This is a genomic window from Hymenobacter terrestris, assembly GCF_013377905.1.
Classification (GTDB): Bacteria; Bacteroidota; Bacteroidia; order Cytophagales; family Hymenobacteraceae; genus Hymenobacter; species Hymenobacter terrestris.
Genome location: NZ_JABKAV010000006.1, coordinates 1 through 114200, shown reverse-complemented (window position 1 = coordinate 114200; position 114200 = coordinate 1). Strand labels below are relative to the sequence as shown.

Annotated in this window: 101 protein-coding genes (1 of these 101 running past the window's edge); 45 read left to right on the top strand and 56 right to left on the bottom strand. The window is 61.0% G+C overall.

What is annotated here, in order from left to right; genetic code table 11:
* The 3 genes from HW556_RS18890 to HW556_RS03920 form a co-directional block, all read right to left on the bottom strand.
* A protein-coding gene (locus HW556_RS18890) for an OmpA family protein (protein WP_176898172.1) crosses the window boundary here: on the bottom strand, positions 1-1437 show its 5' portion. The gene continues 150 nt to the left of window position 1, outside the view; 1437 of the gene's 1587 nt are visible here — the first part of the coding sequence; its start codon is at positions 1435-1437; its stop codon lies off the left edge, out of view.
* A 171-nt stretch (positions 1438-1608) separates the two neighbouring features.
* Positions 1609-1953, bottom strand: a complete 345-nt coding sequence (locus HW556_RS03925; protein ID WP_176898170.1) for a chaperone modulator CbpM — start codon at positions 1951-1953, stop codon at positions 1609-1611.
* Positions 1954-2047: 94 nt separating this feature from the next.
* Positions 2048-2959 (bottom strand): DnaJ C-terminal domain-containing protein, encoded by a 912-nt coding sequence (locus HW556_RS03920; protein WP_176898168.1) that lies wholly within the window; start codon positions 2957-2959, stop codon positions 2048-2050.
* Positions 2960-3112: 153 nt separating this feature from the next.
* Here HW556_RS03920 and HW556_RS03915 point away from each other — a divergent pair, with 153 nt between their 5' ends.
* Positions 3113-3514: a DUF6799 domain-containing protein gene (locus HW556_RS03915; RefSeq protein WP_176898166.1), complete on the top strand. Its 402-nt coding sequence runs from the start codon at positions 3113-3115 to the stop codon at positions 3512-3514.
* 105 nt (positions 3515-3619) lie between these two features.
* Here the strand turns inward: HW556_RS03915 and HW556_RS03910 are convergent, their stop codons facing one another.
* Genes HW556_RS03910 through HW556_RS03900 form a run of 3 tightly spaced genes read right to left on the bottom strand, consistent with a single transcriptional unit; the run spans position 3620 to position 5090 of the window.
* Positions 3620-3811 (bottom strand): hypothetical protein, encoded by a 192-nt coding sequence (locus HW556_RS03910; RefSeq protein ID WP_176898164.1) that lies wholly within the window; start codon positions 3809-3811, stop codon positions 3620-3622.
* Positions 3812-3837: 26 nt separating this feature from the next.
* Positions 3838-4212 carry a septal ring lytic transglycosylase RlpA family protein gene (locus tag HW556_RS03905; protein WP_176898162.1) on the bottom strand — a complete coding sequence of 125 codons (375 nt, stop codon included), beginning with the start codon at positions 4210-4212 and terminating at the stop codon, positions 3838-3840.
* Positions 4213-4253: 41 nt separating this feature from the next.
* Positions 4254-5090 carry a glycoside hydrolase family 25 protein gene (locus tag HW556_RS03900; protein WP_176898160.1) on the bottom strand — a complete coding sequence of 279 codons (837 nt, stop codon included), beginning with the start codon at positions 5088-5090 and terminating at the stop codon, positions 4254-4256.
* Between the two features lie 130 nt (positions 5091-5220).
* Here HW556_RS03900 and HW556_RS03895 point away from each other — a divergent pair, with 130 nt between their 5' ends.
* Positions 5221-5499: a VF530 family protein gene (locus HW556_RS03895; protein ID WP_176898158.1), complete on the top strand. Its 279-nt coding sequence runs from the start codon at positions 5221-5223 to the stop codon at positions 5497-5499.
* Positions 5500-5644: 145 nt separating this feature from the next.
* A complete protein-coding gene (locus tag HW556_RS03890) occupies positions 5645-5968 on the top strand; it encodes a hypothetical protein (protein ID WP_176898156.1) in 324 nt (107 codons plus the stop codon).
* A gap of 134 nt (positions 5969-6102) precedes the next feature.
* Here the strand turns inward: HW556_RS03890 and HW556_RS03885 are convergent, their stop codons facing one another.
* A complete protein-coding gene (locus HW556_RS03885) occupies positions 6103-6483 on the bottom strand; it encodes an Hsp20/alpha crystallin family protein (protein WP_176898154.1) in 381 nt (126 codons plus the stop codon).
* 234 nt (positions 6484-6717) lie between these two features.
* On the opposite strand from HW556_RS03885, the gene HW556_RS03880 reads away from it, so the two are divergent.
* Both HW556_RS03880 and HW556_RS03875 read left to right on the top strand, forming a co-directional pair.
* Complete coding sequence (locus HW556_RS03880; RefSeq protein ID WP_176898152.1) at positions 6718-7365, top strand: hypothetical protein; 648 nt, start codon at positions 6718-6720, stop codon at positions 7363-7365.
* Between the two features lie 31 nt (positions 7366-7396).
* Positions 7397-8170, top strand: a complete 774-nt coding sequence (locus HW556_RS03875; RefSeq protein WP_176898150.1) for a PPK2 family polyphosphate kinase — start codon at positions 7397-7399, stop codon at positions 8168-8170.
* Between the two features lie 78 nt (positions 8171-8248).
* Here the strand turns inward: HW556_RS03875 and HW556_RS03870 are convergent, their stop codons facing one another.
* The 5 genes from HW556_RS03870 to HW556_RS03850 form a co-directional block, all read right to left on the bottom strand.
* Positions 8249-8821, bottom strand: a complete 573-nt coding sequence (locus tag HW556_RS03870) for a GNAT family N-acetyltransferase (RefSeq protein ID WP_176898148.1) — start codon at positions 8819-8821, stop codon at positions 8249-8251.
* Positions 8822-8911: 90 nt separating this feature from the next.
* The gene (locus tag HW556_RS03865) at positions 8912-9184 is read right to left on the bottom strand and encodes a phosphopantetheine-binding protein (protein ID WP_176898146.1); all 273 of its coding nucleotides are present in this window, start codon (positions 9182-9184) and stop codon (positions 8912-8914) included.
* Positions 9185-9222: 38 nt separating this feature from the next.
* Positions 9223-9783 carry a biotin/lipoyl-binding protein gene (locus tag HW556_RS03860; protein ID WP_176898144.1) on the bottom strand — a complete coding sequence of 187 codons (561 nt, stop codon included), beginning with the start codon at positions 9781-9783 and terminating at the stop codon, positions 9223-9225.
* A 147-nt stretch (positions 9784-9930) separates the two neighbouring features.
* The gene (locus HW556_RS03855; RefSeq protein ID WP_176898142.1) at positions 9931-10380 is read right to left on the bottom strand and encodes an Rrf2 family transcriptional regulator; all 450 of its coding nucleotides are present in this window, start codon (positions 10378-10380) and stop codon (positions 9931-9933) included.
* A 104-nt stretch (positions 10381-10484) separates the two neighbouring features.
* Positions 10485-11342 (bottom strand): pirin family protein, encoded by an 858-nt coding sequence (locus HW556_RS03850; protein ID WP_176898140.1) that lies wholly within the window; start codon positions 11340-11342, stop codon positions 10485-10487.
* A gap of 152 nt (positions 11343-11494) precedes the next feature.
* On the opposite strand from HW556_RS03850, the gene HW556_RS03845 reads away from it, so the two are divergent.
* The 3 genes from HW556_RS03845 to HW556_RS03835 all read left to right on the top strand — a co-directional run bounded on the left by HW556_RS03845 (position 11495) and on the right by HW556_RS03835 (position 17162).
* Positions 11495-12565: an NADH:flavin oxidoreductase/NADH oxidase gene (locus HW556_RS03845; protein ID WP_176898138.1), complete on the top strand. Its 1071-nt coding sequence runs from the start codon at positions 11495-11497 to the stop codon at positions 12563-12565.
* Between the two features lie 194 nt (positions 12566-12759).
* Complete coding sequence (locus tag HW556_RS03840; protein WP_176898137.1) at positions 12760-14871, top strand: M13 family metallopeptidase; 2112 nt, start codon at positions 12760-12762, stop codon at positions 14869-14871.
* Positions 14872-15050: 179 nt separating this feature from the next.
* Positions 15051-17162 carry a M13 family metallopeptidase gene (locus HW556_RS03835; protein ID WP_176898135.1) on the top strand — a complete coding sequence of 704 codons (2112 nt, stop codon included), beginning with the start codon at positions 15051-15053 and terminating at the stop codon, positions 17160-17162.
* Between the two features lie 246 nt (positions 17163-17408).
* Here HW556_RS03835 and HW556_RS03830 read toward each other — a convergent pair whose 3' ends face one another.
* The 7 genes from HW556_RS03830 to HW556_RS03800 all read right to left on the bottom strand — a co-directional run bounded on the left by HW556_RS03830 (position 17409) and on the right by HW556_RS03800 (position 22032).
* Complete coding sequence (locus HW556_RS03830; protein WP_176898133.1) at positions 17409-18149, bottom strand: ZIP family metal transporter; 741 nt, start codon at positions 18147-18149, stop codon at positions 17409-17411.
* Positions 18150-18224: 75 nt separating this feature from the next.
* Positions 18225-18971, bottom strand: a complete 747-nt coding sequence (locus HW556_RS03825) for a class I SAM-dependent methyltransferase (RefSeq protein ID WP_176898131.1) — start codon at positions 18969-18971, stop codon at positions 18225-18227.
* Between the two features lie 101 nt (positions 18972-19072).
* Positions 19073-19342, bottom strand: coding sequence for a heavy metal-binding domain-containing protein (locus HW556_RS03820; RefSeq protein ID WP_176898129.1), 270 nt, complete (start codon positions 19340-19342; stop codon positions 19073-19075).
* Positions 19343-19378: 36 nt separating this feature from the next.
* Complete coding sequence (locus tag HW556_RS03815; RefSeq protein WP_176898127.1) at positions 19379-19768, bottom strand: hypothetical protein; 390 nt, start codon at positions 19766-19768, stop codon at positions 19379-19381.
* A gap of 135 nt (positions 19769-19903) precedes the next feature.
* Complete coding sequence (locus HW556_RS03810; protein ID WP_176898125.1) at positions 19904-20494, bottom strand: hypothetical protein; 591 nt, start codon at positions 20492-20494, stop codon at positions 19904-19906.
* A 109-nt stretch (positions 20495-20603) separates the two neighbouring features.
* Positions 20604-21464, bottom strand: coding sequence for a carboxylating nicotinate-nucleotide diphosphorylase (gene nadC, locus HW556_RS03805; RefSeq protein ID WP_176898123.1), 861 nt, complete (start codon positions 21462-21464; stop codon positions 20604-20606).
* A 166-nt stretch (positions 21465-21630) separates the two neighbouring features.
* Positions 21631-22032, bottom strand: a complete 402-nt coding sequence (locus HW556_RS03800) for a DUF4783 domain-containing protein (protein WP_176898121.1) — start codon at positions 22030-22032, stop codon at positions 21631-21633.
* Between the two features lie 148 nt (positions 22033-22180).
* Between HW556_RS03800 and gpmI the strand changes: the two genes are divergently transcribed.
* Together gpmI and HW556_RS03790 are read left to right on the top strand one after the other, a co-directional pair.
* Entirely contained in the window at positions 22181-23731 is a 1551-nt protein-coding gene (gene gpmI, locus HW556_RS03795; RefSeq protein WP_176898119.1) for a 2,3-bisphosphoglycerate-independent phosphoglycerate mutase, read from the top strand.
* Positions 23724-24311: a hypothetical protein gene (locus HW556_RS03790; protein WP_176898117.1), complete on the top strand. Its 588-nt coding sequence runs from the start codon at positions 23724-23726 to the stop codon at positions 24309-24311. The genes gpmI and HW556_RS03790 overlap by 8 nt, the downstream gene beginning before the upstream one ends.
* A gap of 90 nt (positions 24312-24401) precedes the next feature.
* On the opposite strand, the gene HW556_RS03785 is transcribed toward HW556_RS03790, so the two are convergent.
* From HW556_RS03785 to prfA, 3 genes are all read right to left on the bottom strand, one after another.
* The gene (locus HW556_RS03785) at positions 24402-24824 is read right to left on the bottom strand and encodes a secondary thiamine-phosphate synthase enzyme YjbQ (protein WP_176898115.1); all 423 of its coding nucleotides are present in this window, start codon (positions 24822-24824) and stop codon (positions 24402-24404) included.
* Between the two features lie 114 nt (positions 24825-24938).
* Positions 24939-26453 (bottom strand): right-handed parallel beta-helix repeat-containing protein, encoded by a 1515-nt coding sequence (locus HW556_RS03780; RefSeq protein WP_176898113.1) that lies wholly within the window; start codon positions 26451-26453, stop codon positions 24939-24941.
* A gap of 209 nt (positions 26454-26662) precedes the next feature.
* Positions 26663-27733 carry a peptide chain release factor 1 gene (gene prfA, locus HW556_RS03775; protein ID WP_176898112.1) on the bottom strand — a complete coding sequence of 357 codons (1071 nt, stop codon included), beginning with the start codon at positions 27731-27733 and terminating at the stop codon, positions 26663-26665.
* 243 nt (positions 27734-27976) lie between these two features.
* Here prfA and HW556_RS03770 point away from each other — a divergent pair, with 243 nt between their 5' ends.
* Together HW556_RS03770 and HW556_RS03765 are read left to right on the top strand one after the other, a co-directional pair.
* Positions 27977-28657 (top strand): c-type heme family protein, encoded by a 681-nt coding sequence (locus tag HW556_RS03770; RefSeq protein ID WP_176898110.1) that lies wholly within the window; start codon positions 27977-27979, stop codon positions 28655-28657.
* A gap of 108 nt (positions 28658-28765) precedes the next feature.
* Positions 28766-30067, top strand: coding sequence for a protoporphyrinogen/coproporphyrinogen oxidase (locus HW556_RS03765; RefSeq protein WP_246289509.1), 1302 nt, complete (start codon positions 28766-28768; stop codon positions 30065-30067).
* Between the two features lie 136 nt (positions 30068-30203).
* Here the strand turns inward: HW556_RS03765 and HW556_RS03760 are convergent, their stop codons facing one another.
* From HW556_RS03760 to HW556_RS03750, 3 genes are all read right to left on the bottom strand, one after another.
* Entirely contained in the window at positions 30204-30974 is a 771-nt protein-coding gene (locus tag HW556_RS03760; protein ID WP_176898108.1) for an exodeoxyribonuclease III, read from the bottom strand.
* Positions 30975-31157: 183 nt separating this feature from the next.
* Positions 31158-31520 carry a hypothetical protein gene (locus HW556_RS03755; RefSeq protein WP_176898105.1) on the bottom strand — a complete coding sequence of 121 codons (363 nt, stop codon included), beginning with the start codon at positions 31518-31520 and terminating at the stop codon, positions 31158-31160.
* A 2-nt stretch (positions 31521-31522) separates the two neighbouring features.
* On the bottom strand, positions 31523-31900 hold the full coding sequence (locus tag HW556_RS03750; RefSeq protein WP_176898103.1) for a carboxymuconolactone decarboxylase family protein: 378 nt from the start codon (positions 31898-31900) through the stop codon (positions 31523-31525).
* 188 nt (positions 31901-32088) lie between these two features.
* Between HW556_RS03750 and HW556_RS03745 the strand changes: the two genes are divergently transcribed.
* On the top strand, positions 32089-32787 hold the full coding sequence (locus HW556_RS03745; RefSeq protein WP_176898101.1) for a ComF family protein: 699 nt from the start codon (positions 32089-32091) through the stop codon (positions 32785-32787).
* 187 nt (positions 32788-32974) lie between these two features.
* On the opposite strand, the gene HW556_RS03740 is transcribed toward HW556_RS03745, so the two are convergent.
* Together HW556_RS03740 and HW556_RS03735 are read right to left on the bottom strand one after the other, a co-directional pair.
* Positions 32975-34231 carry an SUMF1/EgtB/PvdO family nonheme iron enzyme gene (locus HW556_RS03740; RefSeq protein ID WP_176898098.1) on the bottom strand — a complete coding sequence of 419 codons (1257 nt, stop codon included), beginning with the start codon at positions 34229-34231 and terminating at the stop codon, positions 32975-32977.
* A gap of 68 nt (positions 34232-34299) precedes the next feature.
* Positions 34300-35352, bottom strand: coding sequence for a PorP/SprF family type IX secretion system membrane protein (locus HW556_RS03735; RefSeq protein ID WP_176898091.1), 1053 nt, complete (start codon positions 35350-35352; stop codon positions 34300-34302).
* A gap of 343 nt (positions 35353-35695) precedes the next feature.
* Between HW556_RS03735 and HW556_RS03730 the strand changes: the two genes are divergently transcribed.
* From HW556_RS03730 to HW556_RS03715, 4 genes are all read left to right on the top strand, one after another.
* Positions 35696-38815, top strand: coding sequence for an AsmA family protein (locus tag HW556_RS03730; RefSeq protein WP_246289508.1), 3120 nt, complete (start codon positions 35696-35698; stop codon positions 38813-38815).
* Between the two features lie 115 nt (positions 38816-38930).
* Positions 38931-39782 carry a DUF4382 domain-containing protein gene (locus HW556_RS03725; protein WP_176898089.1) on the top strand — a complete coding sequence of 284 codons (852 nt, stop codon included), beginning with the start codon at positions 38931-38933 and terminating at the stop codon, positions 39780-39782.
* 117 nt (positions 39783-39899) lie between these two features.
* On the top strand, positions 39900-40550 hold the full coding sequence (locus tag HW556_RS03720; RefSeq protein ID WP_176898087.1) for an alpha/beta fold hydrolase: 651 nt from the start codon (positions 39900-39902) through the stop codon (positions 40548-40550).
* Between the two features lie 173 nt (positions 40551-40723).
* On the top strand, positions 40724-41524 hold the full coding sequence (locus HW556_RS03715; RefSeq protein ID WP_176898085.1) for a cyclase family protein: 801 nt from the start codon (positions 40724-40726) through the stop codon (positions 41522-41524).
* 73 nt (positions 41525-41597) lie between these two features.
* On the opposite strand, the gene HW556_RS03710 is transcribed toward HW556_RS03715, so the two are convergent.
* The 4 genes from HW556_RS03710 to HW556_RS03695 all read right to left on the bottom strand — a co-directional run bounded on the left by HW556_RS03710 (position 41598) and on the right by HW556_RS03695 (position 51680).
* Positions 41598-44108: a DUF5686 and carboxypeptidase-like regulatory domain-containing protein gene (locus HW556_RS03710; protein ID WP_176898083.1), complete on the bottom strand. Its 2511-nt coding sequence runs from the start codon at positions 44106-44108 to the stop codon at positions 41598-41600.
* A 109-nt stretch (positions 44109-44217) separates the two neighbouring features.
* The gene (locus HW556_RS03705) at positions 44218-45174 is read right to left on the bottom strand and encodes an NAD(P)/FAD-dependent oxidoreductase (protein ID WP_176898080.1); all 957 of its coding nucleotides are present in this window, start codon (positions 45172-45174) and stop codon (positions 44218-44220) included.
* Between the two features lie 467 nt (positions 45175-45641).
* Positions 45642-48464 carry a beta strand repeat-containing protein gene (locus HW556_RS03700; protein ID WP_176898079.1) on the bottom strand — a complete coding sequence of 941 codons (2823 nt, stop codon included), beginning with the start codon at positions 48462-48464 and terminating at the stop codon, positions 45642-45644.
* Positions 48465-48959: 495 nt separating this feature from the next.
* The gene (locus tag HW556_RS03695) at positions 48960-51680 is read right to left on the bottom strand and encodes a 4-alpha-glucanotransferase (RefSeq protein WP_176898077.1); all 2721 of its coding nucleotides are present in this window, start codon (positions 51678-51680) and stop codon (positions 48960-48962) included.
* Positions 51681-52159: 479 nt separating this feature from the next.
* Between HW556_RS03695 and HW556_RS03690 the strand changes: the two genes are divergently transcribed.
* Entirely contained in the window at positions 52160-57349 is a 5190-nt protein-coding gene (locus HW556_RS03690; RefSeq protein ID WP_176898075.1) for a translocation/assembly module TamB domain-containing protein, read from the top strand.
* Between the two features lie 168 nt (positions 57350-57517).
* Positions 57518-59956 (top strand): translocation and assembly module lipoprotein TamL, encoded by a 2439-nt coding sequence (gene tamL, locus HW556_RS03685; protein WP_176898073.1) that lies wholly within the window; start codon positions 57518-57520, stop codon positions 59954-59956.
* A 132-nt stretch (positions 59957-60088) separates the two neighbouring features.
* Here tamL and HW556_RS03680 read toward each other — a convergent pair whose 3' ends face one another.
* From HW556_RS03680 to HW556_RS03650, 7 genes are all read right to left on the bottom strand, one after another.
* On the bottom strand, positions 60089-62641 hold the full coding sequence (locus tag HW556_RS03680; RefSeq protein WP_176898071.1) for an FdhF/YdeP family oxidoreductase: 2553 nt from the start codon (positions 62639-62641) through the stop codon (positions 60089-60091).
* A 57-nt stretch (positions 62642-62698) separates the two neighbouring features.
* On the bottom strand, positions 62699-63025 hold the full coding sequence (locus tag HW556_RS03675) for a DUF7009 family protein (RefSeq protein ID WP_176898068.1): 327 nt from the start codon (positions 63023-63025) through the stop codon (positions 62699-62701).
* Positions 63026-63215: 190 nt separating this feature from the next.
* On the bottom strand, positions 63216-64073 hold the full coding sequence (gene fdhD, locus HW556_RS03670) for a formate dehydrogenase accessory sulfurtransferase FdhD (RefSeq protein ID WP_176898066.1): 858 nt from the start codon (positions 64071-64073) through the stop codon (positions 63216-63218).
* A gap of 49 nt (positions 64074-64122) precedes the next feature.
* Positions 64123-64548 carry a hypothetical protein gene (locus HW556_RS03665; RefSeq protein ID WP_176898064.1) on the bottom strand — a complete coding sequence of 142 codons (426 nt, stop codon included), beginning with the start codon at positions 64546-64548 and terminating at the stop codon, positions 64123-64125.
* Positions 64549-65558: 1010 nt separating this feature from the next.
* On the bottom strand, positions 65559-67940 hold the full coding sequence (locus HW556_RS03660; RefSeq protein ID WP_176898062.1) for a ribonucleoside-diphosphate reductase subunit alpha: 2382 nt from the start codon (positions 67938-67940) through the stop codon (positions 65559-65561).
* Positions 67941-68372: 432 nt separating this feature from the next.
* The gene (locus HW556_RS03655; protein WP_176898060.1) at positions 68373-68600 is read right to left on the bottom strand and encodes a hypothetical protein; all 228 of its coding nucleotides are present in this window, start codon (positions 68598-68600) and stop codon (positions 68373-68375) included.
* A gap of 103 nt (positions 68601-68703) precedes the next feature.
* Positions 68704-69666, bottom strand: coding sequence for a ribonucleoside-diphosphate reductase small subunit (locus HW556_RS03650; protein WP_176898058.1), 963 nt, complete (start codon positions 69664-69666; stop codon positions 68704-68706).
* Between the two features lie 467 nt (positions 69667-70133).
* Between HW556_RS03650 and rplU the strand changes: the two genes are divergently transcribed.
* Positions 70134-70439, top strand: a complete 306-nt coding sequence (rplU, locus tag HW556_RS03645; protein ID WP_088462851.1) for a 50S ribosomal protein L21 — start codon at positions 70134-70136, stop codon at positions 70437-70439.
* Positions 70440-70554: 115 nt separating this feature from the next.
* On the top strand, positions 70555-70872 hold the full coding sequence (rpmA, locus tag HW556_RS03640) for a 50S ribosomal protein L27 (RefSeq protein WP_176898056.1): 318 nt from the start codon (positions 70555-70557) through the stop codon (positions 70870-70872).
* 190 nt (positions 70873-71062) lie between these two features.
* On the opposite strand, the gene ribD is transcribed toward rpmA, so the two are convergent.
* Positions 71063-72082 carry a bifunctional diaminohydroxyphosphoribosylaminopyrimidine deaminase/5-amino-6-(5-phosphoribosylamino)uracil reductase RibD gene (gene ribD / locus HW556_RS03635; RefSeq protein WP_176898191.1) on the bottom strand — a complete coding sequence of 340 codons (1020 nt, stop codon included), beginning with the start codon at positions 72080-72082 and terminating at the stop codon, positions 71063-71065.
* A gap of 128 nt (positions 72083-72210) precedes the next feature.
* On the opposite strand from ribD, the gene prmC reads away from it, so the two are divergent.
* The 8 genes from prmC to HW556_RS03595 all read left to right on the top strand — a co-directional run bounded on the left by prmC (position 72211) and on the right by HW556_RS03595 (position 80417).
* A complete protein-coding gene (prmC, locus tag HW556_RS03630) occupies positions 72211-73083 on the top strand; it encodes a peptide chain release factor N(5)-glutamine methyltransferase (protein WP_176898054.1) in 873 nt (290 codons plus the stop codon).
* Positions 73084-73240: 157 nt separating this feature from the next.
* Positions 73241-73837, top strand: coding sequence for an acyltransferase (locus HW556_RS03625; protein WP_176898052.1), 597 nt, complete (start codon positions 73241-73243; stop codon positions 73835-73837).
* Positions 73838-73909: 72 nt separating this feature from the next.
* Positions 73910-75208, top strand: a complete 1299-nt coding sequence (locus HW556_RS03620; protein ID WP_176898050.1) for a nucleotide sugar dehydrogenase — start codon at positions 73910-73912, stop codon at positions 75206-75208.
* A gap of 132 nt (positions 75209-75340) precedes the next feature.
* The gene (gene galE / locus HW556_RS03615; RefSeq protein WP_176898048.1) at positions 75341-76372 is read left to right on the top strand and encodes a UDP-glucose 4-epimerase GalE; all 1032 of its coding nucleotides are present in this window, start codon (positions 75341-75343) and stop codon (positions 76370-76372) included.
* 76 nt (positions 76373-76448) lie between these two features.
* Positions 76449-77501, top strand: coding sequence for a dTDP-glucose 4,6-dehydratase (gene rfbB / locus HW556_RS03610; protein WP_176898046.1), 1053 nt, complete (start codon positions 76449-76451; stop codon positions 77499-77501).
* Positions 77502-77631: 130 nt separating this feature from the next.
* Complete coding sequence (locus HW556_RS03605) at positions 77632-78639, top strand: SDR family oxidoreductase (RefSeq protein WP_176898044.1); 1008 nt, start codon at positions 77632-77634, stop codon at positions 78637-78639.
* A 128-nt stretch (positions 78640-78767) separates the two neighbouring features.
* On the top strand, positions 78768-79640 hold the full coding sequence (gene rfbA, locus HW556_RS03600; RefSeq protein ID WP_176898042.1) for a glucose-1-phosphate thymidylyltransferase RfbA: 873 nt from the start codon (positions 78768-78770) through the stop codon (positions 79638-79640).
* A 252-nt stretch (positions 79641-79892) separates the two neighbouring features.
* Positions 79893-80417, top strand: coding sequence for a hypothetical protein (locus tag HW556_RS03595; RefSeq protein ID WP_176898040.1), 525 nt, complete (start codon positions 79893-79895; stop codon positions 80415-80417).
* A gap of 114 nt (positions 80418-80531) precedes the next feature.
* Here HW556_RS03595 and HW556_RS03590 read toward each other — a convergent pair whose 3' ends face one another.
* The 3 genes from HW556_RS03590 to HW556_RS03580 form a co-directional block, all read right to left on the bottom strand.
* Positions 80532-82088: a hydroxymethylglutaryl-CoA reductase gene (locus HW556_RS03590; protein WP_176898038.1), complete on the bottom strand. Its 1557-nt coding sequence runs from the start codon at positions 82086-82088 to the stop codon at positions 80532-80534.
* 80 nt (positions 82089-82168) lie between these two features.
* Positions 82169-82666, bottom strand: a complete 498-nt coding sequence (locus tag HW556_RS03585; protein ID WP_176898036.1) for an energy transducer TonB — start codon at positions 82664-82666, stop codon at positions 82169-82171.
* Positions 82667-82836: 170 nt separating this feature from the next.
* A complete protein-coding gene (locus tag HW556_RS03580) occupies positions 82837-83646 on the bottom strand; it encodes a WG repeat-containing protein (RefSeq protein WP_176898034.1) in 810 nt (269 codons plus the stop codon).
* A gap of 222 nt (positions 83647-83868) precedes the next feature.
* Here HW556_RS03580 and HW556_RS03575 point away from each other — a divergent pair, with 222 nt between their 5' ends.
* Positions 83869-84687: a phytanoyl-CoA dioxygenase family protein gene (locus HW556_RS03575; RefSeq protein WP_176898032.1), complete on the top strand. Its 819-nt coding sequence runs from the start codon at positions 83869-83871 to the stop codon at positions 84685-84687.
* Between the two features lie 161 nt (positions 84688-84848).
* A complete protein-coding gene (locus HW556_RS03570) occupies positions 84849-85628 on the top strand; it encodes an SDR family NAD(P)-dependent oxidoreductase (RefSeq protein ID WP_176898030.1) in 780 nt (259 codons plus the stop codon).
* A 144-nt stretch (positions 85629-85772) separates the two neighbouring features.
* Here the strand turns inward: HW556_RS03570 and HW556_RS03565 are convergent, their stop codons facing one another.
* Positions 85773-86453: a phosphatase PAP2-related protein gene (locus HW556_RS03565; protein WP_176898028.1), complete on the bottom strand. Its 681-nt coding sequence runs from the start codon at positions 86451-86453 to the stop codon at positions 85773-85775.
* Between the two features lie 137 nt (positions 86454-86590).
* Here HW556_RS03565 and HW556_RS03560 point away from each other — a divergent pair, with 137 nt between their 5' ends.
* Together HW556_RS03560 and HW556_RS03555 are read left to right on the top strand one after the other, a co-directional pair.
* A complete protein-coding gene (locus HW556_RS03560) occupies positions 86591-87916 on the top strand; it encodes an amidohydrolase (protein ID WP_176898026.1) in 1326 nt (441 codons plus the stop codon).
* 150 nt (positions 87917-88066) lie between these two features.
* A complete protein-coding gene (locus HW556_RS03555; protein ID WP_176898024.1) occupies positions 88067-88939 on the top strand; it encodes an ATP-grasp domain-containing protein in 873 nt (290 codons plus the stop codon).
* Positions 88940-89141: 202 nt separating this feature from the next.
* Here the strand turns inward: HW556_RS03555 and HW556_RS03550 are convergent, their stop codons facing one another.
* Positions 89142-89933, bottom strand: coding sequence for an SDR family oxidoreductase (locus HW556_RS03550; protein WP_176898022.1), 792 nt, complete (start codon positions 89931-89933; stop codon positions 89142-89144).
* A gap of 296 nt (positions 89934-90229) precedes the next feature.
* On the opposite strand from HW556_RS03550, the gene HW556_RS03545 reads away from it, so the two are divergent.
* Positions 90230-92659 carry a M4 family metallopeptidase gene (locus HW556_RS03545; protein WP_176898020.1) on the top strand — a complete coding sequence of 810 codons (2430 nt, stop codon included), beginning with the start codon at positions 90230-90232 and terminating at the stop codon, positions 92657-92659.
* Positions 92660-92775: 116 nt separating this feature from the next.
* Here the strand turns inward: HW556_RS03545 and HW556_RS03540 are convergent, their stop codons facing one another.
* Both HW556_RS03540 and HW556_RS03535 read right to left on the bottom strand, forming a co-directional pair.
* Entirely contained in the window at positions 92776-93564 is a 789-nt protein-coding gene (locus tag HW556_RS03540; RefSeq protein WP_176898018.1) for an outer membrane beta-barrel protein, read from the bottom strand.
* A gap of 145 nt (positions 93565-93709) precedes the next feature.
* On the bottom strand, positions 93710-94447 hold the full coding sequence (locus HW556_RS03535; RefSeq protein ID WP_176898016.1) for a tetratricopeptide repeat protein: 738 nt from the start codon (positions 94445-94447) through the stop codon (positions 93710-93712).
* A gap of 232 nt (positions 94448-94679) precedes the next feature.
* Here HW556_RS03535 and HW556_RS03530 point away from each other — a divergent pair, with 232 nt between their 5' ends.
* A complete protein-coding gene (locus HW556_RS03530; protein ID WP_176898014.1) occupies positions 94680-95564 on the top strand; it encodes an alpha/beta fold hydrolase in 885 nt (294 codons plus the stop codon).
* Between the two features lie 13 nt (positions 95565-95577).
* On the opposite strand, the gene HW556_RS03525 is transcribed toward HW556_RS03530, so the two are convergent.
* Positions 95578-96105 carry a methylated-DNA--[protein]-cysteine S-methyltransferase gene (locus HW556_RS03525; RefSeq protein ID WP_176898012.1) on the bottom strand — a complete coding sequence of 176 codons (528 nt, stop codon included), beginning with the start codon at positions 96103-96105 and terminating at the stop codon, positions 95578-95580.
* 219 nt (positions 96106-96324) lie between these two features.
* On the opposite strand from HW556_RS03525, the gene HW556_RS03520 reads away from it, so the two are divergent.
* Positions 96325-97911 (top strand): RICIN domain-containing protein, encoded by a 1587-nt coding sequence (locus tag HW556_RS03520; protein WP_176898010.1) that lies wholly within the window; start codon positions 96325-96327, stop codon positions 97909-97911.
* 79 nt (positions 97912-97990) lie between these two features.
* On the opposite strand, the gene HW556_RS03515 is transcribed toward HW556_RS03520, so the two are convergent.
* The 3 genes from HW556_RS03515 to HW556_RS03505 form a co-directional block, all read right to left on the bottom strand.
* Positions 97991-98758, bottom strand: coding sequence for a phospholipase D-like domain-containing protein (locus HW556_RS03515; protein WP_176898008.1), 768 nt, complete (start codon positions 98756-98758; stop codon positions 97991-97993).
* A 35-nt stretch (positions 98759-98793) separates the two neighbouring features.
* Positions 98794-99996 (bottom strand): amine oxidase, encoded by a 1203-nt coding sequence (locus HW556_RS03510; protein ID WP_176898190.1) that lies wholly within the window; start codon positions 99994-99996, stop codon positions 98794-98796.
* Between the two features lie 162 nt (positions 99997-100158).
* Positions 100159-101076 (bottom strand): cation diffusion facilitator family transporter, encoded by a 918-nt coding sequence (locus HW556_RS03505; protein ID WP_176898006.1) that lies wholly within the window; start codon positions 101074-101076, stop codon positions 100159-100161.
* A 164-nt stretch (positions 101077-101240) separates the two neighbouring features.
* Between HW556_RS03505 and HW556_RS03500 the strand changes: the two genes are divergently transcribed.
* On the top strand, positions 101241-102620 hold the full coding sequence (locus tag HW556_RS03500) for an APC family permease (protein WP_176898004.1): 1380 nt from the start codon (positions 101241-101243) through the stop codon (positions 102618-102620).
* Positions 102621-102651: 31 nt separating this feature from the next.
* Here the strand turns inward: HW556_RS03500 and HW556_RS03495 are convergent, their stop codons facing one another.
* From HW556_RS03495 to rocD, 5 genes are all read right to left on the bottom strand, one after another.
* Entirely contained in the window at positions 102652-103158 is a 507-nt protein-coding gene (locus HW556_RS03495; protein ID WP_176898002.1) for a GNAT family N-acetyltransferase, read from the bottom strand.
* 97 nt (positions 103159-103255) lie between these two features.
* Positions 103256-104248, bottom strand: a complete 993-nt coding sequence (gene hemB, locus HW556_RS03490; RefSeq protein WP_176898000.1) for a porphobilinogen synthase — start codon at positions 104246-104248, stop codon at positions 103256-103258.
* Positions 104249-104837: 589 nt separating this feature from the next.
* Complete coding sequence (locus HW556_RS03485; RefSeq protein WP_176897998.1) at positions 104838-105380, bottom strand: hypothetical protein; 543 nt, start codon at positions 105378-105380, stop codon at positions 104838-104840.
* An 89-nt stretch (positions 105381-105469) separates the two neighbouring features.
* Positions 105470-105703, bottom strand: a complete 234-nt coding sequence (locus HW556_RS03480; protein WP_176897996.1) for a hypothetical protein — start codon at positions 105701-105703, stop codon at positions 105470-105472.
* Between the two features lie 251 nt (positions 105704-105954).
* On the bottom strand, positions 105955-107226 hold the full coding sequence (rocD, locus tag HW556_RS03475) for an ornithine--oxo-acid transaminase (RefSeq protein WP_176897994.1): 1272 nt from the start codon (positions 107224-107226) through the stop codon (positions 105955-105957).
* A 110-nt stretch (positions 107227-107336) separates the two neighbouring features.
* On the opposite strand from rocD, the gene HW556_RS03470 reads away from it, so the two are divergent.
* The 4 genes from HW556_RS03470 to HW556_RS03455 all read left to right on the top strand — a co-directional run bounded on the left by HW556_RS03470 (position 107337) and on the right by HW556_RS03455 (position 110178).
* Positions 107337-107729, top strand: coding sequence for a Rid family detoxifying hydrolase (locus HW556_RS03470; protein ID WP_176897992.1), 393 nt, complete (start codon positions 107337-107339; stop codon positions 107727-107729).
* A complete protein-coding gene (locus HW556_RS03465) occupies positions 107726-107926 on the top strand; it encodes a DUF5522 domain-containing protein (protein ID WP_176897990.1) in 201 nt (66 codons plus the stop codon). The genes HW556_RS03470 and HW556_RS03465 overlap by 4 nt, the downstream gene beginning before the upstream one ends.
* A 97-nt stretch (positions 107927-108023) precedes the next feature.
* Complete coding sequence (gene rpmB / locus HW556_RS03460) at positions 108024-108263, top strand: 50S ribosomal protein L28 (protein WP_019946872.1); 240 nt, start codon at positions 108024-108026, stop codon at positions 108261-108263.
* Positions 108264-108585: 322 nt separating this feature from the next.
* Positions 108586-110178, top strand: coding sequence for an aminopeptidase P N-terminal domain-containing protein (locus tag HW556_RS03455; protein ID WP_317170470.1), 1593 nt, complete (start codon positions 108586-108588; stop codon positions 110176-110178).
* Positions 110179-110224: 46 nt separating this feature from the next.
* On the opposite strand, the gene HW556_RS03450 is transcribed toward HW556_RS03455, so the two are convergent.
* On the bottom strand, positions 110225-110653 hold the full coding sequence (locus HW556_RS03450) for an acyl-CoA thioesterase (RefSeq protein ID WP_176897986.1): 429 nt from the start codon (positions 110651-110653) through the stop codon (positions 110225-110227).
* A gap of 212 nt (positions 110654-110865) precedes the next feature.
* Between HW556_RS03450 and mnmD the strand changes: the two genes are divergently transcribed.
* Genes mnmD through HW556_RS03430 form a run of 4 tightly spaced genes read left to right on the top strand, consistent with a single transcriptional unit; the run spans position 110866 to position 113951 of the window.
* Positions 110866-111546, top strand: coding sequence for a tRNA (5-methylaminomethyl-2-thiouridine)(34)-methyltransferase MnmD (mnmD, locus tag HW556_RS03445; protein WP_176897984.1), 681 nt, complete (start codon positions 110866-110868; stop codon positions 111544-111546).
* Positions 111546-112118, top strand: coding sequence for a hypothetical protein (locus tag HW556_RS03440; protein ID WP_176897982.1), 573 nt, complete (start codon positions 111546-111548; stop codon positions 112116-112118). The genes mnmD and HW556_RS03440 overlap by 1 nt, the downstream gene beginning before the upstream one ends.
* A gap of 34 nt (positions 112119-112152) precedes the next feature.
* Positions 112153-113376, top strand: a complete 1224-nt coding sequence (locus tag HW556_RS03435; RefSeq protein WP_176897980.1) for a DUF2157 domain-containing protein — start codon at positions 112153-112155, stop codon at positions 113374-113376.
* On the top strand, positions 113373-113951 hold the full coding sequence (locus HW556_RS03430) for a GDYXXLXY domain-containing protein (RefSeq protein WP_176897978.1): 579 nt from the start codon (positions 113373-113375) through the stop codon (positions 113949-113951). The genes HW556_RS03435 and HW556_RS03430 overlap by 4 nt, the downstream gene beginning before the upstream one ends.
* Positions 113952-114200: the final 249 nt, after the last annotated feature.

Genomic DNA, 114200 nt, shown 5'->3' with positions numbered 1-114200 from the left:
GACGCGACGGTTGAGGGCGCGGCCAGCATCGGTGGTGTTGCTGGCAATTGGCTTAGCCTCACCGTAACCTTTCGACACGATACGGTCGGCGGGTACGCCTTTGCTCAGCATGTAAGCGCGGGCCGAGGCAGCACGCTCATCCGACAGACGCAGGTTGTAGTTGTCCTCACCCTTGCTATCGGCGTGGGCCGAGATGCTCAGGAAGTAGTCGGGGTAGTCCTGCATGATTTGCGACAGAGCATCGAGGGTCGAATACGACGAAGGCTTCAGGGCCGCCTTGTTGAACTCGAACTGGATGAACTTGGTGGCTTCTTCCAGACGCTTCTTCTCCTCTACTTTCATTTCGGGGCAACCTTTGTTCGAGGCTGGGCCCGGACGGGCAGGGCAACGGTCGAGGTAATCCGGAACGCCGTCACCATCACCATCGAGCGGGCAACCAGTGGCATCTACCTGCACACCGCTTGGCGTGTCGGGGCACTTGTCTACACTATCGATTACACCATCGTTATCGGCGTCGGGGCAACCCTGCAGGGCCGCTTTGCCGGGGGTGTCGGGGCACTTGTCTTCGCTGTCGCGTACACCGTCACCGTCACGGTCAGGGCAGCCTTCGAGGGCTGCTACGCCGGCTTCGGTCGGGCACTTGTCCTGGTAATCCGGAACGCCATCCTTGTCGCCGTCAAGCGGGCAACCGGTCAGGTCAACGGCTACGCCAGCCGGCGTACCGGGGCACTTGTCCTTCTTGTCCGATACACCATCGCCATCCTCATCGGCCATCTTGCCGAGGTTGAAGCTCAGGCCCAGCTTATGCTGCAGGTACCGGTCGTTGAGTTCGCCAACATTGGTAATGCCGTCCACCTGATCGGTGAGCGGGTAGTGCTGGCCGGTTTGAATGAACAGGCCAACAGCGGGCGAGAAGTTGAACTTAATACCGGCAGCCGCCTGAATATCAAACGCATACACGTCTGAATTGCTGATTAGCCGGTCGTTGATGTCGTACAGGTCGGGGCTGGCGAAGAATACGCCGGGCTGCACCACCAGGTAAGGCGCGATAAACGCATCCTCCTTCAGAGCCCAGCCATTGTTGAGCTTCAGCTTGATTGGAATACCAACGTTCACCACGTTGGCATCGAAGCGCCGGACGGCGTACTGCGTGTTCTTCGGATAGTCGGCCGAGAACTTCATGTCGCCATAGCTCAGGTCCAGACCAATGTCGAGGCCGGGCGCAATGTAGCGGCTCACCGTCAGGCCCAGGCCGTATTCTACCTTGTCCTGCTTGAACCACTCCGACCCGAGGTCGCCGTGGTACTGCAGCCAGTTGTAGTACACGCTGATGTTGGTCTTACGGTCGGCCGTTTGGGCCTGGGTCAGTTGGGGGGCCAGGGTACAGGCCGCTATACCCAACGCCAGCACCTTCGAAAAGGGGATGCGTGGAAGCATATAGATAGGGAAAAAGTGACGGGAGAGCGTTCTGCGGACGCAGAATGAGTTTCTATACTTGCCTAGGAGCGAAAAAGTTGTCTATCTGTAGATGAGCTTGTATATAATCAAGATTGTTGTTGCAATGATCTGTAAATCAAAAGATAATGAGTGGTTCGAGTCGAGGCCCAACTAACTAGCCGGTCCCTGGCTGTCAAAATCGAGCAGGGGCGCGCTGCCGCCCAAGAAAGCTTCCAGCTGCTGCACCCGGGCCTGCTGCCGGCGCACTTCCTGCTGCAACTGCTCCAGCTGACGGTGCATGTTCAGCACTACGTCGAGGCTGGCTTTGCCCAGGCCCAGTTCCTGGTACAAACGGGCCAGACGGGCTACGCGCTCTGGTTCTTCGCGCACCGCGTCAGGCATATCGGGGGCCGAATGTAACAGCCCGAAGCGCACAAACTCGCGCACCTCGGTTTCGCTCAACCCATAGCGCACCCCGCACTCACGGAAAGTAATCGTAATAATAGCCGCTTCCATAATCTTGGGGCTTTTAAGGTGTTCGTTTTGCTTTTGATTGGTATCCAATCGGAACAGCGCCATCGGTTAACTGCCATTGGTCAACAGCCTAAAATCAGGAACGCAGCTCTGCCAGCTGGCGAAACAGCGTTTTCTCCTGCTCCGTCAGGTGCTGGGGCAGGTTGAGGGAGAGGCGCAGGTATAGGTCGCCGAACTGATCTGGCTGCCGATACACCGGGAAACCTTTGCCGCGCAGGCGCAGGCGGGTGCCGTTCTGGGTTTCGGGCTTGATATTGATTTTGACGGTGCCCGACAGTGTTTCCACCGTTTGCTCGCCCCCCAGCAGGGCCGTGTACAGGGCCACTGGCACATCCATGGTCAGGTCGTTACCGGTTCGGGCGTAGCGCGGGTCGGGCCGGATGTGGAGCGTAATGTAGAGCGAGCCCGCCGGCCCCCCGCTGCGGCCCGGGCCGCCCTGGTCGCGCAGCCGGATAACCTGCCCATCCTCAACGCCCGGCTGAATGGTGAGGCGCAGATTTTTGCCATTGACGGTAAGCGTGCGCGGCCCGCCGCGGTAAGCGTCTTCCAGCGTTAGCTCCAACTCGGCCTGGTAATCTTGGCCGGCACGGGGGCGGCTGCCGCCGCCACCACTGCCCCCCATACCCCCGAACATGGAACCGAAAAAGTCGGAGAAGTCGGCCCCGCCAAATGGGTCGGCGCCACCCGCGCCACCGCCACCCTGTGAATACTGCGACCAATCGAAGCCGCCGCTACCGCCGGGGCGGCCACCGCCCTGCTGGTAGCGCTGGTAGTCGGCACCCAGCTGGTCGTATTTCTGGCGTTTTTCGGGGTCGCTGAGCACCTCGTTGGCCTCGTTAGCCTCCTTGAATTTCTGCTCGGCTTCGGCGTTGTTGGGGTTCACATCCGGATGATACTGACGGGCCAGCTTGCGGTAGGCCTTTTTTATCTGGTCCTGCGTGGCCTTTTTGTCGACGCTCAGCGTCTTGTAGTAGTCTTTGTAATCCACGAGCGGGTAGGGCGGAAGGACAGAAGAAAAATCGGCCCGAATTTGGTAGAGGTCAGGCCAGTCAATACTTTAGAACGAACCCAGCCCGTTGTGGGTTACCGTCACATTGCCGGCGTCGGCCGGTCTTCCCTCCACCCCCATACTGCTTGCTTTATGAAATTTTTTGTTACCCTCGCGGCTGTTATGCTGATGGCCGGCACACTTGCTGCTCAGGCCCAAACCAAAACCCCACCCGTGCGTCGCGCCGTACAGCCCAAGGCCCGCGTGGTGTCCACTGGGGCCACCATGAAGGATGGCTTTCTGATGAAAGACGGTAAGGTGCTCGAAACGCGCAACGCCCACACCGGCGCCATTACCGCTGAGTCGGCCCTGGTAAACGGCACCAAAGTGCAGCCCGACGGCACGATTATGATGGCCGACGGCACCACGGTTCGCCTGCAGGAAGGCGACTATATGTCGTTGACGGGCCGCATGACCACCCGCGCCATGAAGGCTGAGCAGGATAGCCTCCAGCAGGTGCAGATAATGAAGGCTAAAGGCAAAAAGAAGCGGTAATCAAGGCTTCGAGATGCTGACTTAGTACTGTTTAAAAAAAAGGGGCCGGCTTTGCTTACGCATTGCCGGCCCCTTTTTCGTGTTGTTGGTATTTTATGCCGGCCGCTAATGGCTGTAATCCTGGAAGATGAGAGCCACCTCGGCTTCGTTGGGGGCTTCCACGATTTCGTTGATAACGAACTGCACCTCATCCTCGCTCCAGCCCTCGTCTTCGGCCGCCTGAATGAAGGAACTGAGCTGCGTGAAACGGTCAGCCTCGGTGGGGGCCGACCAGCGGATTTTTTTACGGATGCGCATAGTAATGAGTGGTAAGGTAGGCCTAGCTACCGGGCTTTGCGAATGACTTTCAGCGTTACCGGGGCCACGCCGTCGTCAATGATGTCGATTTTGCGGGCCGCTTTTTTCGATAAATCGATGATGCGGCCTTTAACATGCGGGCCCCGATCGGTTACGACTACTTTCACCGAGCGGTTGTTGCGCGGGTTGGTCACGCGGACCTGCGTGCCGAAGGGCAGCGTTTTGTGGGCTGCCGTGAGCTGGCCGGAGCGGTACACGGTGCCGCTGGCCGTGCGCCGGCCCTCAAACTTGTCGGCGTAGAAAGAGGCCTTGCCAGACTCGGTGAAGGCCCCGGTGCCCGCGCAGCCGGCCAGCAGCAGCCCGGCCCCGCAACACAGCCCAAGTCGGAAAAAGCAGCGCATAGCAGTAGAGTTAAAAGCGTGAAAACGGACTGGCCGGGGCACTACGGCCGTTTTGGCGAAATCCGCAGGGCCCGCAGCCGCTCAAAGCTACCCTGAAACACGTTGAAATCGACCGGGCCACGGATGCCGGGCACGTACGACTCGTCGGAATGCTGCCAGATAATCCAGCGGCTGGCTGGCAGCCGGGGTTGGTCGACTTCGTAGTGAGCCAGCCACAACGGATACTCATCAAAGTGGCCTGCCAGGTGGCGCTGGTAGAAGCCGTAATTGGAGTACAGAATGGGCCGCACGCCGTAGTGGCGCTCTACCAGCCGCAGCCACAGCGCCACTCCGCGCCGCATCTGGGCCACATCATGGAAATTGGCGTGCTCCACGTCGAGCACCGGGGGCAGGTCGCCGGGAGAAAGGGGCACGGTGCGCGTGAATAAGTTGGCTTGCTTGGTTGGGTCGGATTTGGGGTGGAAGTAGTGGTAAGCCCCGCGAAAAACACCGGCTGCCCGCGCCCCGCGCCAGTTGCGCCCGAAGCGTGGGTCGCGCAGGGTGCCGCCTTCGGTGGCCTTGATAAAGGCAAACCGGACCTCATTGCGGGCCACTACTGGCCAGTCGATGCGCCCCTGGTACGACGATACATCGATGCCATGCACCGCGTAGCCGGCCCGCAGAGGGGTTTTTTCCTGGCCCGTGAGCGAGCTGGTGCGCAGGGTAGCGTAGGCCCGGCGGGCGTAGCGGTTCAGCTGGGCCGAATAGCGACCGTAAATGCCGAGGCCCGCCAGCAGCAGTCCGGCCAGCAGCCAGCCTACCCATCGCCGCCCGGGCTTCCGCCTCCGGGTAGGGCGCGACGGACGCGAGCGGGCCGACGAAGAGGACGTAAGAGGCATAGAACCGACGGTACGTGAGCAAAGATAACGACCCACGCTGGCCCGTTGGTGCCCCAACCGCCGAAAAGACCCCGCAAATGGCGCGCAACCGCCGGTTTTTTCGCACCTTCGGCTTCTCAATTTCATTGTCATGTCTCAACCATCCCGTCCTTCTGCCCACGATGCCCGCGACGAATCGGGCCACCTGATTCGGGAGCTGCACGGCGTTACGCTGGCCCATATTCTGGAGTACCTGGTGGCGGCCTACGGCTGGCCCGGGCTCGACAGCCGCATCCGCATCAACTGCTTTTCGGTGGACCCCAGCATCAAATCCAGCCTCACCTTCTTGCGCCGCACACCTTGGGCCCGCACCAAAGTGGAGGCACTCTATGTTGAAACCCGCACGTCCGAACTGCGCAAGGCCAAGTAGCGAGCTGGCGGGTCGATGTTCTGCGGGTACTACTGGTGCCGTAAGGCGGTTATCATCGTTTGCCTCAGCAGGCCACTTCCTCAACCGCAACCGCCCAAGTAGCGCAGGCCGGCTTCCCACAACACCATCTCACCATTCACCTTTCATGGCTGAAATCAAGCAGAAAACCGGACCGCTGGCTTTTTTAGTGGGGGCGGGGCTGTTCGTGGTTTTCGAAATAGCCGCATACTACGCGCTGAAGTTTGCTACTTCGGGCCTGGGCATGGCCGACCAACTGCAGCCCGAAAACACGATTGTGAGCAACTGGGTGAAGACGGTCGTGTTTCTGCTGCTACACCTGACGCTGGTGGTGGTGGCCGTACTGGTACTCAGCAACCGGCTGCCGCGCCGCCTGCGGGGCCAGCTCATGAGTTGGTTCTATCTCTCGCTACTTGTGGGATTCGCGCTGCTTATTCCGCTCTTTTCCTAATGCGCGCTACCGCTGTTCCTCCGCAACAGATAGGTGTTCAGCGAAACGGAAATCCATGAAAAAAGCCACTGCAGAGGCAGTGGCCAGGTGAGACATGGGCCGGTCGGTTCCGGCGTTATAGAGCAATGCGCGGCTTAGCGCTGTCTGATGTCGATTTCGCGCGGCTCGTCGTTGGCGGCGTAAGGAATACGCACGAGCAGCTCCGAACCTTCGAACACAGCATCGATGCGGCTGGCGTTGAGACCGGCCGGCAGGCTAAGGCTGCGGCTGAAGAGCGGCGCGGCCAACTTATCCTCAGATGTATGCCGGAACTCGGCGTACACGGTCAGGGTATTTTCGTTGAGTACGACGTGGAAGCTCTGGGGATTAACCGAAGGAAGGGCAACACGAATAATGACGCCTTTCTCCCGCTTATCAACGCGCACCTGGGCCTGCGCGATGCCACCACCCAAGGTGTTGAGCAGGTCGAGCTGGGGCGCAATGTTACGGATGAATTCTTTGCTGATCAGGTTCATAAGATAGGTCCTTACAGATGATGTGACTGACTTATTTCAAAAGTTGTACCAAGCCCCCAAAGTTGGCTCGGGTGTCCCTGTAATGTCATAAAGTCTGGCTGAAGCAAGATGTTTTGCGCAGTTTCGGCCATTGTGTCGGGTGTAGAGGAGGAGGGGTGCACCACCACGCAGGCAGCGGAAAGCCCGGCCGTTGCGTACACTGGGGCAGACATCCAATTTCAGCCCCTTCACATTATGGAGCTCAACACCATTTCTACGGCCCGCACAGCCCGCTACATCAGCCTCGGCGAACCGGGTGCCGATATTAAGCACGTGTGGTTCTGCCTGCACGGTGAAGGCCAGCCGCTGGCCGCTTTTGCAGCCCAACTCGTCAATTTCGATACGCCCGACCGCCTGTTGGTGTTACCTGAAGGCCTTTCGCGCTACGCCCTGCCGGCTGGTCCCACCGAAACGCCCGTGACGGTCGCCTCGTGGTTTGCGCCTGATTCGCTGCTGCCCGACCTGGCCGACCTGACCACTTACCTAGATGAGTTGGCCGTCGAAGTGCTGGCCAACTGCCCCACCAACGTGCCCGTAACGGTGCTGGGCTACGGCCACGGCGCGGCTGCCGCCTGTCGCTGGCTGGCCAGCGGCCGCACCCACTACGACCGGCTGCTGCTGTACGCACCCGTTTTCCCACCCTCCATCGACCGTCGCGCCACGCTCGTAGGCCTGCCCGAGCGCCCCATTACCCTAATTTCAACGACCACCGAAGCGTTTACGCCCGAGGCCGCCGGAGCAGGGCTGCTCCAGGATTTACGGGACGTGGGCCTGAGCGCCCAGCAGCGCTACGTGTCCGAAGGCCCGCTTACGCTTGCCGCTCTGGGTACGGTGGGGAAGTAGGACTATATCAACCCAGCAGCAAATCAAGACTATGGCTGACTTCGACCTTACCCAGCTGCCCACCCGCGCGCCGGCCAACGCCCGCAAAGCGGCCACCAAACGCGCCAATAAAAAGCTCCGGCAGGAGCTGGTGGAGCTGCAGGACCGCCTCTACGCCGAGGGCCGCCACAGCGTGCTCATCATTCTGCAGGGTATGGATGCCAGCGGCAAAGACGGCCTGATCCGGCGCGTGTTCAGCGGCATCAACCCCCAGGGGGTGCGGGTGTATTCGTTTAAGGAGCCCACCGAAACCGAACTGGCCCACGATTTCCTGTGGCGCATTCATCAGCAGACGCCCGCCCGCGGTATGATGCAGGTGTTCAACCGCTCGCAGTACGAAGATGTGCTCATTACCCGCGTGGAAGGGCTGATTAATGATGCCGAGGCCCGGCGGCGCTTCACGGCCATCAATAACTTCGAAAAGCTGCTGCAGCAGGCCGGGACCACTATACTCAAGTTCTACCTGCACGTATCGGAGGAAGAACAGCAGGACCGGCTGCAGGAGCGCATTACCGACCCCGATAAACGCTGGAAATACGAGGCCGGCGACGAGAAGAAAGCCAGTCAGCGGCCCGCCTACCGCGCCGCCTACGAAGACGTATTCCGCCACTGCAGCCCTGCCAGCTGCCCTTGGCATATTGTGCCTGCCGACCAAAATTGGTACAAAGCGCACTTTGTGGCCCAAACCCTGCGCGATACGCTTGTTGCCCTCGATATGCAGTACCCTACCACCAAAAAGGAAAAAAGTAAAGCTGAGCAAGGGTAAAAGGTCGAAGCACCTGAGTTATTATCTTCACCTCAACGAATGCGAATTCGAGTGCTTCGACCTTTCTAAAAAGCCGCTTTATTTTTTCTCTTTGACTTCATTCTTATCCGCCTCCGTTACATTTCGGCCAAACAGGTGCCGGCCTTCGGTGTCGGGGGCCTCGCTGATTTGGTGGAAGCCGTTGGCTTCGAGCGCGCGCCGGGCGGGGGCGTTGGTGGGGGCTATGCGGGCGGTTAAGTAGCGCACCATATCCGTGTCGGCGGCGTGGCGCACGAGGCCGGCTACCAGCTCGGCGCCCAGGCCCTGGCCCTGCCAGTCGGTGGCCACGGCAAACCCGATTTCGGCCGTCTCATCGACGGGTGGGCCGTGGAAGCCGCCGGTACCGATAAGCGTATTGACGGGAGCTTCGGCGCCGGCCCGTAGCAGGGCATACCAGCCGTACCAACCCGCTGCCTCGCGGCCGCCGACCGTAAGCTGCTCCAGCGCGTGCTGCTGCACCTCGGTATCGTACTCGGGCGGGGGCCAGTGCTGGGGCAGCTGGGCCCCCAGCAGCACCGGGAAGTACTGCGGCTTGGCGGTTTCAGCAATCAGCAAGGCCCGGCTGGCAGCAACCAGCGTCAGGCGGGGCGTGTAGGTAATGAGTGGAATCATGAAAAAAGATACGCAGCCAAGCCGGATTAGGGTGTAGCTGGATTTCGGTGGGGGCCTTTGCGGGCCGCTGCACTGGCTTGTGGCAAACGACTATCTGCCGCCCGCCGCTACGGCCATCGTAGTCTCGGTCAGGTGGTGTTCTACGCAGTCGAGCACGTTCTGCACGGTGCGCAGGGCCTCCATTTCGGCATCGGTTATTTCGATGTGAAAGCGGTGCTCCAGGTTGATAGCCAGCTCCACCAGGTCGATGGAGTCGAGGCCGATGTCCTGCTGCAGTCGGGTGCCGGGCTGCATCACCAGAGCCGGGTTGCGGCCTTTGCGCAGCAGCATCCGCTCTACCTGATAACGAATGATATTTTCCATGAGAGAATCAGAAAGCAAAAAAACAGACTATTGGGGCCCTACTCAACGTGGGAGAGTAGCGGCGTAGTATCGGGAGTAGGCAACGCAACCAGCTGCGCCACCGGCGAATCAGGCCGGAGCTGGTCGCCGGCGTGGGCGGTAGGCGCCAGCATCTGGCCATCGGCTGGGGCCGTTACATACACGAAATGGAGCATGGGCACGGCCCGCGCCAGCTGCTCGCGGGTGGCAGCTAGCTGAGCCTGCGCTGCCTCCAGTTGCCCGGTTGGGGCCGCTTGGTGCTGCAACGCTGCATAGGCCTGCAGCTGCCGCTCCAGCCGAAGCTGCAACTGCTGCTGCTGTACGCTGGGCTGCTTCTGGAGTAGTTTCAGCAGCAATTGCCCGCGCCGCACGTGCTGGCCTTCGTAGTAGAACACCTCGTGAACCCGGCCTCTGTGGCCGGCCAGCAGTGGCTCGCCTGCTATCGTTGCCGAAGCAGGCGTTGGCGGGGGCACCACAACAGAAACCGGAGTTGGGCGAGGATGAGCCAGCCAGCGGGGGAGCACAGTGCCGCCAGCCGCGAAGGCAAGCAGGAGTAGCCCCGCGCTAATTGATTTTTTCATGAGTTGGAACCAGCTGACTCTTGAGTCGGACGGCCCTGTTTGGGCCAGTAACCGGTAAAAAAGGCGCTTCTGCGAAGAGAGCCGAAACCCAGCAGAAGTAAAATTGAATAAAAGAGAAGCTGCCCAAATATGGGCCAACACTTTTGGTCAGGCCGAGCTTTGGGAACAGCAATCTGCCAGCCGCTGGTGTAGCTGCTGCTGCAGCTGAGCCAGCGAAACGGCCGCTAATGCCGTGTACATGGCCTCAATAGCCGGCCCGAATAGTCCTTCGAGTGTCTGCTGCATTACCCGGCCCAAGTCGCACTGGTGGTTGGGGGTGGTGCTGCCTACCTGAAACAGGTCGGGCTCGGCCTGCTGCATGGCCCGGTACACATCGAGCAGCGAAATGTCGGCCGGTGAGCGGGCCAGCAGCGTGCCGCCGCCGCTGCCGCGCTGGCTGCGTACCAACCCAGCCGCCGCCAGCGTGCCCAGCAGCCGCCGCACCACTACCGGGTGCGTGCCAGCACTGCCAGCCAGCACATCCGACGACACCGGCTGCCCAGAAGAGTGCGCCAGGTAGGCCATAATGTGGGTTGCAACGGCAAAACGGGTGTTCATAACCAGGTAAGTAACAGCTTCGGTTACAAATGTACGCAAAGAAAATGATTGTACACAATCATTTTCTTTGCGTTATAGGCCAGCATAGCTCATCTTTCGGCTGCTTACTCGGTCCAGGTACCGAAAAGCCCCGCCTGATAATCCTGGTAGGCCTGCCGTATTTCGGCTTCGGAATTCATCACGAACGGTCCGGCGGCTACAATGGGCTCCCCGAACGGCGTGGCGTGGCCGAGCAGAAGTATGGCGTCATCGGTCAGGGCCTGTGCCTCCAGCTCATTGCCATCGTAGTTGAACTCGACCAGCTGCCGGGCCTCGGCCTCCTGCCCGTTTATGCGTAGCCGGCCCCGAATCACGTAGCAGAAAATCGTGCGCTCGGCCGCAATGTTCAGGTGCAGCTGACCATCCTGCCGGAAATTAACGGTAGCCAGCGCCATGTTGGTGAGCGGCTGCACGGCTCCGGCAGTACCGTCCCACTCGCCCGATACGGCGTGGATGGTCACGCGGCCCTCATCGAGCGTTACGGTCGGAATTTCAGGTTTCTGCAGGCCGGTGTAGCGGGGCTCCGTCATTTTCAGGCGGGCCGGCAGGTTTACCCAGAGCTGCAGGATTTCCAGCGGGCCGCCAGCCTGCTTGAACTCGTCGGAGGATATTTCGGAGTGAATCAGGCCCCGGCCAGCCGTCATCCACTGAATGCCGCCCGGCCCGATGACGCTGCGGTGCCCGCCCGAATCCTGGTGCATAATGTCGCCTTCCAGAATGAACGTAACGGTTTCGAAGCCGCGGTGGGGGTGAGGGCCGAAGGGTAGGCCCCGGTTGCGGGCCGGGTAGGTTTGCGGGCCGTGGTGATTGAGAAACAGAAACGGGTCGAGGTGCTGCAACAAGCTGGTGGGCAGGGCGCGGAAGGTCGTCAGATCGGCAATGGGGGCGCTTTGGGCCTGATGAACGGCTTTGATGGTACGCATGGGCAGAGAAATAGAGGGTGATTTGGTTGAAAGACCGGCCGGGCCGTAGGAGAGGCGAAGCGGCGGCGGATAAAACGTTTACGGCCCGTTTTGTTATTACGGCGGGCTCCAGCCTCACTTCTTTTCACCCCGATTCAACAATAAATTCCCGAATGGTTCATCTGTTTCAGCCCTTTACCCAGCGTAGCGTCACGCTCCGCAACCGTATCATCATCTCGCCCATGTGCCAGTACAGCTCCGTTGATGGCTTCAGCTCCGACTGGCATCTGGTGCATCTGGGTTCGCGGGCCGTGGGCGGGGCCGGGCTGGTGCTGCTCGAAGCCGCCGCCGTCACGCCCATCGGCCGCATCACCCCCGACGACCTCGGCATCTGGCAGGACGAGCATGTGCCCGGCCTGCGCCGCATCACCGATTTTATCCGCACCCAAGGCGGCGCCTCGGGCATTCAGCTGGCCCACGCCGGCCGCAAAGCCAGCCACGCCAACACTTGGCAGGGCGGCCACACCCTGACCCCGGCCGAGGGCGGCTGGACCACCGTGGGCCCCAGCGCCCTGGCCTTCAGCGACGACTATCCCACTCCGCAGGCCCTGGATAAAGCCGGAATTGAGCAGGTAGTAGAAGATTTCCGGCAGGGTGCCCGCCGGGCCGTTGAGGCCGGTTTCGAGGTGATTGAGCTGCACGCGGCTCACGGCTACCTGCTGCACGAATTCATGTCGCCCCTCAGCAACGAGCGCACCGATGCGTACGGCGGCTCATTCGAAAACCGCGTTCGGCTACTGCTGGATGTGGTGGCGGCCACCCGTGCCGAAATGCCCGATTCGCTGCCGCTGTGGGTGCGCATCTCGGCCACCGACTGGACCGAAGGCGGCTGGACCGGCGACGACTCAGTGCGTCTGGCCCGCCTGCTGCAGGAGGCCGGCGTGGATTTGCTCGACTGCTCGACAGCCGCCAATGTGCCCAAGGCTGATATTCCTGTGGGCCCCGGCTACCAGGTGCAGTTCGCCGAGCAGGTGCGCCGCGAAACCGGCCTGCCCACTGGCGCTGTCGGCCTCATCACCGATGCCCAACAGGCCGAGGAAATTGTTGCTTCCGGCAAGGCCGACGTGATATTGCTGGGACGCGAGTCGTTGCGCGACCCGTATTTCCCGCTCCACGCCGCCCACGAGCTAGGGGTTGATGTGAAGTGGCCGGTGCAGTACGAGCGGGCGAAATCCAAGCCGTAGTAAGCCATAATCTAAGCAATCTGTCATTCTGAGCAGCGCGAAGAATCTCGCGGGCCATGCTAACTCCTGACGACAGGATTACTTTGGCCCGCGAGATTCTTCGCGCTGCTCAGAATGACAGATTGCTTAGTGGGGCTTGCAGCTTGCAGCACAATTCCACGACCTTATTACACTCTTTGTCTTTATCTTCCTGCATGAACAACCTTTCCACCCCTCACCGGGCCGGGACAGCGGCTCTGCTGCTGGCGCTGGCCGGTTGCGCTACCTCCCAGCCCGCGGCCGTTACCCAAACTGCCCCCGTTGCCCCAACGCCCGCCGCCGCCGTCCAGGACTTGGGGCCCGGCCGCAGCATCAACCTGGCCGATGTCGACCGCTCGGTGGAGCCCTGCGAGGACTTCTTCCAGTTTTCGGGCGGCAACTGGCTGCGCAACAACCCGGTGCCGGGCTACGCCTCCAGCTGGGGCCCGCGCAACCTGCTGAATGACCGCACCCAGGCTCGCCTGCGCCAGCTGCTCGATGATGCCGCCGCCGACCGCGCCGCTGCCCCCGGCAGCAACCGCCAGAAAGTAGGCGACTTCTACGCCTCGGGCATGGACTCGACTGGTCTGGAACAAGCCGGCTTGAAGTACCTCAAGCCTGAACTGGCCCGCATTGCCGCCATCCGCGACCTGGCCGGCGTGCGCACCGAAATTGCCCGTCAGCAGACGCTCGGCACCGGCGCGTTCTTCCGGGCCGGCGTAACGCCCGACCGCAAAAACAGCAGCCAGTACGTGGTGAGCATGAGCCAAGGCGGCCTAAGCATGCCCGACCGCGACTACTACCTGAAAAGTGACGCCCGCTCGCTGGCCGTACGCACGGCCTACGTGCAGTACCTCACCAACACATTTAAGCTGCTGGGCGAGAGCGAAACGGCCGCCGCCACCAAAGCCAAGGCCGTATTGCGCCTCGAAACCCGCCTGGCCCAGGCCAGCAAAGACCGGGTTTCGCTGCGCGACCCCTACGCCAGCTACAACAAGATGACGCTGGCTGAAGCCAGCAAGCAGTTCCCCAATATGGGCCTGCCCGCGTTGCTGAAAACCAACGGCCTGGGCGCGGCTACTGAGGTAATCGTGGGCCAGCCCGAGTTTTTCCAGGAGCTAAGCAACGTGCTGAAGCAGACGCCGGTGGCCGAGCTCAAAACCTACCTCGATTGGCAGCTGGTATCGTCGCTGACTTCGGCGTTGCCCAAGGCGTTTGGCGATGAGGCGTTCCGGTTTGCCCAGGTGCAGAGCGGTGCCCGCCAGCAGCCCACGCGCTGGAAGCGCATGCTGAGCGCCACCGACAACACGCTGGGCGAGGCCTTCGGGCAGCTGTATGTGGATGAGGCCTTCCCGCCCGCCGCCAAGCAGAAGGCGCTGGATATGCTGGCCAACATCCGCGAATCCATGGCTGAACACATCCAGACCAACACCTGGATGAGCGCGCCCACCAAGCAGGAAGCCCTGAAAAAGCTGGCCGCCTTGCAGGTGAAAATCGGCTACCCCGATAAGTGGAAGGACTATTCAGCTCTCAACATCAGCCGCGAATCATACCTGCAAAACGTGCTGGCTGCCCGGAAGTGGAACTTCCGGCAGAACGTGAGCAAGTTTGGCGGCCCGATTGACCGCAACGAGTGGGGCATGACACCGCCCACCATTAACGCCTACTACAGCCCGCCGATGAACGAAATCGTGTTCCCGGCTGGCTACCTGCAACCGCCCTTCTTCGACCCCGCTGCTGATGACGCGGTGAACTACGGCGCCATTGGCGGGGTAATGGGTCACGAAATCACGCACGGCTTCGACGACTCGGGCCGCAAGTATGACTCGCAGGGCAACCTGCGCGACTGGTGGACGCCGGCCGACGCGGCTGAGTTTACCAAGCGCGCCGGCATCGTAGGTACCCAATATTCGGCCTTCTCGCCGCTGGACTCGGTGTACGTGAACGGCAAGCTGACCATGGGCGAGAACCTGGCCGACTTCGCCGGCCTCACCATCGTGTACGCCGCCCTCCAGAAGCAGCTCGACAAGACCTACGGCAAAGGCAAGCGCCCGCTCATCGACGGTTTTACGCCCGAGCAGCGCTTCTTCCTGAGCTGGGCCCAGCTACGGCGTACCAACATCCGCCCCCAGGCCCTGCGCCAGCAAATCCTCACCGACCCGCACTCGCCCGGCCAGTACCGCACCATCGGCCCGCTCATGAATATGCCCGAGTTCTACCAGGCCTTCGGCTGCCAGCCCGGCCAGAAAATGGTACGGGCCGAGGACGAGCGTGCGAAAATCTGGTAATGAAAGAATGATAAAAGAGCTGTTATGCTGAGCGTAGCCGGAGGCGTAGTCGAAGCATCTCTACCGCAATGGTAACCCTCGTGTTAAGATTAGCATTGCGGTAGAGATGCTTCGGCTTCGCTCAGCATGACGTTCTCACTCCATAATCCATCTCTCAACTCCCTAATCCCCACAACCTCATGACGCCACAACGGACTCTACTACTTACCCTCGGCACCGCCGCCGGCTTGGCTTTGGGCAGCTGCGCGACCAGCGCACCGGCTACCACGGCCAGCACTACGGCCAGCCCCGCAGCCGCTGCCCCGCAGCTCGGCCCTATCATGCCCGGCGTGGGCCTCGACCCGGCCAACATCGACCCCTCGGTGTCGGCCTGTGAGGACTTCTTCCAGTACGCTTCGGGCACCTGGCTGAAGAACAATCCCGTGCCGGCGGCCGAGTCGCGCTGGAGCTCCTGGAACGGGCTCATCAACCAGAATGAAGCCGTAATGCGCCAGATTTTGGAGGAGTCGGCGGCCAATACGACGGCCACGAAAGGCTCGAACCTGCAGAAAGTGGGCGACTACTACGCCACGGCCATGGACTCGACGACCATCGAAAAGGCCGGCCTTAAGTACCTTAACCCCGAGCTCAACCGCATCGACAAAATTAAGGGCCTGAAGGACCTGCAGATGGGTTTGGTGCGGGCCCAGCAGCTGCAAACCCGCTCGGTGTTTGGCCTGGGCGTGAACCAGGACCGCAAAAAGAGCGACGAGTACGCCCTGTACCTGAGCCAGGGCGGCCTGAGTCTGCCCGACCGCGACTATTACCTCAAGGATGATTCGCGCTCGAAAACCATCCGGGCCGCTTATCTGGTGTACCTCAATAACACCTTCAAGATGCTGGGCAACACGCCCGCTGAGGCCGCTAAAAGCGCCGCGGCAGTGCTGCGCATTGAAACCCGCCTAGCCAAGGCCAGCAAGGACCGCGTGGCCATGCGCGACCCCTACGCCAATTACAACAAAATGAGTGTGGCCGAGGCCAGCAAGCAGTTTCCCAACCTGAACCTACCTGCCATGCTGCCCGCCCTCAGCCTGGCCGGCGCCCAGGAAGTGATTGTGGGTCAGCCCGAATTCTTGAAAGAGGCTAACGCGGCCCTGACGCAGGAGCCGCTGCAGGACTGGAAAACCTACCTGCGCTGGCATCTGGTGTCGTCGGTGGTTTCGGCTTTGCCCCAAGCCTATGTCGATGAGCAGTTCCGGTTTCAGCAGGTGCTGAGCGGGGCCAAGCAGCAGCAGCCCCGCTGGAAGCGCATGCTGCGCGCCACCGATGGCTCGCTGGGTGAAGCCTTCGGCCAGCTGTACGTAGATAAGGCGTTCAAGCCCGAAACCAAGGTGAAAGCCCAGCAGATGGTGGCCAACATCAAGGAAGCCATGGGCGAGCATATCCAGGGGTTGGAATGGATGAGCCCGGCCACCAAGGAAGAGGCCATGAAAAAGCTCAACTCGTTCACCGTAAAAATCGGCTACCCCGACAAGTGGAAGGATTATTCGGCCCTCAACATCTCGCGCGAGTCGTATCTGCAGAACGTGCTGGCGGCCCGCGAGTGGGAAAGTAAGGACAACGTGAGCCGCTACGGCAAGCCCATCGACCGCTCGGTATGGGGCATGACGCCGCCCACGGTGAACGCCTACTACAATTCCTCGCTCAACGAAATCGTGTTTCCGGCCGGCATTATGCAGCCGCCCTTCTTCGACCCTAAGGCCGATGACGCGGTGAACTACGGCGGCATGGGCGCGGTAATCGGCCACGAAATCACGCACGGTTTCGACGACCGGGGCCGGCAGTCGGATGCTCAGGGCAACCTGCGCGACTGGTGGACCAAGGAAGACGCTACCGAGTTCACGAAGCGCGCCGATATGGTAGGCGCCCAGTATTCGGCCTTCTCGCCGCTCGATTCGGTGTTCGTGAACGGTAAGCTGACGATGGGCGAGAACCTGGCCGACTTCGGCGGGCTGGCCCTGGCCTACTCGGCCCTCGAAAAGCAGCTCAAGCAGAAATACGGCAGCACCCCGCCGCCCCGCTACGACGGCTTCACGCCCGAGCAGCGCTTCTTCCTGGCCTGGGCCCAAGTGTGGCGTACCAACGCCCGCCCCGAGTACCTGCGCCAGCAAGTCCTCACCGACTCGCACTCGCCGGCTCAGTACCGCACCAACGGCCCGCTCATGAACATGCCCGAGTTCTACGAAGCTTTCGGTTGCAAGGAACCCGCAAAAATGGTGCGTCAGGAGCAGCAACGCGCCCGGATTTGGTAATCTATAACTGATAGCTATTAGCTGTCAGCGCCGTGCAAAAAGGCCGGTCTGGGATTTATCCCGGGCCGGCCTTTTTTATGGTTTCAGGGCTTCTGTGAAGCTGTAGCGCAAAGCTCCAGCTTCGTGCATCGTTGAACGACGTCGTTTGACAGTCAGCAACGGTACGCAAAGCTTCAGCCTCGCACTATATCCTGCTGTGAGAAGATGGCACAGAGGTTTTTAAATAAGGCTCTGACAGCTAGCAACTTAAAAAATATCCACGGCCAGGGCCAGCAGCAGACCGGCCAGCGTGGCCAACAGCTTGCGCACATTAAGGCGGTGGTCGGGGCTGGTTTCGAACAGAATGGTAGTGGAGACGTGAAGGAAATTACCAGCTACCAAGCCCAGCAAGGCGGCATACAGGCCGGTGCCCAGCAGTTGGTCGAGCACTACGTAGTTACTGATAATGATGCCCGCCGGGCCTGCCAACGCAAACAAAAGCAAGTAGGGGAGGGCCCGCCGGAACGAACCGAGCCGCAGCTGTAGCAGCGCCATCAGGGCGAAGGCGGCCGGAATATGGTGCAGGGCAATGCCGGTGAGAATGGCATAGAAATTATGACTTACGTCGCCGGCTACCGGGTCTTTAATCAGAATGCTGCCCTCTAAAAAAGAGTGGATACCCAGCGAAAAAAGCAGCATAAACGGGACCTGATCGACGTGCCCGGGGTGCTCGGGATGATGATGCACATGGCCGTGCTCAACGCCCTGCGAGAAAACCTCCAGCAGCATCTGCCCGAAAAAGCCCGCCAGCACGAAATAGCCCACCTGATGGCCGGCCCGCAGCTCCAAGGCCTCGGGCAGCAAGTGCGTTACGGTGAGCGTAAACAGGTAAGCGCCGCTGAAAGCCAGCAGCGGCTTCATCCAGACGGTGCCGGCCGTGGGCACGAAGCGCGTTAGCCACCCGGCCCCCAGAACCGTCAGAAACAGCGCGAAAACGGCAAGCCACATAAGCGTATGAGTTGATTTTTAATGGGCTGATGCCTAAATGCGCAAGTATATCGTAGTCGGCTAATAATCAGTTGATCAGCCCTGTTTCTTCAGTACAAATAGCATGCGGGGGCTGGTAGCCAGGTCGAAAGGCCGAAGCTGGTAGTCGCCCAATGTTTCGGCCAGACGCAGGCCTGCCAGCTGGAAGTACTCTTCGAACTGCTCCCGCGTGAGGGCCCGTACTCGCTCCACAAAGTGTTGCGGCTGGCCCTGCTCGTCCTCGAACATGATGTCCTTCACGATGAAGCCATGCTGGAGGTGGCGGTGCAACTCGAAAGTAACCCCATCAACGGTCTGGGTTTGGTGGGTCACTAACTGCCGGACGGCCAGATCGGTGTTGAGAAAGTCGATAACCAGCTTGCCACCCGGCCGCAGGGCATCGGCGGCTTGGCGCAGGGCCACTACGTTTTCGGCCTCCTCGGCAAAGTACCCAAAGCTCGTAAACAGGTTCAGCACCAAATCGAAGGGGCCGTAGGGCAGCTTGTCGCGCATGTCGTGCTCGTAAAAGCGCAGGTGCTGATTCGCAAACTGTCGGGCATACGCAATGCTTTGGGCTGATAAATCGACGCCCGTTACATCAAAGCCCTGCTCGCTGAGGTAGCGGGCATGGCGCCCTTTGCCGCAGGCTAAATCGAGCAGGCGGGCGCCAGGCTGCGGGTGCAGGTGTTCCAGCAGCCGCCCCAGAAATTGCCGGGCTTCGGCGTAGTCGCGGTGCTGGTAAAGGCGGTGGTAGTAAGGCGAATCGAACCAGGTGCTAAACCATTCGGGAGCAGCAGCAAACATAGACAGGGGCGGAAAAACGAAGAAGGGCGTAGCTACGCCCTTCTTCGCATTCGGGAAAGCAGGTCGGCCGCATCCCGCAGACGCGGGGCGTGAGCCGTACGCTAGAGCGTAGTGGCGGGCTTAGCGGCGGGGTTGGGCTCCAGGTCCATTTTGCAGACTGGGCACTGGCCGGGGCTGTCGCTGGCGCTGCCTTCGCATTTCATGGGGCAAATGTAAGCGGCGGTAGCCACTGGCGTTACTTCGGTACCGGCACCTGCAGGAGCTTCGGTGGTGGTAGTCTCGGTGGTGGTGGCTGCTTGCTGCTCGCAGCTGGTGAGGGCCAGCGTGGGCAACAGGCAAAAGGCCAAGGCAGCCTGCTTGAAATAGGTCATGAGCTTAACGTGAAAAGCGTACAGACTGTGGATGGTTTACTGCATGGGGCCATCGAGGGCCTTGGTGGCAGTGGTATCGGATGGCTTCTTCACGCTTCGCACAGACTCCTTGTTACGGGTCAGGGGCGCGGCAGGGTCGTTGACGCTCCGGGCTTTTTCGGCCGATACGCGCTCGGTTTCGCTGAGCACTCCGGCTGCCCCGCCTGAGTTGGACGGCTCCTCGCTCACCAGGCCGGTCTGGCCACTCTCGTGTTCCCCGGCTGCGTGCTGGTTATCGTAGTTGCCCAGGCCGCTGGAGCGGGTGCCGGGCTCCACCAAATCCAACGACACTTTCTGATCGGGCCGCCAATCCGACGGTTCGGCGCTGCAGCCACCCAGGGCCAGCGCGGCCAGGGCAAAAGCGGAAATAGCGAGTTGCTTGCTCATGAGAAAAGTAGTGAGTAATGAGTAGTTGGTATTAGGTACCTGGTATCGGGCAGTTAGTTGGTGTCCAGTAAGGAAGTCGGCGGGGCTCTTCTGGTGCCTATCCGATCCTCCTTGTGCAGTACCAACTACGCAACGCTATACCAAAAGGCTTTTACGGCGCAGCATAGCTTCGAACAGCTTCTGGTCGTTGCCGGAGTTGAAAATGCGGTCGGGTACTTCTACAAAGATAGGCGCATCAAAGGTGCGGGCCATCCAGCGCTTAAATCCTTTGATTTCTTCCGGCAGCTCGGGCGTTTTGAGCAGCAGCAGATAACTGGCCGGCTCGCGCTTCACCTCACCAATCATATCCCAGGTGATGCGCATACCCTCTTTTTCGTTGCGCCGCAGCACAATCTGCTTGTTATCAAACTCGTAGGCCATTTTTTCGAACAGCGGCTTGCTTTGCTCCACCTGCGTCATGCCCGTTACCTGGGCTGAGCGGAAGAGAACGTAAAGCAGCGTGAGGCCCACCGAGAGGGCCAGCCACCACCACGAATGCCAGATGATAGCCGGCAGCAGCCCCACCGCAAACGGAATAAGGGCATACCACCATTCGCGCCGCCACACCCGGCCCATGGCTATGCGGGTGTAGGTATTGGTGTCGAGCTGGTGCTTTTTGGTCCGGATGGCCATCGGTGAGGGGCCCTGCTGCTGCCGGTAGCTCCCGCGCTGGTTGGGTAGTTGCATTGGTCGTTCGTTGTTCGCTGGTAGTTGCTGGGTATCAGTTGATAGTAATAGCGCCAAATTCTTCTGGCACTCCGCTATTACCAACTGACACCCAACAACTACCAACTCATTAAAAGGCTTTTAAACTCATGTCCAGGCTGCGGACGGAGTGGGTGAGGGCCCCAACTGAGATGTAGTCGACGCCGGTGGCGGCTACATCGGCAATGGTTTCCTCGGTAATGCCACCGCTGGCTTCGAGTGGGAAGCGGCCAGCTACCAGGGCCACGGCCTCGCGGAGCTGGGCCGGCGCCATGTTGTCGAGCATGATGCGGTCGATGCCGCCGGTATCAAGCGCCTGCTGCACTTCGGCCAGCGAGCGGGTTTCAATTTCGATGGGCAGTTGCCGGCCCGTTTGAGCCAAGTAAGCCCGCGAGGCTTCGATGGCCTGGCGTACACCCCCGGCGTAATCCACATGGTTATCCTTAAGGATAATCATGTCGAAGAGGCCGTAGCGGTGGTTGACGCCGCCGCCAATCAGCACGGCCCATTTTTCGGGCAGCCGGAAGTTGGGGGTGGTTTTGCGCGTGTCGAGCAGGCGGGCCTTGGTGCCGGCCAGCAGGCTAATAAGGTGGGCCGTATGGGTAGCAATGCCACTCATGCGCTGCATACAGTTGAGTACCAGCCGTTCGGCCGTAAGAATGCTGCGTGCCCGGCCCTCCACTACGAGGGCCACGTCGCCATAGCTTACACGGGCGCCGTCCTGGAGCCGCACGTCCAGCACAAGATCGGCATCTACGAAGGTGAAAATGTGGCGGGCCAACTCCACCCCGGCCAGCACGCCGGCATCTTTAATGAGCAGGTGGGCGCGGTTGCGGGCTTCAGCCGGAATGGAGGAAAGCGCCGAATGGTCGCCGTCGCCGACGTCTTCAGCCAGGGCCGCTTGAATGAAGGCCGTTAGGGCTTCAGGAGTAAGGTAGGAAGGCGTTTGCACGGCACAAAAATAGCAAAAACGCCCCGGTTCCGGGCAGCGCCGCCCAAGTCTCTTCGATTCGGCCTCAACAGAGCCTATTTGCTTACTATACCAGGGTTCTTACCGCACAAAAAAAATACCGCGCCCAAAGGCGCGGTATCTAATAGTGAGCCGGCCAGGGCCGGGGTTATTCCTTAGTGAAGGCGATGTTGTCAATTTTGAGGCTGCCGCCGGTTTGCTTCATCTTCACGAACATGCGGTAGGTGCCGTCCTTGCCGACGTACTTGCCCACGGCGTAGGGTGTGCCTTCGTTGCTGCCGCCGTAGTGGATGAAATCAAACGAAGCCGGGGAGTGCTTGGCAAAGAAATCCTTCATCACAAACTCAGCCTGCGTGGCGCTGTAGCTCTGCTTGTCGCCGTCGTCAAAGCTCAGCTCCACGTTGGGGGCGAACAGCTGGGCCAGCTCGCGGGCATTGCTGTTCCGGATGGCGCTGCGCACCGGCCCGAAGGAGTCGGCCTGAGCCATCGCACCGACAGCCAGCAGCAACCCCAGGACCAGCACCGAAGCAAAAGAAATTAGACGTTTCATGTAAAAACAGAAAGAGTTTGATCGGCAAGGTGCGAAAATAGTGCCAAGCTGCCACCGACTGAAGCAAGATTGGGCCAAATGAGTAGGCTGGCTGGCAAGGTACAGAAGAGGCCGGCCTTTTTGCCGGGTCTGCCGTATCTTTGCGGTCATGAACAAACAGGTATTGCTGGTGATTCTGGACGGGTGGGGCCTGGCTCAGAATAAGGAAGTTTCGGCCGTCGACCAAGCCAATACACCCTTCGTTGATTCGCTGTTCGCACGTTTTCCACACAGCAGGCTCCAGGCTTCGGGTGAGGCCGTGGGCCTGCCCGACGGGCAAATGGGCAATTCGGAGGTAGGCCACATGAATATCGGGGCCGGCCGGGTGGTATACCAGGATCTGGTGCGCATCAATAAGGCCGTACGCGAGCGGAAGCTGGCCGCCGTGCCTGCCCTGCAGCAGGCCTTTGCCTACGCCCGCGAGCATCATAAGCCCGTGCACCTGATGGGCCTGCTCTCCGATGGCGGCGTGCACTCACACATCGACCACCTCAAGGCCCTGTGCTCCATCGCCCACGACCAAGATGTGCATAACGTGTTCATTCACGCCTTCACCGATGGCCGCGATACCGACCCCAAGGGCGGCGTGAGCTACGTGAACGACCTAGAGCAGCATCTGCAGCGGGGTGCCAGCGGCAAAATTGCCTCGGTGGTAGGCCGCTACTATGCCATGGACCGCGACAACCGCTGGGAGCGAATAAAGGTGGCGTATGACGTGCTGGTAAACGGCATCGGCACACCCTCGCAGAACCTTATTCAGAGCATGCTCGACTCGTATAAGGAGGGCGCGACGGATGAGTTTATGAAGCCCATTGTGAAGGTAGACGCCGACGGTATGCCGCTGGCCACCATTACCGAGGGCGACGTGGTTATCTGCTTCAACTTCCGCACCGACCGGGGCCGCGAAATCACGGAGGCCCTCACTCAGCAGGATTTCCACGCCTTCCAGATGCAGCGCCTGAACCTGCACTACCTGACCATGACCAACTACGACGCCACCTTTACCGGCGTCATTCCCGTCTTCGAGAAGGACAACCTGGAGCACACGCTGGGCCAGGTGCTGGCCGAGCACGGCAAGCGCCAGATTCGGATTGCCGAAACCGAGAAGTACCCGCACGTCACGTTCTTTTTCTCGGGCGGGCAGGAAGTGGAGTTTCCGGGCGAAAGCCGCATCATGCGCAATTCGCCCAAGGTGGCCACCTACGACCTGCAGCCCGAAATGAGCGCCTACGAGCTGCGCGACGCACTGGTGCCGGAGCTGCTGGCCAAGTCGGCCGATTTTGTGGTGCTCAACTTCGCCAATACCGATATGGTAGGCCACACCGGGATTTTTGCGGCCGCCGTGAAGGCCGCCGAAGCCGTTGATGAATGCACCCGCGGCGTAGTGGAAGCCGCGCTGTCCGCCGACTACGCCTGCATTATTATTGCCGACCACGGCAACGCCGATATGATGGTGAACCCCGACGGCTCGCCCAACACGGCCCACACCACCAACCTGGTGCCCTGCATTCTGGCCACCAACGAGCCCCGTGGCCCGATAGCGAACGGTAAGCTCGGCGACATTGCGTCTACCGTGCTGGAGCTGATGGGCATCCCAAAGCCTGCCATCATGACCGGCCAGAGTCTGCTGCACCCCCAAACCACTGGCCCGAATGCGTAAGCGCGGGCTCGTGCTGCCGGTTGCCCTGGCACTGCTGCTCACGGCCTGCGGGCCGGCGACTGATGCGCCGGCACCTAATGAGGCCCTGCGCCAGCACACCAGCTACTTCAACCTGCCGGCTTTCCTGAGCGAGCAGAGCACCGCGCTCAACCGCCGCAAACCCACCGTAGAAAAGCAGGTGCTGCTACGCGACGGCGGCCTGGAAACCGAGCGCCTCACGCCCACCGACTGGGCCAAGGAACTGCAGATTTTTCAGCAGGCTGATATCGACAAGCCTGCCCTGCGCGGCCTCTACCTCGTCGATTCGGTGGCCACACGCGACGGGCTGCTGCGGCGTACCTACCGCCGCCGCCCCGGCGTGGAGCAGCCGGTGCGCCAGCTCCTGGTTATCAGCCGCGATGGGCAGGTGCAACAGGTGCGCGCCACAGTTTCTCAGGATAACCCGCTGGTGTACTCGGCCAAAACCCTGGAGCTGGATAGCCCAAACGGCCAGCTGAAAAGCTACCACGTGCAGGGCGTACAAAAGCTGATTCTGTTCGACTCGGTGCGTTATGCGGTGCGCGGAACGATAGGAGAATAACAGTCATTCAGAGCGAAGAGTCTCGGGTGAATCGTTACAACAGTTGTTGTTCAACGATTCACCCGAGACTCTTCGCTCTGAATGACGTTCTTAACTCCCCATCAACGTAGCTACTATCCAGCGGCGGCCGCCTTGGGTGCGGTGCTCACCTAAATAAATGCCTTGCCAGGTGCCCAGCAGTAGCTCGCCCTGGCTGATGGGGATGCTGACGGCGTGACCCAGCAAACTGGCTTTGAGGTGAGCGGGCATATCGTCGGGGCCTTCCTGGGTGTGCTGGAAGTAGGGCGCGTTTTCGGGGACCAGCCGGCGGAAGAACTGCTCGAAATCGGCCCGCACGGTGGGGTCGGCGTTTTCGTTGAGGCTGAGGCTGGCGGAGGTATGCTGAATAAAGAAGTGCGCCGTGCCTACCTGCAGTTGCTCCAACTCGGGCAGCTCGGCCACCAGCAAATCGGTAATCAGATGGAAGCCCCGACTCAGGGCCGGCAGCCGCAGTCGTTTCTGGAAGCAGTGCATTGGTTGGAAGTGAGTAGTTGGTAGTAAGTAGATAGACTTTCTCACTCCACAGCGCAAATAGGGATGATAGAGCAAGCGTCTAACTACTCACTACCGATTACTCAATACTTCTCCTTAAGGATTCACCCGCTCGTAAGCACCAATGTCGGGCGTGGTGGGGTTGCGGGGACGGTTGAGTAGGTCGGTGCTCAGGCCCGGCAAAGGCAGGGCGCGGTTGCTGGCCGACGAGAGAGTGTCGAGCTCGAAGTTGGGCTTAGGCGACAGAAACGGGTTCTTGAAAATCCGGCCAGTAAACTCGTCGGGGTTGAGCACGTTGCCATTTTTCTGCTGGCCCAGTGGCCCCGTGTTGTCGTACTTTTTGGTTTTGAGCAGGCTGTTGCGGATGCTGATATTGCTCGCATACTGCTCGCCGGCTACGAACTCCAACTCATCCCCATCACGGATACTGCCCCAGATAATGGAGTTGCGCACCGTCAGGCCACGGGGCGCAACCACGGGCAGCGGTTGGTCATTGATGGCTCCAAAGGGCGCTTCGGGCGAAATCAGCACTGAAGGCTGGTCGCGGGTGCCGAGGCTGTAGTTGGCAATGGTGCAATAGTCGAGCTGAACTTGGCTGCTTTGCACGGCGTACACTGCGTACTGCTCGCAGTTGCTTATGAGCGTGTTGCTGACCGTGAAATCCCCGCTCAGGCTCAGTAGCGCGGCCCCATCGAAGCCCAAGCCACTGTTGAGGGTAGATATGTTGCGCAGCTCCACGTTCTCGACACGCACCTGAGGGCGCGGCTGCTCATCAAATGGGTTGAAGAGGTAGAGGCCCAACGTGCTGTTCTTGATTTCGGTGTAGCGGATCACGTTGCCCTGGCTGCCCAAGTCGAACTCGATGCCTCCCCACTGGCCGGGCCGCTCGTTGTACTCGGCTTCGCGCCGGTCGCCCGAAAAGCGCACGATGTTGGGGTCGGTGGGTTTGATGGGGCCGGCAGGCTGATAGTCGGGGTTGCACAGCAGGCGGCCCTCTACCACAAGATAGGAGCGGAAGTGCGAGTAGATACGTGCGCCGGCCGCGATAGTGAGCGTAACGCCCGGCTTCACGAGCACCGAATTGTAAATTACATGCGGCTTGTCGGCCTTCCAGACTGTACTGGTGCTGATAGTTTCGTTGTCGTGGAAGTAGGCGTTTTGGCCGTAGCTGAGCACCTTCACAGCCTGCTCGTTGCCGTTGGTTACAAAGCGCAAATCGTCTTCTACCAGGAACGGCTTGCCGGCGGCTGGCGTGGGGTCAACGGTGGCCCGCACCAGTACCAGCAGGCTGTCTTTGCCCCTGATTTCCACGTTGCGGGCGCTGGCACCGGCGTCGCCATTTATCAGCAGGCTGTAGGTTACGGCCGGCCGGCTTTGCAGGCTGATTTCGGCCACCCGCACGGCGCGGGCGTTGCGGTTGTACACCCACAGGCGTTTGGTTACGGTGCCGGTAGCCACGAACACGGTGTCAAACTTCACCGTGTCGAGCGAGAATTCCAGCTTCGCGCTGCTGTCTGTTGTTATCAGGTCTTCCTTCGGCTCGCAGCCCGGCAGCAGCACCGTGGTGGCCAGGGCCGAAAGCAGGAGCAGCAGCGGAAGCAGGTAGCGCATGAGGTTGTTGGTTTTTGATAGGATGTCAATAAAACATGTCATGCTGAGCGAAGCGGAGCGTAGTCGAAGCATCTCTACCGCAACGGTAACCCCTGCATCAGGATTAGCATTGCAGTAGAGATGCTTCGACTACGCTCCGCATGACACGTTCTATCTATGTTCTGCTGACGTCTTGCTTTCCTCTCCCAACGTCAGTTCAGCCAGAAAAATTATCCGACGCCTTCCTGCAGGCGGGCGGCGCTTTCGGCTAGGCGCAGCTGCTCCACGAAATCGTCGATGTTCCCATCCATTACGTTGGCCAGGTTGTGCACCGTGAAGCCGATGCGGTGGTCGGTTACGCGGCCCTGGGGGTAGTTATAGGTCCGGATTTTATCCGACCGGTCGCCGCTGCCAATCATGCTTTTGCGCTGGGCACCTTCGGCTTCGTTCTTCTTGGCCAGCTCGATTTCGTAAATCCGCGAGCGAAGCACGCCGAGGGCCTTATCGAAGTTTTTGAGCTGCGACTTCTGGTCCTGGCACTGGGCCACGAGGCCGGTGGGCAAGTGGGTGAGGCGCACGGCCGAGTAGGTTGTGTTTACCGACTGGCCACCGGGCCCCGACGACATGAACAAGTCCTTGCGCACGTCGTTCATGTCAATCTGCACGTCGAGCTCCTCGGCCTCCGGCATCACCACAATCGAGGCCACGGAGGTGTGGATGCGGCCCTGGGTTTCGGTTGCCGGCACGCGCTGCACGCGGTGTACGCCCGATTCAAACTTGAGCTTGCCGTATACGTCCTCGCCCTTGAGGGCCAGAATAATTTCCTTGTAGCCGCCCGAAGTGCCTTCGGTGGCGTCAATGAGGTCCATTTTGAGGTTGTGCTTTTCGGCGTAGCGCATGTACATGCGCTGCAGGTCGCCGGCAAAAATGGCGGCCTCGTCGCCCCCGGCCCCGGCCCGGATTTCCATGATGACGTCCTTGCTGTCGTTGGGGTCTTTCGGAATCAGCAGCTCTTTGATAACGGCTTCCAGGCGCTCCTCTTCGGGGTATAGTTCTTCGAGCTCGTCCTTGGCCATTTGGCGAAAATCCTCGTCCTTTTCGGTGGAGATGACCTGCTTGGAGCTGGCAATGTTGGCCAGCACGTTCTGGTAGGCCTTGTACTCGACCATAATCTTGCCCAAGTCCTTGTACTCCTTGTTAAGGGACTTGAAGCGCTTCATGTCGCTCATGGCGTCGGGCTGGGTCAGCTCCTCGCTCACATCCTCGTAGCGCCGTTGGATGGCCTCCAGTTTATCTAGCATCTTGCCTTCTGAAATTTGTAGTAGGGCTACAAAGATACGGAAACGCGGCCGGCTGGAAATACGTCTTGCAGTGTTGGCAAGCTGTACCTTTAACCGGTCAGTAAGAATGAGGTAGGGGCGGGGCTTGCCCCCGCCCGCCGTTAAACGGGAACAACCCGGTTCGTTGGATGTATATCGTTTAAGCGGCGGGCGAGGACAAGCCCCGCCCCTACCTCGTTTGCCCCGTCTCTATAACACTTCCCTATGCGCCCACTCCTGCCTGTTGCTGCCCTGCTACTCCTGCTGTTTTCCGCCTGCCGCCCCGACCAGGTGGAGCACCTGAGTAATACCAAGGAGCTAGCCAAAGAATCCGCTAACTGGGAAGTGAAGCGCATTATGCCCAACGATTTACTGCGGGCCACAGCCTGGGCCGGCGACTCGCTCACGGGCCGGGCCGAGCGGGAGCTGCGCCAAGTGCTGGCCGACAAGCTGGCCGCGGGCGGCGTAGCGGCAGCCCTGCCATTCTGCCGACCCGAGCGCCTGCCCCGCACCGATTCGTTGGCCAAGGCGATGCAGGCTACGCTAACCCGCGTGAGCAACCGCCCGCGCAATCCCCTCAGCCAGGCCACCCTGAGTGCCGCCGAGCTGAACCCGGCCGATACCGCCCGGCAGGTGGCCCGGCCCAGCCAGGAAGTCTTCACCTACCAGCGCCCGTTAGTACTCAACGACCAGCTCTGCCTGCGCTGCCACGGCGAAGTGGGCAAAGACATTACGGCCGCCGATTACGCGCTCATCAGGCAGCAGTACCCGCAGGACCAGGCCACCGGCTACCAGCAGGGCCAAGCCATGGGCGTGTGGCGCGTCAGCCTCGCCCGAAACGGTGCGGCCGAGCTCTGGACCCAGAAAACCCGCAAAATAATGAAGCCACGCAAGCCGCTGTTTTAGCAGCTGGGAGGATCGTCATTCAGAGCAAAGCAAAGAACGACGGCCCGCTCAACTCCTGACCTCTCTCAAAAAACAACCTTCGCGCTGCGTTTGCAGTTTGTTGGGTCTATGATGACCACTGCTTCCTCCGATCCGCTTCCCACCATAATAATCGGCGCCGGTATGGCCGGACTGGCCTGCGCCAACTACCTGCACCGTGCCGGCCGGCCCGTGCTGCTGCTCGAAGCCGCCGACGCCGTGGGTGGCCGTGTCCGGACTGATGTGACGCCCGAGGGCTTCCACCTCGACCGGGGCTTCCAAGTGTTGCTCACGCGCTACCCCGAGGTCGAGCGGCTGATTGACTACGGCGCCCTCGACCTGAAGGCCTTTAATTCGGGGGCCGTTATCCGGCTGCCCGACGGCAAGGAGACGACCCTGCAGAACCCGCTGCAACGGCCCATGGCCGCGTTTTCGGCTCTCACTTCGCGCATCGGCACGCTGCCCGACAAGCTGCGGATTCTGAGTCTGGTAAAGCACGTTCACGGCTACACCACCGGGCAGCTCATCAGCCGCAACTCCACCAACAGGCAAACTACCCTCGACTTTCTGCGTCACTACGGCTGGAGTGAACAGATCATCGACAACTTCTTCCGGCCCTTCTTCGGGGGCGTGTTCCTCGACCGGAGCCTGAGCACGGCGGCCAATTTCTTCGAGTTCGTATTCCAGCAGTTTGTGATAGGCGAGGCCGTGGTACCGGCCCTGGGCATGCAGCAGATACCCGAGCAACTGGCCGCCCGCCTGCCCGCCGGCACCGTGCGTCTGAACAGCCCGGTAGCCACCGTGGAGGGCCTCACCGTCCGGCTGGCCAGCGGCGAAGCCATTGAGGCCGCCGCCGTAGTAGTAGCCGTTGATGGTGAAGCGGCGGCCCGCCTGCTGCCAAAGGCCACCGACGAAGCGCTTGTGTCCACCCCCGCGCCCCTGCGCTGGCGGCGCACCACCTGCACCTATTTCGCCGCCCCCGCTTCAGCCAGCCGCCCCGATAAGCTGCTGCGTCTTAATGCCTCGCCCACCGGCCTGGCCCATAATGTGGCTTTCCCCTCGGATGTGGCCCCGGCTTACGCCCCGGCCGGGCAGCGGCTGGTATCGGTGAGCACCCACGGCGAGCATGGACTTTCGGAAGCTGGCCTTACGGCCGAGCTGCGCCGGGAGTTGGCTGCTTGGTTTGGCCCCGAAGCCGCCGGCTGGCCGCACCTGCGCACCTACGAGCTGCCCTTCGCCCTGCCCGAATACCCCGCTGGCCAGCCAGCCCGTCAGTCGCTTCGGCTCGGTGCCCACCTCTACCGTTGCGGCGATTATGCTGCCTATCCCTCGCTAAATGCCGCCCTGGCCGCCGGCCGCGAGGTGGCGGAAATGATTCTAATTGAGAATTGACTGAAAAAAAGGAACGTCATTCTGAACGCAGCCGAAGAACCTCTACCGTGAAGTAAACCCAATAATAGTGTTACCATTGCAGTAGAAATTCTTCGGCTGCGCTCAGAATGATGTACCTTTTTACGTCTCGTTTCTACTAAAAACTGAGTTCCAGCGAAGCCGGGCAATGGTCGGAGTGGATGACGTCGGGTAGCAGGTCGGCGTGGCGAATGTGGGGCGCGAGGCGGTTGTCGACCAGCAGATGGTCGAGGCGCCAGCCCACGTTGCGGGCGCGGGAGCCGGCGCGGTAGCTCCACCAGGAATAGCGTTGCAGCGCGTCGCCGTGCTGGTGGCGGAAGGAATCGGTGAAGCCGTCGGCCAGAAAATCCTGGAACCACTGCCGCTCTTCGGGCGTGAAGCCCGGGCTTTTCTGGTTGGCCTTGGGGTTGTGCAGGTCCAGCTCGCGCTGGCAGCAGTTGAAGTCGCCGGCAATAACCAGCGGCGGCACTCCGGCCGCTTGCAGCCCGGCCACGTAGCGCCGGAAAAAGTGCAGCCATTCCACCTTGAACGCCTGCCGCTCGGGCCCGCTGGTGCCCGAAGGCATGTAGGTGTTCAGCACCGCGCAGTGCTCGAAATCGAGCCGAAGCACCCGGCCTTCGGTATCATAAAGCTCCTGCCCGCACCCCTCGGTTACGGCCAGCGGCTTTTCTCTGGAGAAAATGGCCACGCCGCTGTAACCGGGCTTCTGGGCCGGATGTAAGTAGGCGATGTAGCCCAGATCGGTGAGCGGCGCTACATCGAGCGGCTCACGGCTGGCCTTTATTTCCTGCACGCATAATACGTCGGGCCGGGCCGTGGCCACCCAGTCGGCCAAGCCCTTGCTCAGGGCCGAGCGCAGGCCGTTGAGGTTGTAAGAAATGATGTTCATCTGATTGGTTTTCCAGAGCAAGCGGGTCAGTAGAAAAGAACGTCATGCTGAGCGCAGCCGAAGCATCTCTACCGCAATGGTAATCCTGACGCTGCTAAGCTGCCTGAACCTCGGAATTACCATTGCGGTAGAGATGCTTCGACAAGCTCAGCATGACACGGTTCTTTTCTGTAGCTGCTACCGCTACTCCTCCTGGTTCTGTTCGTCGAAGTATTCCAGCACGTGCCATTTCAGCATGCGCTCCTGCTCCTTCAGGTTGGAGAAGGGCAGCGCCTGCAGCAGCCGATAGTGGGGCCACCCTTCTTCATCCATGTTTTCGCGCTCGTAGTAGCCCGAAATGCTGAACAGCCGGCAGGTGGCAATGTGCATCAGGTCCTGCTTCTGCTCTTTGGTGAAAGGCCCAGCGCCCTGGCCCAGCTCCTGCACACCGATGAGCAGCAGCAGGGCGTTCATGTCGGGCTTTTTGCCGAAGCGGGTCTTCATCTCCGTCATCAGCTCCCACCAGCGTTGCTCAAACTGAGCTTCGGTTTCCTGAGGATCGAGCATGCTTAAACGGCGTGCGGATGAACAGGCGGCGGGGTTACCGTTTCGTCCTTGAGGGCCTCCCAGTACTCCACGGCGCGCCGGAAGTGCGGAATCACGATGCTGCCCCCGATGAGGTTGGCAATGGCGAACAGCTCATAGATTTCCTCCTCGCTCACCTTCTCCTCGTAGCATTTGCCCAGGTGGTACTTGATGCAGTCGTCGCAGCGCAGCACCATCGAGCAGGCCAGGCCCAGCAGTTCCTTGGTCTTCACGTCGAGCGCGCCATCCTGGTAGGTATTGGTGTCAAGGTTGAAAAACCGCTTGATAACCTTGTTGTCGGCCGCCATGATTTTCTCATTCATGCGCTGGCGGTAATCGTTGAATTCGGTGACGATACTCATGGGTTGAAGAACTGATGAATGGATGGGCCGGTGGGCTGCTAGCGCTGCGCTGCTGACAGGTTGGGCTATAGTCTGCAGTCAGGCAAACACTTGGCCAACGCTCCGGAAAAATAAGACTGTGGAAGTTTCAGCATTAAGCGCTAAAATTAGGCAGAAGTTTCCCCAGGCCCACCCGCTGCCCCACCGCCATGCCGCTGCCCGTCGTGCTGTCCGATTTCGTGAGCCTGCTGTTTCCGCGGGTGTGCCTGGCCTGCCAGGAGCCGCTGGCCCGCGGCGAGGACGACCTGTGCACCGACTGCCGCGCCCAGCTACCCTACACCGACTACCACCGCCTGCCCCCGGCCGATAACCCGTTGGCCCGCCGGTTTTGGGGTAAGCTGCCGGTTACGCATGTGCTGGGCTACCTCACGTTTCAGAAGCACGGGCGGGTGCAGCACCTGCTCCACGAGCTAAAATACCGCAATCAGCAGCAGGTCGGCAGGGTGCTGGGCCGCCACTTCGGCCAGGAGCTGGCCGAGGCGGGCTACACCGAAACTTTTGGGCTGGTGGTGCCCGTGCCACTGCACCCGCGCAAGCTGGCCCGCCGCGGCTACAACCAAGCCGATAGTTTCGCCGAAGGCCTAGCCACGGCCCTCGGCTGCCCCTGGCACCCCGAGGCCCTGCGCCGCACCGCCGCCACCGAATCGCAGACCCGCAAAAACCGCCTGCAGCGCTGGCAGAACGTAGCCACTGTGTTCGAGGCCGCCCGCCCCGATTTGGTGGCTGGCCAGCATGTGCTGATAGTAGATGACGTGCTGACCACCGGGGCCACGCTCGAAGCCTGCTGCGCCATGCTGCTCACTGCCGGAGCGCGCGAAGTCAGCGTAGCCACCATCGCCGTGGCCTAGAATCACAGATGTTGCAGATGAATATGCTACTGTAGATGACGGGTAATTACTGCCGTATGCCACTCCGGATTGGTATTGTCAATGCCCTGAAAACAAAGCAGCCACCCCGTGAGAGGTGGCTGCTTTGTTTTCCTGATTCTAGTTATCCGTCATCTACGACACCCTATCATCTGTAACATCTATGATGTTATTTGTTCGAGCCGGCGTTGATCATAGCGCAGCGGAAACCAATGGTAGCCGTAGCCGAGTCTTCGGCCATAAAGCGGCGGGTGCCGGGCGAGAGCCAGTAGGCTACGTCGCGCCACGAGCCGCCTTTGTACACGCGTACGTGGTCGTCGATGAGCGACTGGTAACCTTTCTTGTCATACTTCTCGGAAGGGTCGAGGTAGCCGTTGCGGCGGAAGGGGTTCAAATCCTCCACATCCTCATAGGAAAGCGGACGGTAGATGTCCTGCACCCACTCGTTCACGTTGCCAGCCATGTTGTAGAGGCCGTAGTCGTTGGGTGGGTACGAGAATACCTGCTCGGTAATCATGGCGCCATCGTTGAGCGAGCCGGCAATACCGGCGTAGTCGCCGCGGCCACGCTTGAAGTTAGCGAGGAACTGACCCTGGTTCTTACCGTAAGGGTTACGTACCTGACGGCCGTCCCAAGGGTAAATACGCTTGTTTTCCTGGTTTTCGTTGCCGGTTTCCTGGGTGCCGATGAGGGCCTGAGCCGCGTACTCCCACTCTGCCTCGGTGGGCAGACGGTAGTTGGGCAGCGTGTTGCCGTTTTCGATGGCGATTTTCACACCGCCACCATCTTCGGAGGTACCTTCAGCGGCGTCGCCGCCCTTGTTTTTCTTGCGGCCAAACAGACCACCCCTACGGGAGCCGCCGCCATCATCAGATGCTTCGCCAGCTAGCACCTCGTTCACTTTAGCTGTACGCCAGGTGCAGAAGTCGTTGGCCTGCAGCCAGCTCACGCCCACTACGGGGAAGTAGCGGAAGCCGGGGTAACGCAGGTAGTAATCCACATACGGGTCGTTGAACGACAGCTCGCGGGCCCATACGGTGGTGTCGGGCAGGGCCGACATGTAAAACTCCTCGGCCGAGTCCTTGCGCACGTAGTGCAGGTATTCGAGCCAGTGAATATTGGCTACTTCCACCTCATCCATGTAGAAGGAGGCTAGCGTAACGGTGCGCTCCAGGTTGTCGTGGCTCATGGCCACGTCCTCTTCGGCCGAACCCAGCACCGTACGGCCGCCTTCGATAAACACCAAACCCGGACCTTCGGGGATGCCCTGATAATCAGACACCTTCATGCCCTCATCGGTGTTGTACTCGATGCCTGTGGTCGAGCTGTATTTGCCGGGGTTGGTAGCCGAGCGTCCGCCCTTGTTACAGGCAGTCAGGGTGCAGGCTCCGACGAGGGCCAGGCCCAGGTACTTGGAAATATTCATGATCAAGTTGAAACTACCTGTTAAGAAAGCATTTAGCCGAGGCAAGTCGGGTGCAATAATACAACATTTTAAAAAGCCGGGCAAGGAATTTTCGGGTAATTGCGTCGCTTTAGTCGGCGCCAGGCCGCTTCCAGCGCGTCGAACTCGCGAAGCGTGAGCGAAAGCTCGTGCGCTCCGCCCAAATCGGCGCTGAACTGACTGAGGCTGACATCATAGCTATAACCAAGCCGAAAAGTGCCCGCGCTGATGCCGGCTACGGCCGTAAGTATCTGCTGGGGCCGGGGCGCACCGGGTAGCGGCAGCCCCCGGTACACCGCTCCAAGCGTTAGTGGAGTCGTGGTAAAGTACAATCCGAGGTCGGTGCGCTCCGAGCCGCCCTGGCGGGTGTAGCCGGCCGTGGGGCTGAGGCTGACTTCGCGTTGCTCCCGAACGGTGTTCACTTGGGCGAAGTAGAATTTGTAGCCGCCCTGCACATGCAGGCGCATGGGCAGCACCGATTGGCCCGCAAAGCTTAGGTTGGGCTGATTGAGGTGGTGGGCCGCCACGCCCAGCCAGAACTGCGGGCCGAACAGCAGCCCGCCTACCCCGGCCGTGAGGTAGTTGACGGGCGCATAATCGGCCGCTTCCTGGCTCAGGTTGCGCACCTGGCCGTCGTCGGAGAGTTGGTCGCCGAAGACGAGGTTGCTGTAGCCGACACGCTGGCGGCCGTAGCTGAGCGTGGCCCCGCCGCTGAGGCTAAGCTGGCGGTTGAGGCGCACATGATAGGCATACACCCCACCCGCCTGCAGGCGGGTGTAGCCCACGGCCCCCGTACGGTCCTGGTTTATGAGCAGGCCAAAGGCGCTGCGCTGGTTAAGGAGGCGGTAGTCGGCGGCCAGCTGGGTGGTCTGGAAGGTGCCGGCCAGGGTAGGAAACTGGTTGCGGTAGCTGAGCGTTACGCCATAATCGTCGAGCAGGCCGGCGTAGGCGGGGTTGAGCTGCATGCGGTTGGCGAAGGGCTGCGCGAAGTACAGGTCTTGGGCCTGGGTGGCGGGCCCGGCCAGCAGCAACCCGGCCGCGGCCAGCCACCGCCGCCGCCTTCTGGGTTCTGCTGCTGCTGCTGACGTGCTGGTGCTTCGCATACGTGGGCTGCTAACGAGCGGGCGGTTGGGTTTGGTACCCGACGGCCGGGAGAAATTATAGGGGCGTTGGTCGGTGTAGACGCGCAACAGCTTGCGTTTCGTCGTTAAGCGGCAGTGGTATTCGTCCTTGCATAGCCACCATCAGCAATACCACTTCGTTGCCGGATGACTAATATAGACAACGTCGGTAACGACGAGGGGCAAGATAGTGCGTCTGTACAGCGTTTATCACAACCGCAGTCCGGTTGAGTTTCTCCTTACTTTTGCCTGGGTCGGCAACCGAACTGATTATTCTGATAGTCAGTTCGGTTGCCGGAATTTACCTCTTTTAAGCATTCATTCTATGCGCAAGTTTTTTATCGGCCTCGGGATTTTCCTGGTCGTCGTCGTGGCCTTTCTGGCTCTGGCGCCGCTGCTGTTCAAAGATAAAATTAAAGCCGCCTTCGATAAGCAGCTCGTCCAGCGCGTGCGGGCCGAGGTGCAGTACGACCCGGCCAACGTCGACGTGACGCTGCTGAGCACCTTCCCCGACCTGGCGTTGCGCATCAACCAGCTGCGCGTTATCGGGCAGGACTCGTTTGCCCGCGACACGTTGGCTTACCTGCCCGAAATGCGGGTGGGCCTGAATCTGATGAGCGTTATCAGCGGCGACCAGATAAAAATTAAGAACATCACGCTTGAAGAGCCCGACATCAATATAAAGGTGCTCAAAAGCGGCCGCGCCAACTGGGACGTATTCGTGTCGGACTCGGCCGCCGCTACCAAGGGGCAGGATACCACGGCCGTGAGCCTGGCCATTAAGGGCTGGCAGATCAACAAGGGCCGCCTGCGCTACGACGACCGGAGCATCCCGTTCGGTATGGAGCTGCGCGGCATTGAGCACACCGGCTCGGGCGACTTCGAGCAGAACATCTTCGATATGGTGAGCCAGACCACGGCGCAGTCCGCCTCGCTCAGCTACGACGGCGTGCAGTATGTGAGCGACAAGCAGCTCGATGCTGACGTGACGATGGCCATGAACCTGGAGAAGATGCTGTTCACCTTCAAGGACAACAAGGTAAAGCTGAACGAATTTCCGGCCACCTTCCAGGGTACCATCGGCCTGCCCAACGCCACCGATATTGTGTACGACCTCACGTTTAAGGCGCTGGAAACCGATTTCAAGAACATCCTGAGTCTGGTGCCGGGCGCGTATACCGAGCAGTTCAAGGACATTAAGGCCGACGGACTAGTAGCATTCGACGGCTATTACAAGGGCGTGCAGAACGCGCTGCAGATGCCCGGCTACGGCGTGAACCTGCAGATCAAGAACGGCAGCTTCCAGTACCCGGCGCTGCCCGAGCGCGCCCGCAACATCAACGTGGATATGGTGGTGGACAACCCGTCGGGCTTCACCAACAACGTGAAAGTGAACGTGAAGCAGTTTCACCTGGACCTGGGCAAGAACCCCATTGACGGCAACGTAGCCATTGATGGGCTGGCCCCAATGAAGGTGGACGGCCGCGTGAAAGCCAACGTGGACCTGGCCGAGATGATGAAGGTGTATCCGGTGAAGGATTTGCTGCTGCGCGGCAAGCTATTCGTGGATGCCACTGCCAAGGGCGTGTACTCGGCTACCCAAATGCCGGTTATTCAGGCCAAAATGAACCTGACCAACGGTTACGTGAAGAGCAAGCAGTTCCCGGCTCCCATCGAGAACCTGACGCTGACCGGCACTGTGACCAACCCCACCGGCCAGATTAACGATACCAAAGTCAACATTCCGCAGTTCAAGATGCTGCTCGACGGTGAGCCGTTGGAGGGCCGTGTGGCCACCCAAGGCGTAGATAAGCTGGCCTTTGACACCGATGTAAGGGGCACGGTAGACCTCACCAAGCTCACCAAAATATTCCCGCTCGAAGGCATGACGGTGGCCGGGCGCCTGAGCGGCAACGTGGCCGCCAAGGGCAACATGGCTGACATTGAGGCCGGCCGTTACCAGTCGGTCGTAGCCTCGGGTACTGTGCAGGCTCGCAACATCGACTACAAGAGCCCCGACTTTCCGCAGGGCATGAAGGTGAGCCAGGCCACGGCTACATTCAACAATGACAAGATTGTGCTGCGCGACATGCAGGGCTTCGTGGGCTCGTCGGACGTGGCGGCCTCGGGCACCATCAGCAACTACCTGGCCTACCTGTTTGTGCCCGGCCAGCCGTTACGCGGCGACCTGACGGTGAACTCGCGCCGCTTCAACCTGAACGAGTGGATGGTGGACGAGGTAAGCGCCAAGCCCACCGCCGGCGCAACGGCCGCCACCAAAGCCCCCGCCGCCGCCACTACCAAAGCCGACGGGGTGCTGCAGATTCCGAAGGAATTTGACCTGACCATGAACACCACCGCGGGCCAGGTGCTGTACGACAACCTGAAGCTGAACGACGTGAAGGGCACCGTAACGGTGCGCAACCAGGTGGCTACGCTGCGCAACCTCACCTTTAATACGCTTGGCGGCAGCTTCGCCACCAACGGCTCGTACAGCAGCCAGAACCTGGCGCACCCCAAGTTCGATTTCGGGCTGAACGTGAAGGAGCTGAACTTCCAGCAGGCCTTTTCCGCCTTCAACTCGATTAAGAAGCTGGTGCCGCTGGCGGCCAACCTGGAGGGCATCTTCTCGACCAACTTCAACGTGAGTGGCGAAATGGGCCCCGACATGATGCCCCGCTTCAGCACGCTCACCGGCAAGGGCGTGTTCGATATTGTGCGGGCGGCCGTAACCGGCTCACCGGTGCTGGCCAAAATCAGCAACCTCACGCAGTTGCAGGAGCTGAAGAATTTTGTGGTAACCAACAAGGATGTGGCCGCCGAAATCATCAACGGCAACTTCGTGGTGAAGCCGTTTGATTTGAACGTGGGCCAGATTAAGATGACAGTCGGCGGCTCGAACAACATCGACGGCGGCGGGCTGGAGTACATAGCGGCCCTCGATGTGCCCACAGGCCAGGTCGGCAGCGCCCTCAGCAGCCAGCTTACGCGCCTCACTGGCGTATCGAACCTGAAAAGCACCGAACGCGTGACGCTGGGCCTCACCATCGGCGGTACCATGAGCAACCCCCAGGTGAAGCTGAGCAGTGGCAGCGTGAAGGGCCAGGCCAAGGATATGGCCAAGGAGCTGGTTAGCGGCATTGTGCAAAGCAAGCTCGACGACTCCAAGGCCGGGCTGGCCGCCAAACTGCTGCTTTCCCAGGACAGCCTCAAAAAAGAAGCCCTGGTGAAGCGCCAGGAACTAGAGGTGCGGGCCCAGCTGGAGCTGGAAAAGAAGCGCCTCGAAGCCGAAGCTAAACTGCGCGAACAGGCCAAAAAAGGTCTCAACAGCCTTTTCGGGAAACCGAAGCCTGCTCCGGCATCAACGCCTGCTCCGGCGCCGGCCCCCGCGCCCAAGCCCGCCGAGCCCAAAGCTCCGGCCGATACGGCCAAGGCCGGCAGCTAATTCGGGCTATCTGGTAGAAGTACAAACTTTGGTTGCATTTTTGCAGGGCCGCAACAGCTAGCCTGAGTAGGCATAGACCAACGTCATCTGTTTCACTTTTTTCTTCTCTGCTATCATGTTTAAACGCACTTTGTTCTATGCCCTCGTGGCTGCGCCGCTGGCGCTGGCTTCCTGTAGCGACAACGATAAAGCGGACAATGCGCTGTCTACCGGCACTCTCGAAGTGCGCCTGACGGATGCGCCCGGTGATTTTCGGGCAGTAATTCTCGATGTACGTCAGATTGAGATTCACCTGAAGGAAGAAGGCAACCCCGATGGCTGGCAGTTGCTGCCTTTCCAGGCGCAGCCCATCAACGTGCTGGAATACGTGAATGGCCGCTCGGCGCTGCTGGTCAGTTCCGATTTCGATCCGGGCCAGTTGAAGGAAATCCGCCTGATTCTTGGTCCCGACAGCTACGTGACCGGCCGCGACGGCCAGCGCTACGAGCTGAAAACGCCCAGCGGCCAGTCGTCGGGCGTGAAGCTCAAGATCAACAAGAAAGACCTCTACCAGCAGAGCAGCAACTACCAGCTTTTGCTCGATTTCGACGTAGCCAAATCCATTGTGGAGCGCGGCAACTGGAAGCCCGGCAACGACAAAAAGGAGCGTTACCTGCTCAAGCCCGTTATTCGGGTAGTGGCCCAGGATATTCGCGGCGGCCTGCGCGGCACCGTAACTCCGGCCGCGGCGCTGCCACAGGTACTGGCTATCCGCTCGTCCATCACGCCCGCCGACACGTTCAGCACCTCCGCCGATGCAGCCGGTGCCTTCCAGCTGGGTGCCCTGCCCTCGGGTACTTACCGGGTCGAGTTCTTCCCCACCACTACCGCCCCGGCCAACGAGGGCAGCTACAAGCAGGTAATTCGTACCGGCATCACCGTAACCAACGACCAGCTGACGGACATCGGCAGCACCCTGCTGCAGTAAGCCCCTTTGAAACTGCGATAGTTGCTTAAAATAAGCACGCCCCCTACCGGTTTGGTAGGGGGCGTGCTTATTTTAGTGGCCTTATTTGGTGGCCCTGATCCGGCCTCCGCACACAACATGAGCAAGCCTGTATTTTATCTGATTCCGGGGCTGGGAGCCGACGAGCGGGTGTTTCAGCGGCTGCAGCCGTTGTTGCGCGCAGAAAGCCAGGTGCTGCCCTGGCTGCCGCCCGAGTCAGCCGACGAGCCGCTGCCGCACTATGCGGCCCGGATGGCTGAGGCTATTCCGGTGGGGGCTACGGGCTGGTTGGGGGGCGTGTCGTTTGGTGGGGTTGTTGCGCTGGAATTGCAGCGGCTGCGGCCGGGGTTGCGCCCGGTACTTATCAGTAGCCTGCCCGATGCTCAGAGTCTGCCGCTGCTGCTGCGGCTGGTGCGGGCCTCAGGACTGTACCGACTGGTGCCGCCGCAGTGGCTGAAGCTATTTCCGAGGGCCGGACAGCTGTATTTCGGGGTGCGCAACGGGGCAGAGTACCGGCTGTTCCGCCACATCTTGCTTGATATGGAGCCGCGCTACACTCGCTGGGCAATCAATAGTTTGCTGCACTGGAACAGCACGGGCGTAGCGCCCGCCGTGCAGCTGCTGGGCACCCGCGACCGGGTATTCCCGCCCGGCAACCGCTCCATAGACTACCGTATCCGGGGTGGCGGCCACTTCATGGTACTCAGCCACGCCGAAGAAATTGCACATATTCTGAACGGGCTGGATTAGGGGCGGTAGTATTCTCTTGCCGATAGAAGAACTGTCATTCAGAGCGCAGCGAAGAATCTCGCGTGATACCATTGGGGTAGCATTGCAGCATCAGCACGCAAGATTCTTCGCTGCGCTCTGAATAACGTTCCTTTGTAACACCTTCCACCCCACCACTTCCTCACCTCCAAATCATGCTCGCCACTTATCCGCACTACGGCCGCTCGTTCAGCTTCAACCCGCAGGCACCGCTGGATATTTCGTTGCCGCTGGCGCCGGGTGAGGGGCAGGTGAACTGCTTTTGGGCCGAGCCGGTGGCGTTTGACGTGATTCGGGTGGGCGACTTCGTGGGCAGCGTGGCCGCGGGTGGCAGCACCAACTACAAGCGCGTGCACGTTACGCCCCACGGCAACGGCACGCATACCGAGTGCTACGGCCATATCTCGGCCGCGCCGGAAGCCACGCTCAACCGCTGCCTACGCCGGTTTCTGTTCGTGGCCCGGCTGGTATCGGTGCAGCCGCGGCCCCAGCCCAACGGCGACGAAGTGGTGCTGCTGGCCGATGTGCGCCGCGAGCTGGAAGGCGGCCCCGAAGCCGCCGTGCGGCCCGAGGCCCTGATTCTGCGCACATTGCCCAACCACCGCGCCAAGCGCACCCGCCAGTACTCGGGCACCAACCCCACCTACCTCGAACCCGCCTTGGCCGAGTACCTGGCCCAGCAGCACATCGAGCACCTACTGCTCGACCTGCCCAGCGTCGACCGCGAAGAGGATGAGGGCGAGCTGCTGGCCCATCACGCGTTCTGGCAGTACCCGCAGGCCACCCGCCAGCAGGCTACCATCACCGAGCTCATCTTCGTGCCCGATGCCGTGGAGGATGGCCTATACCTGCTCAACCTGCAGATAACCAGCTTGGAGCTGGATGCCAGCCCCAGCAAGCCGGTGCTATACGCACTGGGCGACGTGGGGGCAGGGCTTGTATCCGCCCGCCGTTGAACGGAATCGTTGCAATTCGGAGCGGGCGGGTCGTCCAACGGCGGGCGGGGACAAGCCCCACCCCTACATCGTTCTACAGACTAAACTTCAAACTCACCTTCACCCCGAACGTGCGGGCATCGGGCCGGTTGCGGTAGGTGAGGCGGTGCAGGAAGTCGACCCGTACAATTTTGAAGATGTTCTCGACCCCGTACCCCACCTCGGCGTAGGGCAGGCGGCCCAACGACTGGAAGGCGGGCAGCGGCTGGCCGGTAGCCGGGTCGGTGGTGGGGGTGATGCGGCGGTTGGCGTCGCTGACGCTGCCCCAGAGCAGGTTGGTGGTGCCCACCAGCCGCCAGTTGAGCTGCTTGATAGCCGGCAGCGAGTTCAGCAGAAAACCCCCGAACTGATGCTCCAGCTGCAGGCCGGCGTACCGGTCACTCACGAACTCGAAGAAGCGCATCAGGTTATAAGCCCCGGCGTTGTAAAAGAACGACTGGTTGCCCAGGTGGCTCTTAAGCAACGGGTAGGGCACGGTGCTCGGAATGTAGCCGGCATCAATGCGGTAAGTAGTGCGGCCCAGCTGACCCAGGCGCAGGCTGTGGTCGATGAGCAGGTTGAACTTCTGGTAGCGGAAATCGGAGCCCAGCAGGTTGTTGAGGCCCAGCGTGTAGCGCACCGTAAACACCGGCCAGCGCTTGAGGCCCACGGCCGTGCGGCGGTTCTGGTTGTTGGCCACCAGCACCTCGTCGCGGGCGTAGCGCGACTCCAGTATCACTTCCGAGAGCGTAAAATTGGCGGTGGTAGGGCTGCCGAGGCGGGCCTCCTGCGTGTAATAGAGAAAGGGGTAGAGCGGCTCAAACTGCTGGCGGCGCAGCATTACGCGTTGCGTAAAGCCACGGAACAAATCGGACTGCACCGACACGCTGGTCAAGTCGCGCAGCAGCGGGCGGCTGTTGCTGATGTTGCCCAGACGGGCCGCGGCTTCGAACAGCGGGTTTTCGAGGGCGTAGTCGTTGTCGAGCAGAGCCACTTGGTCGATGTCGTGGCGGTGCTCGAAGTTGGCCACCGTCCAGTGCCGGCGGTCGATGATGCGCTGGACCCGCAGGCCGTATTTGAAGCGGCCGTCCTGGGTGCCGTAGGCCAGGTAGGGCCGCAGCTGCCAGTCGCGGCTCCACTCGGTGGAGGTGCGGAAGCCCACTCGCAGGCGCAGGCCCTCGATGTTGTTGTAGCCCACCGTGGCCAGCAATGGGCCCAGGTCCACTTTGCCCAGCGGATAGTAGCCGTTCACCACAATATCGGCCAGCTCCATCATCGAGCGCACGGCTGGCAGCTGACGCACGGTATCGAGCACCGTTAGCGTGAGCTGCTCCTGGCGGCTGAGCGAGTCGGGCCGGTTGGCGGCGAAGTAGCCGGGCGGCACGTCGTAGGCGTCGGCGGCCACCTCCAGGGGCTTGTCGTAGAACGCCAGCGGTTGAGTCTGGTTCACCCGGAAATTGGTGTACACCGTGCTGATGCGCGCCAGCACGCCGGTACTGCCCTTGCTGGGCCGGATGCCGATAACGAAGCGCGTGACGGTGGGCAGCCAGGGCCCGGCTTCGGTGGGGGCCAGCTCCTGGCGCACGGCAATCTGCTCGATGAAGTTGAGGTTGGCCTGGGTGCTGACTTCCACATCGAGCTTGCGCAGCGCGTAGGTGTCGGTGGTTATCCAGATAGTGCCCTTGAACGCTAAGTCCTGGGGGCGGCGGGGCGTTACCTTCAGCTTGTAGCAGTAGTCGTCGCCGACCATGAGCGAATCCTGCAGCTCGTACTCGTAGGAAAACTTCCAGCCCTCGGCAATGGGCGAAACGAAGTCCTTGCCCACAATGCGAATCCAGTTGCGGTAAAAATCCCAGTCCTGAAACGAAGAACCCATAATCTGCGACACCACCGAGCCCTCGCGGGGGGCCGCGCCGTGCATCTGGGTTTTGCTGACCTCCTCGCGCTGGCGCAGCGGCTCGTTGTTCTGGTAGTAGTGCGAGAGGACTTCGGAGGCGAAGATGGGCACCACCGGCCGGCCATTGGCGTCGCGCTCCAGGCCCAGCGTATCGGCCACGGCCGTAATCTGGCGCAGCAGCTTGCGGCGGCTTAGCTGGTCGGGCAGGTTGTTGATGAGCAGCTCATTGCGGGCGTAGCTGTCGTAGTCGTAGGCCGTGAGGCTGGTTTTCTGGTTGCGGCGGCGGTTGGCATCCACCCGGCGCAGAATGCGGTAGGCTGGATTCTCGCGGGGCCGCACTACCACCTCGCCCAACGACACGCTGCCGCTGCCCAGCACAAAGTTGAGCGTCTGGCGGGCGGCGGTGCCGGTCACGGCTTTCCCGACCGGGGCGAAGCCAATGGCCGAGGCCGTGAGCGTATCCACTGTGCCGGTGAGGGTAAACTGATAGCGCCCGTTTTCGTCGGCGGTGGCACCCTGGCTGGTGCCGCGCACGAATACCGAGGCAAAAGGCACAGGCTGGCCGTTGGTTTCGGTGATGCGCCCACTGAAGCTGATACGCTGGGCCCAGCATGCCGGCCCCATCAGAAGCAGGAGCAGCAGCAAAACGGGCGGAATAACAAAGCGCATAAACAGGCAGGCAACAAAACAGCTGGCCCCGGATAAGGCTAGCCGCAGTAAGATAGGTTCCCTGGCCGGGAAAACCCAACCCGCTCCGGCCGGTACTGGGAGCCGTGGCCTATCTGGGGCACTCCTCCCGCGTCAGGGTTTCGTTGATGCTGATGGCGGCGGCGCTGCCCTCGGCGGCGGCCAGCAGGGCCTGCTGGGTGCCGGGCGTATTGTCGCCGGCCGCGTACAGACCCGGCACTGTGGTTTGCTGCTGCTTGCTCACCCAAACGGCTCCTTTGGCATTGAGCCGGCAACCCATTTCTTCGGCCAGCGCACTCCGCTGATGCTGGTGGGCATGGATGAACAGCGCCTTGCGCGCCAGCGGCTCGCCCGACTCGAATATGAGGTGACGCAGCTCGCCGCTGGCCGTGCCTTCGAGGCTAACCAGTGGCTCTTCGCGCACGGCAATGCCCTGGCGGCGCAGGCGGCGGCGGGCATTCTGGGTCAGGTTGCCCGGATCCTCCACGCACGCCACCACATCGGTGCTCCAGCGGCTCACCAGCAGCGCCAGCCCGGTTACGAGCTTGGCCCGCCCGTACACGGCCAGCGGCTGGTCGCGGTATTCCCAGCCGTGGCAATAGGGGCAGTGCAGTACCCCGCTGCCCCACAGCTCGCGCATGCCCGGCAGTGGTGGTAGCTCATCTTCAACACCGGTGGCCAGCAGCACCTTGCGGGCCGTGCGGATGATGCGGTGGCCAGTAGGTGCCTCCAACGTTAGCTCGAAATGCTTGCCGCACCGGGCCAGGCTCACCACCTTCGCTTCCTTTATTTCTACCGACTTGTAGGCCTGCAGCTCTGCCCGGCCCAGGTTCAGGAGTTTGGCGGGTGGCGTGCCGTCGCGGGTGAAGAAGGCCTGCACGGCCGGGGAGGGCGCGTTGCGGGGCGGCCCCCCATCGAGCACCAGCACCCGACGCAGGCAGCGGCCCAGCACCAGCGCGGCGCTCAGCCCGGCACTGCCGGCCCCCACAACGGCTACATCGAAATCAGTAGGAACCCGGCCGGGTACGGAGCAGCGAGCAGAAGGCATAAGTAGTGGGAGCAAGAAAGAAAACAGGAAAAGCGCCGGCAGCCTGATACGGCCGGTAAATCTATACACGGAAGCTATTTACAAAGTCCCCGGAATCAATCAGACCGTCATGCTGAACGAAGTCGAAGCATCTCTACCGCTTCGTAGCAGTCGTTTAACGAAGCGGTAGAGATGCTTCGGCAGGCTCAGCATGACGGTCTTTGAACTTTGTAAATAGCTTCCACTTCAAACATATGCAAAATAGGCTTTGGGTATATAGCACAAACCGAAGAACGGCTGTAGCGCGAAGCTCCAGCTTCTCGCATCGGTGCCGACTGCCTAAGCGCGGAAGCTTTATAACCTGAAAGCGGCCTGCTGGTTGTGCGACTAGGTGCGGGGTACCCCAAAGGTGCGGGGTACCCCAAAAAGCAAGCGTCCTCCCGCCGGGTGGCGGGAGGACGCTTGCTTACTAAACAACCAGTGAGTGGCTATTGCTTGACAACGCGGCGGCTGAATGACTGGCCGTTGCCCTTCACCTGCACCAAATAGGTGCCGGAGCGCAGGTTGGTCAGCTGTAGCTCCTGCACGGTGCCGCCGTTCTGGCGGAAGGTGCGCAGTACGCGGCCTGTCATATCTACCAGCGTTACCTGATAAGTGCCGGCTGGGGCTCCGCTCAGGTCGAGCTTGGCATCCTGGGTAGCAGTGGCAGGGTTCGGGTACACGTCAATCATCACGCGGGCCGTCAGTGGGAAACGTACGGTCCGTACTTCACTCAGGGCAGTAGTGCCATCGGTGTCCACCTGGCGCAGGCGGTAGTACACCAGCCCGGCAGGGGCCAGGGCAGCTACCCGCGCATCGGTGAAGTCGTAGGAAGTGGTAGCCTGGGTAGAACCCTGGCCTTTCACCTCGCCCACGGCCACAAAGCTGCGGCCATCGAAGCTACGCTCCACTACGAAGTAGTCGTTGTTGAGCTCCTGCGCCGTCTTCCAGTTTAGCTGGGCATTCAGGCCGGAAGCCTGGGCACCGAAGGCTACTAGCGTTACGGGCAGGGGGTTGTTCCTGATGATGAGGTTGACCGTTTGGGTGGTGATGCCGCCGGTAGCGTCGGTGGTACGAACCTGGACGGGGTAGGTGCCTTTCACCAGTTGCGTGCGGTCGGCTACGAAGAATTGGCCGGTAGTCGGGTTCAGGCCCACGCCGGGAGGCAAAGCCGAGGTGCCGCTAAGCGCCGTGGCGGTATTAACTGCGCCATCAGTGTCTGACACGGTAGCCAGAGAGGCCCCATTGGCATACCCCCCGTTGGTGGGGGCCGCTGCTACCGCATAAATGGCTTCAGTGTCGTTGAAAACGGTAATGGTAACTGCTGGGGAAGAGTTGCCGCCAGCCGCGTCGGTGGTAGCTACGTTGTAGGTGTACGTGCCGGCAAACGGTATGCTCGAGCCAACGGTGACCAAGCCTGAGGTACCGTTAATACTCATGCCCGAAGGCAGGGTGCTACCTGTGGCCAGCGTGGCAGCGGTAAGCTGTGCATCGGGGTCGGTAACCGTCGCGAGTGTCATGCCGCTGGTCAGGGCATCCCGGTTGAAGCTGTTGGTCGTGGTGTAAGTTGCCGCTCTGTCAGTGCCTACGATTGTGATAGTAACACTGGAAATGGTTTGCCCACCTCGGCTGTCCGTTGTCGTTACCGAAAAAACATAAGTGCCTGCGGGAGGAAGAGATATTCTGCCCGATTGAGGGCCATTTGTAACTTCTACAGCTGTTGCTGTTCCGTTTGCGCTGAACGTAATACCACCGTTGACAGCATTACCAGAGGTTTGCGTGAAGGTCGTTAAGGTGATACTGCCATCAGGATCCGATACTGTTGCTAGTACTCTTCCATTTACCACTGCAGACGTACGGAATGCGTTCGGCGACGAATACACGGCCGCTTGGTCGCCTACAAACAGCTCGTAGTTCACAGCTAGGCTAACGCCCCCAAAAGGGTCCGACACGAAATACTGGAATGTGCCGGAAGTTTCTGCGCCAGTGCCGCGCTTGAATTCCAGCGTGGCGGCCTGGGCGGCGGTTAGGGTTACGTTGCTGGTGCCGCTGATATCTTCTCGCGTGCCACTAGCATTAACATAGGAAACCACGCCGAAGCCCGGTGCCACAATAGTCGAACCCAAGATGGTATAAGTCAGCGGGTCGTTGTTGGGGTCGGTGCCCGTCATGGCAGGCAGCTTGGTGATACTAGCGGTACCAAACAAAACCGCAGCCGATTTGGCCTGGGCCGTCGGGGCTTGGTTTGTGGTGGTTGTTACATTGGCGTTGGCCAGCGAACCGTTGTTGTCCGAGGGGTCGGCGTCGTCGGTGTCGATGGTGCTACTGGCTCTGCCCGTTACCGTCGCGCTCGGCATATTGAACGTGATGAGCGCAGTACTGGTCGTACCTACTGCCAGCGTTGGGATGGTAGCCAGCGTGAGCAGACCGGTGGTGTTGTTGTAGGAGCTGCCAGCCGGGAACACGGGGCTCTGGGAGTTCAGGCCGGGAATGAGTTGCACTACAGGCTTCACGCCGGTAGCGTCGAAGTCGCCGGAGGCCGTAGTGGTAGCGGTATAGGTTACCGGCGAGCCTACATTGGCACGGGCCGGGCCGCTGAGGGTAGTGGCCACGTTGGCCTGGGTACACCAGGTGATGTTGTCAATAGCAACGAACTGAAATCTAGGATCAGCAACATTGGTAATTGTGTTCTGGTAGGTAAGCGTCAGCGAAGTGATAGGTTTATTGAACGTAACTGTGGCCGTACCATCTAGGGAGCTAGGAGGTACATCCTGTAAGCCGGTTAAGGCGTTTCCGCTTTGCGAAACAAACGCATTATTACGGGTAACAGTAGCATCCTCAGCGCTGGCAAGACTGAGAACAGAGCCATCTGCCTGGACAGCATCATAAGTTATTTTGTCAACCCACGCGTTTGCGCCCACATCAATGTCGTTGATCGTCAACGTGAGGTTGTTGACGGGCCGATTGAACGAGAATTTGATCTGGGTGGTAACGTTCTGCGAAGTGGCATAATCCGCAGACCAGATCAAAGTCGTTTTAGCGTTATATGTGCCTGTAGCCAATGATGTTTGGGCACCTCCCGCCGGTTCCACGTATGAGCCAGCTGTTTCAATCGTCGTATTGGTAGAGGCGGCACCCGCCTTTACAGGCGCACGGTTTTTCCAGTCGCCACTGCCGTTACCTGCGAAATTAAGCGTGGTAGTATTGGTGCAGGCGGCGGCCACCTTCGCCGCCGTGAGCTGCTGCTGATACGCTACTGCTTTTTTACGCATTTCCGGACTAAGTGCTGCGGAGGCGTCAGTAGGAGAGTCATTAAGCGGTGCCTGAGCCCAGGCGCTCAACGGCAGCAATGCCAATAGGAAAGAACGTAGGAGTGTTTTCACGAAAAGAAAAAAGAGTAGAAGTTTCGGAGAATGAAGGAAAAGCAGCAGTTAGTGTCCAGCTATAAGTGAACAAATGTACTGCGCGAGGAAAGGATAAAACCTTTTTATTCGGTAAACGTAGCTGGTGGCTCGGTAAACCGGGCAGTTAGCGGGTAGAAAAAACGGCGCGCTGGGAAGTTCAGCCCTGATGCTCAGATAGGTCACCAGCTATTGGTGGCGCCCGATCTTACGAGGCGGTTGCTACTGTCGGATTGCGGGCGGAACAAGAAAGAGAAGGCACACCACTGTGTAACTGGTTCTGTCGCAGGCGATATTCTCAAAATGCTGTTTCAGTGGCCAGTCATATTCGGTTAAGAACAGACAGTGAGGTTTCGCTTGCTACACCTACCCCCGCCCGCTCCGTTCTACCAGCCCGCGCACTTCCCCGTTAAAACCTGCCTGCCCGGCTAGTTCCTCCAGCGGCATATGGAAGCGGTACTTCCAGAAGTGGGTGGGGTTGCTGGGCACGTTGATCTGCTCGGCCAGCGGATCTTCACGCCGCAACTCGGCGCTGAGCGCCACTACATCCTGGAGCGGGAAAATGGCCCACATGGCCGGCGAGTGCAGGTGCTGCTCCAGGATTTCGCGGGCCACCCAGGGCTCGCAAAATGCCGGGGCCGGCTGGCCGTGGTGGCCCAGCGTGGTTTCGAAGAACCGCTGGGTCTGCTCCTGGTCTTCCTCCCACCAGCCGCGTAGCGTACTCATATCGTGCGAGCCGGGGCTCACTACGCTCAGGTAAGGCGCGGAGCCGGGGTGGCCGAACTCGGTGGTCGGGTCGGAGGGCATGCGCTGGATGTGCAGGCCCAGAATGCCCAGGTCGCGCATTACGCCGGGTACCGAGGCGGGCACCATGCCCAGGTCTTCGCCGCAGATGAGCATGTTGGTGGCCCAGCGCACCGGCGGCAGCTTGGTGAGGCCCTGCTCGCGCCAGAAACCCTCGTGGCGCTGGTAGAAAAAGTCGTTGTAAAGGGCCTCCAAACGGGGGCGGGCGGCCTCGTCGAGCTCCCGGAACGAGCGGCTCAGCGGCAGCGTGATGCGCGGGTGGTAATGGTCGGGCTGCTGGTCGTCGGGCACCAGCAGCACCTCGTTGGCCAGCCCGAAAAGGCCGGTGCGCAGCCAGCGGTAGTAGTCCTCGTGGGCCGGGTCGGCGGCCAGCTTTTCGTTGATGACGGCCTCCATCCGGCGCTGGGTGCGCACGAACTCCTTCAGGCGGATACTGCCGTGGTCGGCATCCTCCATAAACTCATCGAATACGGCCTGCGCCTGACCGCCGAACACCTCCTGCACCACGTGCCAGCGGATGTAGGGCTCGCACAGCCGGCCGTAGTCGAACCAGCCCAGGCGCTGCTCAATTTCCTGCTGCGAGAAGGGCAGCGCGGGCGAGAAGTGGCCCAGCAGGCCTTCCACCGAGTGCGCCGGAATTTCCCAGATGCGGAAAAAGCCCAGGATATGGTCGATGCGCAGCGCGTCGAAGTAGCGGGCCAGGTGACCCATGCGCTGCTGCCACCACTGGTAGCCGTCGAGGGCCATCTGCTCCCAGTTGTAGGTCGGGAAGCGCCAGTTCTGGCCGGTGGTCGAGAAATCGTCGGGTGGGGCGCCGGCCTGCTGGTGCAGGTGGTACAACTCGGGCTGGGTCCAGGCATCCACCGAGTGGCGGTAGATGCCGATGGGCAGGTCGCCCTTCACCACCACCCCCCGCTCGCGGGCATACACCACCGCGTCGCGCAGCTGTTTATCCAAGTGGTACTGAATGAAGAAGAACAGTCCGAACTCGTCGAAGTCGGCGCTGGCTTCATCCGTTAGCGCCTCCACCTGGACCGGGGTGCGGTACTCGGCGGGCCACTGCTGGAAATCGGCCGTGCCGAACCGGTCGCGCAGGCCGCTGAAGGCCGCGTAGGGCAGCAGCCAGGCCGCCTGCTCCGCGCGGAAGGCGTGGAAGTTCGCATCGGCCAGAAAAGCCTTTTTCTCCTGCTGATACAGCTGCCGAATGAAGCGCCACTTGGCGGCCATCATCGGCTCATAGTCTACGAAGTCGCGGGCGTTCAATTCCTCGCGAAGTGCTGCCAGCTCCTTTCGGGCCGCCGGGTCGCGCAGCTCGGCCACCGCTTCCAGGTTCAGGTACTGCGGGTGCAGGGCAAACACCGAAATGGCGGCGTAGGGGTAGCTGTCGACCCAGGTGTGGGTGGCTACGGTGTCGTTGATGGGTAGCACCTGCACCATTTGCAGGCCGGTGGCCACGGCCCAATCCACCAGCAGCTTCAGGTCGGGAAACTCGCCCACGCCCAGGCCCTGGTGGCTGCGGAGCGAAAACACGGGCAGCGCCACGCCGGCCCCGCGCCAGGGCGCGGTTGGGTAGCGGTACTGGTTGTCGGCGAGCACGCGCAGCGTCTGCGGGTCGGTTTCGGGAGCCAGCACCCGGTCGTCGCCGGCTTCCAGGGCCACGACTTGGCCGGTGCCGGCGTCCCAAATGCCGTACTTGTAGCGGGTTTCGGCGGCGGGCGTAGTCAGCGTTACGTCGGCCGTCCAGGTAGGGTAATCGGCATCCGACAGCACCACGGCCCGGGTGGCATCCCAGGCACCCAGGGCCGCATCGGAACCCAGCACGCACAGCTGCTGCCCGGGCTCGACGCGCGGGGCCGCCAGCTGGAAGCGCACGGCCGGGCCAGCCGTAGCTGCCGCTGCCGGGGCCGCCGGGGCAGGCCGGCGGAACAGTGCCTCGGTAAAGGCCGCCGTGAACAGCTCGTTTTCGGGCTGGGCCGGGGCGCGCCACCAGTCGGCCAGCACCAGCCGGCTAAAGGGCGCTGCCACAGCGGGCAGCTCGCGGTTGGGGCCCCACTCCCAGTGCCGGCCGCCGTCGCGCTCATCGAGCAGCAAGTACTTATAGGTAGCCCCGGCCAGCTGGTCGGCAGATACCTCCAACTCCCGGTTCCAGTGGCCGGAAGCACCATCGTAGTGCAAAGGCAGGGCGGCCTCGGGAGCCCACTGGCCCAGGGCAGGCAGCGAGCCGCAAACCACCAGCCGCTGGCCTGGTTCGGTGCGGTAGGGGAGGGTAAAGCGAAGAATCATCGGATAGCGTAGTCAGGTAAAAACCGGCCCGCAAGATACAGGTTAATAGGCTGGAGCGGCGGGTTCTCGCCCCGGAAATCCGTGTATTATGTTCCCGAAAAGCGTGGCGACCCAGCCTGCCAATGCCGCATTATCGGCCGGACGGTGCCCGGTTGACAGGGACCGGAAAACTACTTCCCAGCCGGCACGGGGGCCGCGTAGGCAGACTATCGGATTGCGGGCTGATACCGGGTTGCCGGGTCACGCCCGATAGTAGGCCGCGCCAACGCGCCTAGCCACGGTTCAGTTGCCCTGCTTCTCTGGCCAAGCTGCGACTGATGTCAGGCCGGACTTGCTACCGGGTAAATCCGGCCAACCCGACGCTCATTTTTTCCGTTTGGCTGACTTAACGGCTGGCCAACTGCGGAAAACCCTCGGCTGGCTTCAACCTGCAGCCCTCATTGGGGCACGTATCTCTTTCGACCTCTACTTTTCTTCCTTTGCCGGTTTACCTGCGTCGTATCCTCTATGCCCTGCTCGGGCTTGTCGGGCTGATTCTGCTGTTGCTGGTCGGCCTGTTTTTATACGTCCAGACGCCTTCGGGGCAGGATTTTGTGGCCAACCAGGCTCAGAAGTATCTGCGCGACAAGCTACAGACCGACGTGCGCATCGGGAAATTTCGCTCCGATTTTCGCAATACCATCAGCTTCGACGATGTGTACCTGGCCGACCAGCAGGGCGATACGCTCGTGTCGGTGGGCCATCTGGGGGTCAACATTGACATCTTCGCGCTGCTCAAGTCGAAAATTAAAATCAGCAGCTTGGAGCTGAACGACGGCCGCATTGCCATCAGCCGCACCGAGCCCGACAGCATTTCCAACTACGACTTCATCCTCAACGCCTTCGCCACCGGCGACACGGCCACCGTAACCCCCGCCGCCGCCGACACCACCAGTGCGGGCTTTACCTACGACATCGGCGACGCCAAGCTGACCAACATTCTGTTTACGTATAAGGATGCGGTGGACGGGCTCGACCTGCGCACCAAAGTGGGCGCGCTGGCCCTGAGTATGGACGAGGTAGATGTGGATAACTCCATCTATAAGGTGAATGAGGTGGCGCTGAAGAACACGACCATCACCTTTGTGCAGACCAAGGTGCCGCCCGAAACCCCCGCCGACACGGCGGCCCTGGCGCTGCAGTTTGGCCTGCGCAAGGCCCGGCTCGACAACGTGGCCCTTACTTACCGCAACGCTCCTTCGGCCCAGTACATCAGCACCCGCATCGGCGAGGCCGAAGTAACGGCCGATGATATTGACCTGATCAACAGCCGCGTGGCGCTGGATAAGCTCATGCTGCGTAATACCACGTTCGCCTACGCCCAAAACGAGGACGTGCCCACCGAGCAGCGCGTAGTGAACCCCGCCAAAGTAGTGCGCGACCTCGATAGTTCGGTGAAAAACGCGACCGGCCAGGAATCGAGCTGGGTGGTGAGCCTCAACGAATCCGACATCAGCGGGGTGGAAGTGGCGTTCGATAATTTCGACGAGCCGCGCCAGAAAACCAAGGTGCGCGGCATGGACTACAACCACCTCAAGTTCAGCAACCTCACGCTGAACACCGAGAACCTGCGCTACTCCGAAAACAGCACCACCGGCCGTATTACGCAGCTTTCGGGCCAGGAGCAGAGCGGCTTTGCCGTAACCCGCGCTCAGGCCGACGTGGTGTTCGACTCGACCCAGACCCGCCTCGATAACCTCGACCTTGTTACGCCCCACACCCGTATCCGGCGCACGCTGGCCATGCAGTACACCAGCCTCGACGCTATTGCCGACGACCTTGCCAACCTGCAGATTGAAGCTGATTTGCGTGATACCCGCCTGGGCTTCCGCGACATTCTGTACCTGGCGCCCGAGCTAATCGACACGCCGCCCTTCACGACCGGCCCCAACCAGTCGGTGCTGCTGAGCGGTAAGGTCGGTGGCCGGGTAAGCGACCTGCGCATCAAGGGCCTGGAGGTGGTGGGCCTGCGCAACACCCAGCTCGTGGCCAGCGGCCGGATTCAGGGTCTGCCCGAAACCGACCGCCGCCTTTATGTCGACCTCGACATTAAAAAGTTGGTGACCACCGCCGCGGATATCCGGAGTCTGGTGCCGAGCGGTACCATTCCGGCCGGCTACTCGCTGCCGCCGCTTATGCGTGTGAGCGGCACATTTGAGGGCCGGCCCACCGCATTGGTGTTCGACACCAATTTGCGGGCCACGACTACCTACGGCAACCTGGCTGCCAAGGTGAACGTGGGCGCGGGGCCTGTGGGTCAGGAGCCCATAAAGGCCGTGTTCAGCACTCAGCAGTTGAACGTAGGCAAACTCATCGGCGACCCCAGCATCGGTACCGTAACGGCCAGCGGCACGCTTAACGGCCGCGGCGGCCTCGACCCCAACCAGCTGCGCGGCCAGCTGACTGCCAAGGTGCAGCAGGCCACCTACAACGGCTACACCTACCGCGGCATCGTGGCCAAGGTGGACATCGACCGCAACCGCTACGTGGTGGATGCCAGCAGCAAAGAAGACCCCAATCTCAACCTCGATCTGCTGGCCACCATTGACCTGCGCAACGCCTCGAACCCCACCTACACCGTCGACCGGCTGAACCTGCGCGGAGCTAACCTCACGGCCCTGGGCTTTTATACCGGCGGCAACCTAAGCGTGCAGGGCGACCTGCAGGCCAACCTGAGCGGCTCCGACCTGAACACGCTCAACGGCACGTTCTCGGGCAACCGCATCGCCATTGTCAGCGACGGCAAGCCGTTTGTACTCGACTCGGTGAGCGGGCGGATTCTGCAGCGCACCGGCCGCACCGAGGTGGACTTCGCCAGCTCAGTGGCCGATCTGGAGCTGCGCGGCAACACTCGCCTCGGCGATATTGCTACGGCGCTGGAGCAGCACATCGACCGCTACTTCAACCTGCCCGGCGTGCAGTACCGCCCCGGCGGGCCTTATCGGCAGTTTACATTTGCGGCCCAGGTGAAAGAGCCCAAGGTGTTCAGCGCCTTTGTGCCCGACCTGCAGCAGCTCACGCCCTTCAAGCTTACGGGTAGCTTCGACAGCCGCGAGGCCGACCTGCGCCTGAACACCCGCATTGCCCGCATCAAGTACGCCGGCTACCAGCTCGATTCGCTGCGCTTCGCCGTATCATCCGACCCCCAGAAGCTCGACTATGGCCTGCGGCTCGACCAGATAACCCAGGACACCACCCTCAACCTGCCTAACCCCATCCTGAAAGGCAGCATTGCCGACAACAAGGTGGGTACCGAGTTGCGCATTGCCCGCAACGACAGCACCGTGAACCTCGATTTGGGCGGCGTGTTGCAGGTGTATGAGCAGGGCGAGGCCTACGGATTCAGCTTCGACCCCAAGCTTATCCTCAACAACCAGCAGTGGGCCGTGCAGCCGAACAACGAGCTGCGCTATAACGCGAATACGGGCGCCATCCGGGCCGAAAACGTGCGCCTGAGCCAGGGCGACCAAAGCATTGCTCTGCAGACGCTAACTGGCGCTGGCTACCCCCTGCAGGCCCAGTTCAGCAACCTCGACCTAAACGCGCTGGCCACCGCCGGCGGCCTCCAGGATTCGCTGGTGGGCGGCACGCTCAACGGCCAGGCCATTGTAAAGTCGTTGGGCCAGCCAAACATGGGCTTTACGGCCGATGCCACACTACGCGGGCTGGCCTACAGCAAAACCCTGCTCGGCGACCTCGCCCTGAAAGCCAGCAACCCCGCTGCCGACCGCTACAACGTGGACCTGCGCCTGACCGGCGGCCCCAACAACAACGATGTGCGCGTGAGTGGCGACTACCTGGCCAGCGGCGCGCTCGATATGCAGGCCGATGTAACGCGCTTTGCCTTAGGCACTGTCGAGCCGTTTTCGCTGGGCGAAATCAAGGAAACCACCGGTTACCTGAGCGGCCAGCTCGACATTGCCGGCACCGCCGCAGCCCCCGAGGTGCGCGGCACGCTCACAACCAACGACGCGGGCTTCACGCTCAGCCAGCTCGGTGCCCCCTTCACGCTGCCCCGCCAGGATCTGACGTTTGATGAGCAGGGCATCCGCCTCAACGACTTCGTAATTCTGGACTCGCTGCAGAACCGGGCCGTGGTGGATGGCTACGTGCTGACCCAGAACTTCGTGGACTACGGCTTCCGGCTCGATGCCACGACCAACGACTTTATTGCCGTGCAGAGCAGCCAGCGCGACAACCCGCTGTTCTGGGGCAAGCTCATCGTCGATTCGAAGTCGCGCATTACCGGCGACCTGAACCTGATGCGCATCCGCACCACGGCTAGCATTGAGGACGGCTCGAACTTCTTCGTGGCCGTGCCCAATGAGGCGGCCGACAAAGTAAGCACCGACGGCATTGTGGAGTTTGTGGACAAGAGCGCCCCGATTGATACCATGCTACTGCGGCAGCTGGCCCAGAAGGACTCGGCCAAAACGGCCGCCGGCTACGACATTGCCGCCACCATTACGGTGACCGACGAAACGCCATTTACCGTCGTTATTGATGAGGCTTCGGGCGACAACCTGAAGGTGCGGGCCAACGGTACGCTCAACACGGCCATCGACCCGGCGGGCAACATCACGCTCACTGGCCGGCTGGCCGTGGAGAGCGGCAGCTACCACCTCTCGCTCTACGACGTAACCGAGCGCGACTTCGAAATTGCCCAGGGCAGCACCATTACCTGGTCGGGCGACCCGTATAATGGCATTGCCGATGTATCGGCCATTTATGTAGCCAAGGCCGCACCGGCCGAGCTGCTTTCGGGCCAGGGCGCGAGCAGTGAGGACCTGAAGTCGACGGCCCGCAATGCGCTGCCGTTCAACGTGTACCTGAATGTGGACGGGCCGCTGCTCCAGCCGGCCATCAGTTTCGATATTCAGCTGCCCGAAAGCTCCCGTTCGCCCTTGCAGCCACAAATTGAGGCCCGCCTGGCCCAGCTGCGCCAGCCCAGCCAAACCGACGAGCTCAACAAGCAGGTGTTCTCGCTGCTGGTGCTCAACCGCTTTCTGGCCGAAAATCCCTTTGAAAGCAGTGGCGGCAGCATCGTGGCCGACCAACTGCGGGGCAGTGCCAGCCAGGTGCTCACCGAGCAGCTCAACAAGCTAACTGGCTCCTACCTCTCCAACTTGGGTATAGAGCTGGGCGTAAACTCGACGGCCGACTTCTCGTCGGGCTCCGAGCAGACCCGCACCGACCTGAACGTGGCCGTGCGCCGCCAGCTGTTCAACGACCGCATAACTGTACGCCTGGGCACCGATGTGCCCCTGGCCGGTGGCAACCAGGCCAGCAGCGGCCAGCAGAGCCCGAGCAACTTCGCCGGCGACGTGAGCATTGAGTACGACGTGCTGGCCAACGGCCGCTTACGGCTACGCGCCTACCGCAACAACGGCTTCAGCGACATCGACGGCCAGTACATTCGTAGCGGTGCCTCGCTCATTTACCAGCGCGACTACCAGAACTTCGCCGACCTGTTCAAGGGAATCGATAAAGATGTAAAGCAGCGCAACAAGGAAATCCAGAAGAAGCAGAAACAGGAAGAAAAAGCCGCTGCCGACTCGGTAAAAACCACCGTCGTTACGCCGCGCCGCGACTCGGCGCGGGTGGCAGCTCGGCCGACAAGCAGTAAATAGAGTACTAAAAAAGGACACGTCATGCTGAGCGAAGGCGCAGCATCTCTACCGCAGTGGTAATTCCATTGTCAGCAACGAAGCGGTAGAGCTGCTTTGACTACGCTCAGCATGACAGCCGTCATACCAAAGAATTCCTCATCCGTGCCCCAACTTCAACCTCTCCGCCCTTTGTTCTCCCGCTTTACCCGCTCCGGCCGCCAGCTGGTCGCCGGGCTGCTGCTGGCCGGGCTGGCCGGGTGCAGCGGCCTCAAGTTTATCCCCGACGGTGCCCGCCTGTACACCGGCAGCACGGTCACGCTCAAATCGAACACCGGCACCCCGATTCCGAACGAGGCGGTGGTGCAGACGCAGTTGGAGGCCGTAATTTCGCCTCAGCCCAACGCCTCCATTCTGGGCATGCGGCCCAAGCTGTATTTCTGGCACATGGGCGTGGGCAAAACTAAGGGCCTGGGCCATTGGCTGGCCAACAAATACGGCGAGGAGCCGGTGCTGTTCAGCGAAGTTGATACTGCCCGCGTAGCCGGCCTCATGCTCAACCGCCTTAACAACGACGGCTTTTTCAAGCCCGAAGTGCGCAGCAACATCAAGCTGGAGGAGCGTACGGCGGCCGTCGATTACGAGGCCCGCGTGAACCAGGTATACCGCATCAAGGAAATCTTCTTCCCCGAGCGCGATACGCTGCTCGACCGCGACATCCGGGCCACCCAGGCCGGTTCATTGCTGAAAGTGGGCGACCCCTACAATCTGCAAACCTTCGTGAACGAGCGGGTACGCATCGACAACGAGCTCAAAAACCGGGGCTACTACTATTTCGCGCCCGACTACCTGCTGTTTCAGGTAGATAGCACGCTGGATAACCAGCTGAACGTGTACCTGAAGGTGAAGGGCAGCATTCCGGCCAAGGCGGCCCAGCCCTACGTGCTCAACCGCGTCGTGCTCAACACCGACTACACCCTGGAAGACACGACGACCAACAAAACGCCCATCAACTACCGCGGCTACCGCTACTACCCCGACGAGTCGATGTTCAAGGCCAAGGCCATTGCCAACGCCACCTTCCTCTACCCCGACAGCCTGTACCGCCGCCGCCGCGCCGATCAGACGCTGAGCCGCCTGATGAGCCTGGGCACTTTCCGCTTCGTCGACCAGCAGTTCCGGCCCGCCCGCAACAAGCCCGATTCGTTGCAGTATGGTTTCCTGAATGCCATTGTGCGCATGACGCAGGTGCCCAAGAAGTCGCTGCGGGCCGAGCTGCAGATGAACACGTCGAGCCTGTTTGTGGGGCCCGGCGTGGTGGTGCAGTACCGCAACCGCTCGGCGTTGCGTGGGGCCGAACAGCTGCTCATCAACGCCAAGGCCTCCATCGAAACCGGGCAGGGCGACGCCCTGTCGGGCGTGACCTCGACCCAGTACAGCCTCGATGCCCAGCTGCTGGTGCCCCGCCTGATTACGCCGCCCTTCAACTTCCGGCTGCTGAACTCCGATTTCCAGCCCCGCACGTTTTTCGAGGCGGGCGTGAAATACGTAAACCGCACCACCTACTTCCAGCAGAACGTGTTCAATCTGGGCTACGGCTACACCTGGAAAACCAAGCTCACCAATGAGCAGCGTCTGCAACCCATCGATCTGCAGTATGTGAGCAGCACCAACGAGCCCGTGTTTGAGCGCCTGCTCGCCACCAAACCCTTCCTGCGCCAAAGCTTCCGCCAACAGTTCATTCTGGGCAGCAACTATACCTACACCTACAACCAGCAGGTGCTGGAGCAGCGCCGCAACCAGATTTTCTTCAGCGGCGGAGTAGAGCTCTCGGGCAACTTGGCCTACCTGCTCAAAAGTCTGAGCGGAGCACCCAAGGAAACCGACGCCGAAACCGGCAAGAGCTCCTACACGCTGCTCAACCGACCGTTTTCGCAGTACTCCAAGGTAAACCTGGAGTTCCGCAACTACTACCGCACGTCTGCCAATCCCACTAGTGGCAACAAACTTGTGGGCCGCCTGCTCGTTGGGGCTGGCCTGCCCTACCTCAACTCCAGCGTACTGCCCTACCTGAAGCAATTTGGCATTGGGGGACCCAACAGCGTACGGGCCTTTGCGGCCCGCGGCGTGGGCCCCGGCACCTACCGCACCCCCGAAGAAAACGCCGACGCCGGCTTCTACGACCAGGTAGGCGACATCCGGCTCGAAGGCAACCTGGAGTATCGCCAGGATCTGTTTCCTTACGTAAAAGGGGCCTTGTTTATCGACGCGGGCAACATCTGGCTGGTAAGCCCCGACCCCGCCCGCGCCACCTTTGTAAGCAACGGCAACACCACCGAGGAGGGTGCGGTAAACGGCGTGCCCGATGGTAAAAACGGCCAGTTTCAGTTCAACACCTTCTTTAAGGAGCTGGCCGTGGGCGCGGGCGTGGGCCTGCGTATTGATGTGCAGTTCTTCGTAATCCGCCTCGATGCCGCCGTGCCCATCCGCTACCCCTACGCCAACGAAGACATCAGAGCACGCCAAAACCCTGAAATCTCGGTTCCGCCTGGCTTTGAGAACTTTTACAAGAAGTCCCCCATCGGCTTGGATGGCCTTCGCCTGAATATCGGTATCGGGTATCCGTTCTAAGCGCCTAGCAGACCCAGATTACGGAGGTCAGCAAGGCAACAACTGCCGTTTAAATAGACTCATCATCCCATAAAAAAGAAGGCCCCGCACTTAACCAAGTGCGGGGCCTTCTTCATTTTTGCAGCTAACAGCTTAGGCTTTCGCTTCTGCTTCCAGGCGCATCTCTACCGGGGCACCGGTGGTTTTGCGGGTGGGCACCACGGTTACGCGCACGTATTTCGAGGTGGGCGTATTGCTCTTTTTGGCCACGCTGCCGATGGGGATGAGCGGGTTGGCCTCGGGGAAGTACGCCGACACGTTGCCGCGCGGGATGTCGTAGGGCACAGTCACGAACTTCTCCACCGTACGGTCCTGGCCTTCGAAGTGGCTGGTGATGTCGATGAGGTCCTTGGCCTTGAGGCCGCGGTCGGCCATGTCCTGCTCGTTCATAAACAGCACGCGCCGCTCGTTATGCACGCCGCGGTACCGGTCGTTGTAGTCGTAGATGGTGGTGTTGAACTGGTCGTGGCTGCGCACCGTCATCATAATCAGCTCGTCGGCCCCTACTTCGTAGCGCTCCAGCTCGGTGGTCGTGAAGTGCGCCATACCGTCTTTGGTCGTGAAGTTCCGGTCGCGGGGGCCGTTGGGCAGGTAGAACCCGCCGGGCCGCCGCAGCTTCTCGTTGAAGCCTTCGAAGCCCGGAATCACGCGGGCAATGTGGTCGCGGATAACGTCGTAGTTCTCCGTCATAGCTACCCAGTCGGCAATGTTGGTTTTCTCGCCCAGCGTGGCAATGGCCACGCCGGCCAGAATAGCCACTTCGCTCAGCATCTGGCCGCGCAACGGCTCCAGTACGCCCTTGTTCTGGCTCACCACGCCCATCGAGTTTTCGCACGAAGTCATCTGGTGGCCGCTCTTCTGCATGTCGATGTCGGCGTGCGTGAAGCAGGGTAGCAGCAGGGAGGTTTTGCCCGTAATGAGGTGGCCGCGGTTGAGCTTGGTGCCCACGAATACGGTCAGGTTCTGCTTGCGCATGGCCTCGGCAATGTACTCGGTGTCGGGGCCGGCGGCCAGCAGGTTGCCGCCCAGTCCGAAGTACACCTTAATTTCCTCGCGGTGCATGGCCTTAATGGTGTCCACTACGTCGAGGCCGTGGTCGGTGGGGGAGGTGAAGTTGAACTCCTCGCCCAGCTTGTCGAGGAAGGGCTGCGGCATCTGCTCCCAGATACCCATCGTGCGGTCGCCCTGCACGTTGGAGTGGCCGCGCACCGGGCAGGTGCCCGCGCCCGGCTTACCAATGGCACCCTTCAGCAGCAGCAGGTTCACCAGCTCCTGAATGGTTTGTACACCCTGACGCTGCTGCGTCAGGCCCATAGCCCAGCAGATGATGATTTTCTTCTTGTTGGCCAGCAGGTTGGCCGCCTCCAGCAGCTCGGCGCGCGAAATGCCGCTCACCGTTTCGATATCCTCCCAGCTCGTGGCCTTGATGTTGGCAATGGCCGACTCGTAGCCCTTTGTGTACTGATTGATGAATTCGAAGTCGAATACCTGGCCGGGATTCAGCTCCTCGGCCACCAGCAGATGCTTCATGATGCCCCGTAGCAGGGCCATGTCGCCATCAATGCGCACCTGCAGGTACACATCGGTGATAACCGTACCGTTGCCCAGCAGTGCGCCCAGCGCCTTGAAGGGCTTCATGAAATCCTGGGGGTTCTTGAAGTGGTTGAGGCCGGCTTCAATCAGCGGGTTTACGCTGATGATTTTGGCTCCGTTCTGCTTGGCCTCCTGCAGGGCGCTCAGCATCCGGGGGTGGTTGGTGCCCGGGTTCTGGCCGATAATCATGATGACCTCGGCCTCGTGAATGTCGTTGAGCGTAACCGAGCCTTTGCCCAGCCCGAGGGTGCTGCTCAGGGCCGCACCGCTGCTTTCGTGGCACATGTTGGAGCAGTCGGGCAGGTTGTTGGTGCCGAACTGCCGGGCGAAGAGCTGGAACAAAAAGGCCGGCTCGTTGGGCACCTTGCCCGAGGTGTAAAACGCGGCCTCGTCGGGCGAAGCCAGCGCGTTCAGCTCCTTACCAATCAGCTCGAAGGCCTCAGTCCACTCGATGGGCTTGTAGTGGTTGTCGCCGTGGCGCAGCACCATGGGGTGGGTGAGGCGGCCGGCGTTGTTCTGGTCGCGGTCGGTCATCTTCGAGAGCTGCGCCAAGCTGTGGCGGGCGAAAAACTCGGGTCCGCAGGCTTGGTCGTCGGCATCCGAAGCGGTAGCCTTGGCGCCATTCTCGCAGAACTCGGCAATGGAGCGGTGGTGGTCGGGGTCGGGCCAAGCGCAGCTCGAGCAGTCGAAGCCATCCTTCTGGTTCATCTTCAGCAGGCCCCGGGTGCCGCGGTCGAGACCACCCTCACCCCAGCTAAACGACATGCTTTTAATAACGGCCGTTACACCGGCGGCCACCGTCTGGCGGGATTCCAGGCGCAGGCCGGTCAGGGCCTCGGGCGGCTGGGCCAGAATCGGATGGTTGTACTTGGCGTTGATTACGTCGGGCGCTTTTATCGGGTCGGGCACAGTGTCGCGGTTGGTGGGGTTGTAGTTATCGGGCACCGGTGCCTGGCCTTGATCGGGCCGTTCGCCGCTTTTGGGGGCATTTTCGGCTTGCTGGGCGTTGGCCTGGCCCGCTTTGGTGGGGTCGTTGGCAGGAGAGTTTTCCATGAGAAGGCGAATAGCAGAGGTGGGAGGGAAGAGGCAGGAAGAACCGTAGCGGAGCAATCAGTGCGCGCAGCCCAGGTCCTTCTCTACCAATATAAGCAGGAATTGGTTTTCAGCCACTTCCACTTTTGTGCGCAAACCGATTTCATCCGACCCCGCCCAACTATCCGCCTGCGCCGCCGGCACCAGCACCCGGATGCGGCCCAGCTCCTGGCGCACCGTCAGCGCGGGCACGTCGGCGGCGCGCTCCAGCGAGTACCGCAGCAGCCCTGCCGCGCCCGGCCCCAGCGGCACGGCCGTTTCCAGGTGCCCGGTCCGGCCGAATTCCGCCGTTTCCTCCGGTTCGAGGCGCAGGCGGAGGGAGGTTTCATCGAGGCGGAGCTTCATGGGCTGATGGGGTTAGGTTGTTCTTCTGTGGCGCCTCACCCCCTAGCCCCCTCTCCGAAAAAGGAGAAGGGGAACTAGAGCTAGATGCAACGGATTAGAGCTAGAATCGAATTCAATTTTTAGGCTAGTTCCCCCTCTCCTTTTTCGGAGAGGGGGCTAGGGGGTGAGGCGTAACGTAAGGAACCTAATCTCACACTATCCGCTCGGGGTGGGTGTAGATGTTGAACCGCTGCTGGCGCACGAAGCCGCAGAGCGTGAGGCCAAAGTCGCGGGCGGCGGAAACGGCCAGCGAGGAGGGCGCGCCCACGGCGGCCATCACGGGGATGCCGGCCACGGCCGCCTTCTGCACCAGCTCAAACGAGGCCCGGCCGCTGACCAGCAGCACCGCGTTATGCAGCGGCAGTTGGCCGGCGAGCAGCGCGGCGCCAATTACTTTGTCGAGGGCGTTGTGGCGGCCCACGTCTTCGCGCAGCAGCAGCAGCTCGCCGGTGGGCGAGAACAGGGCCGCCGCGTGCAGGCCGCCGGTTTGCTCGAACAGCTCCTGGGCCTGGCGCTGGCGCTCGGGCAGCTGATGAATCACGTCAACTGGCACCTGCACCGTGCCCATGGGCAGGTATGGGCAGCCGGCGGCGTGCACGGCCGCAATGCTGGTTTTGCCGCATACGCCGCAGCTGCTGCTGGTGTAGAAGTGGCGCTCCAGCCGCGGCAAATCGGGCTGCACGCTCGGGGCCAGCTCGGCCCGCACCACGTTTTCGCGCTCCTCGTCCTTAGTTACGTCGGGACAGTAGAGGATGCCCTGCAAATCCTGGGGGCCGGTGAGCAGGCCTTCGGTAAGCAGGAAGCCGGCGGCCAGCTCAAAATCGTGGCCGGGCGTGCGCATGGTGATAGCCAGCGTGCGGTGCTCGCGCTGCCCCACGGCCCCAAAGCCCACCCGAATTTCGAGCGGCTCCTCGGCGGCCAGCACATCGGTGGCATCCTGCACCTGCTCGCCGCGCACCTGCCGCACGGTGGCGTATTCGTAGCTGGTAGGCGGGAGCAGGGCTTTCATGGCGCAGGAAGTAAGTGGGAGGGTACCGAAACCAACATACGGCTTTCCCTTATGTTCCGCCGTTTATTGGGCGCGCCACCAGCCGGTACACCATTGGCGCCGTCACAAACACGAACAACCCGAACAGCGCCTGCTCCAGCAGACTCAGCGGCACCAGCCCCGCTACCGGCGGCCCGAAGTAGCCCGCCACATACACGTAGCTGTTCACGCTGATATCAACCGCCATAATGGCTACGGCCAACGGTAGGCCCAGGCGCGGCCTCCACCACACCAGCACCGCCGCCAAGGGGTCGAGCAGCGTCAGCACATCCCAAAACACCCCAATGCCCACCGGCACCGGCGACGCCAGCAGCCCCCGCCGCAAAATGCCCGCCGCGTGGGTGTAGCTGCCAATCAGGAAGCAAGCGGAGTAGATGACCAGCACTACCCGGACGGGCCAGGTGTAAGACGTAGCGGAAGCAGTTCGGTAGCGCACGGCGGCAAGGTAGCGGCTACCGCCCCAAACGCCAACCAACCACTACCGGGAGCGGCAGCGGTTGGCGAAGCTAAAACGAATGGTTCGGTGATCCAACAGCTTCCCATAGCTACCTCTGGCGCGAGTGTAGCGGAGCACAACCAATGTCTCCCCCGCCCCGAACGAAAGAAGCCGCCTAGATTGCTCTAGGCGGCACGGTTGTGGTTTGTTGCATCGGGGCAGTGGAGATTGATTCTGCCTGAAATCAGTACACAAATCGAGTCCTGCTAGACTCAAATTATATAGAGTAATTACACTTGAGTTTTCTTGAGAAATTCACAACTATATAGATAGTATTTTATTTAACGAGCTGAGGAAGGCGCGTACGTATCTTGAATCTCTTAACTCATTTCATGACAGAAGATAGCCATTCTTCCTGGGTGGTATTCTGTTTTAGAATCAGTTATGGTATACCTGTGTTGTGATAGGATTATTCGAGAAAATTCATTAAGATTTGAGGAAGAGTGCGAAAACTTTACCACTTTTACTGAAGTTATAACGGAAAACGGGCCACCCATAAATGGATAGCCCGTTACCGAGGATCTTTGGGGCTAATTCATTAGCCTATGGTTATCACCACTTTAGAGAAACATTCTCATCCAGCTTACAGCATCCCACAGCTTTTTCCCGGCTGTACTGATGGTTGCGAGGCTAGAAAGGAAAGTCGCTACTCGGCGCATATAGCGCAAAAAAGCATTCCAATTCATAGTGTCACTACGGTTGGTTGTATGAGGCAAACAGCCTCGCTGAAAGACGGAAGGCGGCAACCTTCCGTCTTTTGCGTTTAAGGCCTTAGAATGGGCTGCAGCCTCCAATCGGCTCCCGACTGACGAATACATACTAAGCCCTAGGTTTTCGCATAGGCAATGGTGTTAATTAGAATGTATTGAGGTAAGGCCGAGAACAAGCCATTGTTACTATTCGTAATTGAAAAGAGGGCGAAAAACAAATGTTTTTCGCCCTCTTTTCAATTACGAACCGCAGGCTTCGCAGCCTTCCGGGTCGTCGAGCGAGCAGGCCATATCCGAGGCGTTCTGGGCCGATACGTTGAGCGGCTCCAGGGTTTCGGCGGCTTGCTTCTGCACCGTGAACTTGATGGCGTCGGCGGCGGCTTTGGTGCGCAGGTAGTACATGCCCGTTTTCAGGCCCTTCTTCCAGCTGTGGAAGTGCATGCTGGTGAGCTTGCCGAAGTTCACGTTCAGCACGTGCAGGTTCAGGCTCTGGCTCTGGCAGATGAACGCGCCCCGGTCGGCCGACATGTCGATGATGCGGCGCTGGGAAATCTCCCACACCGTTTTATACAGGTCCTTGATGTTTTGCGGGATGCTCGGAATATCCTGCACCGAGCCGTTGGCGGCAATAATGGCCGTCTTCATCTGCTCGTTCCAGAGGCCGAGCTTGATGAGGTCCTTGAGCAGGTGCTTGTTCACCACCATGAACTCGCCGCTGAGCACCCGGCGCACGTAAATGTTGCTCGTGTAGGGCTCAAACGACTCGTTGTTGCCCAGAATCTGGGCGGTGCTGGCCGTGGGCATGGGGGCTACCAGCAACGAGTTGCGGGCGCCGTGCTCCATCACCTCGGCGCGCAGCGCGTCCCAGTCCCAGCGGCCCGAGTCGGGCGTTACGCCCCAGAGGTCGAACTGGAACTTGCCCTCGCTCAGGGGCGAGCCGGGGAAGGTTTCATAGTGGCCGTCGCGCTGGGCCAGGTCCTTGGAGGCCGTCATGGCCGCGAAGTACAGCGTCTCGAAGATGTCCTTGTTCAGGCCGGTGGCTTCGTCGCTCTCGAAGGGCATGCGCAGGGCAATGAACGTATCGGCCAGCCCCTGCACGCCCAGCCCGATGGGGCGGTGGCGGCGGTTGCTGCGCTCGGCCTCGGGCACCGGGTAGTAGTTGATGTCGATGACCTTGTTCAGGTTCACCGTGGCGTGGTAGGTAACGTCGTAGAGCTTCTGGTGGTCGAAGAACAGGTTACCGGCTTCGTCGGGGCGCACATAGCGGGGCAGAGCCAACGAGGCGAGGTTGCACACGGCAATTTCGTGCTCGTCGGTGTACTCCATAATCTCGGTGCAGAGGTTGGAGCTCTTAATGGTGCCGAGGTTCTTCTGGTTGCTCTTGCCATTGGCGGCGTCCTTGAACAGCATGTAGGGAGTGCCGGTCTCGGTCTGGCTTTCCAGAATGGCAAACCACAGCTCCTGGGCCTTAATGGTTTTGCGGCCCTTGCCTTCGCGCTCGTACTTCTGGTAAAGCTTCTCGAACTCGGCGCCGTGGCTGGTGTCGAGGCCGGGGCATTCGTGGGGGCACATCAGCGTCCAGTCGCCGTTGGCTTCCACGCGCTTCATGAACAAATCGGGCGTCCAGAGGGCAAAAAACAGGTCGCGGGCGCGCATCTCCTCCTTGCCGTGGTTCTTTTTCAGGTCCAGGAAGTCAAAGATATCGGCATGCCAGGGCTCCAGGTAAATGGCGAAAGCGCCCTTGCGCTTGCCGCCGCCCTGGTCCACGTAGCGAGCCGTGTCGTTGAACACCTTCAGCATGGGCACGAGGCCGTTGGAGGTGCCGTTGGTGCCCTTGATGTAGGTGCCGGTGGCGCGCACGTTGTGCACGGCCAGCCCGATGCCGCCGGCCGATTGCGAAATCAGGGCGCAGTTTTTCAGCGTGTCGTAAATGCCGTCGATGGAGTCGTCCTTCATCGTGAGCAGGAAGCAGGAGCTCAGCTGGGGCTTGGGCGTGCCGGCGTTGAAGAGCGTAGGCGTGGCGTGGGTAAACCACCGCTCGCTCATCAGCTCGTACGTCTCAATGGCTGAGGCAATGTCTTCCTTATGAATGCCCACGGCCACGCGCATCAGCATGTGCTGAGGCCGCTCCACCACCTTGCCATCGAGGCGCAGCAGGTAGCTCCGCTCCAGCGTTTTAAAGCCGAAGTAGTCGTAGTTGTAGTCTCGGTCATAAATGATGGCCGAGTCGAGCGTCGCCGCGTTGGCGTGCACGATGTCCCACACATCCTGGGCCACGAGCGAGGCGTTGTCGCCCGTTTTGGGGTCCTCGTAGGTGTGCAGCCGCTTCATGGTGCTGCTGAACGACTTGCTGGTCACCTTGTGCAGGTTGCTCACGGCAATGCGGGCGGCCAGAATCGCGTAGTCGGGGTGCTTGGTGGTGAGCGAGGCGGCGGTTTCGGCAGCCAGGTTGTCGAGCTCCACCGTCGTTACGCCGTCATAAATGCCGTCAATCACCTTTTTGGCCACCTCAATCGGCGACACGAAGTTCATGTTCAGGCCGTAGCAGAGCTTTTCGATGCGGGCCGTAACCTTGTCGAACTTCACGGATTCGCGGCGGCCGTCGCGCTTGAGTACCAACATAAGCGTACTGGTTGAAAGGGTAATGGAGTAGAAGTAGGCTCCGGCTGATTGCAGTTGGCAGTCAGCCGAGGCGCGGAGTCTGGTTCAATCAAGCCGGGCGAAGCGGTCGGACGCAGGCATTGATACCGGAAGATATTCCTATCTGTCGGCTAGGACAAACCTTCTTTTCATAAGTTTTCCACATTAGCCTAAAACGGTGCAGTTCAGGCGGTTTTTGGCGTTCGGCTTTTACTATATAGAATAGCAGGCGGCCGAAATTTTAAGTTGGCGGATTGGTGCCGATGTGGTATCGGGGCCGGACGCGGCGGCCGGTAGGACAACCAAAAGCCCGCGCTTTCCGGCGCACGGGGCGCGGAAGAACGCGGGCTTTAATCAATCGGAAACTGCTGCCGGCTCAGTTTGGGGAAGTGCGCCCTGGCGAATGGGGCCGTCTTACCGGCTCCGCTTCCCCAGCCACACCGCGCCGCCCAGCACCAGCAGCGCCCCTACAGCCAGCGCCCCCACCGTTACGCCCGGCCCGAAGTCTTTGCAGGAGCAAGAGGTAAATACAGGCTTGCCGTTGAGGCGCAGCCGGCGGCGGCAAAAGGCGCAGGGCGACAGGCTGGGGTCTACCTGGCCCGGCAGGGGCCATTGGTCGCGGGGTTCAAGGGAGTAGCTCATGCGCTTGATACAGCGCCTAGCGCAATGGTAACCCAACCAAAAAGGCTCCGCTTCCCAGACAGGAAGCGGAGCCTTTTTAGGTATGACAGTGCTGACTTTCAGCTTAAAAGTCCTCGTCGAGCGAGAAGGCGTTTTCGGTCCGCTCGCTCATCACGCCGGCTTTCTGGTACTCGGCCACGCGCTTCTCGAAGAAGTTGGTTTTGCCCTGCAGCGAAATCATTTCCATGAAATCGAAGGGGTTGGTGGCGTTGTAGATGCGGCTGTAACCTAACGATTCCAGCAGGCGGTCGGCCACGAACTCAATGTACTGGTTCATGCTCTTGGCGTTCATGCCAATCAGGTTCACGGGCAGCGCGTCGGTCACGAACTCCTGCTCGATGCTTACGGCGTCGCGGATGATTTCCTGTACCCGGGTCTCGGGCAGCTTGTTCTGCAGGTGGTCTTTGTAGAGCAGGCAGGCGAAGTCGCAGTGCAGCCCTTCGTCGCGCGAAATCAGCTCGTTGCTGAACGTAAGGCCCGGCATCAGGCCGCGCTTTTTCAGCCAGAAAATGGAGCAGAACGAACCCGAAAAGAAGATGCCCTCCACGGCGGCAAAGGCAATCAAGCGCTCAGTGAAGTTCTCCGAGTTGATCCACTTAATGGCCCAGTCGCCTTTTTTCTTCACGCAGGGTACCGTTTCGAGGGCGTTGAAGAGGTAGTCCTTCTGCTTGGGGTCTTTGATGTAGGTGTCAATCAGCAGCGAGTAGGTCTCGCTGTGGATGTTTTCCATCATCACCTGGAAACCATAGAAGCAGCGGGCCTCAGCCATCTGCACTTCCTGCATGAAGTTGATGGCCAGGTTCTCGTTCACGATGCCGTCGGAAGCCGCGAAGAAAGCCAGCACGTGCGAAATGAAGTGCCGCTCGCCATCGTTGAGGTTGTCCCAGTCCTTCTGGTCCTGGCTCAGGTCAATTTCCTCGGCCGTCCAGAACGACGCTTCCGCCTTCTTGTAGAACTGCCACACGTCGTCGTGCTGAATCGGGAAAAGAACGAAGCGGTTGGGGTTTTCGGTGAGTAAGGGTTCCATGCAGACGGGGTGAAAGGCGGAAAATAGCAGTGCGGGGAAGGCCGCACTTGGCTAACTCGGGCTCGGAAACAATGTTTACCGGCTTCTCAGCGCGGCTCAAAACCAAAGATAGCCCACCACTTTGGGAAAGGCGACCTCGTGCTAACATTTTCTGCCCATCCCACCGCTGGCCAGCTACTGCCCTGTTCCGAACTGGGGCCGCCGGAGCAGTGGAGAGACAGAAAGGCCCAAATCAGGGTTTTTTATAGCCTGAAAGTGAAAAAAGTGAAATAGTTATCCACATTTGCCCTGTGGATAATGATAGTTATCCACAGAGTGTTATTCGCGTACCCGTCAGCGTGTTCCTTAGATAAGTGCGTTTAGCGGCTGTTTGGATAGGCGCTCTGCTATTTAGTCAGTTAGAGTTTGGATATGTGAAACGTTACGGGTACTTTTGCCTTCCAATTTTCAGAAACACCTAGACGCCGATGTACGCAATTGTCAACATAGCCGGTAAGCAGACCAAGGTCGAAGCCAATAAATTTGTATACGCCCACCGTTTGGCTGGCAACGTTGGCGACGAGGTGCAGCTGGGCAAAGCCCTGCTGACCGATGATAACGGAACCCTCACCATCGGCTCGCCGCTGCTGGACGTGACCGTAACCGGTACCATCCTCGCCCACGTGAAGGGCGACAAGGTGCTTGTATTCAAGAAGAAGCGCCGTAAGGGCTACAAGAAGCTGAACGGTCACCGTCAGCAGTTCACCAAAGTAATGATCAACAGCATCGCGTAATTATTGAGCGGCAAGCTGCAAGCCACAAGCTGCAAGCCTGTTGTTTAGTAAGTATCGGGCTCAATTCCACCATAAAGCTTGCAGCTTGTAGCTTGCAGCTTATAGCTCAAACAAAATGGCACATAAGAAAGGCGTAGGTAGCTCCAATAACGGCCGCGAATCGGAATCCAAGCGCTTAGGCGTTAAGATCTTCGGTGGTCAGTCCATCATCTCCGGCAACATCATCGTGCGTCAGCGCGGTACCAAGCACCACCCCGGCCAGAACGTGGGTATGGGCAAGGACCACACTCTGTTCGCTATGATCGACGGTACGGTGCAGTTCCGCAAGGGCCGCAAAGACCGTTCGTTCGTATCGGTAGTAGCCGGCAACGTAGTTGCCTCGGAGGTTCACACCTCGGCTCCCGCTTCAGCCGAAGCGCACGACAACGCATAGTTTTTGAGCCGTTAGCTGATGGCTTTCTGCTGTTAGCTCGGTTCAAAAAGCAAAGCCCCTGCCGGCTCTTCTCCTCTCAGGGAGGAGGGCCGGCAGGGGCTTTTGTGCTATAGGTTGTGCCGTTGAACGGAACCGTTGCAGTAGCGCGAACGGCGGGCAGCGACAAGCCCCGCCCCTACAGCACGACCAGCTAGCCAATAGCTCGTAAAAACACAAATACCTCATCCTCACCCAGCCGGAACTGCTCGTGCAGGCCGCACAGGCCCAGCTTGGGCGCAGGCACGCCGCCGCCCAGCCGCTTGGGAGCCCGAATAACGCGGGCTTCATCCCAGAGGCCATCTTTGAGCAGCGAGTTGAGTACTGTGGTGCCGCCTTCTACCAGCACCGACTGTACCTGCCGCTGGTACAGCTGGCGCAGCATCTGCGGGAAAAGGTCTTCCGCTTCCGAAAGCACCACAAATTCGAGATTGGGGCGGCTGGCCCGCTCGCGGTAGGTGAATACCAGTGTGGGTTGGGCGCCGTCGAAGAGGTGATGCGTAGGCGGTAGGCTCAGGTTTTTGTCGATGACTAGGCGCAGTGGGTTCTGCCCAGGCCACTCGCGCACATTCAGGCGGGGGTTGTCGTGCAGGGCCGTGCGGGTGCCCACCAGAATGGCCTGCTCCTCGGCCCGCCACTGGTGCACCGCTACCCGGCTCTGCTCGCCGCTTATGGCCACCGATTGGTAATAGGGTCCTGCCAAATAGCCGTCGGCAGTTTCGGCCCACTTGAGCACCACGTAGGGCCGTTGCTGTTCCTGGGCCGTGAAGAAGCGCCGGTTCAGCCAACGACCTTCCGCTTCCAGTACGCCGGTTTCCACTTTGATTCCGGCCTCGCGTAGCTTCGTGATGCCCCGGCCAGCCACCAGCGGGTTGGGGTCAGCGTTGCAGATAACAACTTCCGCCACCTGCTTTTCGATTAGTAAGTCGGCGCAGGGTGGGGTTTTGCCGTGGTGGGTGCAGGGCTCCAGCGTCACGTACACCCGGCTGCGGGGTAGCAGCTCCGGCTCCACCACACTGTTGATGGCGTTTACTTCGGCGTGGGGGCCGCCGTATTGCCGGTGCCAGCCTTCCCCGATAATGCGGCCTTCGTGGGTGATAACGCAGCCCACCAATGGGTTGGGCCGGGCGAAACCGGTGCCCAGCCGGGCCAGATCGAGGGCGCGGCGCATCATCAGCGGGTGGAAGTTGGGTGTAGGCGAGAACACAAGTGGGGGGGGCAAGCGCAAGGGGTGGGAGGGTGAAGATGCGCGGCCGGCCTAAATGGAGCCGGCGGCTGGGGCAGAGGCCGTACTTTTGCCCCATGCCCACGCTCCGCCAGCTCACCGCCGACCTTCGCACTGCCCTGCAGGCAATTTACGAACCCCCGGAAGCCGAGGCTATGGCTGCCCAAGTGCTCGAACACCTGCTTGACCTCACACCCCTGCAACGCCGCATGCGGGCTGATGAGCCGCTTGGGGAAGACGTTCGGTTGGACACGCTGCCCGCTATGCAGGCGCGGCTGTTGCGCCACGAACCGTTGCAATACGTGCTGGGCGTGGCCCACTTTGCCGGGCTGGAGCTGGACGTAACGCCCGCCACCCTCATTCCGCGCCCCGAAACCGAGGAACTGGTAGAGCTGATTGCCCGCGAGCAGCGCGGCCGCTCCGGGCTGCGGGTGTTGGATGTGGGCACCGGCTCGGGCTGCATTCCGCTGGCGCTGGCCGCCCGGCTGCCTGGGGCCCGGTTCACGGCCGTTGATGTATCGGCCGAAGCGCTGGCGGTGGCCCGGCGCAATGCGGCGCGGTACGGCGTAGCAGTGGACTTTCAACAAGTAGATATTCTGGCCGCCGTGCCCCGGCTGGATGCGCCATTGGACGTGCTGGTGAGCAACCCGCCCTACGTGCTGGAAAATGAGCGGACCCTGATGCGGCCCAACGTGCTGACCTACGAGCCCGCCACCGCCCTGTTTGTCCCCGATCATGATCCGTTGCTGTTCTACCGCCGCATTGCTGAGTTGGGCCGGGAGCTGCTGGCGGCGGGCGGGGTGCTGTACTTCGAAATCAACGAGCAGTTTGCACCCGAGACGGAGGAGCTGTTGCGCGGGCTGGGCTACTCTGCCGTAGGGAGCCACGAGGATATTTTCGGCCGGCCCCGCCTGGTGCGAGGAACCTGGACGGGGGCTTTTACCAGCTAAAAATTTGAACTGCTGCGACATGAAGCGGCGCTTTGTACACCTGCTTTCAGTCCCTGACCCGCTGAGCTATAAACCCCTCGGGTTTTTAAGGCAAAAAACTTCCCCGCTCAAAACCTTACCTTTGCCGGCTCAATTATTGCCGGCCCCGCCTGCCCGTATGACCGAAACGATACCCGCCTACTACGCCCACCCAACCGCCGTCATCGACGAGGGGTGCCGGATTGGGGCAGGGTGCCGTATCTGGCACTTCTGCCACGTAAGCACCGGGGCAGTGCTGGGCGAAGGGTGCAACCTGGGCCAGAACGTTTTCGTAGCCGACGGCGTGAGCTTGGGTCATAATGTAAAGGTGCAGAACAACGTGAGCCTCTACGCCGGCGTAGAGTGCGCCGACGACGTGTTTGTAGGCCCCTCCGTAGTGTTTACGAACGTGCGCAACCCCCGCGCCGCCGTGCCCCGCCGCGGCGACGACCACTACCTGCCCACCCGCCTCGGGCGAGGGGTAACCATTGGAGCCAATAGCACCGTAGTGTGCGGAGTTACGCTGGGGGAGTACTCCTTTGTAGGGGCTGGCTCGGTGGTAACGCGCGACGTGTTGCCCTATGCTTTGGTGTACGGCAACCCCGCCCGGCCCCGCGGCTGGATGAGTGCCCACGGTCATCGGCTGAACTTCGATGCGGCCGGCTGGGCTACTTGTCCCGAAAGCCGGCAGCAATACCAGCTTACCAACGGCCACGTTTCACGGCTCAATAGTTAGTGTCCGTTTTCAGAAGAACAGATAGTAAGTCATGCAAGACTCTCAGATTTCAAGCTCCCAAGACCCTATACCGTGTACGACCAACTAGTTAACAAGCAGGCCAAGCTGGCCGTTATCGGCCTCGGCTATGTGGGCCTGCCCATTGCCCTCGAATTCGCCCGCAAAATCGAGGTTATCGGTTTCGATATCAATGCCAAGCGCGTAGAGATGATGCGCAACCAAGTAGACCCGAGCGGCGAGCTGGTAGCTGCCGACTTCGACGGTTGCGACATCTCCTTCACCGACTCGCTCGACGTGCTGCGCGAGGCCACGTTCTTTATCGTGGCCGTGCCCACGCCCATCGACGAGCACGCCCAGCCCGACCTGCGGCCGCTGCTCGGCGCCTCGGCTTCGGTGGGCAAGGTGCTCAAGAAGGGCGATTATGTGGTGTTCGAAAGCACCGTGTACCCCGGCTGCACCGAGGACGACTGCATTCCGGTGATGGAAAAGCACTCGGGCCTGAGCTTTGCCAACGGCGACTTCAAGGTGGGCTACTCGCCCGAGCGCATCAACCCCGGCGATAAGGAACACACGCTCAGCAGCATTGTGAAAGTGGTGGCCGGCTGCGACGCCGAGTCGTTGGAGGACATTGCCAAAACCTACGAGCTGGTGATAAAGGCCGGCGTGCACCGGGCCAGCTCCATCAAGGTGGCCGAGGCGGCTAAAATCATCGAAAACACCCAGCGCGACGTAAATATTGCGCTGATGAACGAGCTGTCGATGATTTTCGACCGCATGAACATCAACACTTACGAAGTGCTGGAGGCCGCTGGCACCAAGTGGAACTTCCTCAAGTTTTCGCCCGGTCTGGTGGGTGGCCATTGCATCGGTGTCGACCCCTACTATCTCACCTACAAGGCCAAGGAGCTGGGCTACGATGCTAAGGTGATTTTGAGCGGCCGCACCACCAACGACAACATGGGCGCCTACATCGCCCGGAAAACGGTGCAGATGATTATCAAAAAAGGCAAGGACGTGGCCAAAAGCCGGGTGCTGGTAATGGGCGCGACCTTCAAGGAGAACGTGGAAGACATCCGCAATTCCAAAGTCGCCGATGTAATTCAGGAACTGAAGAACTTCTCGGTGAACGTGGACATCGTGGATCCACATGCCGACTCCGACGAGCTGTTCCACGAGTATGGCTTCCGCCTGACGCCTGCCGCAGAGGTGCGCACCGACTACGACGCCGTAGTAGTAGCCGTGAGCCACCAGCCCTACACCGAGCACGACGAAGCCTACTTTCAGTCCATTACGTCGGACGACGCCGTGCTGGTCGATATCAAGGGCCTGTTCCGTGGCAAGGTGAAGGAAATGCAGTACTGGAGCCTGTAAATCGGTTGATTTGTTGAATGAACACAACGACATGCTAATCTTGTCGAAGCATCTTCGCCGCAGTGCTAATCAAAGAAGCTAGCCAGCGGTAGAGATGCTTCGACAAGCTCAATATGACAGACGCCAACAGAAATGAATCGAACGAAAATACTGGTAACGGGCGGCGCGGGCTATATCGGTTCGCACGCGGTAGTAGAGTTGTATCAGGCCGGTTTTCAGCCGGTTATCGTGGATAATTTTGCCAATTCTCAGGAGTCGGCGCTGTGGGGTGTGGAAGAAATTCTGGGCGTGAAAGTGCCGCTGCACCGCATCGACTGCAACGACGCCGAGGCGCTGCGGGCCGTGTTTGCCGAGGAAGGCAGCCTGCGTGGTGTTATTCACTTTGCCGCCTACAAGGCGGTGGGCGAGTCGTTGGAGAAGCCGCTGGAGTACTACCAGAACAACGTCGGCTCGCTGCTGACGCTGCTGACGGTGATGCGCGAGTTCGGGGTAGAGGCGCTGGTGTTCTCGTCGTCGTGCACCGTGTACGGTATTCCCGACGCGCTGCCGGTAACCGAGCAGACGCCTACCAAAATAGCCAGCTCCCCCTACGGCGCCACCAAGCAGATGTGCGAGGACATTGTGCGCGACGTAGCCGTAGCGCCGGGTAACAAGCTGCGCACCATTCTGCTACGCTACTTCAACCCGATTGGGGCGCACGCTTCAGCCAAAATTGGGGAGTTGCCGCTGGGTGTACCCCAGAACCTGATTCCGTATGTGACCCAGACCGCCGCCGGCATCCGCGAGCAGCTGACCATCAACGGCGACACCTACGACACGCCCGATGGCACTAACATCCGTGACTATGTACACGTGGTAGACCTAGCCAAGGCGCACGTAGTGGCCGTACAGCGCCTGCTGGCCGGTACCGGCGACATGGTGCAGACCTTTAACGTAGGTACCGGCCGCGGCAATTCGGTGCTTGAAGTGGTGCAGGCTTTCGAGCGCGCCACCGGCGTCAAGCTCAACTACCGCATCGGCCCGCCCCGCCCCGGCGACGTGCCCGCCATCTACGCCGACGTCACTAAGTCGGTGCAGGAACTGGGCTTCCAGACGTCTTCCTCCTTGGAAGAGGCGCTGGCCAGTGCCTGGAAGTGGCAGTTGTCTTTAGCTGATGGCCAATAGCTGTTAGCGCTACGTTCAAACAAACTATTCAACAGAAAGCGAGCAGCGAACAGCTGTCAGCTAAAAGCGCAAGAATATGAAAATCATCATCACCGGCGGGGCCGGCTTCATTGGGTCGCACGTGGTGCGCTTGTTCGTAAACAAGTATCCGGAGTATCAGATCTTGAACTTGGACGCGCTGACGTATGCCGGCAACCTGGAGAACCTGCGCGACATCGAGACTGCGCCCAATTACCGCTTGGTAAAGGGTGATATTACGGACCAAGCCTTCGTGGACGAGCTATTTGCCCGCGAGGAGCCTGACGCTGTGATTCACTTGGCTGCTGAGAGCCATGTGGACCGGAGCATTACCGATCCGCTGGCCTTCGTGAAGACCAACGTGCTGGGCACGGTACATCTGCTGAATGCCGCCAAAAACCTGTGGAAACCGCTGGGCTATGAGGGCAAGGTGTTCTACCACGTGAGCACCGACGAGGTATATGGCTCGCTGGACTTCGGCCCCGAAATGTTCACCGAGGACACCAGCTACGACCCCCGCTCGCCCTATTCGGCCAGCAAGGCGGCCTCCGACCACTTTGTGCGCGCTTGGCACCACACCTACCACATGCCCATCAAGCTGAGCAACTGCTCGAACAACTACGGCCCCAACCACTTCCCCGAGAAGCTCATTCCGCTGGCTATTCACCGCATCCAGAACGGCGAGGCCATTCCGGTGTACGGCAAGGGCGAAAACGTGCGCGACTGGTTGTTCGTGAAAGACCACGCCACCGCCATTGATGCCGTATTCCACAAGGGCACCGTGGGCGAAACCTACAACATCGGCGGTGTGAACGAGTGGGCCAACTTGGAGCTGATTCATCTGCTCTGCGACACGCTCGACGAGAAAACCGGTAAGCCCCAGGGCACCTCCCGCCAGCTCATCAAGTTTGTAACCGACCGCGCCGGCCACGACCTGCGCTACGCTATCGACAGCAGCAAAATTATGAACGAGCTAGGCTGGAAACCGTCTGTTACGTTCGAGCAGGGCTTGGGCCTGACTGTGGACTGGTACCTCGAAAACCAGCAGTGGCTCGACAACGTGACCAGCGGCTCTTACCAGGACTACTACCAGAAGCAGTACAACCGTTAGGCTAGGGTAAAAGGAACGTCATGTTGAGCTTGCCGAAGCATCTCTACCGCTGACGTTTGATTACTATTCAAGCGAAGCGATAGAGATGCTTCGACAAGCTCAGCATGACGTGCTGATTACCCCAAACAGAATGTACGAAACTCCTTTCCACGACCGGCCGCTCGATAACCTGGCTTTCCTCGTAACCGGCGGGGCCGGCTTCATCGGCTCGAATCTGGTAGAATATCTGTTGAGATACGGAGCCAAAGAGGTGCGCGTACTCGACAACTTCTCCAATGGCTTCCGCAAGAACGTAGCGTTATTTGCCGACAATCCCGCCCTGCATGTGGTGGAAGGCGACATTCGCGACCGGCAGACCTGCATTGATGCCTGTAAGGGTATTGATGTGGTGCTGCACCAAGCCGCGCTGGGTTCCGTGCCGCGCTCCATCAACGACCCCATTACGAGCAACGACGTGAACGTAGGTGGCTTCGTGAACATGCTGGTGGGCGCCAAAGAGGCGGGCGTAAAGCGCTTTGTGTACGCCGCCTCATCATCGACCTACGGCGACCATCAGGCCCTGCCCAAGGTGGAGGACCGCATCGGCAAGCCGCTGTCGCCCTACGCCGTAACCAAGTATGCCAACGAGCTGTACGCCGACGTGTTTGGCAAGACCTACGGCATGGAAATCATCGGACTGCGCTACTTCAACATCTTCGGCCCGCGCCAGGACCCGAACGGTGCTTACGCGGCCGTTATTCCGCTTTTCATCGATGCTGTACTGGAGGGCCGTCCGCCCAAAATGAACGGCGACGGCGGCCAGACCCGCGACTTCACGTTTGTGGAGAACTGCGTGCAGGCTAATATTAAGGCGGCACTGGTCGACAGCAAAGAAGCGGTGAACCAGGTGTACAACGTAGCCGTGGCCGACCGTACTTCCCTCAACGACTTGTTCAACATCCTCAAGGCCGAAGCCGGCTCCGACATCGTGCCCGAGTACGGCCCCGACCGTGCCGGCGACATCCGCGACTCGCTGGCCGATATCAGCAAGGCCAAAAATCTGCTCGGCTACGAGCCCAAAGTGCGGATTCAGGAAGGGCTGCAGAAGACGCTGGAGTGGTTCAAAGCACACCCAGATTTCATTGCCGAGCGAAACTAATAGCACGTCATGCTGAGCGGAGCCGAAGCATCTCTACCGCTTCGTTGGAATTACTCTACGAGGTGGTAGAGATGCATCGGCTCCGCTCAACATGACGTTTCTTCATTCAAAACTCTAACACCCCAGATATGAAAGGTATTATCCTCGCCGGCGGCTCCGGCACCCGATTGCATCCGCTCACGCTGGCCGTATCCAAGCAGATGATGCCGGTGTACGACAAGCCGATGGTGTACTACCCGCTGTCGATTCTGATGATGGCAGGCATCCGCGAAATCCTCATCATCACCACCCCCCACGACCAGGAGCAGTTCAAAAAGCTGCTCGGTGATGGCTCCAAGCTGGGCTGCCGCTTCGAGTATGTGGTGCAGGAGGTGCCCAACGGGCTGGCCCAGGCCTTTGTGCTAGGTGCCGATTTCATTGGCTCCGACAAGGTGGCGCTGGTACTCGGCGACAACATCTTCCACGGAGAAGGCATGGAGGAATTGCTTAAGAGCAACAACGACCCTCAAGGCGGCGTGGTGTACGCTTACCACGTGCACGACCCCGAGCGCTACGGCGTAGTCGAGTTCGATGCCAACAACAAGGCGCTCAGCATCGAGGAAAAGCCTGAAAAGCCCAAGAGCAACTACGCCGTGCCGGGCCTGTACTTCTACGATAACGACGTGGTGCAGATTGCCCGCGACCTAAAGCCCAGCCCCCGCGGCGAGTACGAAATCACCGATGTCAACCAAGAATACCTGCGCCGGGGCAAGCTGAAAGTGGGCATCTTGGGCCGTGGTACTGCTTGGCTCGACACGGGCACCTTCGAGAGCCTGATGCAGGCCGGCGAGTTCGTGCGCGTACTGGAACAGCGCCAGGGCTTGAAAGTAGGCTCCATCGAAGAAGTGGCCTACCGTCAGGGCTTTATCGACGCCGACCAGCTCCGCACTATTGCTGAGCCGCTGCGCAAAAGCGGCTACGGCGACTATCTCATGCGCCTGCCCGAGCAGCTGCTGATGTAGTTGACTGGAAAAGAATAGCGCATATAAAAAAGAGGTGAAGACTTCGTGCTGATAGCCCAATCGGGCTTCGGCCGAAGTCTTCACCTCTTGCGGGTACAGCTGTATTATATGGTTAATTGAGTCTGGTTCTGTTTGGTATGTATCTTCTGTAGGCGTGGCAGGCTATTGGGATATTATTTCGAGTCCCATAAAAGTGAAGTGGAATCCGGGTTAATTAGCAGCCCGTATATTTGCGGGTAAAATTCAACTTCCATGAAAAAAATACTGTTTCTGCTGCCCCTCTTGGGCTTCCTGATTTTCTCAGGCTGCAAGAAAGTTAATGATCTACTGACGTTCGAAATCTCGGACTCGCAGAACATCAAGATTCCGGCCAGTGGCCTGGTTACGCCTCCTTTCATCTCGCCGATAGCCGTGCCGGCGCGCTCCGAGCAGAACTTCAAAAACAATAACACCCGCGCCGATCTGGTGAAGGACGTCAGTCTGACGAAGCTCACGCTTACCATCACCGACCCGGCTGCTGAAAACTTCAACTTCCTGCGCAGCATCAAAATTTCCATCGGCACTGACCAGAATGATAAAGTGCCTTTGGCTTCGCTGGATGACGTGCCAATGGGGGTATCAAGCATCGAGATGAAGTCCAGCAACACTAAACTCGATAAGTACCTGAAAGCCGAGAGTTACACGCTCTACACCGAGGTGACGCTCCGGGGCAACGTAGCGCGCGAACTCACACTGCGCTCCGACTCCAAGTTCAAAGTAACCGCCGACCCGCTCTAGTACAGCGGTAAGAAGTGCCGGTCTATCGGCTACGTACAACAGCCTCCCCCGCCTCGCAGCTACTGCAAAGCGGGGGAGGCTGTTGTATGTAGCCGGTGGACTGCTGCTAGTGGGTCAGCGGTTGCGGCCGTACTGCTCGTGGCTGCTCACCCAGTCGGAGCTGCTAATGGCCGAGCCCAGGCTCAGCTCGCCGGCCAGCACCACGCCGGCCACAATTTCGGCGAACTTGTTGACGGTACCGCGGCCCACGCAGCCAAGCATGCGCAGGTACTCGTTTTGGGTGGCCAGGCCGGTGCCGCCGCCGTGGGTGGCCACAATCAGGCTCGGAATGGTGATGCTGATGTACAGGTCTTTTTCGGGGGTGATTTCGGAGTAGAAGATGCCCGCCGACGACTCACTCACGTTGGCCACATCCTGGCCGGTGGCGATGAACATGGCCGTGATACCGTTGGCCGAGTGCGCGCCGTTGTTGTTGGCTCCCGACATAAACGCGCCCACGTTGCTCACCTGCCCGTGGTAGGCCAGCTGCTCGGGCGTTACGCGCATGCGCTGCTGCAACAGGTTGCGCGGAATGATAGCCTCGGCCACCACGCGCTTGCCGCGGGTGCGCATCACGTTTATCTGGGAGGCCTTTTTGTCGGTGGCGAAGTTGGATTCGAGGTAGAAGTGGCGCACCGGGGCACCTTTGTAGTTCTCCAGAATCCAGGAGCAGGCCGCGAAAGTGGCGCGGCCCACCATGTTCTGGCCCGCCGCGTCGCCGGTGCTGTAGTTGAAGCGCAGGAAGGCGAACTTGTTGCTCAGGTAGGTATCAATGTACTGTAGCTTGGCGATGCTGGAGGTGCTTTCGGCCTCGGGCCGGATGCGGCCGATTTCCTCCTCCACCCAGCGTCCGAAGTCGCGGGCCCCGCGGGCATCATCGAACACAAATACCGGGGCCCGCTGCATAGCGTCGCCGATGACGGTGCATTTAACGCCACCGCTGAGGTTGAGCACCTGAATGCCGCGGTTGTAGCTGGCTACCAGCGTACCCTCGGTGGTGGCCAGCGGAATCAGGAAGTCGCCCTGAGCGTGTTCGCCGTTGACGTGCAGCGGCCCGGCCAACCCTACCGGAATCTGGGCGATGCCCGTAAAATGCTCGCAGTTGCCCTGCAGCGCGTGGGCATCGAAGGAGAACTGCTTGAGGTGCTCGAACTGCTGGCCCGAGAACTCCTCGGCAAACTCCTGCCGCTTCTTAATGGCCTCGTCGGAGTAGTCGTCGTGGGAGTCGCGCGGGATGCGGGGGCGGTTGTCGGGCACGAGCGTGATGCTGTCCTCCACTTCCACGTTCAGGTCGCCGAAGGGGTCGGAGGCAAACTGCACCTGAATGGTGTGCAGGCCCTCGGCCAGCTGGCTGGTGGCCAGGTAGAACGTGGCCGACTGGCCCACCGGCAGCGTAAAGCCCGCGCTGTCGGCGTTGAACACCACGGCCGGCCGCACGTCGCCCTCGCCCAAATCAATAGCAATTTCACTCACCCCCAGCCGCACATCGTCAATCTGCACAAAGTCGATGCGGGTGATGCGCACCGTATCGAGGCGGTTTTTGATGCTGAAGGCGACGCCCTCGGGCGTGTTGCGCAGGCTGCCGCGGGTGTAGAGCAGCTTCAGCAGCATGGGGCTGGGCGTGAAAACCATAGGGAAGGCGTTAGGGAGTTGGGATTTGCCGATAGTAAAGTAGGAATGTTTTCGGATAGAAGCTGAGCGGTTATCGAAAACTACTGGCACCGCTTCAGCTGCTTTTTATCCGGTACCACCGCCGGGAACTGGACGGGCATGCTAAACGGCACCGCGACTGGACGCTTATTGTTATAGCCGGGAGTAAAGTGCCCGCTTAGCAGCCGCACCAGCCGCAGGGCCTCCGCGTCCAGCTCTGGATGCAATGGTTTCAGTAGCCGCGCGTCACGTACCCGGCCCCCCTCGTCTATCAAAAACCTCACGAATACCCGGCCCGCTGGGTATGCGGCGCTTGGAGCAGCAAACCGGTTGTGGCGGTACAGAAAGCAGAGCAAACCCTCCAGGCCTCCCGCGAATGTTGGCATTTGCTCGGCATACTCGCCGATATGGTGCGAATTGCGAGACGGAGATTGGGCGTAGTCGCTCTCCAAATCCGTCACATCAATAGCAGCCTGGGGCACCCGGTATGGCTCTACAACTTGCGCAGCGGCAGACAGGCTACTCAGCAGCAACATGCACATCAGGAACCGGGCAGTCATAGCTATTCGGTGGTGAAGGTGATAGGAACACACAAGAGCAGCTTCCGGGCCGGCGAGTTGCTGAACAGTTGCCGGCCGGGCCTGCAGCAACTGTTCAGCAACTCGCCGGCCGCAGCAAGCCGATATTAATATAACGCCGCCCTGCTGCCCAACCGTACCTTGCCGGCTAGTTATTTGGAGTTCACCGGCTCCTTATCGCTCCAGAACTCGCGGCCTTCGGTATCGATGTAGCCGAAGGAGCCCGAGGGCGCCTGCACGCGGGCTACGCCGCCGAAAAAGGGCGCGGCCTGCAGGTAGCGCGGCTCGATGAGGCGGCGGCCTTCGAGGCCCAGGTAGCCCCAGCGGCCGTTCTGGCGCACGGCCGGCAGTAGCGGGCTGCCGCCCCGGCGCACCGAGTCGTATTGCAGGGGCTGCACCAGCTTGCCCCGATTATCCAGGACGCCCCATTTCGGGCCTTGGCGCACCAGCAGCAGGCCGTTGTAGTTGTCCTTTATCTCGTCGTAGATGGCCGGTATGCGCGCCGTGCCAACGGTAAAGCGAAAGCCTACTTTGCCATCGGGGCCGCGCACCAGGTCGCCCTGTTCGAGGGGGTCCTCATCGGCTGGCTCTGCCACTTCGGCGGGGGGCAGCCGGCGGCCGGCGGGGTTGATGCTAAAGGTTTCAGTGTTGAGTGTTACGGTGGCCTGGTTGTTCTGGAAATTGCCGGCCTGTTCGTACTGCACCGGCGTTATGGGGTTGCCGCTGCCGTCGATGTAGCCGTAGCGGTTGCCCACTCGCACCCAAGCCAGCTCATCGGCGAAGGGGCCCGCCTCGTCGTAGCGGGCGGGTAGCACCAGCCGGCCCCGGTGGTCGGCGTAGCCCCACTGGCTGCCCTGCCGAAAGGGCACCAGCCGGGCTTCGACCGCCTGCGCCCAGGCAGCCAGCGGCAGCGCCGATGCCAGCAGCGCCGATACCAGTAGCAAAAGCAGCACTCGTTTCATGGATAGGGGAAGTAGAGCAGACCAAAGCCTTGCTTGACGAAGGTAACCACTTTGGCTAAAACCAAGACCTGCCCAACTGGTTGATCTGCCTGCTATTCACCTGTTGCCCGCTAGCCTACCGGCTTGCGCCAAGCCAGTATTAGCGTGGCGCTACAACTAAGCAGCCGGCCGAAGTATCTTTGCACCCGCTTAACCGAGCAGTTATCCACTTCTTTCTACTTTATGCCTTTATCTGTTCCTTATCCGCGCTTTGCGCTGGCCGACCGGCTGACGGCGGAGCAGCTGGCCTTTTTCCAGGAACACGGCTTTCTGCACTTCCGCGGCTTTATCGGTCCCGATACCGTAGCCGAGCTGCTGCGGGCTTCCGAGCAGGTGCAGCAGCGCTGGCTGGCCGACGAGGTGAAGAAGGTAAACGGCGTGCCCATTAAGTACGGTAAAGATGTAGACGGGGCGCCTATCGTGCAGCGCTTTGCCTTCGCCTCGCACCACAGCCCTACACTGCACGAGTTTTTGCAGGATCCGCGCTTTATGGCCCTGTTTCCGTTGCTGGAAACCAACAGTGGGGGCCGGGTGGGCGAAGATGAGAAGGATGGCCTCGTCATCAACCACTACGTGAACGTAACGGGCTCGGAGTTCTCGCAGATGGGCTGGCACACCGATTCGTTGCGTGACGTGTTCTATGGCAAGAAAATAGGGCCGATGCTGAACGTAGGCGTACACCTCGACGGTACGCCGGCTACCAACGGCGGCCTGCGGGTGCTGGCCGGCACCCACCGCCAGAGCCTGCGCGACATCCTGTTCCGCAAGAAATACTACAAAGACGTGAGCCCAGACCCGGACGAAATCGTCATCGAAACCGAGCCCGGCGACCTGACCGTGCACGACGGCCGCATGTGGCACCGCGTGGCCCGCTCGCCGCTGGTGGGCGAGGCCTCGCGCCGCCGGGTGATGTACGTGCCCATTCTGGCCGGCAAGTACGAGCCCAAGCATGATAACAGCCCCACGCCCTTCTACCTACGTTTCCTGCACCTGGTAAAGTAGGGCGGTGAGACAGTACAATGATAAAAGAACAGTCATGCTGAGCGCAGCCGAAGCATCTCCACCGCAACGCTAATTTCGTTGTTGAATTTACCATAGCAGTAGAGATGCTTCGGCTGTGCTCAGCATGACCATTCTCTTATTACTAAACCCTAAACCAAGACATGAAAACTGCCCTTGTAACCGGTGGCTCGCGCGGCATTGGCCGGGCGCTGGCCCTGGAGCTAGCTCGCCAGGGCTACAATCTGCTGCTCACGGCCCGCTCGGCCGACGACCTGGAGCAGGTGGCGGCCGAAGCCCGGAAACTCGGCCGTGAGGCCCGCACGCTGCCGCTCGATCTGGCCATGCCCGATGCGGCGGCGGCGCTGGCCACCTGGGCCCAGGCCCAGCCCGGCGAACTGGCGGTGCTGGTAAATAACGCGGGGTACGGCCTGTGGGGGCGTTTCGAGGAGCTGCCGCTGGAGCGCCAGCTGAACATGCTGCAGCTCAATATGCAGCTACCAGTGATGCTCACGCACCTGCTGATGCCCACGCTGCACCGCGCCAAAAAGGCCTATGTGCTCAATGTAGCCAGCACCGCTGCCTACCAGGCCGTACCTACCCTCGCGCTGTATGCGGCCAGCAAGGCGTTTCTGCTCAGCTTCAGCCGCGGTCTGCGCTTCGAGTTGCGCGAGTCGGGCGTGTCCGTCTGCTGCCTCAGCCCCGGCTCCACCAGCACCGGCTTTGCCGACCGTGCCGGTATGAATGCCGAGCTGCAGGCCACCGCCAACAAAGTAGCCATGACGCCTGAGCAGGTGGCCCAGGCTGGCATCCGGGCGCTGCTGGCCGGCGAGGCTGAAGTCATTCCTGGGGCTCTCAACAAAGTATCGGCGGCCCTTACGAGCGTTGTGCCCAAAAGCCTCACTGAGCGCATCGCCGCCGGGATTTACGAGAAGTATTTGTGAGAGGTAATGGGCTAGAGAAACGTCATTCAGAGCGCAGCGAAGAGTCTCACGTGCTGATGTTGGGTTAGTGTTGCAGCCTCAGCACGCAAGATTCTTCGCTGCGCTCTGAATGACGTTCTTTCACTAACCACTAACCACTAACCACTAACCACTAACCACTACCCGACTGCCTCTCCACGCCAACCACACAAACAGCGGGGCGGCCAGCACATCGTAGGTGTAGTGGGCGTGCTGGATGAGGACCAGGGTGCCTACTGCCACGGTGCCGGCCAGCAACAGCCATCGACGCCAGCCGGCGGGCACGGCCAGCGCCAGCAGCAACAGCGTAGCCGTGTGGCCCGAAAAAAACAGGTCTTTGGTGATGGGGGTGGGTGCGGCGTATAAAAACATGTCTACCAGCGGGTCGCGCAGCAGCAGCAGGCTCGGCGGCGGCTCCAGCGGCAGCAGCCAGAGCGTGGCGCAGCGCAGCAGGTGCAGCAGTAGGTAGGCCCACAGTGCCCGCAACAGTCGCCCCGGCCGTGGCAGCAGCGTGGCCACTCCCAGCACAATCCCCAAATAAATAACCGCAAATGTGGCCCCCGAAACATCGTGGGCGGGCAACCAGGCCAGCAGCGGGTCGGGCAGGTGGTAGCCGGGCCGCGCCTGCACCCACGCAAAGTAGCCCGGCAGCTGGCTGGCCAGCATCAGCAGCAGCGCCAGTACCAGCAGCAACCGCCCCCGGAAGTCAGGCTGCTGCCAGGCCACGGTCCAGGTAAGCGGCGCGGCTGCCGGGTTAGCAGCCCGGTTAGGGACTGTTGGTGCGCCGGGGAAATCGGGGGTGAGCATAGCCGGCAAAAGTAGCGCAAAGCAGCCAGTGGGGAGTTGGCGCGTCTGGTAGTTGCGGGGGCCGCGCCGGGTGGTGTATATTGGCCGGAGCCCCCGGTATCCGGCTGCTGTTACTCGCCCTTCTTATCCTGCTGCCCATGAAGAACTGCTACTCCTTGGCCGCCGCGCTGGCCCTCACGCTCTCGGCTGCCGGAACGGCCAGCGCCCAGAAAAGCAAGCCCGCCGCCTCTGCCTTAACAACCCGCGTAGCCCAGCTGGCCGAACAGGGAAAAGCCCAGGTAATTGCCTGGCGGCGCGACCTGCACGAGCACCCCGAGCTGGGCAACCAGGAAACCCGCACCGCTGCCCTAGTGGCCGCCCACCTGCGCAGCCTGGGCCTGGAAGTGCAAACGGGCGTAGCCCGCACCGGCGTAGTAGGCATTCTGAAAGGGGGCCGGCCCGGCCCGGTAGTGGCCCTACGGGCCGATATGGACGGGCTGCCGGTAACTGAAAGCGCCGACTTGCCCTTCGCCTCTAAAGTGCGTACCGACTACAACGGCCAGCAGGTGGGCGTGATGCATGCCTGCGGCCACGACACCCACGTAGCCATGCTACTCGGCGCAGCCGATGTGCTGGTGAAGATGAAGAAAGATCTGCCGGGCACTGTGAAATTTATTTTCCAGCCCGCCGAGGAGGGTTCATTACCGGGCATTGAGGGCGGTGCGCGGCTCATGGTAAAGGAGGGCGTGCTCGAAAACCCCAAGGTTGATGCCATCTTCGGCCTCCACATTCAGGCCCAGACCGAGGTGGGCCGCCTGAGCTATCGGCCGGGCGGCGAAATGGCTTCCTCCGATGTGTTCAGCATCAAGGTGAAGGGTAAATCGGCCCACGGCGCCTACCCCTGGCTTTCAGTCGATCCGGTGGTAACGGCCGCCCAGATTATCCTGGGGCTGCAAACCATCGTCAGCCGCCAGGCCGAGCTAACAGAGGACGCCGTGGTGCTGACCGTGGGCATGGTGCATGGCGGGGTGCGCAACAACATCATTCCCGAGCAGGTGGAGCTGACTGGTACCATCCGCTGCCTCAACAAAGGCATGCAGCAGAAGGTGTGGGCCGCCGTGCGCCGCACGGCCACCGGTATTGCCGAAAGCGCCGGCGCCACGGCCGAAGTGGACATCACCAATTACGCCCCCATCACCTACAACGACCCGGCCCTGACCAGCCGCATGGTACCCAGCCTGGAACGCGCCGCCGGCCCGGCCAACGTAACCGTGCAAAAAGCCGTAACCGGGGCCGAAGACTTTGCTTTCTACCAGGAAAAAGTGCCCGGCCTGTTCGTGTTCGTGGGGGGCATGCCCGTGGGCAAAGACCCCGCCACCACCGCCCCGCACCACACCGCCGGCTTTTTCGTAGACGAAAGCGGCTTCACGCTGGGCGTGCGTACCCTCGCCACCCTCGCCCTCGACTATTTGAGTGGAAAGTAGGTTTTGAGCCGTTAGCTTATAGCTTCTGTTCGTTTAATCAACTGTCGGGTGCCTGCTCTAATACGAAAAGCAGATGGGTTTTCATGACCATCTTTGCCTGTCAAAACATCCGCTAATAGCTAACAGCTGTCAGCTAAAAGCTCAAAATCAATGAATATTGCCCTTGTAACCTGCGAAAGCCTGGCCCAGTACGGTGCCCCCAACGTTGACGATGAAGACGCGCTGCTTACGCGCTACCTGCGCGAGCAGGGCCATGAGGTAGAGCCCCGCATCTGGAGCAACCCGCTGGTGGAGTGGAACCGCTACGACGTAGTGCTGCTAAAGTCGCCCTGGGATTATTTTGATCGGGTGGAGGAATTTATGCACTGGCTTGATCGGCTGGAGCGCGAGCACGTACGCCTGCTCAACCCGGTAAGCATCGTGCGCTGGAATGCCAACAAACGCTACTTGCTGGAGATGGAGCGGGCCGGCGTGCGCATTGTACCCACCCGGCTGCTGCCCCGGGGCGAGGCCGTAGATGCCGCCGCGCTGCTCGAAGAAATGGGGCAGGAGCAGATTGTGGTGAAGCCGGCCGTGAGCGGCGGGGCCAAGAACACGTTCATCATCGGCCGCAACGAAACGGCTGTGCGCCAGCCCCAGCTAACCGAACTGGTCGCGCAGGAAGATTTTCTGGCCCAGCCCTTCCTGTCGCGCATTCAGGAGGAAGGCGAGTGGTCGTTGCTCTATTACGGGGGCGAATTCAGCCACGCGGTGCTTAAAACCCCCAAAGCCGGCGACTTCCGGGTGCAGCACTACCTGGGTGGCGCCATTGCCCCCCGCGAAGCTCCGGCCCACCTGCGCCAGGCCGCCGACCGCATTGTGCAGCAGTTCGCGCCCGGCTGCCTCTACGCCCGCGTCGATGGCCTCGACCAGGACGGTGAGCTGCTGCTCATGGAGTTGGAGCTTATCGAGCCCTTCCTCTACCTGGCCTCCGACCCCCAGGCCCTGCCCCGCTACGAGCAGGCGCTACGGCGAATGAGCTAGTTGGTGAAATAGGAAGTGAACGACCGAGCGACTGGGTGAATGAGTACGCCAAAACGTGTCATGCTGAGCGCAGCGGAGCGTAGTTGAAGCATCTCTACCACAACGTTAATCCTGATATCAGGAATTACTACTGCAGTAGAGATGCTTCGACTACGCTCCGCTGCGCTCAGCATGACACGTTCTGTTTTGACACCTTATCACCTCATGAAAACCCGTTTACCGTGAAACCACCATCCACGGCCAGCGTTTGGCCGGTGATGTAGGCGGCGGCGGGCAGGCATAGGAACGCCACGGCGGCCGACACCTCTTCGGGCTCGCCCACGCGGCCCATGGGCGTGCGGGCGAGCACGCTGGCGCGGAAATCCTCGTTCTTGAGTACCGTTTCGGCCAGTGGCGTGCGGATATACCACGGCGCCACGCAGTTGACGCGAATGTTGTGGCTGGCCCACTCCACGGCCAGGTTGCGCGTGAGCTGTACCAGCGCGGCTTTGGTCATGCCGTAAATGGCCCCGGTGCGCACGTGCGTGAGGCCCGCCACCGACGAGATGTTGACGATGCTGCCGCCCCCGGCCGCCACCAGTTGCGGGTGCAGCCCCCGGCTTAGCTCCCAGGCCGAATCGAGGTTGGTGGCCAGCAGCTGCCGGTACTCGTCGGTGGTGTAGTCCAAGCTGGGCTTGCGGATGTTGGTGCCCACGTTGTTGACGAGGATGTGTAGCTGGGGCCAACGCTCGGCTAGTTGGGCCAGCAGCGCCATGCGGCCGGCGGGCGTGCTCACGTCGGCGGGCAGGGCGTGGGCGGGCAAGCCCTGTTGCTGCCACTCGGCTACCTGCTGCTCCAGATCAGCGGCGGTGCGCGCCACGGCTACCACGGTAGCGCCCAACGCCAGCAGCTCGGCTGCCACCGCGGCTCCAATGCCTTTCGAGGCGCCCGTTACCACGGCTGTTTGGCCGGCAAGGCTCCAGCGGGCAACGTGAGGCTGGGATTGATTTTTCATAAATGGATCTTGAAATGATGAAAATCCAGGCCTGTGCATCAGCCTGTTCTAGGAAATAGCACTACTCGGGGATGCTAATACTGTTTCGCATGTAATTGCTTGTCAAGTCATTGAAAAAAAAGCTTGTGAGTAGACGATATAGATAAAATCAACAAAAGAGCCTGTTGATAATAAATATTTCAACAGATAGCATTATTTGTTAATAAAAGCATAATTTGGTTGCTTGACTGATGGATTTCTCGCATCGGGGATCTTTCTTTGATTCAAACGCCCACTTTTACAACCAACCCCTTTTTATGCACCACAAATACTCTGTTGCAGCACTTTTGCTGCTGGGTGGCCTGAGCTCTTCGGCCGCCTTTGCCCAGGACTACTCGCGGGTACAAAGTAAGAGTATGCGCGACAATGGCACGCCCTACTTGGTCGAGTTTAAAGCTGCTGGCAATGCTTTTAAGCTCAGCGACGCTCCAGCCGTACTCCGCCAGCAACTGGCCCTAAGTAGCTCCGACGAGTTGCTGGCAGTTGAAACCAAGGCCGACGAGTTAGGCTTCGTGCATGAAAAATACCAGCAGTACTACAAGGGGGTTAAAGTAGAACATGCCTTATATACGGTGCATGCCCGCCAAGGTAATCTGGAGAGCATCAGCGGCCAGATAGAAAAGGTGGAAAACCTGAACGTAACGCCCTCGCTCGATGCTGCCACCGGCCTGCAGCGGGCCATGGCTTTTGTGGGCGCCAAGGAGTATATGTGGCAGGATGCCCGCGAGGAAGCCGGCCTGAAGCAGCAGGAAGCCAACCCCAATGCTACGTACAAGCCCCAGGGCGAGCTGGTAGTGATGCATGATGCCGCCGCTGGTCAGCCGGCACTGGCCTGGAAATTTAACGTGTATGCTAAGGCTCCCCTCAGCCGGGCTTACGTTTACGTAGATGCCCACTCGGGCCGCGTTATTTCGCAGGATGCCATCATCAAGCACGCGGCGGCTACCGGCACGTTTGCTACTAAGTACAGCGGCACCAAAACCGCCACCACCGACAGCTTTAACGGCACGTTCCGGTTGCGCGACGTCTCGCGCGGCAGCGGCATCCAGACCTACAACTGCAAGAAGGGCAACAGCTACACGACTGCTGTTGACTTCACCGACGCTGACAACAGCTGGACCGAATACAACAACGCCAACTTTGACAACGCAGCCCTTGATGCGCACTACGGCGCGCAGAGCACCTACGACTACTTCAAAAACATCCACGGCCGCAACTCTTACAATAACGCCGGGGCCGTCATCAAAAACTACGTACACTTCGACGATATGCCCGGCGACGGCGTGGGCTACGAAAACGCCTTTTGGGATGGTTCACGCATGACCTACGGCGACGGCGCGACCCGCTTCGACCCGCTTACCTCGCTCGACGTGGCGGCCCATGAAATCGGCCACGCCGTCTGCTCGTCCTCGGCCAACCTCACGTACTCCAACGAGTCAGGCGCCCTCAACGAAGGCTTCTCCGACATCTGGGGAGCCTGCGTGGAATACTACAAAGACCCTAACAAAGCCACTTGGCTCATTGGCGAGGACATCGACAAGGTGCGCCCGGCTCTGCGCTCCATGAGCAACCCCAACGCCGAAGGCCAGCCCGATACCTACAAAGGCACTAGCTGGTACACCGGCACCGGCGACAACGGCGGCGTACACTACAACTCCGGCGTGCTCAACCATTGGTTCTATCGGCTGGCCGTGGGCGGCAGTGGTACCAACGACATCGGCAGCGTGTTCAGCGTCGCCGGTATCGGGGTAGATAAAGCCGGCCGCATTGCCTACCGCACCGAAACGGTATATCTCACTGCTTCTTCAAACTACGCGGCTGCCCGTACGGGCTCCATTCAGGCCGCCAAAGATTTGTACGGCGCCGGCTCGGCCGAGGAGCAGGCCGTTACCAATGCCTGGTACGCTGTGGGCGTAGGGGCCGCGGCCGGCACCACGCCTCCTCCCACCACCGTTACCTATTGCACCAGCAAAGGCACCAGCGTGGCCTACGAGTGGATTGATTATGTGAAGCTTGGCACCATTGCCCGCACCTCCAGCAAAGATGCCGGCTACTACAACGGTACGGCTACCAGCACCAGCATTGCGGCCGGCTCGTCGCAGACCATCAGCTTCTCGGCTGGTTTCGCCTCGACGGCCTACACCGAAAACTGGCGCATCTACATCGACTACAACCAGGACGGTGACTTCTCTGAAGTTGGTGAAACGGTCGTGTCGGGCTCTTCAGCCAGCAGCGGCACGCTCACGGCTACTTTCACGGTGCCATCTTCGGCCCGTAGCGGTGCCACGCGCCTGCGGGTGGTACTGAGCGATAATGCCGCTACCACGAGCTGCAACAACTACAGCTACGGCGAAACGGAGGACTACACCGTCAACATCACCGGCGGAACTGGCCTAGCGGCCGGCGGCGGCGCTACTGTTGCCGCCCAGAGCGCCTCGCTCGGCAGCACCAGGCTCGAAAAAGCGGTTACGCTGTACCCCAACCCGGCAGCCAGCGTGCTCAACATTGTGCTGGCCAGCAAATCTCCGGCTGTGTCGGCTGTGGTTACCGACCTGCGCGGTGCGCGCGTGGCCAATGTTTCCTTCGAGAACGGCCAGCTGAACGTAGCCAACCTAGCCAGTGGCATCTATCTGCTTACCGTTTCCGATGGTCAGAAGACTTTCCACGAGCGGTTTGTGAAGCAGTAAGTTTGGTTGAGCGGTTAGCTGAGAGCTATTAGCTTTCAGTTACAAACACCCAACAAATGAAAGAAGGCCCCGCACTTGGTTGAGTGCGGGGCCTTCTTCGTTTTTCAGCTAACAGCTCAAAATGACCGGGCCCACGGTGCGTATTCCAATTTCAGCTCTAACTGGCCGAAGTTGTCGTTGAGCGAAGAAGCCGAGCGGCCCGTGTCGAAGCCAGGGCTGGGAACCGTGCTGATGTCGTCGAGCTGATCGGTAGTGGTGAGCGAGTACGAGCCCTCGATGGTTGCGTTCAGGCGCGATGTAAGCCGGATCGTTACACCCACGCCCACCGGCAGCACCAGCGCCAGGGCAGGGTAGTCGAAACGCTCGGGCTCGAGGTAGGCCGGCGTGAAATTCCCGCTGGGTCGTTGCGTGCCGCGGTACGCCTTCGGGCTGTATAGGGCCAAGCCAACGCCGGTTTTAAAATAGGGCTTGATGATGGACGAGCGGCCAGCGGGCAGCGAATAGGCGCCCGGGTCGCGCAACGGCTCCCAGCGTACGAAGGCCGTACCTACCGCATTATTCCCCCTGAACGCTAAGCCGCGGTCCGGTAAGTAGTCTTTAGCCCCAAGCTGCAGGTATGACACCTCGCTGCCCACCTGCCAGTGCGGATGAAACTGGTAGAGCAGGCCCGCGCTCAGGCTGGGCCCCAGAAACTGGTCGCCCAGGCTGCTGGTCAGGTCGCCGTTGTAGTAGCCCACGCCGCCACCCAAGGTAAAGCGCACTGGGCCTTTATAATACAGGCGGCCCTGTTTATCGTAGTGGCGGGGGCGGCGCTCGGGGCCGGCCGCCGACTGGGCCAGCGCCGAATGCGTAGCGGCTGTAGTGAGCAGCAGGGCCGCAGCAGGCAGAAAGGAGCGAAGGTTCACGAAGTCAGAAAGCAAAATGAAGGGCCCGCCGCGCCAGAAGCATGGTAGCCCGATAGAGCTCTAACGGAAACTGGCGACAAATGATTGTCTGGAGAGCTTTGCGCTACAGGCCACACGCTTTCGAAAGTGACTTGCAGCGGGGTGCTTACTTGTACGTGCCTTTGGGGTCGGGTAAGTGGGTCAGTAGGTCGGCAATCAGGCCGAAGTCGACGGAGGCAATGCTAGTGGCCTGGCCTTTATGCACGGCTTCCCAGGCCTGGGCATACTGCTCCTGATAGTAATAGGCGCGGGCTAGCTGCTGCCAGGCGTTGGCGTTGGTGGAGTCCTGGGTGGTGGCCTTCAATAGCAGCTCGGTGCCGGTTTTCAAGTCCTTTTTCTTCTTGCTCTGCTCGTAACGGATCAGGTAGCTGGTGCCCAGGTCGGAGAGAAACGACGAGTTGGTGGGAGCCAGCGTCAGGCTCTTTTCCAGCAGTTCAATCGACTGTTCGGGTGTGGGGTTGCTGCTGGCTATTACGCCGAGGCCGTGGTAGGCGTTGGCGTTGGTAGGGTCGAGCACCCAGGCCAGATTGAAGCGGTAGGTGGCCGTATCGCGCTGGTTTTCCACCAAGTACTCGTAGCCTTTGCGGCTGAAAAACTGGCTGGCTTCGGCCCGCGAGGGGAAGCTGCCGGCCAGCCCCGCCACGGTGGCCGGCCCCAGCGCCTGCTCGGCCTGCACCGCCGATAGCCCGCCAAAAAGCGGTTGGCTGCGGCTGCCAAGCACTGCTTCGCGGGTGTCGGCGGTAGCCGTTTTTGCCGCCTTGCTGCCCCGCTGGGCCAGGGTTGGCTGCAGGCCGGCGCCCAGTAGCAGCGCAGTCAGCAGGAAAAAAGGAATCGGGAGTTTCATGGAGTAGTAAAGTAGCGGTACAAAGGCCAGCTGCCCATTTGGCCGGGCCGTGGGCTGTCAAATATACGCCCGCCGCCCTAACCGTGCCTACCGCGGGGCCGCCTCTGCCAACCTCTTTCCCACTTGGCCGTTGTGGCCATGGCGGCGGCAATCCGGGCGGATGGCCCTGTCGTACCTGCGCCATTGCGTGGCCCGTTGGGTGGCGTTGGTCCTGCTCCTTTTTTTCTACTGAATGCGCTTTTTGTTTCTTCGCCTGCTGCCTGCCCTGCTGATTACGGTGCTGCTGCTGGCTGCCGCCACCGAGTACAGCGTAGCCCGCCCCAGCCGCCGCACCGCCGATGTGGCCTACGTTCCGGCCACCGACTCGGCCTACAGCGCCAAGCGCCACCTGCTCGATGTGTATGCGCCCAAAAAGCCGGGCGCAAAGCCCTACCCGGTGGTGGTGTTCATTCATGGCGGCAACTGGACCAGCGGTAGCAAAGACCTGTACTCGTTTGTGGGCCGCCGGCTGGCCAAGCAGGGAGTGGTGGCCGTGGTCATCAGCTACCGCCTGTCGCCGGATGTGCGCGTACCCCAGATGGCCGATGACTGTGCCCGGGCCGTGGTATGGGTGCGCCGCCACATTGCCGACTACGGCGGCGACCCGGCCCGGCTGTTTACGATGGGCCACTCGGCCGGGGGCGGCCTGGCGGCGCTGCTGGCCACCGACGACGCCCGGTTCCGGCGCTGGGGCGAAACCACCAACCCAGTACGCGGCGTGGTACTCGACGATGCCGCCGGCCTCGATATGTATGACTACCTGAAAAAGAAAGCTTACCCCGGCGACAACCAGTACATCGTATCCTTCGGCTCCGACCCGGCCAGCTGGCGCGATGTGTCGGCCCGCCACCACCTCACGCCCCAAACGCCCCCCTTCCTCATCTTCGTGGGCGGCGAAACCTACCCCTCCATCAGCAGTAGCAGCGCCGAATTTCGCAAGGCGCTGGTGAGCCTGGGCCACACGCCCTACTACCAGGTGCAGCCCGGCAAAAAGCACATTCCGATGGTGCTGCAGCTGTACTGGCAGCACAATATCATCTATCAGAAGCTGCTGCCGTTTGTGGGGGCGGAGGAGTAATCTGCTACTTCATTCAAAACAGCCCTAATTGCAGCGTAGGGCTTTCCAGCTCCAGCAGCCACTTTTTGCGGGCCAGCCCGCCGGCATAGCCCGTTAGCTGGCCGCTAGCCCCGATAATGCGGTGGCAGGGCCAGATGATGGCCAGCGGATTCTGGCCGTTGGCCGCGCCCACCGCCCGCACTGCGCCGGGGTTGTCCAGCTGCCGGGCCAGGTAGAGGTAGGAGGCCGTGCGGCCGTAGGCCACGGCTGGCAGTGCCGCCCATACCTGTCGCTGAAATTCGGTGCCGGCTGCTACGGCCGTGCGCACAGTGAACTCGCGCAGTTCGCCCCCAAAATAAGCCCGAAGCTGCTCGTGGGCCGGCTGCAGGCAGGCGGGCACTGCCCCGGCCGGAGTGGCTGCACCCAAGCTGCCGGTAGCCAGAAAACCTGCCTCGCTCAGTCCCGCCTCAGTACCCCGCAATTCGAGCAGGCCCAGCGGCGTAGCCAGCAGCGCCCGGGCCAGGGAGTTGGTGTCGGGCAGGGCAGCGGGCAGTTCGGGCATCGGGTCTTGAATTAGATAAAAACACGGTTTCAGGGCAATTTATAGCCTGTTTGTTGCAGTATGCCGGGGCAAGGAAAGCAGATGGCGCTGCAACTGCCTGAGAAAAACCTGTATATTAGTAGGAGCGAAGCAGTAAAATATAAATCTACGCGTAGATTTTTGACTGTTGCTTATTTGCGCTCCATTTACTCTGTCCCAACTTCCAAAGCCACCTCTATCGTGCGACATTTAATTCTCTGTTCTGCGCTCGGTTTGGGCCTGCTCGGCCAGTTGCCGGTAGTTGCGGCACCGCCCGCGTACATGGCTGCCCTCACGCCCACCGAAACGCTGCCCGCTCAGGGCTGGGGCACGGGCCTTACCGCTTCCTACTTCAGCAATGGCTCGCTGGCGGGCCAGCCCGTACTCAAGCGCCAGGATGAGGTCGTGGATTTCCGCTGGGGCCTGACTTCGCCCGCGCCCGGCCTACCCGCCGATAATTTTTCGGTGCGCTGGGAAGGCCTGATTGCCGCACCAGGTACCGGCCGCTACCGCTTTGTAGCCGTAACCACCGACGAGGTGCGCCTATGGGTGAACGGCCGGATGGTAATCGATACCTGGGACGGGAAGAAATCGAGCAGCAAGCTGGATAACAGCATTTCGCTGGCCGCCGGTGAGAAAGCCACCATCAAGCTCGAATACAACAATGCGGCCGGCATGGCTGGTATTCAGTTGCATTGGGTTGCTCCCGGCCAGGGCCAGCAGCTGATTCCAACCGGCAACCTTTACCCGCTAGGCTCGCCCACCACGCCCGATCCGGCCGGTACGCCACCCGTGGCAAAAGCTGCCGTAGCACCCGCCCCGCGGCCCGAGCCGGCTCCGGTAGCCGCTCCTAAGCCGGCCCCGGTAGTTGCCGCCGCCCCCAAACCGGCTCCAGCAGCGGCTCCCAAGCCTGCACCTGCTCCCAAAACCGCCAAACCTGCTCCGGCCGTAGCCGCGGCCCCGGCCAAGAAACCGGCGGCTGAGGACGAGGTAACCCCCGTTGGCGACCTGTCAGGACTCTATGTTATCACGGTTCGCTCGACGGGTAAGCCGCTGGAAGTAACCCAGGACCGTCCGGCCACGCTGGCCGAGCAACTGGCAATGGCCGGTGCGCCGCCCGCCGCCGACCCACAGTGGCGGCTCGAACCCACTGGTAGCGGTCTGTACCGGATAGTGGTGCCCGGCAGCAACAAAGTGCTGGAGGTGTTGGGTAGCTCCACTTCCAACGGGGCCCCGGCCAGCCTCTGGACCTACTATAGCGGCTACAACCAGCAGTGGAAAATTGAGCCCACCGACGACGGCTACTTCAAGCTGATTTCGAAAAATGGCCGCAACAAAGCCCTCACCGATAAGGACTCCGTCGATGGTGGCATTCAGCAGTGGCGCTACACGGGCAAACTCACGCAGCAGTGGAAGCTGACGCCGGCCAAAGCCTCCGAAGAGCCCATCCTGGCCGGAGCCAATGTGGCCCGCAAAGTGGGTTCCAACAGCATGAGCGTGTACCCTAACCCATCCAACGGCGTGATGCAGATGGCCTACAGCCTCAGCGAAGCCAAGCCGCTGGGCTGGGTGCTCTACAACCAAAATGGCGTGGCCGTGCGCGTGTCCGACTACCGCAAGCAGCCGGCCGGCTCGCACCATCAAACCCTCAACTTCAGCAGCCTGCCCGCCGGCGACTACTACCTGAGCCTGACCGTGGGAGCCAGCAATACCCGCCAAGTGGTGTCCATCCGCCGCCCCGGCGCCGATGCCCCCGAGGTAGGTAACGATGCGGCCGAGCGCCCCTAAGCCCCATAAAGCAAAAAGCCCCGTTCCGGCAACCGGAACGGGGCTTTTTGCTTTATGGGGCCTGTTGAATGCCAGTAGATCATCCGGCGAATTCGGGTAGTTCGGCCCACAGGCGGGCAAACTCTGCGGCGTAGGCGGCAACAAGAGCCTGTTCGGGGCTGATAAGCAGGTTTTCGAGATTAAGCTCGGCCGCCGAGCGGGTCCAGTTGTAGCTGCCGGTAAGCACCCGGTTATCATCGGAGAGGGCAAACTTGTGGTGCATATGGTTGCGGCTCTCATCTACGTGCACAGCTAAACCAGCGGTATGCAGGGCCCGCACATCGGAGCCCCGGTCGAAGAGCTTTTCGTTATCGGTGAGCACGCGGACGCGGACGCCCCGTTTGTGGGCGGCCACCAGCTCGTCGCTTAGGCGGTTATCGGCCACGGTAAACACGCACACGTCCAGCGTCTGCCGGGCCTGCCGGATAAAGCCTTGAATGGCCGCCACACAGTCGTCGTGGGGGCTGAAGTACACCCGTGCCGCCTTCGTGGAAGTCGTTGCCGACAAGGCAGCCGGTCTGGCAGCCGGTCTGGCTGCCGCGAGCAGTTCTTCTGCAGGGGCCGGCAGCAGGGCGCTGGCCGTTTCCAACCACTCTATTACGGCCTTGTCTTTGAAGGTGTTGAAGTGATTCTTGGCCAGCCCGAACAGCTGCCGGCGTAACGCTTCGAGGTTGCCATGCTGTTGTTGGAAATCCGCCAGCCGCTCGCGGAGCTCGTCCGCCTCAGCAGCCGACAGGTTGACATCGGCAAAAGCCTGACGGAACTGGTTCAACAGCTCAGATACGGGTGTGATAGGGGAGTGGGCCATGCCGGAAGGTACGGTAAACTGCTGGTCCGTAGGTTTTACAATGGGCCCATGGCCATAAGCTCCGTCCGGGCAAGTTGGCGGGCTACCAGGGCCTGAGCATCGGCCAGCGCGTGGGCCGAGGGTTCGTGTAGCAGGCGGGTGAGGCCGGGCGTTGCCGCAGCCGGATCAGCGTCCCAGAGGCCCGCGTGGTGCCAGGGCGTCAGGTGGTCCCAGTCGGGCCGGTCGATGATGGGGTAGAGGCACACGCCCAGCAGCGGTACTCCGGCTTGCAGGACCTGCACGGCTTCGTGGGCCACTATGCGCAGCCAGTGCGGGCGGTCGTGGCCCGGGTGGCTGGTTTCGGTGAGCACTACCGGGCGGCCATAGCGCTGGTAGGCCTCAGCTAGCAGCGAGCTAAGGGGCCGGAAGCGCGGGTCGTGGTGCTCGTTGGCCCAGGGTAGCGTCTGGTAAGGCTCCAGTTGCCACTGGTTGTCGTAGTAAAAGTTGAAGCCCAGCAGGTCGAGGTAGTCGGGGTGGCCGCCCAGTTCGGGGCAGAGCCGGCCCGCCAGCATATCCACGCTCTGGAATTGGTTGCGATGCGCCTCGCGCGCCCGGCGCACTTCGGTCGGCCCGGCCCCGTGGCGCGGCACAATGTTGAGCAGCGGTTCGGTGGTGAGAATCCGTACGGTGGGGTCGGTTCCGCGTAGCGCCGCTACCCCTTCAATGTAGGCCCGCATCAGGCCCCGCTTCACTTCCCAGCCCTGCCCCACACAATAGGGGGCGGTGCCGCGCACGTCGCCGCCCAGCCAGCTCATAAAGCTCACCTCATTTATGGGCGTGATGATGAGCACATCGTCGGGCCGCTGCTGGCGGTAGAAGTTCACGAACGCGCGGCACAGCGCGGCAAAGCGGCGGGCAAACAATGGGTGCAACGGCGTCAGGTCGTCGGGGTAGCCGAAGTGGCACAGGTCCCAGACCTGCTGAATGCCGTGGCGGCGGCCCGCATCGAGCAGTACCTGCACGGTGGTCCAGTCGTACTCGTAGGGGCGGCGCTCCACCTGGCTCCAGCGGATGCCCTCGCGCACGGTGCCCAGCTGGTGCTGCCGGATGAGCTCGTAATCGGCATCGAGTAATTGCAAATGGCCGGTCAGGTTCAGAAAGTCGACCCGGTTGCCGAAAGCATTAAGCTGGTCAGTACACTCGAAGCCCGCCATCCAGAACGACTGGAAAGGCGAATCGAGAGGAGCAGTATAGGGCATTGCTGGCGCGTTGGTGAAGGAAAAGCCGGCGGTAAAGTACCCGGCTGGTGGGCCGGCTAAGGCCAGCTGCATTCCTAAAATTTAGTAGAAACAAGGCTGATTCCGGCGCGTTCGAGGCCTGCTGCAGCGAGCAGGAGCCGGCGGCCGGCAGCATTGTTTGGGTTACTCTTTGATGATGGATTTGGCTTCGATGAAGATGCGTTGAAACTCCGGATACTTCGCCCGGATAGTATCCTGCATCTGGTCGATGGCGGTTTCTACTTCGTCGGCCGAAAGCTGGTCTTTAAACTCCACATCAATGGCCAGAATCACATCGGCTGGCCCCAGATACATAGTCAGGGGCGGGCGCAGGTTTTCAACGCCCGGCTGCTGTCGGCCAATGGCCTGCAAGTCCGTCAGTACGGCTTCGCTTACGCCCTCCCCAATCAGCAGGCCCTTGGCTTCCTTGAGCATGAACACGGCCATGCCTACCAGCAGCGCCCCAATAGCCATTGAAGCGGCTCCGTCGAGGTAGGGGTTGTTGAGCAGGTGGCCGAAATAGATGCCGGCCAGCGCAATAAGCAGACCGACCAGGGCCGCCATATCTTCCAGCAGAATGGCGAATACTGCCGGATCTTTACTGTGGCGCAGGGCCTTCCAAAAGCCAAAATTGCCCTGGGTTTTGCGGAACTCGCGGTAGGCCAGCGCGCAAGCAATGCCCTCGAACACAATGGCCAGCGCCAGCACCCAGTAGTTCCAGGTGGGGTCGGAGAGTGGGGCCGGGTTGCGAATGTACTGGTAGCCTTTATAAAGCGACATGCCGCCGCCCACCGCGAAGATGAGCACGGCCACAATCACCGTCCAGAAGTAGATTTCCTTACTGTAGCCGAAGGGGTGGCGCGCATCGGCGGGCCGGCCGCTGCGGTGCATGCCGTAGAGAATGAGCATGCCGTTGCCGCTGTCGACGAGCGAGTGGATGCCCTCCGACATCATGGCGGCACTACCCGTAAAAAAAGCGGCCACGAACTTGGAAACGGCAATGGCCATGTTGGCCCCGATAGCGCCGTAGACCACTAGTTTAGAAGAAGAATTGCCAGCCATAGAATGCGGTAAAGTATGGCTGTGGTACGTGGTTGGGACGCCTGAAGTTGGAAATGCCCATTGGACCCGAACAAATGGAGCCGCTGTAACTTTAGCCACTTCAAAACCTGGCGGCGGCGCTTACCTGTCCCGTCCGCCGTTGCGGTTCTGCTTCTGCCCTCCCTATGTCTCAGCCTGCCGCTACTCCTTCTGCCCCGCTGAGCCGCCGCCTTGGGCTGGTGCAGGCCACGGCCCTCAACATGATTGACATGGTGGGCATCGGGCCCTTCGTGACGCTGCCGCTCGTGATGGGGTTCATGGGCCCCAACTTCCTGCTGGCTTGGATGGTGGGCGCGGCCCTGAGCCTGGCCGACGGCTTTATCTGGAGCGAGCTGGGGGCGGCCCACCCCGAGGCCGGCGGCTCCTACCGCTTCCTCAAGCTGGCCTACGGCGAGCATAAGTGGGGTCGGCTGATGTCGTTTCTCTACGTGTGGCAGACGCTGGTGCAGGCTCCGCTGGTGGTGGCCTCGGGTGCCATTGGTTTTGCCCAGTACTTCGCCTACCTCGTGCCGCTGCCCGAGTGGTGGCAGCCCAAGCTGGTGGCCGGCACGGTAGTGCTGTTGCTCATTGGGTTGCTCTACCGCCGGATTGAGGACGTGGGCCGTCTGGGCGTGGCGCTCTGGGTGGGCGTACTGGCGCTGCTGGGCTGGCTGATTTTCGGCGGCCTCACCCACGCCAGTATTCCCGTTAACTGGCTGCCCGAGGGCGGTGTAGGGGCGCTGCCGGGCGTGCTGCTGTCGGTGGCCATGGGCCAAGCCACGGTCAAAACCATCTACTCGTACCTGGGCTACTACAATGTGTGCCACTTGGGCGGCGAGGTGAAAGAGCCCCAGAAGCTCATTCCGCGTAGCATCTTCCTGAGCATCGTGGGCATCATGACGCTGTATCTGCTCATGAACTGGAGCGTGGCCTCGGTTATTCCGTGGCAGGAGGCGCGGCACTCCGAGTTTATCGTGAGCCTGTTCATCGAGAAGCTTTACGGGGCCACGGCCGCCAAAATGGCCACGGCGCTGGTGCTGTGGGTGGCGTTTGCCTCGCTGTTTGCGGTGCTGCTGGGCTACTCGCGCATTCCCTACGCGGCCGCCGCCGACGGCGAGTTTCTGCCTCTTTTCGCCCGCACCCATCCCACCAAGCACTTCCCGCACGTGTCGCTGCTGCTGCTCGGGGGCGTAGGCTTCGTGTTCAGTTTGCTTTTCCGGTTGGGCGAGGTCATCAGTGCCATCCTGGCCATGCGGATTCTGGTGCAGTTCGTGGGGCAGGCCGTGGGACTGGTGCTGCTTCGGCGCCGCAATGGCACGGCCCACCTGCCCTTCAAAATGCCCCTCTATCCGCTGCCTGTGGTACTGGCCGTGGTGGTGTGGCTGTGGGTGCTCGTGAGTACGGGCTGGTTATTTGTGGTATCAGGCTTGGGCGTTACGGCGGCCGGCGTCGTGGCCTTTTTGCTCTGGAGCCGTAAGCTGCGGCGCTGGCCGTTTGCGGAGGTGCGGGAGCAGGTTTTGGACTAACGCTATTTCAAGCGGGAGCTGCCAAATTACCCTACTTCAGCCACTTCTCATAGCAGAAAAACCGCAGCCCCGGTCGGAACGCCAGCGTGATTTCGCCCGCAAACCGGTAGCCCAGCTTCGGAAAGAGCTGCTGGGTGGCCACGTTTTCGGAGTTGGTATCTACCCGGAGTACCCGTAGGCCCTGCTGGCGGGCGAGGGTTTCGGCCTGAGCCAGTAGCGCCGCTGCCACGCCCCGGCCCCGGGCGGCGGGCGCCACGGCCAGCCGGTGGGTTACAAGGGCCGGCTCGGCGAAGTCCCAGTTGGCTTGGGCGTACTCGGCGTCCTGGTGATTGTGGGTGAGGGCCGCGAAGCCCGCCAGCTGCCCATCCAACTCGGCCGCCCACAAATGGCCCGCCTCCATATCAGTTCGGAACACGGCCTCGTTGGGGTAGTCGGCCGACCATTGACGGTTGCCGGCGGCCTGCATCAGCGGCACTATCTGTGCCAGTACGGTCAGCAGGGCCGGCAGGTCGGCGGGGGTGGCGAGGCGGAGTAGCATGGCGGGAGTCAATGGGAAGAAGATAAAGGTAAAAGCCGTTCAACTGCCACTAACAAGGTGGGTCGAACGGCTTTCATTTTGCTGGATTACTTTATCCTTATCCCCGCCGCAGTACCTCGGCGGCCTCTTTGGCGAAATAGGTGAGGATGGCGTCGGCGCCGGCGCGCTTGATGCTGAGCAGCACTTCCATCATCGTCTTTTCGCCGTCGAGCCAGCCCTGCTGGGCGGCGGCTTTCACCATGGCGTACTCGCCCGATACGTTGTAGGCCGTGACGGGCAGATTGGTGTGGTTTTTTACGTCCATAATCACGTCGAGGTAGCTCAGGGCGGGCTTTACCATCACCATGTCGGCGCCTTCCTGCTCGTCGAGGGCCAGCTCGCGCAGGGCTTCGCGGCGGTTGGCGGGGTTCATCTGGTAACTTTTCTTGTCGCCTTTTTTGGGAGCCGAATCTAGCGCGTCGCGGAAGGGGCCGTAAAAGGCCGAGGCGTACTTGGCCGTGTAGCTCATGATGCTCACGTGCCCAAAGGCATTGCTGTCGAGCACCTCCCGGATCCAGGCCACGCGCCCGTCCATCATGTCGCTTGGGCCGATGATGTCGGCGCCGGCGCGGGCCTGGGCCAGGGCCATTTGGCCGAGCACTTCCAGGGTAGCGTCATTGAGAATATCGCCCGATTCGGCATCCACCACGCCATCGTGGCCGTCGGAGGAGTAGGGGTCCATGGCCACGTCGGTCATCAGCACCACGTCGGGGAACTGCCGCTTGATGTCGGCCACCGTCTTCAGGTACAGCCCGTCGGGGTTGGCCGACTCACGGGCTAAACGGTCCTTAAGCCCATCGTTGATGCTCGGGAACGGAGCGAACGAGTTGATGCCTAGCTCCACGCACTGCCCGATTTCGTCGATAATACGGTCGGTCGAAAACCGGAAAATGCCGGGCATCGATTTCACCTCCACGTGCTGGTTCTGGCCTTCAATGAGAAAGAGTGGGAAGATGAAGTCGTGGGCCGTGAGGCGGGTTTCCTGCACCATGTCGCGGATAACCTGCGACTTGCGGTTGCGACGGGGGCGGTGGATGGGGAGCTGGGGCATAAGGCAGTTTGGCGTGATAAGACGGAATAGAACCGTCGCCGCAAAGGTAAGGTTGCGTGGGGCACGACAGCACGGTTACTTCCATTTCCAGCTACCAACATATGCGCGAACCTCAAGCAGATACCCTGGTACGAAGAACAGTAAGCCGACGAGCAAGCCGGTTGTGCTCCCGATAATCAGACCAAGTATCAGGCCTGTGAGGGCCAGACCTGTTCCACCCAGAAAGTACGCCGTGTTGGATATAGCCTTCTCCTGAGTCCTCGGTGGCGAGGGTCGCGGCGGCAGCGTATCGGGCCCCGCTACGCTACGGTTTGGCTTCTACGCCAACTCGTGAAAAGGCCAGTGCGCTGGCTTGTCTCGGCTAGGCAGAGTAGCCCTGACGGGTGGCGGGGCCGAAGGGGAAGGCGTTGGCAGCGGCAGGAAAGACTTGGTAGCGGAAGCTGCCCCAGAGTCAGCGGCCGGTGAAGCCGGGCGGGGTGAAGGGGCAATGGCTGATGTGGGTGGTAGCGGCACGAGCACCCGCGCCCCCTGGCACCCGCCGGCAAATAGCGCGGCTATCAGCCACCACATGACAAGCCGCATCATCATCTCACATATTAAAGAACTCTTGGAACACCTCCAGCCAAGCCTGCTGCCCGCCTAGGCCCAGCACCACGAAATAGTAGCCCAGCAGCACCAGCACGGCTCCCACACCCAGCCCCAGCCAGCCGCCTAGCAGGATGCCGCCCACCACGCCCGCCACTACCAGCGCCACGCCCAGCACCCAGTGCAGCGTGTCGCGGTGGGCGGCGTGGGTGGCCGTTTCGGGTTGGTTCGCCTGCACCGAAATCAGGGCCCGGATGCGGGAAGTGGTTCGCTTTAACTGCCGCGCTGCCGGCCGAACGGGCCCTTCTGCGGGCACCACTGTGGCGTTGGATACTGGCGCCGCAAGCGGGCTGGCGGCCAGTGAAGCAGGCCCTGCCGGAGCCGCCAGCGAAGTAGCAGCCGATGAAACGGGCGAAACCTGAGCCGCCACCGAAAGGAGCTCTGCTGCCGCTGCCGGCCGAAACGAAAATACGGCCTGCTCGCTACGGCAACCAGCGGCCAGTAGCAGCCCGGCCACCCACCAGCGCCCACGAAGGAGTTTGTGCATGGCCGCAAGATAAAAACAAACCGCGGCGACCCCCGTCTCCGGAAGCCGCCGCCGCGGTTCAATAACGCAGTAGTACCAACCTGCGCCTGCTACCGACCAAACAGGGCCGCTTCGCCGGCTGGCAGCAATGCCCGGGTAGCCTGTGGGCCCTGCGAATCATGCAGCAATACCACCGTTCCGGCCGAATCGGCGGGAGTGTACTCGGGCAGCTGGGCAAATGTGCCGGCCGGCTGAGCCGCCAAGGCTAGGCGACTGGTTTGGCAGCTGGCCAGCGAGGTAACAGCAGCAATACCGGCGAGCAGCAACAGACGGAAAGAACGCATAGCAGTAATTTTTTGGGAGGGTAGTGAGACAAAAGTACCGGCCCTACAGGCTGCCTGCCGGCTTCTTCGTTCAACCCTAAGTTGTGCACCACCAATTCCCCGAAACTGTCGGCGGCAGTACTGCCCACCCGATGAACGGGCTGCTTACCACGACGAACGGCCCGCCAGAAGGTGGGCCGTTCGTGGTAAGCAGCCCGGGCTGTCGGGTAACTCTATAATTGCGCGACAGCCCGGCTTAATTGCTGTTGCTGTTAGAAAGCCAGGATTACTTCCTCAATCACGTCGCAGGCCTCATGGAGCTGCTCTTCGTTGATAACCAGCGGCGGGGCGAAGCGGATGATGTCGCCGTGGGTGGGCTTGGCCAGCACGCCGCGCTCCATCAGGCTCACGCACACGTCCCAGGCTGTACGGCCGTCGGCGGCGGGCGTAATCACCACGGCGTTCAGCAGGCCTTTGCCGCGCACCAGCTGTACTACTTCGGGCCGCTTGGCCTGCACCTGGCGCATCCGCTCGCGGAACACCTCGCCCAGGGCACGGGCGTTTTGGGTCAGCTTCTCGTCGATCAGTACATCCAGGGCGGCGCGCATAACCACGGCGGCCAGCGGGTTGCCACCGAAGGTAGAGCCATGCTGGCCGGGCTGAATGGTGAGCATAATTTCGTCGCGGGCCAGCACCGCCGACACCGGCAGCACGCCCCCGCTCAGGGCCTTGCCCAGAATCAGGATATCGGCATGTACACCTTCGTAACAGACGGCCAGCAGCTCGCCGGTGCGCCCCAAGCCGGTCTGAATTTCATCGGCAATAAACAGCACGTTATGCTCGCGGCACAGCGCGGCGGCCTTGAACAGGTAGCCTTCTGAAGGGACCATCACGCCGGCCTCACCCTGAATGGGCTCGACCATAAAGGCGCACACCTGCGGGTCCTTTAACGCTTCGGCCAGGGCCTCCAAATCGTCGTAGGGCACTACCTCGTAGCCGGGCACGTAGGGGCCGAAGCCGGTGGTCGAATCAGGGTCGGTGCTGAAAGAGATGATGCCGGTGGTGCGACCGTGGAAGTTATGCTCGGCTACCAGAATACGGGCCTGATTGGGGGCAATGCCCTTCTCCTGGTAGCCCCATTTGCGGGCCAGCTTGAGGGCCGTTTCTACGGCTTCGGCCCCGGAGTTCATCAGCAATGCCTTGTCGTACCGGAAGATGTCGCAGAGCTGCTTTTCGGCCGCCCCGAGCTGGTCGTTGAAGAATGCCCGGCTCGTGAGCGTGAGGCGCTGGGCCTGCTCGGTGAGGGCCCCGATGATGCGCGGGTGGCAGTGGCCCTGGTTCACGGCCGAGTAAGCCGACAGGAAGTCGAAGTAGTGCTTGCCCTCCACGTCCCACAGATGCACGCCCTCGCCCCGGCTCAGCACCACGGGCAGCGGGTGGTAGTTGTGGGCGCCATACTGGTCTTCCAGCGCCATAATTTCCTGGCTGCGGGTGAGCGTGGCGGTGGGTTGAGCGGTGGCGGTGGGATGGGAAGTAACGGACATAGCAGAACGAATGTTAAGGCGTGATATGCTCAAAGTTACGTAAAACCCGCTTCGCCCTTGCCAATACCCAGCCCCGGGCCCGATCCGGCTGCCGGACTTACCTTTGGTCTATGCAAATCATTCATCATCCGGATGCCCCCGCGGCCGTAGGGCCCTATGCCCAAGCCATCGAAGCCAACGGTTTTGTGTTCTGCTCGGGCCAGACGCCCATAATTCCGGCTTCGGGCCGGGTAGAAGCGCTGACCATCGAAGACCAGACCCGGCAGGTGCTGGCCAACCTGGCCACCGTGCTGTCGGCCCGCGGCCTGGGCTTGGCCGACATCGTGAAAACCACTGTTTTTCTGAAGAATTTCGCTGATTTTCCACGCATGAACGCCGTGTACGCCAACGTGTTTGGTGCGCACCGTCCGGCCCGCAGCACCGTCGAGGTGTCGCGGCTGCCGCTCGATGCGCTGGTCGAGATTGAGTGCGTGGCCGTGCTGCCTGCCGCCGCCGCCCAATGAGCGCCGCCCGCCTGGCCGCGTTCCTGAGCAAACCCCTGCAGCCCGGCGACTTTTACCTCACGCCGGAGGGCTATATGGTGTTCACCGAGCAGTACCACCGCCGCCGGGGCTTTTGTTGCGGCAACGGCTGCCGGCACTGCCCATGGCAGGGGGCAAAAGGCGAAAAGCCGGGTTTAAATAAGAAATCCGGCGGCTAATCCGCTATTTTTCAGGGCGCGGGTTTTGTTCCTGCCAGATTATTCCGATCTTTGCGGCCCTGTTTTTCCGAATTGAAACCACTAAGTTCCTGATATCATGGCCCGAGTTTGTGATCTGACCGGCAAGCGTACCCGCGTAGGCAACAACGTTTCGCACGCCAACAACAAAACCAAGCGCAAGTTCTACCCGAACCTGCAGAAGAAGCGTTTCTACATCCCCGAGCAGGATGCTTGGGTTACTTTGAAAGTAGCTACCAGCACCATCCGCACCATCAACAAGAACGGCATTATGGCCGTCCTGAAGAAGGCGAAGGAGCAAGGCTTCATCACGTACTAGCTTTCCCGTTTCTCTTCTAGAGAAATAAGCTGACTGGTTAGCACAAAGCTTCCGCGGCAGGTCCCGATTGAATCTCAATCAGGACCTGCCGCGGAAGCTTTGTGTCGTTGCGGGCCGATGGTAATGCCTTACTGCGCCGTTTACTGCTTCCGGGCCGATCGGGTAGGCTCCGTGCGACTTGTCCAACCAACCCGAAGCCGTAACTTCCGGCCCCGCTGCCGCACTCCGCGCCGGTAACCTGTCTGATTCGGCCGCTATGCCCGCTTTTTGCTTTCCTTCCAGTTTGAGGCCGCTGTGTGTAGCGGTCGGCCTGCTGCTGTCTGTGGCTCCGGTTTTTGCCCAGCCGACAGCTGTTGCTACCGCTGCCCTCCCGGCCCGGCCCGCTGATGCGCTGAGCCCCGCTTTTCATAAGCAGCGGCGTGAGTTGTTGCGGCAGGCGCTGCCGCCGGGTGCCGTGGCCGTGCTGTTTGCCGCGCCCGTGCGCAACCGGGCCAACGATGTCGACTACATCTACCACCAGAATCCTGATTTCTACTACCTCACCGGCTACCAGGAGCCCGACGCCGTGCTGGTCCTCTTCAAAGAGCCCCAAACGCTGAACGGGCAGCCGGGCATAACCGAGGCCCTGTTTGTGCAGCCCCGCGACGCCCGACGCGAGCAGTGGAACGGCCGCCGCCTGGGTACCGAAGGCGCCCGGCAGCAGTTGGGGCTACAGTTCGCGGCCGATAACCAGGAGTTTGCCAAAACCAGTATTCGCTGGGCCGATTTCAGCCAAGTGCTGCTGCTGGACTTGCCCGCCGATGTGCGTGACGATTCTTCCGACCCAGCTGACCTCCACGACCTGCTGGATACGTTCCGCCGACAGGCCGCCGTGCCCGCCGGCTTCGACCCCCGGCAGGAGGCGCTACACCAAGCCATGCAGCAACAGGGCGTTGGCAGCGCCGACCGTACCCGGCAGATGCTTGAAAACCGGATTCGGCAGCGGCCCTCGGTGGCGCAGGATGCCTACGTGCAGGGTTACCTAAAAGCCTCGACCGACGCCGAGCGGCAGCAGGCGCTGGCCGCCCGGCCTGTGTTGCGCTTTAATACGGCCACCTTAAGTAGCGCCCTCAACGAGCTGCGGGCCATGAAAACGGCTGAGGAAATTGCCCTGCTTCGGCGCGCCGTACGCATCAGCGCCGCCGGCCAGCGCGAGGTGATGAAGGCCACCCACGCTGGCCTGGGCGAGCGGGAGCTACAGGGCATTCATGAGTTTGTGTACCGCAAGTACGACGCCGAGTTCGAGGGCTACCCCAGCATTGTGGGAGCGGGTGCCAACGGCTGCATTCTACACTATATAACCAACGATAAGCCACTGGTAGGCAACGAGCTGGTGCTGATGGACTGCGGGGCCGAATACCGCGGCTACTCGGCCGACGTAACGCGCACCATTACGCCCAGCGGCAAGTTCAGCCCCGCCCAGCGCCAGATCTACGAACTGGTGCTGGCCGCTCAGGAAGCCGGCTTTGCGGCCAGCCAGCCCGGCGCCAACTTCCAGGCCCCCGACCAGGCCGCCCGCAAAGTGGTAACCGAGGGCTTGCTGAAACTGGGCATTATCAATCAGGCCGAAGAGGCGCGGCGCTACTTCCCGCACGGCACCAGCCACTACCTGGGCCTTGATGTGCACGACCGAGGCAACTACGGTCCGCTGGCAGCCGGCAACGTAATAACAGTCGAGCCCGGCATCTATATTCCCGCGGGCAGCCCCTGCGACCAGAAGTGGTGGAACATCGGGGTGCGCATCGAAGACGATCTGCTTATCACGCCCACCGGCTACGAAAACCTCTCGCGCGAAGCTCCGCGCACCGTGGCCGACATCGAGGCACTGATGGCCCAGCCCAGCGCCCTGGATACCTTCCGGCTGCCAGAGTTGTAAGCTGAAACCGCTCGAAGCCGGCGCCGAGGCAAAGGAGCCAGCGGTGCTACTCGCCGCGCAGGCGGGCGGCGTAGTCCTCGGGCAGCGTACGCAGCTTGCGGGTATTGTAATCGAAGCAGAGCATGCCGGTTTTGGCCCGCGCAATTTCGCGGCCGCTGGTGGTGGCCACGGCGTACACGAGGTCGAAACCGTACTTGCTGAGGTCATCGGCCGCCATTTGGATGCGCAGCATGTCGCCGTGGAAACCTTCACCCTTGTACTCGATGGCCACATCGGCCATGATGTGGCCTAGGCCGGTGGCGGCGTCGAACTCGGGGTGGCCGAGGTGGGCCAGAAACTGCACCCGGGCCTCGTGGAGCAGGCTCAGCAGGGCATCGTTGCCGAGGTGGGCCCCGTAATTGAGGTCGGTGATGCGGATGGGCAGCTCGACGGTGAACAGGAATTTTTCGGGCAGATTGACCTTGACGCGGGGCATATTGTTAGAGCTTAGTGGGGAGAGCTTCTTTGCTGACAAAGAACGTCATTCAGAGCGCAGCGAAGAACCGCGCGTGCTTATAGTATAACGGCCGTCAAACGGCTCAGTACAAGCTTCGCAACGTCAGCACGCGAGATTCTTCGCTGCGCTCTGAATGACGTTCTTTGCGTTCAGCTAAGCACGAAACACTATCCACTAATTACTCAAGAATCATGCACCCCGAAGTGCAACTCCGCGCCACTGCCGACGGCTCCGGCACGCTCTACGTACCGGCCCTCGACGAGCACTACCACAGCACCCACGGGGCCGTGCAGGAAGCCCGGCACGTGTACCTGGCCGCCGGCCTCGAACCCTTTCTGGTCGCTGCCACCGGCCCGGTGCGAGTGCTGGAAGTTGGTTTCGGTACCGGCCTGAACGCGCTGCTCACCCTGGAGCGCAGCCTGACGGCGGCAGTGCCCATCGGCTACGATACCGTGGAGAAGCACCCGCTGCCCTGGGAACTGGTACGCGGGCTGGCCACGGCCCCCGAGCTGCAGGAACCGCCGCTATCCGCGTTCCGACAGCAGCTGCACGAGGCGGTTTGGGAGAAGCCAGTAGCCCTCACGTCCGGCTTCACGCTGCGCAAGCTGTCCGGCGAGTTGCAGGCGCTGGCGTTGAACGATGAGGCTTATCAGGTCATTTACTTCGACGCCTTCGCCCCCGACAAGCAGCCCGACATGTGGACCGACGCCGTGTTCGGGCAGTTGTACGCGGCCGCCGCGCCGGGCGGCTGCCTGGTAAGCTACTGCGCCAAGGGCAGCTTCAAGCGCAGCCTGCGGGCCACAGGCTGGCAGACCGAGGCCATTCCCGGCCCGCCCGGCAAGCGCGAGATGACGCGGGCGTGGAAGCAGTGATGGATGAAGCTGCCAAATCAATGCAACAATATTCTTCGGAAGGGACTCCGGTTGAGCTGGAAATCTTATCCGGCCACCTACTATTTGTCGACCCGCTGTATCTGCTGGATATAAGGGAAAATGTTGCCGCCCTTGATATGGCAGAAGTAATAAAATCCCCGATTCAGTTTATTCAGCAGCTTGAATCTGCTTTCTTTCCTTATGGCGGATGGGTCTTGCTGGGTTATAGCAAGGTCAGCAAGAGCAATGACCGCCTAACGATTCCAGTCAGCTGCATACACCACTTCCATTCTGAAGTGAGAGCAGAGGTAGAGGCTGCCGTGGCGAAGGAAACACCCGTTTTTGCCACTGATTCGGGCATGTGTCTGGTGTTGGATTTGGGAAACTTCGGGCTGCTCTCCGAAGCGCTTGATATTGACAGCCTGTTGGGTCACGACAAAAATGCTATTGTTGATTACATCGAGAGGATGAATAGGCTTTTAGGAAATAGGGGCTGGGCCTGCATCCAGAATCCGGGGCTCGGACTGGGGTTTGATTTCGCAGGCAGCGGGTTGTTCCGTATTTTGCTATAAGTCATTTGGCTCGGCGACGCTTACATTCGTCTTTATGAGTAGAAACCTACTGGAAACGGATGGGCCGGAGTGGGTGCGGCGGGGCGTGATAAGCGAGGGGCAGCGCGAGCAGCTGCTGGCCCTGTATCCCTCGGAGGCCAATGCTATTGGGCTACTGCCGTTGCTGGGCTCCTTGCTGGTGCTGCTTAGCGCCCTGAGCGTGGTGGCCGCCAACTGGCAAAGTTTGCCCGAGTTGCTGCGGCTGGGGCTGCTGCTGGCCACGCTGGTGGCCGCCTACGCGGGCGGCGAGTACTTCCGGTGGCGCGGCAACACCAGCCTGGGCATGGGCCTGGTGGCGCTGGGGCTCGTGGTGTTCGGGGCCAGCATCGTGCTCACCAGCCAGCTCTACCAACTCATCGGCTACGATCTGACCGGGCTGGTAGCCTGGGCCGCAGCGGGCATGGGCCTCACGTGGCTCTACCGCAGCCGGCTGCTGTTTCTGCTTACCGTCATCATCAGCGGCATCGTGCAGGGCTACAACACCGGGCAGCTCGGGGCCTTCAGCTACCTAACGGCCGCCGGCACGGCCCTGGGGCTGGGCTACTACTGGTGGCGCCGGCCCGATGCTTTGCTGGGCGGGGTGCTGGCCGGCGGCCTGCTCTGGCAGGCGGCGCTGCTGATAAACCACCTGCACGTTAAAATCACCTGGTTCTTCATTCCGGCCATGCTCGTGTACGCCCTCGGCGACTGGCAGGCCGACCGCCCCGCCGGCCGGGCGTTGCAGGGCCCGCCGCTGGCCGCCGCCTTCCTGTTCACGCTGGGGCTGGCCTTGTTTGGCGAATCGGACTTCTACGCCGGGCAGCTGCGGGCACCGCTGGTACCCTACCTGGCGGCGCTGGGGGCCGTGCTGGCGCTGTCGTTGGTGGGCAAGCAGCGCCGTGGCCGTCTCAGCGGCGCCACCGACTGGCTACTGCTGCTGCCGGGCTTCTACTTCACGGGTGGCTTGCCGCTGGCCGTGGCTACGCTGGTGGTGCTGTACGCCTACTCGGGCAGTGTGCTGCTACGTGCCCACCAGGAGCAAAACCCCGACCGCGTAACGCTAGGCACCGTGCTATTCGTACTCACCACGGCCGTCGCCTACTTTAAGCTCACGTGGGGCTTCTTCGATAAGTCGTTGTTTTTCCTGCTTGGCGGACTGCTGCTGCTGGGCCTAAGCTGGTGGCTGCAACGCCGCGCCGCCCGTACCCTGGCCGCCGCCACCGCTGCCCCTAAGCCATGACCGAGCCGCTTACTTCTGCCCTCAGTCCGGTGCCGGCCCCCGCGCTGGCCCTGCCGACTCACCACCGCCGCTGGCTGCTGTGGCTGGTGGCGGCGCAGGTGCTGTTTGTGCTGGGCGTGGCCGTAGCCGGCTACGCTACCGCCGCGCTGGGTCGCAACATCACGCTGCAAACCGAGCCCGTCGACCCCCGCGACTTACTCTACGGCGACCATCTGCGGCTGCGTTATCAGATCAGCGAACTGCCTGGCAGCCTGTGGCGCGGCACTGCCCTACCCCGCCGCAAAGACGCCGCATACGTGCTACTCGAACCCCAGCCCGCGGGCACCGACTACGCGGCCGTGGGCATCTACCCCGAGGCGCCCGCCACCACCGGCCAGCAGGTCGTGCTGCGCGGCTCGGTGCAGGACGTGTGGCGGCGCGGCCTGCGCCTGCGCTACGGCCTGGAGCGCTACTACGTGCCCGAAACCATGACCCGCCAGATGCGCCAGCGTCGCCGCCTGCGCGTGCAAATCAGCATCGCCCCCTGGGGTCAGGCCCGCATCACGCAGGTTGATACGCTGGGCGCGGTGCGGTGAATACCTGCTGCTAGGCAGTTAGCGCGCGGCGTAGGGGCGGGGGTGGCCCCCCCCCCCCCCTTACCCCGGTTCAACAACCTTTGTTTTACCGGCGGGGGGGGGGGGGAGCCGCCCCCCCCCCCCCCCCCCCCCACCCTTCGGCCCCCTCCTACCCACTCCTTCCCGCCGGGCCCCCCCCCCCCCCCCCCCCGCGCGGAGGTTTGTTCCCTTGGGGGGTGGGGGGGGCGCCGCCGACGGGGGGCTCGTTCT

Coding starts and splice junctions, on each gene's coding strand:
- HW556_RS03900 (WP_176898160.1), bottom strand. CDS start 5,090: ATGCCTCTTACGTCCTCTTCGTCGGCCCGCTCGCGTCCGTCGCGCCCT.
- HW556_RS03925 (WP_176898170.1), bottom strand. CDS start 1,953: ATGGAAGCGGCTATTATTACGATTACTTTCCGTGAGTGCGGGGTGCGC.
- HW556_RS03555 (WP_176898024.1), top strand. CDS start 88,067: ATGAATATTGCCCTTGTAACCTGCGAAAGCCTGGCCCAGTACGGTGCC.
- hemB (WP_176898000.1), bottom strand. CDS start 104,248: ATGCCCCAGCTCCCCATCCACCGCCCCCGTCGCAACCGCAAGTCGCAG.
- HW556_RS03915 (WP_176898166.1), top strand. CDS start 3,113: ATGAAATTTTTTGTTACCCTCGCGGCTGTTATGCTGATGGCCGGCACA.
- fdhD (WP_176898066.1), bottom strand. CDS start 64,073: ATGAAAGCCCTGCTCCCGCCTACCAGCTACGAATACGCCACCGTGCGG.
- rocD (WP_176897994.1), bottom strand. CDS start 107,226: ATGTCCGTTACTTCCCATCCCACCGCCACCGCTCAACCCACCGCCACG.
- HW556_RS03580 (WP_176898034.1), bottom strand. CDS start 83,646: ATGAAACGAGTGCTGCTTTTGCTACTGGTATCGGCGCTGCTGGCATCG.
- HW556_RS03820 (WP_176898129.1), bottom strand. CDS start 19,342: ATGACCTATTTCAAGCAGGCTGCCTTGGCCTTTTGCCTGTTGCCCACG.
- HW556_RS03450 (WP_176897986.1), bottom strand. CDS start 110,653: ATGCCCCGCGTCAAGGTCAATCTGCCCGAAAAATTCCTGTTCACCGTC.
- HW556_RS03830 (WP_176898133.1), bottom strand. CDS start 18,149: ATGTGGCTTGCCGTTTTCGCGCTGTTTCTGACGGTTCTGGGGGCCGGG.
- HW556_RS03875 (WP_176898150.1), top strand. CDS start 7,397: ATGGCTGACTTCGACCTTACCCAGCTGCCCACCCGCGCGCCGGCCAAC.
- HW556_RS03910 (WP_176898164.1), bottom strand. CDS start 3,811: ATGCGCATCCGTAAAAAAATCCGCTGGTCGGCCCCCACCGAGGCTGAC.
- prfA (WP_176898112.1), bottom strand. CDS start 27,733: ATGCTAGATAAACTGGAGGCCATCCAACGGCGCTACGAGGATGTGAGC.
- HW556_RS03625 (WP_176898052.1), top strand. CDS start 73,241: ATGACCGAAACGATACCCGCCTACTACGCCCACCCAACCGCCGTCATC.
- HW556_RS03695 (WP_176898077.1), bottom strand. CDS start 51,680: ATGATTCTTCGCTTTACCCTCCCCTACCGCACCGAACCAGGCCAGCGG.
- HW556_RS03595 (WP_176898040.1), top strand. CDS start 79,893: ATGAAAAAAATACTGTTTCTGCTGCCCCTCTTGGGCTTCCTGATTTTC.
- HW556_RS03850 (WP_176898140.1), bottom strand. CDS start 11,342: ATGCGTACCATCAAAGCCGTTCATCAGGCCCAAAGCGCCCCCATTGCC.
- HW556_RS03480 (WP_176897996.1), bottom strand. CDS start 105,703: ATGCGTTCTTTCCGTCTGTTGCTGCTCGCCGGTATTGCTGCTGTTACC.
- HW556_RS03565 (WP_176898028.1), bottom strand. CDS start 86,453: ATGCTCACCCCCGATTTCCCCGGCGCACCAACAGTCCCTAACCGGGCT.
- HW556_RS03575 (WP_176898032.1), top strand. CDS start 83,869: ATGCCTTTATCTGTTCCTTATCCGCGCTTTGCGCTGGCCGACCGGCTG.
- HW556_RS03880 (WP_176898152.1), top strand. CDS start 6,718: ATGGAGCTCAACACCATTTCTACGGCCCGCACAGCCCGCTACATCAGC.
- HW556_RS03655 (WP_176898060.1), bottom strand. CDS start 68,600: ATGAGCTACTCCCTTGAACCCCGCGACCAATGGCCCCTGCCGGGCCAG.
- HW556_RS03895 (WP_176898158.1), top strand. CDS start 5,221: ATGTCTCAACCATCCCGTCCTTCTGCCCACGATGCCCGCGACGAATCG.
- HW556_RS03435 (WP_176897980.1), top strand. CDS start 112,153: ATGAGTAGAAACCTACTGGAAACGGATGGGCCGGAGTGGGTGCGGCGG.
- HW556_RS03485 (WP_176897998.1), bottom strand. CDS start 105,380: ATGCACAAACTCCTTCGTGGGCGCTGGTGGGTGGCCGGGCTGCTACTG.
- HW556_RS03470 (WP_176897992.1), top strand. CDS start 107,337: ATGCAAATCATTCATCATCCGGATGCCCCCGCGGCCGTAGGGCCCTAT.
- HW556_RS03785 (WP_176898115.1), bottom strand. CDS start 24,824: ATGCACTGCTTCCAGAAACGACTGCGGCTGCCGGCCCTGAGTCGGGGC.
- HW556_RS03700 (WP_176898079.1), bottom strand. CDS start 48,464: ATGCGTAAAAAAGCAGTAGCGTATCAGCAGCAGCTCACGGCGGCGAAG.
- rfbB (WP_176898046.1), top strand. CDS start 76,449: ATGAAAATCATCATCACCGGCGGGGCCGGCTTCATTGGGTCGCACGTG.
- HW556_RS03840 (WP_176898137.1), top strand. CDS start 12,760: ATGAACAACCTTTCCACCCCTCACCGGGCCGGGACAGCGGCTCTGCTG.
- HW556_RS03735 (WP_176898091.1), bottom strand. CDS start 35,352: ATGCGAAGCACCAGCACGTCAGCAGCAGCAGCAGAACCCAGAAGGCGG.
- HW556_RS03825 (WP_176898131.1), bottom strand. CDS start 18,971: ATGTTTGCTGCTGCTCCCGAATGGTTTAGCACCTGGTTCGATTCGCCT.
- rplU (WP_088462851.1), top strand. CDS start 70,134: ATGTACGCAATTGTCAACATAGCCGGTAAGCAGACCAAGGTCGAAGCC.
- HW556_RS03500 (WP_176898004.1), top strand. CDS start 101,241: ATGTCTCAGCCTGCCGCTACTCCTTCTGCCCCGCTGAGCCGCCGCCTT.
- HW556_RS03885 (WP_176898154.1), bottom strand. CDS start 6,483: ATGAACCTGATCAGCAAAGAATTCATCCGTAACATTGCGCCCCAGCTC.
- HW556_RS03780 (WP_176898113.1), bottom strand. CDS start 26,453: ATGCGCTACCTGCTTCCGCTGCTGCTCCTGCTTTCGGCCCTGGCCACC.
- galE (WP_176898048.1), top strand. CDS start 75,341: ATGAATCGAACGAAAATACTGGTAACGGGCGGCGCGGGCTATATCGGT.
- HW556_RS03730 (WP_246289508.1), top strand. CDS start 35,696: ATGCGCAAGTTTTTTATCGGCCTCGGGATTTTCCTGGTCGTCGTCGTG.
- HW556_RS03515 (WP_176898008.1), bottom strand. CDS start 98,758: ATGGCCCACTCCCCTATCACACCCGTATCTGAGCTGTTGAACCAGTTC.
- HW556_RS03865 (WP_176898146.1), bottom strand. CDS start 9,184: ATGGAAAATATCATTCGTTATCAGGTAGAGCGGATGCTGCTGCGCAAA.
- HW556_RS03845 (WP_176898138.1), top strand. CDS start 11,495: ATGGTTCATCTGTTTCAGCCCTTTACCCAGCGTAGCGTCACGCTCCGC.
- HW556_RS03545 (WP_176898020.1), top strand. CDS start 90,230: ATGCACCACAAATACTCTGTTGCAGCACTTTTGCTGCTGGGTGGCCTG.
- HW556_RS03750 (WP_176898103.1), bottom strand. CDS start 31,900: ATGAGTATCGTCACCGAATTCAACGATTACCGCCAGCGCATGAATGAG.
- HW556_RS03720 (WP_176898087.1), top strand. CDS start 39,900: ATGAGCAAGCCTGTATTTTATCTGATTCCGGGGCTGGGAGCCGACGAG.
- HW556_RS03560 (WP_176898026.1), top strand. CDS start 86,591: ATGAAGAACTGCTACTCCTTGGCCGCCGCGCTGGCCCTCACGCTCTCG.
- HW556_RS03905 (WP_176898162.1), bottom strand. CDS start 4,212: ATGCGCTGCTTTTTCCGACTTGGGCTGTGTTGCGGGGCCGGGCTGCTG.
- HW556_RS03550 (WP_176898022.1), bottom strand. CDS start 89,933: ATGAAAAATCAATCCCAGCCTCACGTTGCCCGCTGGAGCCTTGCCGGC.
- rfbA (WP_176898042.1), top strand. CDS start 78,768: ATGAAAGGTATTATCCTCGCCGGCGGCTCCGGCACCCGATTGCATCCG.
- HW556_RS03675 (WP_176898068.1), bottom strand. CDS start 63,025: ATGAAGCTCCGCCTCGATGAAACCTCCCTCCGCCTGCGCCTCGAACCG.
- HW556_RS03790 (WP_176898117.1), top strand. CDS start 23,724: ATGCGTAAGCGCGGGCTCGTGCTGCCGGTTGCCCTGGCACTGCTGCTC.
- HW556_RS03740 (WP_176898098.1), bottom strand. CDS start 34,231: ATGAATATTTCCAAGTACCTGGGCCTGGCCCTCGTCGGAGCCTGCACC.
- HW556_RS03650 (WP_176898058.1), bottom strand. CDS start 69,666: ATGGAACCCTTACTCACCGAAAACCCCAACCGCTTCGTTCTTTTCCCG.
- HW556_RS03705 (WP_176898080.1), bottom strand. CDS start 45,174: ATGCCTTCTGCTCGCTGCTCCGTACCCGGCCGGGTTCCTACTGATTTC.
- HW556_RS03715 (WP_176898085.1), top strand. CDS start 40,724: ATGCTCGCCACTTATCCGCACTACGGCCGCTCGTTCAGCTTCAACCCG.
- HW556_RS03570 (WP_176898030.1), top strand. CDS start 84,849: ATGAAAACTGCCCTTGTAACCGGTGGCTCGCGCGGCATTGGCCGGGCG.
- HW556_RS03890 (WP_176898156.1), top strand. CDS start 5,645: ATGGCTGAAATCAAGCAGAAAACCGGACCGCTGGCTTTTTTAGTGGGG.
- HW556_RS03760 (WP_176898108.1), bottom strand. CDS start 30,974: ATGAACATCATTTCTTACAACCTCAACGGCCTGCGCTCGGCCCTGAGC.
- HW556_RS03530 (WP_176898014.1), top strand. CDS start 94,680: ATGCGCTTTTTGTTTCTTCGCCTGCTGCCTGCCCTGCTGATTACGGTG.
- HW556_RS03855 (WP_176898142.1), bottom strand. CDS start 10,380: ATGAACACCCGTTTTGCCGTTGCAACCCACATTATGGCCTACCTGGCG.
- HW556_RS03505 (WP_176898006.1), bottom strand. CDS start 101,076: ATGGCTGGCAATTCTTCTTCTAAACTAGTGGTCTACGGCGCTATCGGG.
- HW556_RS03605 (WP_176898044.1), top strand. CDS start 77,632: ATGTACGAAACTCCTTTCCACGACCGGCCGCTCGATAACCTGGCTTTC.
- HW556_RS03810 (WP_176898125.1), bottom strand. CDS start 20,494: ATGCAACTACCCAACCAGCGCGGGAGCTACCGGCAGCAGCAGGGCCCC.
- HW556_RS03835 (WP_176898135.1), top strand. CDS start 15,051: ATGACGCCACAACGGACTCTACTACTTACCCTCGGCACCGCCGCCGGC.
- HW556_RS03465 (WP_176897990.1), top strand. CDS start 107,726: ATGAGCGCCGCCCGCCTGGCCGCGTTCCTGAGCAAACCCCTGCAGCCC.
- HW556_RS03765 (WP_246289509.1), top strand. CDS start 28,766: ATGATGACCACTGCTTCCTCCGATCCGCTTCCCACCATAATAATCGGC.
- HW556_RS03770 (WP_176898110.1), top strand. CDS start 27,977: ATGCGCCCACTCCTGCCTGTTGCTGCCCTGCTACTCCTGCTGTTTTCC.
- HW556_RS03535 (WP_176898016.1), bottom strand. CDS start 94,447: ATGAAACTCCCGATTCCTTTTTTCCTGCTGACTGCGCTGCTACTGGGC.
- prmC (WP_176898054.1), top strand. CDS start 72,211: ATGCCCACGCTCCGCCAGCTCACCGCCGACCTTCGCACTGCCCTGCAG.
- gpmI (WP_176898119.1), top strand. CDS start 22,181: ATGAACAAACAGGTATTGCTGGTGATTCTGGACGGGTGGGGCCTGGCT.
- HW556_RS03755 (WP_176898105.1), bottom strand. CDS start 31,520: ATGCTCGATCCTCAGGAAACCGAAGCTCAGTTTGAGCAACGCTGGTGG.
- HW556_RS03585 (WP_176898036.1), bottom strand. CDS start 82,666: ATGACTGCCCGGTTCCTGATGTGCATGTTGCTGCTGAGTAGCCTGTCT.
- HW556_RS03815 (WP_176898127.1), bottom strand. CDS start 19,768: ATGAGCAAGCAACTCGCTATTTCCGCTTTTGCCCTGGCCGCGCTGGCC.
- HW556_RS03590 (WP_176898038.1), bottom strand. CDS start 82,088: ATGGTTTTCACGCCCAGCCCCATGCTGCTGAAGCTGCTCTACACCCGC.
- HW556_RS03860 (WP_176898144.1), bottom strand. CDS start 9,783: ATGAAAAAATCAATTAGCGCGGGGCTACTCCTGCTTGCCTTCGCGGCT.
- HW556_RS03660 (WP_176898062.1), bottom strand. CDS start 67,940: ATGTTGGTACTCAAGCGCGACGGCCGCCGCGAATCCGTGAAGTTCGAC.
- rpmB (WP_019946872.1), top strand. CDS start 108,024: ATGGCCCGAGTTTGTGATCTGACCGGCAAGCGTACCCGCGTAGGCAAC.
- HW556_RS03710 (WP_176898083.1), bottom strand. CDS start 44,108: ATGCGCTTTGTTATTCCGCCCGTTTTGCTGCTGCTCCTGCTTCTGATG.
- ribD (WP_176898191.1), bottom strand. CDS start 72,082: ATGATGCGCCGCGCCCTCGATCTGGCCCGGCTGGGCACCGGTTTCGCC.
- rpmA (WP_176898056.1), top strand. CDS start 70,555: ATGGCACATAAGAAAGGCGTAGGTAGCTCCAATAACGGCCGCGAATCG.
- mnmD (WP_176897984.1), top strand. CDS start 110,866: ATGCACCCCGAAGTGCAACTCCGCGCCACTGCCGACGGCTCCGGCACG.
- HW556_RS03745 (WP_176898101.1), top strand. CDS start 32,089: ATGCCGCTGCCCGTCGTGCTGTCCGATTTCGTGAGCCTGCTGTTTCCG.
- HW556_RS03510 (WP_176898190.1), bottom strand. CDS start 99,996: ATGCCCTATACTGCTCCTCTCGATTCGCCTTTCCAGTCGTTCTGGATG.
- HW556_RS03800 (WP_176898121.1), bottom strand. CDS start 22,032: ATGAAACGTCTAATTTCTTTTGCTTCGGTGCTGGTCCTGGGGTTGCTG.
- HW556_RS03440 (WP_176897982.1), top strand. CDS start 111,546: ATGGATGAAGCTGCCAAATCAATGCAACAATATTCTTCGGAAGGGACT.
- HW556_RS03680 (WP_176898071.1), bottom strand. CDS start 62,641: ATGGAAAACTCTCCTGCCAACGACCCCACCAAAGCGGGCCAGGCCAAC.
- HW556_RS03870 (WP_176898148.1), bottom strand. CDS start 8,821: ATGATTCCACTCATTACCTACACGCCCCGCCTGACGCTGGTTGCTGCC.
- HW556_RS03495 (WP_176898002.1), bottom strand. CDS start 103,158: ATGCTACTCCGCCTCGCCACCCCCGCCGACCTGCCGGCCCTGCTGACC.
- HW556_RS03525 (WP_176898012.1), bottom strand. CDS start 96,105: ATGCCCGAACTGCCCGCTGCCCTGCCCGACACCAACTCCCTGGCCCGG.
- HW556_RS03430 (WP_176897978.1), top strand. CDS start 113,373: ATGACCGAGCCGCTTACTTCTGCCCTCAGTCCGGTGCCGGCCCCCGCG.
- HW556_RS03725 (WP_176898089.1), top strand. CDS start 38,931: ATGTTTAAACGCACTTTGTTCTATGCCCTCGTGGCTGCGCCGCTGGCG.